Below are 115,343 nucleotides of genomic sequence, written 5' to 3'. Positions count from 1 at the left end.
TCAGTTGCACTCCAGGATCCCTAAGTGGGCTTCTCTCATTTTCATTTGTAGGATCTCCGACATATATTTTGGTAATCCTAAAACAACCGTTATCATACTCAAATTCAGCTCCTAATCCTCCTACTTGTAATGGCTCTTGAGTATCATAGTCATAAGGAAATTCGTAGGAATGAGACGTTTTAGTCTCTCCCTGCATCTCTTGTATTAAATCTGACAATTCATACCTCGTACTTATCCTATCTAATAATCTCTCGTATTTAGGCAATACACTGTTCCATCCTTCTAGTTTATTCTCATTCCAATAGTTCTGTTTCATTAGCTTCCATGTCTCTCTTAACATTTGTCTCCATTCCTTATCGAATTCTACTAACACCTTAACCCTCGTTAAATCAATTACCCCTCCTTTCCTCCCTTGAGAGTTCAAATCTGGTTTAGAATTAACGTCAAACATTCTTAACGTGTCCTTAAACATTAGTATGATCTTTGACTTATCATTTGATAGTACGAAATCATTTAAGTTATCCGCGTAGGTTTCTTTACTCTTCGAATCTAAATCATAAACCTCTAGTTTTCCGTTTCCCTCATCACTAAACGATCTGACATTCCTTATAGGGTAAGATAGTAAGAAGACTTTATTGTTTTTAGCTCCCGCTATCTTAACGTAATTATCCTCATTCACTGGGAATGGTAATACCCTATCTTGAATTCCTTCAACTTCTATACCCTTCTTATCACTTACTTGTTCTAATGGTTGATTAAAAGGAGAATAAGAATTGCTTAACACTACGAGATATGGTTTAACGACTTTTTGGAAGGATAGGTTAAAAATAGCCTTATCATCTGTTGCTTCTAGATGTCTGGCTGAAAGGAAATATAAGTATCTACCATCTGGATCGAAAGAAGGCGAGAAATCATAACCATATGGAGTAGTGATTCTTATCGTCTTACCAGAAATATGACCTAACTTTATAGAACGTACCTGATGACCCTCTGGGAAGGAGTAAGCGAACCACTCACTATCTGGATGCCAGTCCATCTCAAAAATAATGTTGTATTCACTCTTGTCTATTAACTTGGCTGAATTATTTTCAATCTCATAAAGCCATAATTCCTGCCTATTGTTAGATATTAATACCTTCTTACCGTCTGGAGAAACATTGATTCTCTCTATCCTTCCGAAATCTATGTCTATCTTTTTACTATCCTTTCCAAGGATTACTAATTTATCATCATTAGAGTTTACAACTAACACTTCGTTAGAGGGTAAAATTTGAATTTGTCTATATTTGACACCTTGTTTCTCTCCTAACTGTACTGATGGTCCATCCCAAGGTTTCATTAAGAAAACCTTTCCTCTCGAAATTATACCTACGTAATTATTATTTGTCGAGACTTCAGTTAAGTATTCAGTTACGCTTACGAATTTAGGTTGTCTCTTCTTCCTATCTGTTGGTAAATCTATTTCGACTTTTTCAAGACTCTCTTTCTCAGGGTAATATATATAAATGTCTCCAGCGTTCTGGAAAACTATTTTCTCTCCATCAGAACTAGCATTTCTGCAATAGTATTCGGTAAAGTTTGTATGTTTCTTTAAGTCTTTTCCATCTAGATCTACGGAATAAAGATTAGCCACCCCTTCGTGATCAGATAAAAAGTACACTCTACCCTTCACGATCATAGGCCAACTTACTATTCCATTTAAGCTAACGAATTTATTGAAGGACTTACCTCCATCATAAGATATCCAAAGCTCACCTTTAGTTCCTCCCTTATAACCCTTCCAGAAAGGTAAATCTTGATACCCTCTGGCTAAGATTATAATATCATTACTCATAACGATGTTAGAAACTATACCATAGGGAAGCTTCTCAAAACTTCCATCATTTACGTTAACTTTGTAGGCTTCAGTCCATTGAGTAAAGGGAGTGTGAAAGTCAGTTATTACCAATATCTCGTTTTCAGACAACCAACCGGCAACTCTACTATTTCTACCAAAATAGGTCACCCTTTTGGCTTCCCCATCCCCTAAGACGAAAACATCTGAACTTGACTTGCCACTCTTTAACCAAAGCGCAGTAAAAGCTATCTTTTTTCCGTCAGGGCTAATTTTTGGTCTTATTGACACTCCTAACCCGCTAGTTAACCTTATAGGTCTGTTATCTTTCCTTTCAAGGTTTAACAGCCAGATATCATCGTCAGAGGTGAAGGCTAACAAGTTACCTCTGACATCCGGGAACATATAGTAACCAAGCATAGATATGATAGAGTAATGGAAAAATATAATTATTGCGCCGACTTCCTCTCCACCATATATGGCGAGACTTTCCATAACTTTGTAATAGAGAATTTTTAATAATATTAAAAATATTCAGTATTTATTTATATAAATTAGAAAATTGAGAATTTATTAATTTTTGAAACGGAGGACTTCGATCATGAAGAACCATAATAAGTTCCAGTCCTTAATTTAAAACGGAAAAGATATAGAAAGTTTCAGATGAAAATAGTATAAGTACACGAATTATTTAGAGTTGTCTCAACTTTGCTTTTTATATATTAAATGCACTTCATTACCACACTCACATAGCTTAAAATCAACCAAGCGTAATTTTGGTGAGTCATTCCCTATATATCCTTCACCTTGTGCGAAACTTACCCCATTTCCAAATATTCTTGGAGATACTGTCAACCTAATTTCGTCATATAAATCATTTTTAATAATGCTCCAAATCAAATTTCCTCCACCTTCTACCATTAATTTCTTGACATTGAAATTGGTGTATAAATCTTCAAATATCTCCTTAAACTCGCTAAACGTCCTTATAATAACCCCTTTTTTCTTCAAATTTTCACCTATGTGGGAATTGAGGTTCATGGTATATACTATTGTAGGAGGTGGGACTGAAAAAATCTTGTACGAAGGATCTAAGTTTAAGCTCTTACTAACTATAACCCTTAGAGGATCTTTATCCTTCCTCTTAGCATATTTTATAGTTAAAGATGGGTTGTCTACTCTCACCGTATTAGCCCCGACCATTATGCCGTCTACCTCAGTCCTTAATTCATGTTGTCTTTGCTTATCATAAGGACAGCTTAACTCACTATAACCGGTCTTGGTAGCAAGCCTACCGTCAATCGAAACTGTTGAAAATATTATTATGTAAGGTCTCATACGGATGAGATTGTACATTACAACAATTTATGTTTTCTTAGTAGTAAGCGCTAATATACCAGCTATCAGAAGAAGAACGAAGGAAACACCAAAGAATCCAAAGAATACTGGTAGCGATAGGACTGACGCAATTATTAATAATATCCCCCCAACCTGCTTATCTGAAATTAGCGAACCAATTAAACCTAGTACTAACGATGGTATCGCGACAAAGAATGGCATGAAGAAGAAACCTCTCATCATAGCAAATCTACCTCCCATCATTCCATAATATGGGAAGGACATAGTCATCATGATGAATAACGATACCAATATTAATATTGAGGCAACTATACCCAATATTTGATAAGTTTCCATTAATCTCACCCGTAAACTATTATCTCACCATACATTCCCATTTCTGCATGTCCGGGATACTCACATATGTAGTAATAATTTCCAGGGTTGTAAAATACGACGTTAGAAGAGAATGAATATGCATAACCGGAATTATAGTTTGCCGGAGGTAACATAGGGGTCATGGTTAGAATGTTCATTCTCACATACATCATAACGTAATAAGGATAAGGGGGACTAAGCGTAGTTATAGCAATATTGTGATAATCACCTTCATCTAGATTAATTAATGTTATATGGACTGTTGCACCTTGTGGGATCACAAGTGTTGGATTTATTAGACCATCAATTACGAAAACGTTATCTTCTGCGTGCATATTGGAAGGAGGTATATAATGGGTTAGATTGTAAGCTCTGGTATGACCCATAGATAATATAACTAAATTAATATCTTTTGTATAAAATATTATGGAATCGTTTGAGGGAAATATTTTTACATAAGAGGAGTTTTCAGCATGCGTATAACTTTCACCTATGGGAATTTGTTGGAGATTGGCATACCCACCCATCATACTACCACTCATCATCATTCCTCCATAACCCATCATTCCTAACTGATGGTTATAATAATATAACGACTGTTGATAATAGTAGTTAGGCAAATAGTAGTACGTGTAATATGCATAACCAACTATCGACGCTACTGTAGCTCCAAGTATTATACTTATTAGAAGAATCTTATTCATAAAATATTATTAGATATTGTGAATAATAAATTTTTCCTTATCGTAGATTTTCTGTAACTTTTTCATTATCTTAAATTATTTTACTATGTGTCCTAAAGAAATATTAAGCTTTATTATAATTTTTATCTTAATGTGATAAACCTATTACTCCGGCTAAAGTTTTTATCCTCTTAAAGGAGTTGAAATTTATGAATGTAATCTTTGACGTGCTAAATGAGATTCACGGATTTTTTGGAGCATTGTGGGCTGGAGCAGCATTTCTCAACTTCTTAGTAAAGCCTCAGGATAAGAAGCAGTACGAAAAAATGGGAAAGTTCTTCATGATCTCTTCTGTAATTACTATCATAACGGGTATCATTATATTCGCGTATATTTATTTAATACCATACAAAGGAAACCTATTTATAGTGGACGCGGTATTACATGAAAACCTTAGTGTTAGGATTAGAGCTTTCTTAAACCTAATAGGAGGGGCTTTCGGATTGCTAGCTTTTGGCTCGGGCATAGTGATGAGTAATAGGATTAGATTAGTCATGAACGTAAAAGAGGGTGATATAGCTGGGCTAGAGCTGAGGAGTTCAATAGCCAAACTATCAAAGCTCAACATAACCTTTTTGCTAATATCGATCGCAATGATGATATTAGCTGGATCTATAGCTCAAACTATAATTTGAAAAATACTAAATTCTCGCTCTTTCAAAATGTCCAACATGATTTGTTAATTTTTCAATACTCGCAAAAGGGATATGGTGGGAAGGAAGTTCAGTTTATACCACGATATTTTTAGCTAATCTTTACAACTGTTATTTATGACTTCATTTGGTCCAAAAGTTGAAGATAATGGCGTAACCTTTACCTTGTGGGCTCCATATCAGAAAGACGTAAAAGTTAAGGTATTAGGTAAGGGAGTTTATGAAATGGAAAGAGACGATTTAGGTTATTTCAGAGTTCACGTTAACAATGTAAGTGTCGGAGATAGATATAAATTTATTCTAGATAATAAAATGGAAATACCGGATCCTGCATCAAGGTATCAGCCTGAAGGAGTTCACGGCTATTCAGAGATAATTTCAGCCAATTATGATTTTTTACCCTCTTCAAGGGTTAAAATGAATGACCTCATAATATACGAATTGCACGTTGGTACGTTTACTAAAGAAGGGACATTTGAGAGCGCTATAGGTAAGCTTGATTATTTGAAAGAATTAGGAGTAACCGCAATTGAAGTCATGCCAGTGGCTCAGTTCCCTGGAAAAAGGGATTGGGGGTATGATGGAGTTTATTTATATGCAGTGCAAAACTCCTACGGCGGTCCGTTATCCTTCAAAAAGTTTATTAACGAGGCTCATAGGAGAGGGTTAGCAGTAATATTAGACGTGGTTTACAATCACGTTGGACCTGAGGGAAATTACATGACATTATTGGGACCCTACTTCTCAAGTAAGTATTCGACACCTTGGGGATTAACCTTTAACTTCGATGATAGTGGAAGCGACGAGGTTAGGAAATTCGTACTTGAGAATGTTGAGTTTTGGATTAAAGATTATAATGTTGATGGTTTTAGGCTGGATGCGGTTCATGCTATAATTGATAATTCCCCAAAACATATCCTAGAGGATATAGCTGATGTTGTGCATAAATACGAGAGAATAGTAATAGCTGAAAGTGACTTAAACGATCCAAGGATCATAAACCCTAAGGAAAAGTGTGGCTATAATAATGACGCCCAATGGGTTGATGATTTTCATCACTCAGTTCATGCCTTTTTGACAGGAGAGAGAAGTGGGTATTATGCAGACTTCGGGAGCATCGATGATATAGTTAAGTCTTATAGGGACGTGTTCGTATATGATGGTAAATACTCTAAGTTCAGAAAGAAAACTCATGGAAAACCTGTAAAGGATTTGGATGGATGTAAATTCGTAGTTTATGTCCAAGATCATGACCAAGTAGGAAATAGGGGAGATGGAAAGAGATTAATTGAGCTAATAGATAAAGAGTCTTATAAGATAGCTTCTGCCCTATATTTACTATCCCCATATATTCCCATGATATTCATGGGCGAAGAATATGCAGAGAAAAATCCCTTTTATTATTTCTCAGACTTCTCTGATCCTAAGCTAATTCAAGGAGTGAGGGAGGGTAGGAGAAGGGATAATGGACAAACGACTGATCCTCAATCTGAAGAGACGTTTAATGCTTCAAAACTAAGTTGGAATATCAATGAAGAGATTCTCTCCTTGTACAAAAACTTGATAAAAGTGAGAAGAGAGTATTTAACCCCATGTAGCAGAAATTTATCCATAGATTACGGAAATAGTTGGATCATAGTAAAATACGAAAGAATATTTATAATTTATGTATTTTCAGAATCAACTCTAAAAGTAAATTATACGGGAAATTTAGTCTTATCATCTTCACATCAATTTCCAAGGGAAATAAAAGAAGGAGTATACACTCTTAGTAAAGGATTCGCTGTGTATAAGCATTAGTAGATGAATTTAAAAATTTGGAAGATAGATTATACTTTTGATGAAAGGTAAAAACACAGAAGATAAGGAAAAGGACGAGGACAGAAAAACTAAACTCCTCATATTCTTCTTCAGTTTCCTAAATCCACCGTGAAGTTTTTTTATAGAATAAAATTTCTAATGTTAAAATTAGGGGTTTTTATCCAGAGAAGGAATTTACCAGATTTTTACGTTTAAATAAAGTGATATTCCTACATTACTCCTCGACATGAATAGAGAGGTTTTTCTCATTATTTAAGTTTAAAATCTCTCTAAGTTCCCCTTAGTTTCCTTAGATAAAACGCTTAAGAGTAAAGCAAACACACTTAAAATAGCCAAGGCAAAAGTTTCGACCACACTGAACTTGCTTATGCCTGTCATGATATCAACGATTGATAAAACTATTACAGACATCAGTGTACCTATTGTAAATCCTATACTCCAACTTATGGAAACCCCCGAACTCCTAATGTTAGTTGGAAACAACTCATTAACGTAGACCATTATTCCTCCCGACCCAAATAAGGCTAAGAAGCTCAGAATTGAAACTAAGTATAATGCTGAATTAAAGGAATTAATGAATAGAAATATTGGGGAAGACAATAGGTTAAGAATGGAACCTATTATTGACACCTTTCTCCTACCTATTCTCTCGCTCAATAAGCCACCTAAGAAAGGTGAAATTATTGTAATTACTCCAGACAAGGTAATTATCTGAGAAACTTCAACTTTTGTCAAACCTTTATCATATAGGAAGTTAGGTAGAAGTAATATCACTACAGCATTAATGGAAGCCCATAGACCGGTCATTAGAGATGCGAAGATAAACTCTCTTCTATAATTTTTGATTAATAGACCTAAGGGGTTTTTAACCCTTTTACTCTTCATGATCTTTATTGACTCTGGTAGAGAAAAAGAAAGAGGTATCATAACTATGGAAGTGAAGAACATAATTTTCCATCCTATGCTATCATAACCATTGTTACCTAGAATTGAATATAGTGTGAAGAACACTAAGGATGCTATTAGATATGCTGAACCACCTACTGAAAAGGCTGAACCACTGAACCAACCCCTATGTTCTTCCGGTAAATTCTCCAAACCTATTACGTTTATCCCAGCGGTTAATCCTCCAGTGAAGAATCCTTGAATAGCATACAATAAGATTATGAGAATGGGATTATGAGATATAAATGGAACTATGACCAACGGTATTACCGAACCAATCCCACTAATTCTCGTAATCAGCCTCCTACCATATTTATCACTCAACGGACCTAATATGTATGACCCCGGTATTCTCATGATCACACTAATTAGTACTGCCGAGTAAGCACCGATTACAGAATATTTTGAGAATATTTGAGAGGAAATGTAGGGTGAATTGAAGACTAATATAGTAGAGTAGTTGTAAACTAGAAAGGTATAGCTCAGAAAGTTGAGCATTATCATCTTAATATGCCATTTCTCTAACTTCATTAAGTGATTAGATCTTTGAATAATTAAAAGGTTAACTATTTTATGTGGGGAAAAGATTAATAATACGGGGAATATTATTTTAAGTATGGGATATGTAGTAAAGATTGATGATAGAGGAAGAATAAAATTACCTAAGAATTATTCCTCAATGAGTTCAATCATTATACTGGATTTGGGAAATTTCTTTATCGGAATACCAATCCCTAAGGATCCAATACTCTTTTCGTCTAACGTTATAAAATCCGAGAGGGATACCATTAAATTAAGGAATGATGCAGAGATCAATATGAAGAGGGAAATTGAAGAAAATGCTGATCGACACTGATGTTATACTGGCTCATCTAAAGGAGAGGGATGAGCTAAAAGAAGTAGCTGATAAAGTATTTTCTAAAATCTCAAGGGGAGAAATGGAGGTAATAGCGAATAGGGAATCACTTCATGAGATCTACTACATTCTGAGAGATGAGGAGAGGTTACCCATATCAGATATACTAAGTAAAATAGGTGCTTTAATAAGCATTCCTAACCTCACCTGGGTACCTACTACAATTGACGTAGATTTATTAGCCTTAGCCTTAATGCAACAATATGGTATCACTTACACCTTTGAGGCTTACCAAATCGCGACCTGCTTACTACATGATAAGGATAAGACTATAATATCTACAAACCACGATTATGATAGAGTTAGCCTAATAAAGAGAATAGATCCTACTAGTCTAGTTTGACTGACCTCCTCCCTGCGAGGTTTGTCGCTCTTTCTATCTGTTTATACAGTTGAATTACCGTGTATAGCCCTCATACCTCTCCTAAGGGGATAAGCATGTTTAGGAAAAAAACATACGATATCGTTACCCATCTTAAGGGCTTCTGATCCTCTGGAAAAAAGCTATATTAAAATGACAATCAAAATTGTTGCAATAGGTAACATGAGTAGACTTATGAATAGAATGAGAGCCTTCTTATTGCCAAAATTAAACGTGTAGCCCGAACCGAACCTTTTGGGTATAATTACTCTGTCGTCGTTAGGGTTGTAATAGAACATCCCCAACTTCCAGTACTTATCGTCGTCCTCTATAGCGTTACTCAACTTAAGTTTCCCTTGTTTTTCCAACTCCCTTAAGTACCTACCACCTTCGATACTCATCTTCGCTAAGCTAATCACAATACCGAGTATAGCACACGATAAGAAGGCAACCATAGAGAGTGGTAATACTACGCTTATAGAGTTTAAAGGAAAGATCCCCCAAGACCATAAAGTTAATAAACTCTCGAGAAGGGTGAGACCAGTTGCAATTATCCCTATAGTTGCTACTGCGTATTCCTTGCTACGTTCGTAAGATTTATAGTACTCTTCGGGGTAGGCTGGGTTTATACGCGGTTTTGAAACATATACTGCTATACCCACTATAGTGAAGATAAAGAGCAAAAAAGCGTTAATAATCTGATTAAGTAAGACGTTAACTGGATCCTTAGGTGCATAGGCTATTACTCCGTTTGAGTTAATGTGGAAAGGCAACTCAGAGGGTATGCTATGGTAGTCGACTACACCTAGGATTAACATGCCTAGGAGGATTAACCAAGGTAATGCTAAGAACCATACTCCGAACCCCTTTTTCTTACTAGTATCTATAACAGCATACCTAACATTTGGCTCCTTTATCTCGCCCCTCTCTAGGATTACCCTCTTCCTTGATGTAACGTAATTTACACTTCCCAGTATTAACAAGATTATAATTGGGAATGGTACGAGTGGTGAGACTTCAAATAGTAGAACCCCACCTAATACGAGGGAAATCACGACTATCATTACACCACGTATTCTGTATTGCTTAATTATCTGTTTACATTTGTTACTCTTTCTGAACTCTTCAGTGACTTTCGCACCTAACACTCTGTCTGGTGGTTCTAAAGAGGGTGCTACTACATAGAAGATCCCTAGTATTACTGATATTATCGTAAGGAATGTTGGAAGGATAAGTTCTATACTACTGACCGTGATCATCACCTTAAAGACGAGACTATGTCCTCGATTTCCTTTAATATTTCCTCCTTACTGACCTTCGAGGCTATTGCCCTATAAATTACAACCTTCAACATATTCTTCCAGTACTCGTCTTTGATGTCAGTCCTAACGATGAACCTCTTCTTGTATACTGTTAAAAACCCCTCATCAACTAGGTATTTGTAAGCCTTATCTACGGTAAGCATGTTAATACCTAACATTGTAGCTAATTCTCTGATAGAAGGTAATTTATCTCCGGGTTTCAACTCACCTTTAGCTATTAGTTCAATTATAGAGTTAGCTATTTGCTTATAAATGGGCACATTAGAGGAAAAGTCAACCTTAATTGTTATATATTTCATATAACATCATAAACATATTTCACGCCCCAACTTAAATATTTTTTTATTAATCTTATCTGATTGATGTCTTTTAGGGCTTGTAATTTCCCCTCTATAATAATGGCTTTTACTAATTTTCCTCGCAAAATTTTTTCTGGAAGAATTCTGAGGATTCCGAGAAAGAATTTATATTAGCTTCTGATCTCCTCCCCACCATAAATGACATGGTTTACCGCTCTTTCTATCATAAATTCTAAGCTTAACCATTTTATTAACTCGATAACTAATCTTTAATATTGATTGTTATATTTTTTAACCTTTAAAGCTAAGTTTCTTATTATGTATTTAGTTGGCACTAAAAATGGATTATATGAAGTAAAGGGAAAAGTTGAGAGAGTTTGTTGTGATGGTGAGGAAGTCTACGATTTTTTGCTAAGAGGAAAAGATCTATATGTGTGTTCTGCTGATAGCGGAGTTACTCTAAACGGTAAAAAATTGTTGGATGATAGTTGCTGGAGATTATACGAATATAATGGTAAACTCTTTGCCTTAGTTGAGGGACCCAAAATTTACACTTTAGATGATTTGAAGAAGAAAATACTCGATTTATCTGAAGAGGGAAAAAAGCTTGGTTGGAGTTTTCCACACTCAGAATACGCTCACATTACGGATATAGCCATCTATAAGGGAAAGTTCGTTGCTACGGTAGAGGAGGGAAACTTATTGGTTGGAGACGAACTTTCCTCGCTTAAACCAATTAACTTCTTCGCTGACTCACATAATTTGTTGCCTAAATGGAATAAACTGTTCTTAGCTACTGCCAATGGTTTTTATGTAACTGAGGATATGAGTGACTTTAGACTATTAACTAGAGGGTATTTCCATGGGATCGAGGATCTAGGAAATACATTATTAGCTCAAAAGATGAGTGATCATCCATTACTTCTATTTAATGATAGTCTAGAGTCAAGGACTTTGGAAATTGTATTACCTAGGCCTACTTTCGGAACTACAGCAATATCTAGAGTAAACGATAATAAGATCGTATATTCGACTACTTCTCTTTATGAGATAAATATAGGAAATACCCTAACATACGAGAAGATCGCAGAAGACATTCCAATGACGAGAAGAATAAAAGTGATTTATGAATGAGTTCTTCCTACAAAATTTTTAGGTAAAGATAAGTTTTTGATATTTAATTGACTTATCTACGAAAGGTTATTAAGTAGGAAAAATATAATAATGTTCATGATCATAAAACCTGAACCAACGATAAAAGATTTAAATTTTATAATAGATAGCTCAGGTTTAAAGCCAAATGATTTACTAAACATGTACAAGAAAATGGTCACAATAAGGTATTTTGAAGAGGGGATTAGGAAAGTATACCATGAGGGGAAAAACCCATTTAACATGGCATCAGGAATTATAAGAGGTGAGATGCACCTATCAATCGGACAAGAGGCAGTAGCTGTAGGCTCTTTATATAACGTTAGATTAGACGATGTAGTGGTAAGTACGCATAGACCTCATCATCACGCTATAGCTAAAGGTGTAGATCTAAAGAAATTAGCCTCAGAAATCTTTGGAAAGTCAAATGGATTATGTAAGGGAAAAGGAGGACATATGCATCTATTTGACAAAGAGAAAAACTTCGCTTGTAGTGGGATTGTAGGTGCTTCATTTCCTCAAGCTGCTGGAGCTGCTTTTGCCTTCAAATATTTAGGTAAGGATAATGTAGCTTTTGCATTTGCCGGAGAAGGAGCTTCCAACCATGGAACCTTTTCAGAAACCTTAAATATAGCCAGTGCTTGGGAATTGCCTTTAATAATTGTTATAGAGGATAATAAATACGCTGATTCAACCCCTAAATCATTTGTAATGTCAACCACTTTCCACTATCAAAAGGGATTAGCATATAACGTTCCATCTTACCTCGTTGATGGTATGGATGTGATAGACGTTTACATTACAACAAAGAAAGCTGTTGAGAGGGGAAGGAAAGGATTTGGACCAACACTGATTGAAGCTATAACGTATAGATACGTCGGACACTTTGAGGGAGATGGAGAGGAATACAGAACTAAGGATGAAGTTGAGTTTTGGTCCCAAGTAGATCCTATAAGGAGGTTAGAGAACAGATTATTAAGGCTTAACTTCGCTGATTCAGAAATTTTAGCTAAATTAAGGGAAGAGGCTAGAAGGGAGGTACAAGAAGCTATAGATTTCGCGATGAAAAGTCCGTATCCTAGCCCAGAAGAAGCTTTAAGAGGTGTTTTCGCATGAGGATAAGAGGAATTGCTCAAGCTATAAGCGAGGGAATAAGACAAGAGATGGAGAGGAATGATAAAATAGTAGTTCTAGGCGAGGACGTAACGTACTGGGGGGCAGTGTTCGGTTTTACGATGGGATTATTTGATAAATTTGGTAGGAAAAGAATTATTGACACGCCTATTACTGAACAAACATTCATGGGTATGGGTGTAGGTGCAGCCTCAGTAGGCTTACACCCCGTAATATCCCTAATGTTTGTTGATTTCTTAGGTGCTGGTTTTGATCAGATGTTCAATCACATGGCTAAGAATTACTACATGAGTGGTGGACAATTTCCTATGCCAATTACCGTAATAACTGCAATTGGAGGAGGCTACGGAGATTCCTCACAGCACTCACAAGTACTTTATAGCATATTTGCACACTTGCCAGGTTTTAAAGTAGTAATTCCATCAACACCTTATGATGCTAAAGGATTGACGATCAAGGCTTTAAGAGATCAAAATCCAGTATTTATATTCGGTCATAAATTGCTAACTGGCTTGCCTTTCTTACCTTTTGAAGGCATTGAAGAGGAAGTTCCAGATGAGCCTTATGAAATAGATTTCGGTAAGGCTAAAGTCAGAAAGGAGGGAAGTGACATAACGATAATAGGAACAGCACTAATGGTTCATAGGAGCTTGAAGGCTGCTGAAATGTTGGAGAAAGATGGAATTTCGGCTGAGGTGATAGACTTAAGGACTCTAGTTCCATTAGATGAAGAAACTATTATCAAATCAGCTAAGAAGACTGGGAGAGTCTTGATAGTTGATGAGGATTATATGAGTTACGGTATGACCGGAGAGATAGCTTTCAGAATTCAAAGTAAGACGCTAAGGGAGTTGAAAGTACCGATTTCGAGGTTAGCAGTGCCAGATGTTCCAATACCTTTCTCAGAACCGTTAGAAAATGCGGTAATACCAAGTGTTAAAAGCATATACGATGAGGCTAAAAAATTATTAATGCATTGAAATAAATATTCTACCATCCCTCTTTTCATCAAACAATCCCTTTAAGGCTTCAACACCGTTCTCTAAGTTATAAATTTTCCAAGTCTTTACTTTACAATCCCTGCATAAATCTAATAACTCTACGAAGTCCTTTCTATTACCCCTATTAACTCCTAGTATACTTATGTGTTTAGAGTATAGTTGGCTTAAGTTTACCTTAACTTCAGCACCCAGTAAGGTACCAAAAGTAACTATCCTTCCCTTTAAGCCAACAACTGAGAAACTCTTATCCCAAAATTGAGAGCCTAATGAATTAATCACCACATCACCCATCTTGCCCTTTGTGAAATCCTTAACCTTCTCTTCCACCTCGTCATAACTAACTACTAGATCTGCCCCAAAATCCTTAAGCCATGATTTTCTGCTCACGGCTATTACCTTAGCCCCAAATTTCTTCGCTAATTGCACTATGAACATTCCAGTGTTCCCAGAAGCTCCAAATACAATTACTGTTTCGGACGGTCTTAGGTTAGCCTCTTTTAAAGCGTGATATGCTGTCAAAGAAGCTACTGTCAAACTAGATCCCATTTCCCACGAATACTCATCTGGTAACTTAAACACATACTTTTCCTCTACTGCTACATATTCTGCGAAACCGCCGTTAGCGTCAACTCCTATCCTTCCACCATTCCTGCACACAGTCTCATATCCAGCCATGCACATATCACAAGTTCCATCAAATATTCTTCCATAGATTGTTACCTTATCCCCTACTTTCACACTCTTTACGTGATCTCCTACTTTTGCAACTTCCCCACTGAACTCTACTCCGGGAATATGAGGTAAGGGATTTACCTTAAGGCTATTCACAGTGTAATAATCAACTGGATTAACTCCAGCCATTTCGACTTTTATTAAAACATCATGGCTTTTCACTTCTGGATCTTTATATTCAGTATACCTTAAGTTCTCAATACCGTTCTTATCAAATACTAAAGCCTTCATCAATTAAAGATAATGAAAACGTGGTATTAAAATCGATTGTTCACTAACTAACCTTCTAAAAATTCCATTAAAATAGTTTTATTAAGCAAAATACTTTCTATTGTCCTCACGACCTTATTAAAATAATCAGTCCAACGTTTTATGCTTAATACACCCTTAGACGAAAAAAGTTAATGTGAAAAGGAATGAGTGTTAAAATTAAATCGAAGATAACGATAGGAGTATTACTGATGATTTTCCTCCTTTCAGTAATCTTCACAATAGAAAACGTTTCATTAGCTCAGACTTCTCCTCAAATACCAGTATATAAGGTAGTAGGTTCCGCTGATCTCTCTAACCCGGGCAGTGCTAGCTATTGGGCACAAATACCTTGGATCAATATATCTTTAACAGCTAATATACCAATGGCTCCTACTTCAGGATTAACACACTATCTTTTAGTTAAGGCTGCTTGGAATGGGTCATGGATATTTATACTCGAACAATGGCAAGCACCAGAGCCAGCATTTAACGTTTGGTCAACGGCTGCTGCTGGTATATATCCTAATGCTTCTGGTCCAGGGTTATTTAGAATAATTGAGCTCACCCCCGGAACTACGTACACTTTAGAGAAGAACTATACCAATTACGTTTCAATAATAAATGGGAAAGAAGAAATGGGCAGGATAGTTTTCAATTACTCTGGAATAGTTTTACCAGCTCCAAACAATACTCAAATAACCGTACTATCTAATGGAACGATATTACTATGGCACTCATTGAGACCGATGGAGGACTTATTATATAGTGATGGCATGTTTTATGGTTACTACACCAACTCAACGTGGTATTATCCAGATAGGGCTGCAATAATGTGGTATTTAGGAAGTGGTACACCAACTAAAGATGGCATGAACATAGGTGGAAAATACCCCGGGCAAAATTTTGATGGAGTAACGTTTAAGGATGCTGGAGGATCTTTAGCCCAAGCTGGGGGATCAGCGAATATATGGATGTGGGTATCCGGTGCTACTTGGAATAATTCTACTTATGACCCCGCATTTAAAGCAAACATTTGGCAAAACGAGTCATTAACTGGTTTACCCTATGTTGATCCTAATGATCACGGTTTCGCTGTTCCATTATATTCAAATAATACTAACATGTATGAGGTGGACACAGCCGGAATATGGTATACTCCAATAAAATCTGAGGGATTGAATGGGTCATTATTCTTTATATGGACTGGGGCAAAGTATGAAAACGGGTCATGGATAGTTGAGTTCGCCAGACCTCTTACAGTTCCTTCTGATTATGAACCATTTATGCCAAATATATCTATAGGAAATACATACTACGTTGCATTTGCTGTATGGCAAGGCAAGTTAGGTGAGACATTATTCGATAAATCAATCACCTCTAGTTTCTTGACGTTAGAATTAGTTACGACTCCGCCTACTACCACGACGACAACAACTACTTCAGTTTCAGTAACTTCTGCCGTACCACCAGCTACACTTTACGTCACAATAGTAGGAGTAGTTATTGCCCTAGTGGCTCTGGTAATACTATATGTGGTGTTTAGGAGATGAACTTTTTTGAACAGTTGAAAGGAAATTTAAACCTTTTTTTAATCATTTTAGGTATATCCTCTTTCCTTCAGTTCGCATTTAAGGAAGCCTTTATGTACCCCTCTATTCTTCCCCTTAACGTCCCAAATGAGGGAATTCTTGAAGCTCTAGGTGGGATATTCTTTTATGTGTACTTTTTCACCCTAATCGTGATATCGGTATTACTAATTCAGAAATATAAATTAATGACGCTAATTAGTGCCTCACTCATAATCTCCCTATTCGTTCCATTAATTCCAAACTATAATACTTCTTTCCTCTGGTACTCGTTTGAAATATTTATAGTAGTAATAGGCATTTCATTAATGATCGAAAGTATCCTTAAATCTTCGCCTTACTCCCTTCTCTTATTACCTACAATGTTTATGGTAGATATAGGTCTATTAGGCTCCATACTACTAAACGTTTTTCATCATGCGCTTTTTACAAGTTATATTACAATTTATTTAATCTCACTACTAGGTTTCTTAATCTACGTTATATTATGGGGAGAAAAGAGAAGTGCCAGAAATTACGTTAGCTTATTTACTGGTGTATTAGCTTTTATCCCATTCATCTTTTTATTACACTCAATAGTTAACAATAGATACTTGGAAATTTTAATGGACATGATATTACCTTCAACACTTGGAATTGACCTCTATAATCCTTACCATATTACGCTCCTAGTATTAGCTTTAGGTCTCTCGGCTATGGGAATTATAATATCGATAATCAAAGGTAATTATTCAGCTGGCATAGGATATTTCATTATAATCTCAACAGTATTTTTAGGCATAGATGGATACTTAATCTTAGTTTATATGATATCCCCTATTATAGGATTCTCTCTAATGACTTATCATGAGAAAAAACGTATAATTGATATTATTAGTCCAACGAGGAAAAGATAAATTTTTTCCAACCATCTTATTTTTTAGTGATTAATTTTGATAAAGTTTAGATTAGGTAAAGGTGAAGAAAGGGAAATCTTAGATTACTCTAACTTAACCTTCTTCAGGAAGTTAGCGAGTAAGATGAGAGATCCTAAGACTAGATTTGACGTGAAAGAATTCGTGAGCAAAGGGGAGGACTATTTATTTAATTACACTAACAAAAACGTAGGTAGTGTAGATGAAAAGAGGAGAAAGTTCCTAAAGTCTTTGATATTTGGAATAGCTGCAGCTGCAGTTGTAGGAATCATTCCGGGGGTTAGAGTTCTCGTTCCACCTACGGTTACTGTGACCACCGGTTTCCCGAAATCGCTCTTAGTAGATTCCTCTGGAAATCCAATAAAAGCTTCTTCTTTACCAGTAAATAGTCCATACATAATAATTTTTGAATACCCAATGACTGGTGAACCAAACTTCTTGATAAACTTAGGGGACTCTAGCGGAAAACCAGTTGAGATTCAACCTACTAAAGTCGTAGTACCTCAAACTGGAAAAACTTACGATTTCCCGGGAGGGGTAGGTCCTAATAAATCAATAGTGGCTTATTCAGCAATTTGTCAACATTTAGGTTGTACTCCACCTTATATCCACTTTTACCCTCCTAGCTACGTTAATCCAAGACAGCTAACAGCTTCAGAACCAGATCAATTAACTGCTGCAGCATTATTAGCGGCAAAAGAAGCTAATGTACCAGCTTTGATACATTGTGACTGTCATGGATCAACTTATGATCCATATCACGGAGGAGCTGTATTAACTGGTCCAACAGTCAGACCTTTGCCTAGTGTCATACTAGAATGGGACTCTTCAACAGATTACTTATACGCAATAGGATCTGTTGGTGTGGCGACATATCCTAACGGTAGTAATGGTATACCATCACAAGATCCTACTGATGACCTAAGCTCGAGTTTTGGAAGTCCAGTAGGAGATAAAACAACAGTCACTGAAACGGAAAATCCTTTCTCGTCATGAGTCCAACGCTTTATTTTTTTATTTTTGATTGATTAATCAATTTTTATGGGAGTATCAGATTGGTTTAGAGAAAGATTGGGATTGGATGACTTACCATTCTTTAGAACACCAGATTATATGTATAACGTCAATTATTGGTTAGGCTCACTAGTAGCTGCTGCGTTCATCTATACAGTAATTTCAGGTTTGATTTTATTATTATACTATAATCCAGAGGCAGGATATTCCTCTACCGAATTCATAATACAGAAAGTGCCCTACGGTTCCGTAATACTATATAGTCATCTTTATGGTGCATATGCTATGATAATCTTAGCATATGTACACATGTTCAGAAATTATTTTGCTGGAGCATACAAAAAACCTAGAGAGTTGTTATGGATAATTGGAGTTATAATGCTTGTACTCACTTTGGGAACAGCCTTTTTAGGATACAGTCTTATTGGCGATGCATTAGCTACGAGTGCTGTAGACGTTGGCGAAGGTATAATAAGCAGTATACCGGGATTATCAATTTTCATTCCTATCCTGTTTGGAAACTATGATGCAGGAGATTATGGAAGAGTCTTAGCTTGGCACATAATCTTCGTAGCCCTAATAGGCTTACTATTCGCCTTCCACTTCTTCTTAGCTGAACATTATGGCATGATGCCTTCAAAGAAAGTTAAGGATAAAGCTCCTGCAGTATATACAAAAGAAGAGTGGCAAAAGTTCAATCCTTGGTGGCCTAGAAACTTTGTATATATGATGTCACTAATCTTCTTAACCTGGGGATTCATACTACTAATACCTAACGCCTTAGCATACTTAAACGGTTTACCCCAGCAGCTAAATCCCTTCTTAAATCCTAAACCTGCCCCTCCACCTAATAGCCCAGCAGCAGCACATATTACAACTTATCCTCCATGGTTCTTCCTATTCCTATATAAGATAGCAGACTTCACAAGCGACGTTGTGATATTCTTATTTATCGGAGTTATCATCCCATTACTATATCTAATTCTGGTCCCTTTCATAGATAGATCGCCTTATCTAAGCCTAACAAAGAGAAGGTTATTCACGGCCTTTGGTATATTAATGATTACCTACCTAATACAAACAACGATCTGGGGGGATTTAACACCTGGAGTAGAAATACCAATAGCCCAGCAAGTGATGGTCTACTTACCACCGGCTATCATTACTTTAGTGGGAGTTTTCGTTATGCCTGCTAAAACAAATAATAAAGCAATCGCTAACCCGTTAAGCATCTTAATTCTTTTGGTAACTTCTATATTATTTGGTGGGGCTCTAGTAACTTTAATCGCTTCCCCGTCACTATTAACCATAATTGCATTCACCTTATTTACGTTAGTATTTATCCTATCTATAAAGAATATATCGCCAATAGCGCTGAAGATTGAGAAACAAGAGCAAACCATAATAACTCCTGAAAAGCCGAGAAACAGAGAACTAAAGAAGAAAATAGCTGAAGTATTAATAAGCATCCTCTTCATCTTTGCAGTCATATTAGCTTCTCAACTGTGGGTAATACCTGCAACTGGCTACCTTTCTAACTTGTTTGGGATCGATCTAGGGTTAATATTCATAATGCTGGGTGAGGCGATATCTTTATACCATTACGTAGTTTATAGGAGGGATTAACAAGCATGGTTAGAAAGGTGATGAGGTATGATAAATGTAGGACTTTATTATAAGGTAAAGAAGGGATATGAAAAGGACTTTGAGGAGAAATTCCTCGAGGTATTAGGAATATTAAAGAAAACGAACTCAGGTTTAATTGAAGCTAAGCTTTACAAGTCTGTAGAAGATCCCACAGACTACTTAATATACACTGAGTGGAAGGATATAGAATCTTTTAAAAAATTCACCCTAAGTGAAGAATATAAAAACACTATCAATTACGGAAAGAATATACTAGAAGGAAAACCTAAGCATAGAATACTTAAAGAATTAAACACGTAAGCTATTTTTCAACCAATTTCATAAATTTTTTACATAATTTTCATCTTTAATTATACCTTAACACTTCACAAAGTGAGGATATCATATGCCCTTCAGTTTTGGCTCCAAATATCTAACTAACAAGTAGTTTACTCCTTCAATCACGATTACCCCAGTGAGGACTGGGTGTAATATATAAAATAATTTTACCTTTTCTAACACACCCAGAAAAGTAACTAACAATGAGGGTGGGTGTTCTATATTTAAAACTACTTCCACGAGGAAGGATAAGAATGATGCTAACGTAGCGTACACGATAGAGCTAAGATTAAAAAGGGAGAATAGGACGGCTATCACACTACAAAGTAGATAGGAAGATAAGACGGTTAAGTTTCTATTCATTTTCCAATCCGGATCAGCGTATTTAGTAGAAGCTGTCGCAATAAAGGGTGGTAAAATGAATTCAGTCCTAGTTATTATCGTAATCAAGACGAGTAAGGAGATAGAAATAATTAAGTTAAGAACAGAAACAATTTTTTTAGCATTGCCTGCCTCCATATGTTTTGAAAAATTGAAACAGTTGAATAAAAAACTAACTACTTAATTATTCTCTCCTCCTCTAATAGCGTTTCTCCCGAAGCTTCCTCTAACGGCTTACTCTTAGTCTCTGGTATGAATAACAGAGTTATTATGGCAGAGACTAAAGCCACACTGCCTAAGAACCCAACTGCGAAGGACTCTCCGTATGCGTTAAATAGAGCTGGAAACACGAAAGATGTTAGTGCTGCACCTATTCTACCGGAAGCAACGGTTAAGGATTGTATGAATCCTCTTACTTTCGTTGGACTTAGCTCAACTCCTAACATCCCGGAAGCGCTCACTGAGCCCGGTCCTACTTGTGATGAGAAATTGTTCATCCCGTATATTGCAAATGCAATTAAAGGTGAGAAATATAGTCCTGCGAAATCCTTATATAACGAAAAGCTAAATAGTGATAATGCCATTCCTATAAATCCGATAATTTGCAATGGTTTCCTACCAACTCTATCTATGAGCGATAACGCTATCAATCCTCCGGGAATAGTGAAGATTGCTTCTATATATAACTGAAACACGCCCGAGTTTATTCCTAAACTCTTAGCTATTAATGAGGGACCGAACAAGATTCCAGAATATGCCACGATGTCAAATAGGAACCATAATATGCACGCTGCTAGAAACTTACGCCAATATTTAGAGAAGTAATAGCTAAACGAATTATAATCCTTCAAGTCTTTACTTATCATAACTTCTTGTCCCGTTACCTCCTTTACAACGTTTTTCAAGGTAGGTATATCTCCCTTAACTCTTCCTAAGAATCTAGCAGTTTCTGGAATCTTTCTTCTAAGATAAATGACTGAAGCAGCTGGTATTGCTCCAGAAGCTAACACTATCCTCCAAATCAAATCTGGACTTAAGTTAATTGCTGACAAAGCTAAGTATAATAAAGCAGCTGTAGTAGCACCAAAGCCCCAAAAGAGTCCAAAGCCTAAGGCAATAATTTTCCCCCTATCCTTAGCGTTAGAGTGTTCCGCCATTATCATTGGTGATAGGACGTAATCTGCCCCTACCCCTATGCCCAATAATAGTCTAATTAGAACCAACTCTAATGGATTGCTCACGAAAGCTTGAAGAATAGCACCTATCGTTAGAAGAGTCACATCGATCCCATAAAACTTCTTTCTGCCCATGTTCGAGAGCAAACCGAAAACTATTGCTCCTATTGCTGCTCCTATTAGGGCAGAGCCAGATATAAGGGATGTGTAGAGAACATAGTCTGAACTTTTCTGAGTTATCCCGAAGCTTGAGAGTACAGTTAATAACACTATGCCTACTGATGATAGATCGTACCCGTCAGTGAAAACTCCCATTCCAGTGGTTATCAAAGACTTCCAGTGAAACCAACTCAACTTTTTATCGTCTAATGGCTTAAATGGATTCATACTTCATCTACAATTACCTAGGATATGTTATTTATAAATATTATTAATTTTACCCTTTATATTTCTATATAGTTAGAATATTGAAAAATATGTTACATAGAATTATATAGCCTATTTATTCTATATAGGGAAAATTTTTAACGTTTCCTATATTGATCAACACATGGACGCTATCTTAATTGGGATTATTTTAGGGATCGTTCAAGGTATAAGTGAGTGGATACCAATTAGTAGTAAAACCCAAATCTTATTGGTCTCAACCCTTATCTTGGGTTTGTCCTTCTCACAAGGTTATGCCTTTGGACTGTTCATGGAGATAGGAACCATATTCGCTGCTATAATATACTTTAGGAGAGAAGTGTACAACGTTATTTTGGCAATAGTGAAGTTGGGTAAAGGTGGTGATTTAAAACTATTGGTTTATTTAATAGTGGTTACGATAATCACTGGAATAGTAGGAGTTCCTATCTATCTATTTATAGTGAATCTGATAACTGGACCGGTAGTTGGAATACCAATGAGTATTCTGGGCTTAGTGTTAATAATTGATGGGCTAGTGATCTACCTATCTAGAAAGAAATTCGTCCCAAATAGAAGCTTAAAGGACATGAGGCTTAAGGATTTCATAATAATTGGAATAGCTCAAGGCTTAGCAGCATTACCCGGAGTTAGTAGGTCAGGGATGACCACGTCAGCGTTATTATTACTTGGCGTAAAACCTGAAGAAGCCTTTAGGCTATCATTCTTAGCCTTAATCCCAGCTGCATTAGGGGCTATAGGGGTCTCGGTTATTATCTCAAAGCATACAGTAACTAATGTAATACATATTATAAGTCTCAATGCATTGGTAATTTCAATAATTGTAGCTACGCTAGTCAGCCTAATTCTAATAGAGTCGTTGCTGAGGTTCGCTAAGAGTAATAGAATACTTCTCCTTGTATTCACATTAGGAGCTATAGCATTAATTAGCGGAATTATAAGCGGTCTGACCTCCTACTTGCCCTAAAGGTGAGGGTTCTACTGAGGTCTAAGGGGTTACTCTGGTGGAAGAGATTAGGAATGATAATGGAGGAGAATGCTGACCAACCCTCGTTATTCTTCTGTAATATAGCTGTGCATTAACTCCCGATACACCTTTATACTTCTCATAATACTTGTCTCAAGTACCTTTTAGGTCTACTTTTTCTTTCTTGAAGAACTGTTGTCTTCCCTCATGATTGACTTCGTTCCACATCTTTGATGTTATGTCAGCTAACTTAATTAGTCTCCTTTGTTGAAAACCGTTTGGGAAATAGTCTAACAACTACCTCTGGTATTGCTGGAGTGATAATCAGCTACACATCTTCATTAAGTTGAAAAAGGGAGGACAAACCTCGCCCTTTAGGGCGGGATAGAGGTCAGCAGAGGGTAGTAACACGAGAGATATTTTTGTCTTAATAACTTTTACTCTACCTTAAAATTTGAGGTTTGTCTCTCTATTATCAATTTAATCATGAACAAAAAATATATATACCACTTTAAATTCAGAGAAAAATATGAATAGAAGAAATGTCATTTTAATGTTTGTAATTCTTTTGTTATCGCTTATTGCATTCGCGGGAATACAACTTAAAACGGTTAATGTAATAACATTGAATGGCATAGGCTATTATGAGTTTCCTTACGGAAACGGTGTCCTTGTAACGACAGAACTCGTATCAACCTCATTTCAATCTCGTGGCGTAAACATAACATCATTAATATATTTCGTAAATAGAAGCGAAGGATTTCTAGTTGACTCTTTTAGTCCATATGCCACAAATGTTAGTGAAGTTTCAGAGATCCTTATATACAATGAATCATATGCAGTAATTAATACGATTTATGTAAACATTTCACAACTCATACCTATAAATACCACAAATTTAATTGAACACGCTAAGGCAAATGTTACAATACTACATGGCTTTGACATAACTGGCTGGAAGTTTTTCAATAACTTCACTATGGGCTTTCCGACATCAAATGGGATAGTATACGTATCATTAGGTGTAAATAAGAGTACTCTAATAACACCGACTAAGGTTTACACATTTAATGGAACGTACGTAACTAATGTTTATCAGACTAAATACGGATTATTAGTAATTACTGGAATACCCTCAATAGCATCTTCTATTTCCCTTACACCTTTATCATCAACTGGAAGCTTTAATTCTGCAATATACCTTCTAGGAAAGTGGAATATAAGTGTAGTTGGATTTGAAGGGGCTTCTTTAGAACAAAACTACTTAATAGTATCAAATGCCTCGTCTACCCTCATTCTCAATGTCTCTAATGGCAAAGTGTTATACAAAATACCCGTAGCTGGTACTATTATACCAAGTTCTTCTAAAATCGTAAATGATACTTTATACGTTATTGTAGGAAGCAACCTATTGAGGGTTAATCTAACAAGTAATCAATATAAGGTTATTAACATAAAGGACATTAAAACTCCTCTTACTGTTAGTTTCGCTAATCATTATATAATTGTATCAGGGGTTAATTATATTTCTACTGACCCATTATTATCAGAGATCAACACAATTATAATGTATTATAATGGCACAATAGCTTATGAACATTCATCTCAATCATCTGGACAATCTGGACATCTAGAAATTGCCGTATATAATCAAGGCTATATATATGAGCTTGAGTCTTCAGCATCAGAAACTCAAGTAATCGTGTTAGTCATAAGCGTAGTAGCGACTTCCAGTACTACTACGACTAGTATAACTACTACGACTTCCAGTACTTCAACTACAACGACTACTACGACTTCTAGTACTACTACGACTAGTACTACGACAACTACTACAACGAGCACAACTACAACATCTACAACAAGTACTTCATCTACATCTACTTCAACATTAACTACTACAACGACATCTATAATTCCTTCGTCAAATTTGAGTACAAGCAAGATTGCTACGACCACTACACCATCAATTACTTATCATACTACATCTTTTCCCATTGCTTATGTAATTATAGGAATAATAATTATCATAGTAATTATAGCACTATTGTTACTAATACGTAAGACGTGATAAAAAGAACGGCAAACCTCGCCATTTAAGGCGTGTGTGGACAACAATTTGGTTTGATATATATTGAATTTTCTTTATTGTGGAAAAGTATTTTTTTGGGTGAGGGCGAGTTATTTATTAGAGCGAGAAGATGAATAGGTTTGATTTCCTAACACTCACCTTACTTAACAAGAAACACAATGACGAGATGGTTAAAAATATTCTTCAACAAAATTTACTCGAAATCTATTGGCATAAGTTGGAATAAAATTTTATGGAGATGGATGAAATTGTTGTCAACACACTATACGTCCCCGATAAGTACTGATTATCCGGTCCCTTATAATTGAGTATCTAATGTAGTCAGAGTAGCTTTTGTAAACATGAATCAAGGTTCACTGACTACACACTGATACGTTTGAAGGCTAACGAGTTAGCTGATAAGTTTCAAGAATATGAGAAAAAACATTTTTACAAAAATTTTGTAAAATGGCGTTGATACAAAAATGGAGAAGAATAACCTAAGCGCATCTCTCTCAATTTTAAGGAAACGTTAGGAGCCTTTGTATAACGCAATTATGTACGCTAGCAACGAGAAGAGGATCAACACTACGTACGAGTAGAATAACAAGGTCGAACTAATCTGGTATAAGTAACCTGAAAATCCCAAGGTAATGGCTGTAGATGAACTTGATATGCCAGACAAAATCCCAAACTTTACTCCCCTTCCTCCAATTTTAGCCACTTCCCCAAAAAACGATACCTCCCATGCTATTGCTGAAAACACCAAGAGGGTCATAATCATAAAGCCAACAATTGTTGACCCCGTGACTGTGAGTAAGTAAAAAGAAATCCCCTCAAGAATATACGCTAATATCAAGGTTTTCCGTGAAGCGATTCTCCCTATCAATGCAGGTACGACTGTATATAATAAGGTTTGGACTGAATAGAATATGCCTAAGGTCGTTTTATCAAAGCCTAAGTGGTCAACGCTGTAGATTATCAGTATGTAACTGTCAGGTGAGGCTATAAGGGAAAACAGACCCAAGGAAATGGATAAAATCATTAATCTTTTTTGTTTAAGCTGCATGAGTGCCGAGATTATTCCGGAAATTATTCCGCGTTGGTCAATATTATTTCCTTTCACTTCAAAGACCTTTAATCTCAATACCGCACTAACGACATTAATAAAAGAGGAGATAAGAAGGGACAAGCCATTACTAATCAGAAAAGAGCCTAGGAATGGTCCTATAATGCTTGGTGTTGAGGCTATAGATAAGAATAACCCATATGCCTGGGCTGGTCTCTTAGACTCAGCCAATATTACTTTAGATGCTACCGAAATGAAAGGAGGAATTAAACTCAAATATAGGATTACACAAGCTAGTAAAAAATCCCTTAAATTGTAAGTTATTCCGAAGTACAAAATAAGGTTTAACAAGGAAGCTAAGGTGGTGAAGGAAAAGAGAACTAGCCTGGCAGAGTACCTGTCCACCAATATTCCTGAGACTGGAGACAAGATAATCCCCAGTATCGTTGCGATTGAGTATATGATTCCTTGCAGTGTCACGTCTAAACCAATTTTCAGGAGGATTAATGGTAGATAGAAAATCCATAGAGAGTTACCAAAGGTTGATAATGAAGTGGATAATGATAAGTAGAAGAAATTATCTTTTTTGATCAACCTTGTTCAACCTAGGGTTGTTTTATCGTCGGAGATCTTGTAGTCAGCAGAGTGTGAGAGTAAGTTTGAAGTAACGGTACCTATAATTTTACCTAATGGTGATATACTAACTAGTTCAGATACCGAATACTCCTTAATGTCGAATTTTTCACATAGCTCCTGCAATACTTTGTCCAAGTCTTCTCCTTCAAGCCTCAGCGAGTAAGTCTTTCCTTGTATCTTGTACTTTACTACAAGTTTAACCATATAGATAAATTAGACTAATCCCTCATATTTATTTTTGGTTCTACGGAATTATTTGTTAAATTAAAAAGCGCCGTGGTAAGCGTTTTCAGTCAGAGAATTAAGTTTATACAACTCGTGTGTGAACAACAATTTGGTTGATATAAATTGAATTTTGTCTATTGTGGAAAAGTATTTTTAGGGTTATTTATTGTGGCGAGAAGATGAATAGGTTTGATTTCCTAACACTCACTAACTCAACGAGAAACACAATGACGAGATGGCTAAAAATATTCTTCAATACAATTTACTCGAAATCTATTGACATAAGTTGGAATAATGGGGTAAATGAAATTGTTATCCACACACCGTCTAGTTCCCAAAACCATTTTATCCTCTTTCAACAACCTTATACATATGAATATTGTGAAGAAAGAGGATGTAACACTTGTAGTCTTTGAGAGCAAGGAAGAGCATGATAAGTTCTGGGACGAGCTTATCAAAGTGGCTGAAGAAAGGGAAAAGGCTAAGAGTAAACCTTCTTATGGAACCCAATCCTCCAAACGTAAATAACACAGTTTTTGCATCAACACTATAGAGTATCCTTATATTGCCCGTAACTTCTATCGAAAACATCGGATTGTTATACTTATCTCTACCTAATTTCTCTCTAGCGTACTTAAAAGGGTTAGAAGTTATCAAATCGATCTTTCCTTTAATCAAATTAAGCACCTTAGGGCTAGGAAAATTTTCTAATAAGAACTCCCTCAGCTCTTTATCATTCTCTACACCTCTTATAGCGTAACTGATTTTCCAATTCTTGCACATTATAATTAGATTTTGATATTAGAATTTAAAAATCCATCGTTTAGTATTAATTTTGTAATATTAATGAGTCTACTATTATTTGACCTAAGATAGGGGAGTTTTCAGAAAACTGGAAAACTTTTTCACTCTAAAAGAAGAAATTAGTATTAGGGCGGGGTCAGCGGTCAAGGGTCTCATCAGAAGTCAGTGGTTCGTTTCTCAATCATTTTTCCCCGCCTATATCCCCCATTTTGGAATATTCTAAAGGGATTGAAAGGTCAAGAGTATAAAGGAATGAATTCATATGATCTACCCAAAAAGGATTGGAAAAAGAGCTTATGCTTTTAAGAAGCTTAAGTTAATCCAAAACAAGAAGAACCTTTTTACCTTAAAGAAGGAGTGGAACATTAGAACAGGTCTCGGCTCTAGCACTCACGCCCACCGTTCGCCTGTTGGGAATCTCATCACTTGCCCCGTCCCTACTTCTGCGAAAACTGGTTCAAAGACTTTTCGTTTCTCGCTTTATTATCTTTAATATTATAACTATAATAAATTACTGATACGATAAGCATAAGAACTCCTAAGAACATTACAAAACCATTTACGAAAGGATTATCATAATTTATAATGGGATAAGGCAAACCTCTTCCACTTCCCATTCTTTTTCACATATATCCCCCTTTCCGTAAACAAGTCCAAGAGCATGTGAGAAGGACCTACTATTATTCCATTTATTATTAAGTATAATTTTAGAGAAAGACGATCAGAGAGGAATAGAAGAACAATTATCGGAATAATGGATAAAACACCCAAAGAACACTCCTAGGCAAAGTGTGAGTTAAAGGAGTCCTAACTGGTATCTGATCTTACTTAGTGAAAACCTCTTTATGCCCTAGTCTATCAATAATCACATTACCTAAGAAATCATAGCAGACAAAAGCAAATAAACTAAAAATTCCCCGACAATAAAGTAACTACCGCCTTCATCGTTTCATAGCTAATGGGCTTTAAAGCCCCAACCTTACTTGATTCGTCCAGACCCTTGTTTCCTTCACTTTACCCTTCCTGCGTTTCAAGAATATATATAGAGGAGAGGGACAAATATTATACTCAACTTTTTTGGCTCTTATTTAACTTCTAAAAAAAGGCTTTCAAAAACTAGGTTTGAATACCATATCGTAAATGAGAAATATTGCGAGAACAGTATAAAATAACGATAAGTACTTCATCTTTGACATAAATGTGTTAATGTCATTCACGTAAGTTAATCTCCAATGCAAGTATTCACCATAAGCTAAAATAGGAGAGATGACAAGTGCTGGATAAACCCATGAAGGATAGTTTAACCTAGACCACATGTAAAGTCCAGATAAAGCCATTGCTATAAGTGAGATAATTTCTAAGTAGACTAACCTCCTATAAGCTGTTAAAATCTTAACATCAGTAAGCTTATAAAAAGTAAACAAGTAATAAGCACCGGTAGTTAATCCACCCCAGCCTATTAAGCCTAACATGTGAATCATGAAGGCTATTTCGTAAAACATATTTTGTTAGAGGATCATGACTTTTTAAAAATAAGTTAAAAAGTATGAAATTTATATCGCATAATTTAAATCCTTCTACCCTTAAGGTTAAGATTTTACTCCGATAGGAAAGAAACGTAATTTTTCTAGGGAAAAATCAATAGAAAAATATTTCAGTAAACCATTTCATTCAAGATAAATAGATATTACCAAAAAGTACAAAATTTATTGCTCTTGCTTACGAAGGGAAACTTCCAAGGGGATAAGTTTGTTAATCCCTTCTGATAGCCTCGATAACTGTTAGTCTTGACGCTTTTAACGCTGGATAAATCCCTGCTATAACACTGGCTAAAATCGCTATACCTAAAGATATCAAAACGTCTTGAGCTGAGAGTGATAAGAATACAGTAAGACCTGAACTAGATGCTGGTCCTAAATTTATTGAAATCCCGTTTAAGTTCACCCCAGTTACTACTAAAAACGTTACGATTACCCCTGCCACTCCCCCTATGAGCCCAACAATAATAGCTTCAAATAGTATTATAAGCAATATATCCCTAGTAGTTAAACCTAAAGTCTTCATTATACCTATTTCCCTTATCCTCTGGTACACTCTTGCTAAAGTAATCCCTAAGATTCCAACAGAACCAACTAGAAGTGAAACAGATGTTATTATTATTAGGAAGAACGAAAAACCTACTAAAGCAACTCTTATCTCAGATATTATTTGTTCAACTGTTTGTATAGTATATCCATTACCATAGATGTCCTTTAAGTAGTTCACTATACTATTAATACCGTTTAAGCCATCAGACTGTATGACCACTAAAGAATAACCCGGCGTATTAAACAAGGCTTTAGCCTCGCTCAACGGTATAAATATCGCGTTTGCCGTACTACCTATTACAGTTTCAGCAGGCTTCATTATACCATAAACCGTTAAAGGAACACTGTTCCCATTAGGTAATTTCACTACTAACGTTTGACCAGGTTGAAGATAGATATTGCTTACAGGATTAGCTATTCCATTCCCAATTACGGCATAAGGTCCAACAGCATAGGCAGGGTAAAAAGTACCGTTTTCTAATCCTACATTCCCTATTAATGCTGAGATATTATTCACTCCAATAATTGTCACATCTGTTACCTTCCCTGCAATATCAACAATTCCCGGAAAAATTATCACTGGATAAACGCCTCTTACACCGGGTAAAGTCTGCATTAAGGCTACATCTGTAGGCGAAACGTAGGGTAAAGTATTTGGAGTTACAAAAATGTTCTCAGGATTTAGTGAGAAAAATATGGATAGTATCGAGTTCTCAAAGCCAGTAGAGAAGGCTTGTATGTAAGAAACTGAGGTGATGCCTATAAATATTGCAAGAATTGAAATGAAAGCTAAAGCCTTTCTGGACATCAAACCCTTATACGCTAACCATAAAGTATCAATCAAGTTCAATTAAATCAACCTAGTTGATAATTATACTTGAACTATTAAAAACTTTCCATACCACTTACCTCCTCTCCACCTAAGAAGGCTACCGTTCTTTTATTCAAATTATTTAAAAAGTTAATCTCCGAAGTAAAGGAACTCATCCCTATAAGTTTTATCAATTTGTAAACTTTTCACATAAAATCGCCATATATATTGTGAATTTTCACACACTTTATATATAATTTAAGGTCAAAAAGTTAAAGAAAATACTTCCTCATTATCCTCATTATATACTCTTACTTCATTCACTTCAGACTCTAATAATCCATAGCACTTATAAATTTGAGAACTATCAACTCTGAGATATTTAGTTCCGGAAGGAAATTTATAAGAGGAGTAACAGCCGGCAGTCATGTGTCCATTGAAGAACAATCTAGGCTTTAAATCCTCAACTGCTTCAAACACTAACTCATTGTAATTATCAGGTCTCATCTTAGGGTATATCTCTGGAATATAAGGAGGCTGATGTGTCACAAGAATATCCAGTTTAGGCACATATTTCTTTATCCTATAAATAGCGTTCATAAATTGAGTTGGTGTAGTTATAGGTATTCCTTTAATATTATTATCCCCTACAAGTCCGTTAATTCCTGCTATTTTTAAACCCCCAAATTCGAATACTTTACCATTCGGTATAGCGTATCTCTGTATTATTGGAAAGTTTTCATGATTACCATAGACTGTTAGGAGCTTTACTTTTGATAATATTCTCCCGAAATCCTCGGAAGTCATCCCTTCGTCCCAATCTCCTGCAGAAATGAGGACTTGAGGCTTTGTTTCATCTATTATTTCTAATAACCATTCGACTGCTACAGACTCATCGTATCCTCTGTAGAACTCGTAGGACTTATGTATATCACTAACTAATAAAAATCTCATAGATTTATATAGATAGAGATGCTTTATTAAGTTAACTTCTAATTTTTACAAATTTTTAATTTTAACATACCAATATAATAATTCCATATCTTTAGATTTATTACAAAATGATGAAAGCCTTACAAGGCTGGGGTGGAAAAGTCGATATTGTTAAGAGGGGTTCTCTGCGCCTCTTGACTGCCTCTAAAATGAGGGGGAAAACAATGAACCGCTAAGGGAACTTTAAAGCAGAGAGGAAGTCAGAATTTATGACTCCTCCTTACCAGATACTTTTCTTGAGTTATAAATCTCATACTTGTTAGCATAATTGTATTTTTTAATATAAAAAGTTATAAATATAAAAATAGGTTATACATGAATGCTGATAAATCAAGGATATACTTTTCTGGATCTGACCTCCTCCTTAAAGGATAAGATTTTCCTTATAACCATGTTAATACTTTAGGGATTTTTCTATTAATATGTTACTTCTCCCCCATGTTTGAAGATATACCCACTCTCATCTTCCCTATTCTAATATCCCTAGTCATACTACCTATGATAGCCATCATTAATCCTGCTAGTGCTGAAATCGTGAAAGTTAATTGAAAAGCGTAATCAGAGGGTAATTGAATTGGTAAGTAAAAACTATTCCCACCAAAGGACATTGGATAAACTAAATAGGTATAGTAAGTAGATATTAAGGAACCGGCTATAGAGGGACCAAAGGCTCCTCCTATTAGTCTAAAAACAGTGTTCATACCAGTAGCTATACCTAAAACTCTTCTCTCGACGGAAAAGGTAAGTATGTTTATTAATACAACATTTAACATTGACGCACCTAACGTAGCCAGAGCTGAGAATAATACTACGTTAATTAAACCAGCTGAAGAACCAGAAATTGCAATAAGCGAGAGTATAAAGTAAAAGAATGATAGAATTACTGAGGAGATCACTATGACGAATTTAGTACCTGACCTCAATATAAGCCTTGAAGCAAACAGAGCCCCAACCATTTGACTTAATGAAACTGGCAACATAGTAATTCCTGTACTCAAAATATCTAAATTAAAGCCAACAGGATTTGGCAATTCAAGCAAATAAGTTATAGCTTGATATGCCATGAATATTCCGAAACCTGCTACAAAAGCAGCAATATTAGACGCTAACACGTTTTTCTCTTTCAGAAGCTTTATTGATATTAAAGGATATGGTATTCTTAATTCATAAAATATGAAGGTAGTGAATAGCACAACACCTAATAACATAGTTATTAGAAAAGACGTTGACAGCCATCCCCAAGTTGGGGCCTCTGAAAAGGCTGTAGTCATTAAGGCTAAAGACGATCCCAATATACCAGCCCCTATGTAATCAATCTTAGTATTAGGATTAACGTACCTACTCTCCTTAATGTACTTAGAGGTTAAGTAAGTCAACAATATAACAAAGGGTATAACGAAGTGATAATTATACTGCCAACCTATATCTTGTGCAACTGTCGCAGCTATAGGCAAACTAATCGCTGACCCTATCCCAAACATAGCACTAACTAATCCTTGAGCTCTAGGTACTAAGTGAGGTGGAAATTCCTCCCTTATTAGGCTAAAGGCTAATGGAAACATCCCCAAACCTATGCCTTGAATAGTTCTAAAAATTATGAACAGAGTGAAGTTAGGGGCAAAGCCATTAAGTGTTACGGCAATAGTGTATATCATCATAACGTAAACTAGAATCCTCTTTTTACCATAAATGTCACCCAATTTACCCACAATCGGGTTTGCGACTACACCACTTATTAAGTAAGCTGTTAAAACCCAACTTACGGTAGCGGAGTTTACGTTAAAATCATTTGCAATCGTTGGCAAAGAGGGTATTAACATAGCCTCCGTGTACATTACTGCAATAGCTATTGGAGCTAAGATGAGCAACGCTCTGTAAGCGTAATTTAGGTCGTACTCTTCATCAGGCATTAAGATATATCTATTTTAACTTTATTTAAAGTTAACTAACAAACTTCTCTCCTTTTCAAGTATTGTTTTAGGACTTCTGAACTCCTCCTCATTTAAGGTAAGTTTTCCATTTGTGAAAAACTGATAGTGTAACCAGAACACAAACCCCTCAATCGAAAGTATTCCAAGTGACGCCCTTACCCCATTCATTTCCTCTTCGTTATTTTTCTCGCTAAGGTTAAAATACTCTCTAACTGAGTTGGATGCGGTTGTGAAAGCCTAGCTAGGTCATAAGTAGTTAATCTTTCACCCGTGACTAAGGCCAGCTCTCCTATAAGCAAATCAGCGTCTTCACCTACAATTTGTGCACCTAAAATCCTCTGACTTCCCTGCTCTACAACGATATCCATCCAACCTTCTGCAAAGCCATCTATCTGTGCCCTAGAGTCCTTTGACAAGTCGAAACGTCTTACCTCGACTTGAAATCCAGCCCTTATTGCGTCTTCCTTCCACATACCAGCCCACGCCACTTGTGGGTCACTATATACTGCATAAGGTACTGCGTTATAGTCAATTTTAACGACTGGTCTTCCGCCCTCTATAATGTTTTGCGCTGCTATCCATCCCTCTAGTACTGCAACGTGAAATAGCATATGCCTACCATTCACATCACCCGGGGCGTAAATATTATCTATCTTAGAAGCCATACTGTAATCGACATCTATCTCTCCTTTCTTACCTAAAGGTACTATTCCCTCCACTGGGCTTGTCTCCGGAACTCTACCAGTTGCCACTAAAACTTCGTCAAAGTATTTCTCACCTTTCTCGCTTAAAACCTTCTTCTTCCCAGAGTCAGCTTTAACCCCCTTACACCTCTCCTTGACTATCTCAACACCAAGTTCTCTAAGCCTATTTTCTAACACTTGTTGAACTTCTTGAGAGACTACTTTTAGTATTCTCTGGGCGTACAAGGTAACTTTCACACCAAACTTAGCAAGGATCCCAGCCATCTCAACACCTATATAACCCCCGCCTATAATAGCTAGAGTCTCTGGTAACTTTCTGAACTTAGTCCCTGGCATTAATAATTCATGTGTTGTAATACCATCCTCAAAACCCGGGGGAACATTAGGTTTTGCACCAGTTGCAACTACTATGTATTTACTAGTGTAGACCTTATCCCCAACTTTAACCTTGTTAGTGTCTATTAACCTACCCTCAGCTTTCATAAAGGTCACATTTTCATGCTCCTTTAACTCATCATCGTGTTGTCCAAACCTTAACTCTTGAACCGTGTCTTTCCATTCCATAACCTTCTCAAAATCTACTTCTACTTTAAGAAATGGTAGCCTCTTTTTCACGTCTATGAAATGTGAGGCATACCACAGTGTTTTAGATGGGATACATCCTTCATAGAGGCAATTCCCACCTAGAACTCCTTTAGGCTCAAGTAATAATACTTTCATGTTAGCCTTAGACAGCTCAAAGGCTGCAGTGTACCCGGCACCTCCTCCACCTAGAATAATTACGTCAAATTCTGCCATAGTATTAAAAAAACTTTCAAAAATAAAAACGTTACCAACACTCTTTAAATATTCCATGTCTGTTAGAATAGCTTATTAGAAGTATATTATTCAAAGTTTATTACATAGGCCAGCAATCACGGAACTCAAAAATTTGACTTTCCTAGTTTACCCGAAATAAACGTTAGCTAGAACGAAATTGTTGTTCACACTTGTGCTTCTCTCATAAAGATATATTAGCTTCCTTGAAGTTTTTCTCGTCTTCGATAAGAATACTAATTCCTTTCCAGTCTATCATTTCAATTTCTTGGCGTTTTGAAATTAAACCCTTTTACCCCATAATTTTTAGCTTCATAACGCCACTGTATACATACTCAGTATTTTTGATAAACTTTTAGTAACCAGTCGAGTTTGGAGTTAAGAACAAAAGATTGCCATAATATGTCTGAATTACTACTGGAGAAGGAGAGGCTTCGTAAAAGGTTAAGGTGCTTGCGTAACCTATGGGGAGCTGTAATGGATAATTTACAAGCTTTCCATTTATATATGAGATCAATTGCCATTGGCTACCAGTGTAATTGTAAATTCCAGCTATTTCCAGATAATTGAGCTGACCTAATACAATTTGAGAATCCATAGTGAACGTTATTTCTGCCAGATATGTATTACCTTCTTGAGGGAATACATAATAAGATACCTGAATTTTCCCCGTCTCAAGATCCGTCGTCTCAATATTTTTATAATACAACCCGTTTTCTCCCATTAACTGATATTCATTACCTAACTGTTGAACGTCAAAATAAGTATATAAAAAAGGTATGAAAACTGTTAGGAATACTAAAATAATAATTATTGTAGCTACTACATTTGATAAACCCTTATTAAGCATTTTTACCCCACCAGAGCATAACCATACTGAGGTAAATAGGCAAAGTAAAACTGTCCATTGTAGTAGATTTCTACCACTAGCTCTTTCGGAGACTCTTGATGATTACTAATTTCGTATATTATCTCACCGTTCTGTGAGCTATAAGGGGTTATCTTTACTTGCGAATAATAACCTGAGGTATAGTTGTACACATTAAGTAATTCAACCTCTCCACCTAAACTTGAAGGATATTTTAAGCAAATTAAAGGAGGAGAATAAGTAACATTTATAACTGGACCTATAACCTTTTCTTGTTGTTGAACAGTAGGACTAACCGACGTAGCATTATTTAAAATATACAAAGTTAAAGGGAGGATAAAGGATAGTATTACTATTAGCGTAATTAAAAAGGCTATGATGTCACTTAACGCCCTCGAGCTTTTAGAAGATCGCTCCATACCCTTCTTATCACATAAACTCATAATCCTTATAGATATTATTACCTCCTTCTATATAAAGTTTGTAGTATCTAGTAATTTGAGAGCCGAATTCCCCCTATTAGAGGGTTACCCTCGTATATTTACAATTACATCTCTTGTATGTCGAGAAGCTCCGAGAACCATAAAGATTCATAAAACATCTTTATCATTCTCATAACCACAATTAACACAACGAAAACATTTATAAGTAACCTCTCCAATCCTATCCCCGCACTTAGGGCAACTAGTTAAGGAGAACCTAGGGTGAATATCAATCAGACTATGCTTCTTTACCTCCCGCTCAATTCAGTACTGAACCCGATGATAAAGCATCAAATATAACTTATCCCTAAACTCTACTAGTAACCTCCTAATCATTTTATTCAAATCCTCCAAGAACACCGCTGAGACATCTAATAACGTAGCTTTATCAACAATCCAACCTTCCTAGGGTCCTCATATAATGTTTTTAGCCTTCTTGTGATTTGATATTTTCATGCCCTCTTTCCATTTCCTGTCATATTTCCTTTGCATACTCTCGGCTGAACTCTCATAATTATGATCATCATCTAAGCGTGTTGGAATTCTAACGTACCTATCATCGGCCTTGAAAACAACGACATTACTCATGTTAATATCAACCTCTCCCTTAGCTTCAAACTCTTGAGAAGAGATACCTTCAGAAAAGCTTTCCTACCCCTCAAAACTAGTCTCCCTAATCTCCCAATCTTTATAAAATGGTAAATTTTTTGGATAACCTAGCATTGGTAGCTCACCAACTTGACAATCCACACGATCAACCTGTTAAGGTCTAATTTATATGAGATATTAGGAGTTAACCAACGTAAACTTTACGATAGGATACCTACTACGTTTAGGGTTATTAAGCCTACCCTTAAATACTTCTATAGCATATCTATAATAATCTTATGCTAGTTTAGGGCGTAGGTTAAACTCCTCCTTCAAGACTTGATGAGTCCACTTATGAACTTCAATTTAGATTCTCCTTAAGCTTACTTTCCCGCAAACATTCAATATCTCAAATCCATATCTTTGAACAAGGTTAAGCAGGTGAGTGACAGAAGAATCATTAGGCTAATAGTAGCTCTGATTCCTAACCCAATATTCTTACTATCTTCCCTGCTCGTAAAAAAGAAGAGAAAGGAGTTTTATATACTTCTCATCCCCGCTATAGGCTTTCATCGCCTTGTAAAAGAACTGACTTTAAATTAACGATATCTTCTTAGAGGTGAACAAAAACTTTCCATTAAGCTCCACTCCATGTATAGCCTTCGACGTACAACGTAACCGGAAACTCTTCTATATTTGTATACGTTGGAGTCAATTCTGATATGAGATTGCTAGGAGTAATTAAATAGAAATACGCTACCCCAACGGTGTTTGGGTTTAAACCTTGGGATTGAATGTAATTAGCGTAGTTGACGATAGGTGAAGAGGAGATTACGTTAAGTAAGTTTGCGGGTATTTCCGTACCGTTAGTTAACATCAGCTGATAGAAGCTCTCGTTACCTAGCTCAGCCGTAAGGTACAACCCTGCAGGTTTAACTGTAAATTCTGGGGAGGACCCAGAATATTGCCATGAACTGTTCATTATAACGTATGAAGGACAGACAGATAACACGTTATTGGTGTCAACTATCTTTAACTCCAAGCTGAGGAAATAGTAACTATTCAAGTAAAGTTCATAGGGGATGGTCTGTGTCTGTCCGCTCCCAGAAGTTATCCCTAGTTCATAAGACGTAGGGGAGACCGGGCTTAAGGAAAACACTATTGGGCTAGGGCTATTGTCTGCCTCTAACGTAACGTTCGCTACAACCTCGTTCTGGTTATTGGGTATAATGCTAAACCACGTTGAGAAGGTCACGTAATAAGTTTCTCCGGGCTGTGGGTTGATCAGTGGTGGCGACACAGGGTAATTGTTGGGGTTACCCTGATTAACTATCAGTTGTGTATAAGGGTTAACTGTACCAGATTTACCGAAGTTAAATATCAGATAACCTACTGACGAGATTACGGAATTAGGCGATATCGACAAGGCATAATTAGACGATATGTAGGCTACGCTGTTCACGTTTATCACGGCATTAGAAGATATAGTCAGTCCACCGTTTTTCCCGTTTAAAAGAAAGGGACCGTTTACGTTCAAATTACCGTTGGGAGAGAATGTAAGCTCAGTGGTACAAGCTATAAGGGGACCTTGATCTTGGATGTTGACACCTGGGCCGATAATCACTGTAAGAGCATTAAAGTAGACTATAGAGTTCGTTTGTATATTTATATATGAGGATATCCTAATCGCACCAGAGGGGTCGTCAAAAAGTACAGGCCCTTGGACATTTAAGTAGTCGTGATTATTTATTATCACACAACTTCCTGTACCGTTGGATAATAGACCGTCTGCGAAGTAAAATGAAGAACTTGGAGGAAGAGTGGTGGTTCCCTCAAATACCACAGGCCCGTTGAAGGTGATTTTGTCGCCCGACCCCTGGAAATTCACGGTGCCCTTAAATATCACCGGTCCGTTGAAGGTAACTTGAACATTACTCCCAAAAGTAACGGGGCCAGTGAACTCAATTGGGCCGTTGTACGTCTGCGTCCCAGAGATCGTGACGGGGGTGCTTATGGTAGTGAATGAAAGACCGGAGAACATCTGGTTGACGGTTTGCTCATAGCTCTGCACTATACCGTTGGGGTTTATCTGGTCTATAAAGTAGCTTATAGGAACATAGTTTATCTGTTGTTCATATATTGGTATGTTTGGAGTAGTTGTAAAAAATACATTATCGTAATATATCGCACTCCCTTCAAGGTTCACATTTGGCGCTATCTCCACATTGCTCTCTAAGGCGGGAGTAGGTGGTACATATAAGCTTACGAACCCTATAGGACCTTGCCCATTATAAACGTCATATGTCACGCCGGGTTGTATACTTAAGCTTCCCGGCGTATTTTGCCCCCCTACAAAGTTAGCCAAAGGTACGTTCTGAAATATCTGTTGGAACTCTTGTACTAGAGTAGTATAAGTTTGGATTACCCCGTTACTGGGCGTGTTCAGATAGGTCGTTGGGGCAAAATAAGTAAAGGCAATCCTAAATAGCTCTCCCGAGATATTTGTTAATACCCAAAGTGCTGGGATGTAACTGGAATTAGTTACGTAAGTTATATTGACAGTCTCTCCGTTCTGAATTAGATAGGCTTGACTATTAATCTCAACCCCTCCACTTTGACTTAACAGGTTTATTAGCTGTCCTTGAATAGAAATGGGCTTAACGTTTCCCTCAACATTAATGTAACCTACTTGGTTAGGGGAAGTTGAGGTAATGCCATTACTGTTTATATAAGGCTGATAAGAACTCGTGACAAGGATAGGTAGTATAATCAGATCACCCGTATAGTTTGGTACGTTTATGTTTACTAACACGCTCTCAGAGATATTTAACTTAGGCAGTTCTCCATAGGATGGTACAATATAGTTAACCGCCGGGGGTGAGCTACTGATTTGTATCACGCTAGCTAACTTCAATGCTGTCTCTAACGGGTTTACTTGATTGTATGTGATACTTGTAAGGGAACCAGAATAGCCGACTAATACTGCACCAATGACTAATACTACAATTATAAGCAAGAATAATGCTACTGTATTTTCCATAATTATCATATAACTATTATATTAACTTCTATATAATTTTTTCCGTCAAATATATATAGTGCCGTTATGAAGCTACAAATTGGGTTGTAGTCTTATTCCAGTTGAGTGTTTTGTTGCTCTTTTTATCTATTTCCATTTAGGAGATTATGCCCTCATTTACTGACTATACGGTCTCTTAACGTGAGGTTTACGTCATAATTATGGCTTATCTATGTATTTTAGCTTCTTTGAATGCTTTCCACTTTTATCCATTCCAGTTTATTGTAAAGCTCCGCTTTGAAGCATACTCAAGTGTACAAGATTTGAACTAGAGGTCTAAGGGCAAGGTCCCATAGGGTTCGCAATATTATATATAAGTCCAACAAATTCTTGGCATAGGCAGAAAAACCTACCTCCTCTAAAGGGTGAGAGTTCCCTTAGGGCAGTTCACAGGTACCGCCTTCATCACTTAATAGATAGTGGGCATTTTTGACATCCACTCGTCCAGCAATGGCTCAGTCTACAACTAGATTACCCCTATCCCTTTTCCCCACCCTCCTCGAGATTCGTATTGAGGAGGAAGGGCACATCCTCACTACACCTCTATTGGCTTCTCTCAGTAACTATCCTTCACTAAAAACATTATCCTCTGCCTTGAAAGGTGAGTATTTGCTTTGTTATGGTTTAAAAATCCTGGAATAGCCAATTCAAGGGTAACTCCTTAACTCACTTATGCATTTACATCCTCAAGTTCCTCCTAATGTATTCCTATTTGCCTCTAACAATGTGATGGCAATAAATGAGGTATATCCCTAATAAATCTTCTTCCTCTTTTAATTCTAGCTTAGTAACGGTGTTGTATCCTCACACATTATTTTTCGGAAAAGTTTTTATAGAAGATTAACTCTAATATATAATGACATGTCAAGTACTACTGTTTCTGAGTTTATTATAATTATCGCGGTCTTACTTATTGGACTAGTGGCGTTCACGTTCACGCAAGCACTTGTAGTACCTCAATATGCCTTTAATTCTGCTCTTCAGCTAGCCAAGTCTTTAGCGTCTACCATCTATATTGATCTAAGCCCTCCTGAGTCCTCATCTAATGGATATGTGTTCTTATCTTATATATACTCCCCATCTTACTCTGGCAACTTTTCAGTTATTGTGTTCACTGTGCCAGTGAGTGAATTGCCTAGTGTTAGTGGCTTGACTCCTACTCAACTATCACAATATTCTATTACCTTACCTAACGATAATGGCAAACCAGCTAAGCTAGTTACACTGCCCGCAGTATATGACCTTAATGGAAGGCAATTAACTGGAAGTATTCAAGCTTATAGTATACCTTCAAATACTACTTTCCAAATAACTATAAACGTTCAGCAAAATTATGCCGTCGTTTTATGGGTAATTTATAATAGTGGGGGGTATTATTTTAGAATAGGTTACACTTACGAGGGTTGAGAGAATGAAAGCACAAGCACCACTAATTTTAGGTCTTATTGCATTAATACTAATCTTCTCAGTTCTGATACCTTTCTTTTTATTAAATAGTTTAAACACAAGTTATGCACATCAATCAAAGCTATCAATATCACAAGTAGATAATGAAAAAAGTCTTCAGTTGGTAGAAGTTGAAAGCGGTGATCCTAGTATATACGCAACTGTTAGTAGTAATGGTTTAGTTCTACTTAATTTTGAATACATTTCTGGTTTCACTCCTCTCTCCATAAAGTACATATATTATTATCAAGATGGCTCGTGGGAAATGGCTTATCCATCAAGCATCACGGTAGAGCATAGTACATCAATAGCTCTATTTACCCCTCCTTATTATACTGGACCAATAATAATACTGACGAGCCTTGGAAATATGATAACAGTACCTGTTGAATCTACTGTTGGTCTTATTACGTGTGCAAATATATACACTATCACTTCTGGACAAGCTACTTTGGAGACATCAAGCGGAGAATATACACTTCCACAAGGTACGCTAATTATAACCCCCTCTCCTAATTCTTTACCAAAAGTAGCCAGTGGTGAGAAACTAACATTGCCTGCCGGTACTGTAATAATATATCCAAATGGACAAGAGACAACTCTCCCTGGAGAAGCCACGTTAATACTAGGCACTAACTCCTATTTAATACAAAAGTGCATCGAGTCAAGCTACTTCCCAATCTCGTCTTTCTTAACCGGTTACCAGAGCGATAACGATAACATAGGGACAATACCCTTAGAGCAGAGGAACCCGGAGCTGCAGACTCAGTCAATAGTCCAATGGTTTATAGCAAGCGGTAATATAGAACCTATAACCATACAGACGACAAGCAAAGGAGCTATTACTCCACAAGCTGATGTGGCATATGTCAGCAATACCCCACCAGAAGGTGGATATATAGTGTGGACCGGAGACGCCGGTTTGATTGTAGGCTCTGGCATAGATATAGGTAGCGCAAATAATCCTCCAGCTAATAATCCACCTCAATCTTCACACTATTACCTTGCCTTTACTGTCCAGCTCGCTAATGGTACATGGGTTACAATCCTAGACCCAAACGGTCTCCCACAAGTAAGTGAGGAGAACGGTCAGCCATCTTCAGCGTTAACTTTAGCAGTAGGAGTGTATAACGCCCAAACTGGTCAAATGGCTATGTATATAAATGGAACGTTGGTCAGCGAGGCTCAGATAAGTGGAATAACCTATCTCAATGCAAGTGCTACAGCCTTCTTTGACGTAGGTTCGGCCTACAATGCGACGGGTCCAGCCCCTGCCCCACCTCCTGGTCCAGCTCAAAGTACCCTAACTTGGTTGCCGGGGTTTTCTGGAGATATAGCCGACGCCGGTTCTAAAGCTTATTCTTTCAATGGCGCACTAGGTCCCACCATTGTCTATGACATACCGTTGACTTCAACCCAAGTGGAGCAGATATATTCTTATGGAGAGATACCTTCACCTAACAATGTTGTAGTATTATGGTCTCAGAACTTCGCTCAAGAGGTTTATTTAGATACTCAGACAGGAACAACCCAGCCTGCCTACTTTACTAACCCGCACAATCCTCCCAATAATCAACTCTCTTCAGAAGCGGTAGAAGTTTATAACCTAGCTGACCTATCTAACTTAAACGGCTTCTGGGGGTGGGCAGGCGCTATTCCAACTGCCTTTGCACCGTTTGGAGATATTGTAATTTGGGGAGGCCCATCCCCAGTGCTTTTTAACCCCTCATTGCTCGTTGGTAAAAACATTAATATAACCTTTGAATCTCAAGGAATCCTGGTCCCGGAGAAACCTGGTATGTATACGTTCTCAGCTAATTTCACAGACTTCGTACCAATTGCTGAAAATAACCTACCACCAAGCGGTTATGCAGATGAATGGGCATTGGTGTATATAAATGGAAAGCTAGTATTTGAAGGTAAGCTAGTCAACAATCAAGTATATGTCGAGTACAGCGACAACCCAGAATTTGTTAGCAATAATTTACCGGAGTTCTCGTACTTCTTGAATAAGCCAGTTAATTTAACTGTCGTTTTCACGTTCAACTTGGATGTAGGTAACAACGCTGCGCCTGCGATATTCTTCGGTATAATGTGGCTACCGCCAGGCGCTCAGTGGTTTGAACCAATTCCAATAACTAACTTAGAACCACTACTACTCTCGTGAGTATCATGAAGTCATCGATTTTTCCGCTACTTTTGTCAATTTTTATTTTAATGAGCTTACTCTCACTATCGCCTTTTTCACAAACATCTAAACTATATCCTTATTCCCTCACTGTATATCACGGTAAGATATTGGTCTCGTATCCCGCTGAAAACACCATTTATTACTATATAAACGATAATTTAGTGCCCTTTTTGCACATTTATGATCCCCTGCAAATATTATCAAATAACTTTTCGATTTACATAGTGTCAAACGGATCTTTATACTACTATAATGGTTCGCTATACAGACTGAACATAACAGAGCCCTTTATGTTATTTTATGACAATTACACTAACATCACTTACGTAACTACTTATAACGACTATGTTTACGAACTTAATGGGTCTACGATAGTAGGTAAGTGGTATATTATAGGAAGCTTCGGTTATATGACGTTCACAAATAATTCAGCTATAGTGGACTCTGAGCTCGGCTACGTTTTTTTGTACTATAATGGCTCCACTCACACAACTATAAATTGCCAGGACGCGCTTTCAGCAATGGCGTTTGCGGGAAAGTACTTTATTTCTGGGACCTTTGACCCAATTGGGATCTTTGTTTTCCATAACTTGAGCGTGCTCAAATTAGATAAAATTGACGACGTGTATTTTAATGAAATATACGACTATAACATAACATTCATTCCTACTAATGTAGTACCAGAGTACATAGCTTATTTAAACGGTGTCCTTTACGTAGCTTCCTATCAAGGGTTAGATGCCATAGATCTGATAAATTCTCAAGTATTTTACCACACTAATACCCCCGTCTATTCTATGATAGTTTACAATGGTTCTATTTACGCTGCTACACCTAATGGTATTTTGAGATATCAATTAACCTTGCCGAGATTATATGAGCTGAGAGTTCAGGCAGAAGATTTAATTTACGAGGGGCAACAGTGGGGAGTTATAATAAACGGCACGAAGTTGGAGTCAACTAATTCCACCATGAACTTGTTGCTAGCAGAAGGGGTTTATAATATAACTATACTTAGTTCGTGGATTGAAAAGCCGAATGTGACAAATATCATACTTAACTTAGATTCAAATTACACTTTGTACGTGGACTACGTAAGACCGTATTATTACGTTCACGTATACGTTAATGACACAAAAGGGCCAGTTGTTCTACGCGTAAATAACGAAACTATGACGTACAATTACACGAACATAACGTTAGTTCTCCCAGCAGGTGTATATAACGTTTCTTTGAGCTCACCAGGCTATTCAGTATTTCCAAAGTCTATTATAGTCGAGCTATTTAGCAATGTTTCATTAAGCTTTAATTTACATCAAATGATAACTGGTTCAGAAATAACAACTTTATCAACAAAGAGTGAAAATAATAATGTAATTATGTCATCTGCAAATATATTTAATATCAGCATACTAGTACTTATATTACTATTAGCATTATTTTTTACAGTATTATATAAACTAAGTAAGACTAGACGATAAAAAATCTCATCCTTCGAGGAGTGAAAGAGATAAGATAGGGGTCTTATAATTTAGGTAAGAGGATAGGTGGGTTTTGCCAGGAAATTCTTTCTATCTGACTTCTTTCTTGCAATAAATGCCGAGAGGCCTTAATCCATTTTGTGATTACTTCTGTTTTCAGAAGATATAAAATATGAATTTAGTCTCACATGATTACACTTGACAAAGTGAGGGAGGAGTAAGTCTTTTAGAGCGGAAAACTCTCTCTACTAAAATCATGCCAATGAATTGCTGAACTAGATAAGCTAAAGAATTAAGATGAGAAGATACAAGAGCTTGACGCTAAAGATAATGTATTAAAGGAAAAAGGTATTCAGTAATTGACCTCCTCCCCGCCGTAAAGTTTGCCGTTCTTATTATTAAAGGCTTATTTACTATTATACGACTTTAGCTTCTCATCTATCCAAAACGTTATAGAGACTAAGCGTTTCTATTTAGGCTAATTTATCTCTTAAGATAAGGGTAATAAGATATTTCAAACGTCTGGTCTTAATTAATTGGTACAATCACGAATAAGCTATATGGTATAAAGGTGTTTCTCGTTGTCGAGTATAACTTCTAAGCTCTGTTCATTTCACGACGTTGAAGTTGTCAGAAAACCTAGGGGAGTCATTAATTGCCCTTTAGGTCATAAGCTTCACGGCGACGTAAATAGTGATTTAAACACAATGAAGAAAGCAATAAAGAAAACTGTAAACGTATTGAAGAAGCCTTTCTCTTTTCTTGCAACGTAAAACTGTTTAACAAAGGGGAGTAATGCTTTAAAACTCGGCGTAGCCCTCACTCTTTAGGAGAAGGTCAAGCTTTTTTTAACCTTTAATATTTATAGAGATTTATGGATAAGAAGAAATTCAAGTATTTTACGATTTCTTCCTTAGCCTTTGGCACTTGGAGGATAGGAGGAGGTTATTGGTATGCTGATCATAGTAGAGATAAGGAATGGATAGACGCTATAAGAAAGGCAGTAGAGCTAGGGATTACTACTATAGATACTGCTGAAATGTATGGGAATGGTCATGCTGAAGAGTTGGTAGGGGAGGCTATTAAGGGTTTGGCAAGGGATGACATATTCATAGTATCAAAGGTTTGGCCTAGTCATGCTGATTACGATAACGTAATTAAGTCAGCCAACAAGAGTGCGAAGAGGTTAGGTACTTACATTGACTTATATCTACTTCACTCACCTTCTCGAGTTCCAATATGCAAAACGATTAAGGCGTTTGAGAAGTTAGTAGATGACGGGATAATAAGGTTCTTTGGGTTAAGTAATTTTGACGTAGAAGGGATAGAGAAAGCTAAGGAGTGTGTTAGTAAGTATGAAATAGTTGCAATACAGAACCACTACAGCCTATTAAGTAGAGGTGATGAGAGGAAGGCTTTAGCATATGCGGAAAAGAACGGAATGTTATACATGGCTTATACACCTTTAGAAAATGGAATATTGTCAAGAAATGAGTTTTTATCTACTATAGGAAGGAAATATAATAAGTCCGCAACTCAAGTCGCGTTAAATTGGTATATCTGTAGGAATAACTTATTACCTATAGTGAAGGCTTCGAGGGTTGAACACGTTGAGGAGAACGCTGGGGCAATGGGATGGAGGCTTTCAGAAGAGGATTGGAGGGCTATTGATGAACACTTTAGGGAGAGGAGTTACTTCTTAGATAAGATGGTAAGTACTCTTAAGTCATTAAGACCATGGAGTTAATTTGCGATACATTTATATCCTCTTTAGCCATTATAACTTAAGGTGCCGCGGTAGCTCAGCCTGGCCAGAGCGTTGCCCTGGTAAGGCAAAGGTCCCGGGTTCAAATCCCGGCCGCGGCTTAGTGGGGCGTCCCCCACACCCCCACTTCTATTTTTCAATTTCAGATATGTTTCAACGACATCAACTAAAGGACCTACGTAAGTTTCCTTAATCTCACCGTTTACCGTTTCCAATTTATAGACGTAATACCTACCTTTAATCGGGTGTAAAATATAGTCACCATATTTATAACGCATCTTCTCTTTCGCCGTTTTCACGTCTTGTATTATGGTTACCAAAACGCGTTTATAAGCATTGGTAACACATAAAAAGTTACGGGAATTTACGTCAGATTGAAAGTAGGCGGTAAAAATTCCTAGGTAGTAATAGTTACAGTTAGACTGACATGTGTGCAGGGATTATCGACATTCTACCCCCGGTACACACAACCGACAGACTGTGTTGTTGTGATAAAAACTCGGTCTACCTCTGGTAAACATTGATGCTAGGGCAGAGGTAGGTATAATTGGGGGTAACTGATATGACCACGAGTAATAGTAAGCCCTTCTTCAGCATATTTGGGAAAAAGAGATGATTAAAAAAGAGCTTATAACCTGAACCTCTTGAACCCTAGAAAGCCTAGGATAGCTATCCCTGCTATCAGTGGCACAAACCATAGCTGGGCATAGAGGGGTGGGCTGAGCGTCAAAGGCGGAGGATGCACGGGAACAGCAGAACCAGATGAAATAACCTTAGGTTTTACATTTGAACAAACTCCATTTACACAATATTTTAACCCTGCGGATAATTTTATTGGTATTGTTATCGGTTTATCCATGGAGTGCAGCACTACGCCACTGGCTATCAGTACTGTTGCTACTGAGAGAAGGAGTATGGTTTTCCATTTCATTCTAGAAAAAGGAAAAAAGAATTTACTTAAAAACCTTATCCAAAGGATGCCTCGTACTCTATGTTCGCAATAAATGTTAGCTCGTCTGCGAAACTTCTAAAAACTTCACGAACCTATCTATATTCTCAGCCTGCGTACTTGCCAGTGGTCACATATTACGTTTAAACCGCTATACTGCTCTTTCGCACCGGTGATGCAACTGTAGAAGTATGCGAAACGGTCAGGTTTTTTCGCCCTTTATCCTCAGCCGACACGTCGGTACGCCCTCAACGCCTCTATTAGCCTTTCCGTCGCCCTCTCGCACTCCTTCGCTTGACACGGCATTTGTCTTATCGCCTCTTCCGTTAGCCCCTCAAAAATTCCTTATTCACGATAGCTTCAACGTTTTGCGTCTTCACTTTGATTAAATCGCCTCGACCTTAACTTCGCCTCACCGAAGTTGAGGACCCTCTGCCCTAACTCAGTCAGACCCCATATGAACTTTTTGCTGTTGGGTCTATCGCTATAGACCAACCCCTTGCGCTCTAATTCCTTCAGCACGTTAATTATGTATTGCTTAGTGGTTTTAGCTAAGGCGAAGATGTAGTCAGTCTTAAGTAACTCGCCGGCGTTTCTCACATATCGCAGGGACTTTATATCCCTCTCTGTGAGCCCTAACGCGTCAAACAGTATCTCGTTGTAGAACTCATTCATTACGGCGTTGAAGTAATTAATATAGGCAACGGTTTTGAAGTTGATTACCGCGTGGACTTTCACGAAATTCCTCAACATTTCAACGGCTCCGAAGACAACGCCATAGTTACTCGTATACGTTAGAACCTTTGACGCAAACCCATGAAGTGCGTTGACTAATTCATCACTTATTTCCTCACTCTTAGGCATCTCACTTAGGAAACACATAACTACCGACTTGACCTCAAACGGGTACTCTAGTTCTTCCCTTCTTACTATCTTTTGTATAACGTTGTACAAGTTTAGTCCCCGCGGGTATACATATATCTTGAAGAACTTGTTGTACAACTGTTCTCTCACTATCTCTATGTCGTCTGCGAATGACGTTGAGATGACAACTGGACTGGCATTAATTGATACGATACGTGCATTAAGCTCACCGTTTTCGCGTTTCTCTACTGTGCCTGTGGATATCTTCACTCATAAGCTCACGTATGTAGTTTATATTCTGCCTATCGATCTGGTAAGGCAAAGGTCCCGGTTCAAATCCCACCCACGGTTTGCAAAGGTGATGAAACTCTCGCCCTTTAGGGCGGGGATTACAAAGTAATATAAACTCTTTCCTATTTATTACGAGTAGAGGGGATAAGAAGAGTGGGAAAGAAATCTGAGCTACAGTTTGAAGATTACCTTTAACGCCCCTCTGCTCAGCCTTGTCTCTAACTGTGAAAAAAGGCTTACGTTTCGTTTTAGAACGGTTAAGGGAGAATAAGCTAAGGAACTTGTTAAAAGACACGCATAAGGGTACTTACAAAACACTAAGGCAAAAGTTTAATCTATCGTCAAAGGTCGCCATAGACTGTTATAGAAATACTATAGTAAAGTACAAGTTGTGGTTGAAGAACCCTAAACGCAGTAAGTACCCAATATTACGTAACGTTGGTTAACCCCAACCCTATCATTTTCAATCGATTTCAATAAAATGAGTGTAAGGATAGTGGGAGTTGGCGAGTTGCAAATCCTAGGCTATCCGAGGAACTTGTCAGAATACAAGGACTGGGAAATAAGAGAGGCTAGGCTATTGCTGAGGGATGGAAAATCTAAAGGCCACTCTTCTAAAGGAATGGAAGGAACCAGAGGCTAAAGACGGTGTTGCAATTGATGTTAACATGGCTGAGGTAGTTGTTGGTAAAGATGATAAATATTACGCTAGGATTTCTACCCGTTTGGAGGATGCTCATCATTATAAGGCTTTAGCCGAGGGCTTACAGAAGAAGTATGAAAAGAGGTGGAAGGATAGTGAGAGGATCCTGAACAGGATAAGGTCATCCTACAGGAAGGCTAAAAATGTCTTGGAGGATTCTGCAAGGGAAGTAGGTAAGTGGGTTGTTGATATAGCTAAGTCGTTTAATGTTCCTGCTATATTCCTTGAAGACCTCAATAACCTTATTAAAATTGTAAAGAAGTTACCAACTGAGTTTGGGGTAGGTTTTATTTGATGCACTAGCGTAGGATTCAATACTGGATTGATTATAGGCTTTCATCAGTTTGTAAAACTTATAAATGAGAAATAATATTAACTGGTGGGTCACCAGTAACTGGTGGGGGTACATTTGCTATTCGATTTACATCCTAAAACAGAGTTAAAAGAGTTATTCGGAAGAGAAAAGGAGGTTCAATACATAAGGGAACAAATAATTTCCAAAAATTGGATAATAATCGGTGGGCAAAGAGGGATAGGAAAGACCAGTGTCATGAAAGTTGCAATTAATGAGTTGAAAAAGAACGATAGGATTGATGGAATTTATTTGAACTTAAGGGGAGTTACAACGTTGAGAGAATTGCTATCTTTACTGATCTCAGAGATAAATAGAAATAAATTATTCAAATTATTGAACGTTAGTGTTAACTTTAACCTAGGTCCTTTGGGTGTAGAGTTAAAGGGCGGTAAATTAAACGTTCAAAGGAGCTTATTAGAACTACTTCTGTCCATAAACCATGACCTAGTTATAGGATTAGATGAGGTACAAGAGCTCTCCTCAGTTACTAAGCCACTATTAGACGTCCTAGGAAACGTCTTCATGAGTAACCCAAAGGTTAGGTTCTTATTCTCTGGATCTTATGTTGGCTTAGTAAAAGCTTTGCTAAATCCAAAGGAGGGTTCACCCTTATTGGGAAGACCACCTATTGAAATCAAGCTAAGACCTTTTAACAAACAAGTTTCAATAGGCTTCTTAAAGGCGGGTATGGAGGAGCTAAACGTGGACCTTGAAGACAGTAAAGCTGAGGAAGTAGTTAACAGATTAGATGGAGTGGTAGGTTGGTTAACGCTGTTTGGCAATAATTACGCTATAAGAAAGCTTAGCTTCAATGATTCGTTGAAGATAACTATAAATGAAGGTAGGAAATTAATGCTAGAGGAATTGAACCATTTCCTCGAAGGTAGGAATAGGGAATTATACTTAGCAACGTTATCCTCCATCAAAATCGCCAAGAGATGGAAAGATATAAAATTCGCTGTAACCGTGAGATTAAAGAGAGAGATAGACGATAAGGAGTTGAGCTCAGTACTTGAAGCTTTGGTAAATTACAATTTCATTGAGAAGGTTGAGGAGGGAGAGTACACGTTAGTAGACCCTATTTTAAGAGAAATGGAATTTCATTTCTAGTCAATTAGAAAGCATTTTAAGAGATATATTGAGAATTGAAAAAATAAGCTATAAGCTGAATTCTTCGCATGTTGGCAACAATTTCATAAAATTTTATTCTCACTTATTGATTTCGAGTACATTGGGTAAGAATGTTTTCAGCCATCCTGTTATTGTATTTCTTGTTGAGTTAAATGAGGGAAATCAAACCCATTCACATTCTCGCCTAATAAATAACTCGCTCCAAAAATACTTTTCCGTTTTTTAAAGAAAATTTTTCAATCAAATTGTTGTCCACACTCAATCATTCCTATGTATTTTTAAATACTGACCTCATCCATACCTTAAAGAGCGAGGCTTGTCTTTCCTTTGTGAACGTGGGAGTAGGATACGTTTGATCTAATAGGATGTGACGCTAATAAAACTAGCAGACTAACCTCTCTTCCCTCAGGTAATGAAAGTTGGGCTCTTTAATCTAAATTCTAGAACGGAGTCTGACTTCCTCTCCTTAGGGAGGCGTTTTCAAAGACGATGATTTAAGCAATACTATTTGTATGTTTTTCAATTAATCTCTTTCCAAATTCAAATATTTGTTTTGCTATCCTTATACACATCTCTGCATCTTCTCTTTCATAAATTAACTCCATGTCATATCTAGCTATAGTGTACTCACTAGCTAACCTTCTCAATTTCTCTCTATTTTCCTTAACAAAGTTATCAATCATCTCTGCCAGTTTACTATCGATATTCCTTATATATGATAATATTTGCTTCCCATCATGAAAATATGTGAAGTCTCCAGAGATCGCTAGGCTTACCCCTTTCATGTATAATTCAGAGGCTACACTGGACAAGAAACAAGTTTGGGAATACATTTTTTTGGATAAAGCGTACTGTGCTAACTCTAAGTACTCCTCAGCCCTAGCTATGAGAATATTAGTCATATATAGACATTTTAGAGATTCATAATTTTATTTAGATGTTGGCGTTGTGGCAGTTAGGTGTATCAACTGTTTACTTGGGCTATCCTTACTTCATCTCTCAAGATAAGGGTAATAAGTTCACTTCAAATATCTGGTCTTATCGCAAGTTGATTGAGGCTATAGTGTATAAGCTCTATGAGTATGGTATAAACGTGTTCCTCGTTGTAGAGTATAACACTTCACGTTTCTGTGCTTTCCATGACGTTCTCGTTGAGAGGAAGCCTAGGGGAGTTATTAATTGCCCTTTAGGTCATAAGCTTCACAGTGATGTTAATGGTGCTTTAAACATTGGGAATAAAGAGGATTGTAAGCGTATTAAAGAAGCCCCTTTCCTTTCTCGTAACGTCAAACGGAGTAACTCCCTTAAAGGGGAGTAACTCTTTAGACCTCGGCAAAACCCTTTAGGGCGGGGAAGAGGTCAGAGATTAGCATTAAGAGAGTTTTCCGCTCTAAAGGACTTAGTCCTCCCTCACTTTGTCAAGTGTAATCATGTGAGACTAAATTCATATTTTAGAATATGATATTTTAGAATATGATATTTGTGAATAGGGAAAAGGAATTGGAGGCTATTAAAAAGAGGCTCGAATCAAAGTCTTTAGAGCTTATAATAGTCTATGGTAGGAGAAGGATTGGGAAGACTTCGTTGATCTTAAAGGCGATAGAGGGCTATCCCTCCGTTTATTATCTAGCAGTCGAGGGAAAGAATAATCTATTAAAGTTTAAGCAAACCGCTGAAAGGCTATTTCCTGAGATTAAACACGTAAAGGAGGATTGGGAGTCACTCTTCTATGCTCTCAAGGACAAGGTTATTGTGATAGACGAGTTCCCTTACTTAATCGAGGAGGATAATTCGATACCTTCTATTTTTCAGAGGATAGTGGATGAGGTCTTGAAGGGTACTAATACAAAGATAATACTGGTGGGCTCGTCAATTTCAATGATGAGTGACCTGCTTTCGTATAAGAGCCCACTATACGGTAGGAGGACTTCAGCTATAAATTTAAAGGAGTTGAAGTTTAAGGACTTGAGGAAGTTTAATTTCGACGTAGTTGAGGGTATAAGGGTTTATGGTTTTGCCGGAGGTGTGCCTTATTATTTAATCAAGGTTAAAACTCCCTTTTTGGAGTGGATAAATGAAGAGTTGAAGAGGATTGACTCCTTTTTAAAAGATGAAATGGACTTCTCGTTAAGATACGAATTTAGTGAGATATCCACATATAAGGAGATTCTGTTGTCCATAGCTATGGGTAAAAACACATTAGGCGAAATAAGGGACTTCGTTAAGGTTGGTGGAGAGATATCTTCATATATAAAGAAGTTAGAGAGGATTGGACTAGTGAAGAGGGAGGTTCCGATTTTAGAGAGGAGAACTTCGAAGAGGGGTAGGTATATAATAGTAGATAACTTCACCAACTTCTGGTTTAAGTTCATTTACCCTAACCTCAGCGAAATAGAAGAAGGAAGATACGAGATAAGGGAGGAGGAGTACAACGAATATTTAGGAAGGGTATTTGAAGACATTGCAAGGGAGTACGTGAAGGATAAATATGGGCTTAGGGATGTCGGAAGGCATTGGTACAAGGACGTTGAAATTGACATCATGGACAAGGGATTAAACATTGCTGGGGAATGCAAGTGGAGTGACGAGGTTGACGGTATCAGAATCTTACATGAGCTCGAGAGTAAATTGGAGAGGCTTAACTTAAACGTGAAAAAAATTGTTATATTTGCAAAGAGCTTTCGCAGAATGGAAAACTCCGAAAAGGTAGAATACGTTGACTTAAAGAAGTTGAGGGAGTGGTATGAACAAGAAGAATAGTCATTGACGTAAACCAGACTGGAGAAGGGTTAATCGGAATCCGCTATTAGAGGAACTCACACTATTTACGAGAAGAGGTCTGACAAAGGAAGGACAAGCCTCCCCCTTCAAGATGGGGAGGAGGTCAGTTTTCTCCCGATTTAAATGTATAAGTTTTTCAAAATAAAACGTATTTATATTTTTATCTAAACGTATTAAAATTATCCCATTTAACTAAAAGTTTATTATCCCCCTTTGAAGATAATTATTCAGAAAGAGACAAGGGATAATGAGTAGTCTGGATGAGGTAATAGACAAATCCCTTTCTAAATTTGACGCATACTACGCAAAAAAGAACCTCAAATGGTCGAAGATAATAACTATAAAGGATCAAGAAGATAAGGTAGCAGGATTTGTAGAACTAAAGGTAAAGGACAATATAGGAATAATCTTCTATATGGGAATACTGCCACAGTATAGAGGGAAGGGTTATGGTAAGAGATTATTAAAAGAGGCAGAGAGGTATTTTTTAAGCAAGGGATTAAGCTATATAATAGCCTCCACGAGAAGTTACAATAAACCAGCACTATCGTTATTCAAAAAGTACAAAAGGTTTGATATCCATACGGTATCAGATGATATAGTGTATATTCTTGATGCATATGACGATGATGTGATTTTGTGTAAAGAAATCAGTGACGTAAAGATACCTTGTGAAACATTAGTTAAGGACTTCTGAGTACGAAAGTGAGTTAAATTTTTATTCTTTTTTTATTAACTTCCTTATACAGAATTAAATTATAAATAGTGTCCTCTAAAAATTCTCTTCATCTTTGACTTAAAACGAAAAACCTATTACAAGTTACGATAAGTGTTTAGTATGAACGTGTTAGAAATCACTCTTCTATATCTTGGAATAATGCTAATACTAGCGAAGGTAGCCGAGGAAGCGTTTTCGAGACTGGGATTGATTCCGTTTGTTGGATCGATCATAGTTGGAATTATATTAGGTAGGGGTGTAATTGGTTTGATACCGGTTAATTCCATAATATCTTTCATTTCCTCATTAGGGATTATCCTTCTATTGTTCCTTGCGGGGGCTGAGGAAATAAGTAGTGAGTTTAGATTTAATTACTTCACATTTTATAGTGTAATTATACAGTTATTATTACCGTTTATCATAATATTCTTAACATTAGAAGAGATAATTCAAACGACCAATTCCCTAGTCCTATTAGTACCACTGATGATGACGAGCGTTGGTCCTTTAACTAGACTATTAATAGATTTAGGAATAAGTAGACAGCAGTTAGGTGCTAGTTTATTCTATCAAGGAACTCTCGTTGAAATAATTTCTGTAATCATCTTTTCAATTTTCCTCGAGGCGAGAAGTACAATAAGTATCAGTGTTTTATATGTTACTTTGGAAATAATAGGAATTTTCGCGCTGATAATAGCCTTAGGCCCCATAATAGCTAAATTACTTGAGAAGATAGAGGGTTACATAAAAGTAAGGGAAATCGAGTTCGCCAGTGTGATAGCGTTAATACTCATCATAGGTTTTTTGGCAGAGTATCTGAAGTTCAATTCAGCTATTTCGGCACTTTTCTTGGGGTATTTGTTGAGGGATTACTTTAAGGATAGACCAGAGCTATTGGAGAAACTGCATGGTTTCACTTATGGTTTCTTTGAACCTCTATTCTTCGTAAGTATAGGACTTTATTTCGTCAAAATATCTCCTCAGATAATACTATATAGTATTATATTATTTATTAGCATAGTAGGCTCAAAGTTCTTAGCTGGATATTTGTCAGCAAGACTCGTAAACGTAGATCCAACAATTAACGGGCTAGGAACGTCTACAAAAGGTGGGGTAGACGTTTCATTACTGGTAAGTGCCCTTAGCCTTAATGCTATTACGGCACTAGAATACTCTTACTCCACCTTAGCAATATCCCTTTCTGCGTTAGTAATTCCGTTACTATTCAAGCTTAAGACTGGATTTAAGGTTAGTAAGGAGGAGACCAAAATTAAACTTAACACGAGAATATCGTCTATTTTAAGCTTAGATCAACCTAAATTTGTTACTTGCGACAATAATTTAAGGGAGGTAATAAATAAACTGAACGAAAGGGGTCTTAGGGCTGCAATTGTAGTGAACCGTGAGATGAGACCGATTGGAATTATAACTGTTAAGACACTCTTAGAAATAAACCCAGAGGATTACGACAGATTAAGAGTATGTGATGTATATCTTGATGAGGCAGTATTAATGGGAGAAGATTCTAAAGTTTTAGACGTACTGAGGAAGTTTAGGGAAACAGAGACTCCAGTAATTGGAATTATTGATAAAGATAATAAGCTTAAAGGTACGATATATGAGAGGGAATTATTGAGATTTATTGTAACTAAATAGGTTTAGTGCTAATATTTACTTCCTCGTCATGATAAAGACTTTAGAAAACTTAGATTAATGTTTCTCTTGAAAGGCTATCCTCCTTTTGATTACGCTACATCATTAAACCTCCTTATTTTAGCCTCTATATATTCCTTTGGTACAGCACCCACGATATAATCTACAACTCTTCCATTATAAAATAGTAGTAATGTGGGTAAGTTAACTACTCCATAATAACTGGCTATATCGGGGTATCTCTCCACATCTACTTTACCAAATCCTATTTCTCTATACTCTGTTGCCAATTCTTCAATAATCGGAGATAAGATGTGACATGGAGGACACCACTCAGCCCAGAAATCTACTAAGCTTATTTTAAAATTATTAATAAACTCGTCTAGGGTAATTGGATCAAGATGGTATACCTTTCCACCTTGATACTTAGGACTCTCTTTCTGAGATTTCATCAGTTTTTTCAACTTATTATTCAAAATAGCTTCTAACTCAGCGTCTTCTTCAAAGGTGGTCATTAATTAATATTTATTATATTTAGTTTATAAGATTTTTGAAAACAATACCGAAGTAATAATCCTTTCTTATCCTAGATATTCATCTGGCTTATTACTAACTTCCTTCCCGCCATACATGGTGAGGCTATCCTCATTTTGTAATATTTATTAATATATAGCACTATATAGTCTTAATTTTCTTTATAGGTAAAATTTTTTAAATTGTCTCACAAGTTAAAAATATGGTTCTGAATGGCATAAAGGCTGAAATCAACATACCCGGAGAGATACCTTGGGAGATAGTCTTAGCTTATTTCGTTTTAGCTACTGTCTTTGTTATTTATATAGCCAAAGTAAAGGGAGGATTGAAGCAGTTCAGCACTTTAGACATAGTATATCTCGCTATTGGAGCATCCTTGGGGACAGCGTGGGAGTTTTATATTGGTCCTTTTATAGATAGAGGAATACCATCGACTCCATTCATAAGTATTGGATTTTGGGGAAGGATTCTAATTATTATAATCTTCGTAAGCTTAGTTAGAAAAGTGGGTAGCGGAATGTTATCTTTAACAATCTATACTTTATTGGCTGACCTTTTCCATTACGGATTTGGAGGGCAACCTCTATATTTCATTTATGAGGCTTTAACTTACGGATTATACATAGATTTAATTATTGCAATTTCTGGAGGTAAGATATTTGGTATTGGTTTAACACCATCTAATAATGAGTCAGAAGATATTGCATTGAGAAAATTGAGAAGAAAGCAAACAATACTAGTAGTAATAGAGGGTGTTATATTAGGAGTACTGCTTTCTATTCCAGATCCTATATTTTACTTAGGATTTTTAAGGCCGTTCATTTATGGAGCTAGCGTTAATTGGGCTTACATAATCTTTACTTTACTTGCGTTTATACCAGGGAATGTGATCGTAAGTATAATGGCAGGATTATTATCGCTTAGAGTAGTAAGGGCTTTAGGACAATGAGAAGGGACTCATATAATATTATTTGCGAATTATATGAGCTTATAACATTCCTCACTCCCTCTCGGCTAATAATTTTTTGTGAAACCTCTTTCCGTAAGAACCTTTACGTGTTACTGGACTTCTCCCCATCATAAAAGATAAGGTATGTCGTTCTTCTATCAACTACTGCTGTTATTCTTATCTTTCTCGTTCTTAATAACATATCTGACATTACCTTTATCATTAATTACTTTCTCCACTTTTCCCTGTTTTAGCAATCTCTTCAATGACTTATATGCAGTTGATTTAGGTAGGCCAGTATACTTCATTATTTCGTTCAATGTTTTAGCACCACTCTTTATGGCATTAAAGACCTTATCATCATTATCTGAGCTACTTGTAGTCAACACTTCTTTATCCTTATTCGATCTCAGCATTACCTCTCTGGAGACGAAGAATACTATTATCCCAACTAGGATATCGATTATAATTAAGGTGAGCGAAATCACGTTTTGTTTATAGAAAAAGGAGAAAAAAAGTTTTACCTTTATGAAGAATAGAATACATACATTACTGGACCGCTGTAATTGTATATGGTAGGATTATTACTAACTTGGTAACTGAGCGTGATATAAACTGTGTAATCACCTTGGTTTAAATAAATTGCTTGATAGTATGGATAACCGTTAGAAAATGTCAGTGTTGTAGCTGAAGTTGAATTGGTTAGTGATAATGTAATAGTGTATTGAGAAAAGGCCTCACCTAATACAGGATTTATACTAAGATTATAGACTCCCGGCTTATATACATTTATTGTACCAGATATAGATGCATTGCCATACTCACCTGGTGTTAGATTTCCTAAATTCAAATAGGCTCCATAAACTACAGCGGGCTGCTGAACTATTGCAAACCTTATCGATAATATAGGCCCTAAATATATTTCAGATGTTACTAATATTGAAGTCACTAAGATTGCAAGTAGTATCGGTACTATTACATTTTTATTCATGACTCATCTAATAATAAATAATAGTTTTAGGTTTATTATAAAAATATCCCTCACTTATTCAGGTTTATAGCCCGTAAACTTTGAATATATTTAGGAGGTTTACTGAGGTTTATCATAAAAAATATCTCCTAAGATAGAAAAATAGTGAATAAAGTAATGTTTAGCTAACTACTTTCATTATTATTGGAAGTCAAATTTATCGTTAATAATTTAAATATAAAGATATGTTATTTGCTTTCCTCAAGTATTATAGTTAGTATAATAAAAAATTATAGCTATAAAATGATAAATTTATTTTAATATTTTAAATAATAAAATTCAATTAAGAATAATCAAATTATATGAAATCCTATGAGACACAAACCCTAAAAGGTTAATGTTAAACACTACGAGATCCTATGAGACCCAAACCCCTTACATTCCTTGACCAGTTTCTTATAAGCCTCTTTATTACTAGGACCACCTACCATTCCGTTTTCTTTAAAATCCTTCTCTCCTATTATTAGACCATCAGCCTCCATGCAATATTCCTTAAAGTTAGATAAAGAAATACCGCTACCTATTAGAACTGGAAGTGAGATAGCATTCTTTACCTTTCTCACAACTTCTACATCAGGGGGAATATTGCTCCTTTGTCCAGAAACTATTACAGCATCAGCTCCTCCTCTCTCTGCTAAATCTTGTGCCGCTAACTCTATTGGCAGGTTATATAGTGGATATGCATGTTTTACGTGAATATCTCCGGCTATCATAACTTTTGAATTCAAATACTTCTTAAGTCTCAATAAGTCAGCAGCCTTTCCTTCTATTATACCTTGGTCTGTAGCGTATGCTCCAATCAACACATTGCACCTAATGAACTGTGACCCAGTTACGTGAGCAATAGAAAGGGCTTGAATACATCCATTTCTCAAAACGTTAACTCCAACTGCATAGAAGTTGAAGCCCTTTCTGACTTCTCTTACAATAATGCTCATTGAGGCTACAGTTATAGGTGGAATGTCGTCTTTGTAGAATGGGTAATCTCCTAGATTCTCTATGATAATACCGTCGACCCCAGCTTCTTCTAGCTTTTTAGCCTCAGAATAAGCGTAATCTATGATCTCATCTAGGCTTAACTTATTATTAGGTGAGCCTTGTAATGAGGGGAGGTGAATCATGCCAATTATATATGGCTTGCTTTTAAATAGCTCATCAAACATAATTATATCTCATAGTGAGGGATATTAAAGAATTATATTTACAAAGTGAGGGAAGCCTCTCTGGCGGGGAGGAAGTGAGCACATATCACGACTGATATCTGCAATTATAAATCTCTACTTTATTTCTTTTATGGGGAATTCATGAAAAAATTTACTTCTTAGTTTGAATGGGATTTTCTATTCATTAATCACTTGTTGATTTAAAAGCGTATTAAGAGTTACAGTGTAGTATTCGTTAGTCCCTTCAATATGGAATTGAACTATTAGCTGACCTGCAATCGAAGGTGTTATTTTATAATATGATGAATAGTAATACAATAAGCTAACTACATTAGTTGCAGGTATAAGTAAATTTAAAGTTATGTTCTGATAAGAATTTGGTTGTATTGTGATAGATGGATTTAACGGATTGTTTACTGTCAAAGTTATCAATGAACCCGTAGATGGGAGTGTGCTGGCGAAAGTTTGTATGTAGAATTGATAGTATAGAACTAGAGTTGATAAGGTATAATTAAAGGTAATTGGCAAACTCCCACCATTAGATATTGTTATGGTAGCTGTAACGTTAAATGGGGGTATTATCAAGCCTAGGGCGTATATAGACGCGTCATAGAATATTAAGTAGTTAGAGGAATCATTAAAGAAAATCGCCGGTAAATAATTGAGATTACGTAAGGTAATAAGACTATTGATATAATACGGAAATCCATCATTTATCTTACCTTCATCTACAGTTCCACTTATGTAGAATAACTGATAATCTGCTGGAAAGAAGCTATTATACTTCGGATATACAAATGGGCTATAATATGCACCATATAACATAATATTCTGAGGTCCATTACCAGTAACTATTGATACCATATCATTACCTATAGTTAAGTATACCTCTGAGTTGACTCGAGGTTTAAATGAAATGATAGTGTAATTTGAATATTCCTTAAAATTGTAACCAGGCATTATTGTTTCATTAATAGTAAAGTTTAGATTATTGTAGCTATTAGTTGTTACATACCCTTGTAAGTAAAGTGGTGTAATATTGACAGGAACTTTTATCCATTTGTTGTCAGTTAGATTTCTAATTGAAATTATATTACTAATATTATATAATAGGGATAATCTATCCATATTTACTGCTATTTTCCACTCTTTTCCTGCATAAGGTCCGTTAATAAACTTTAGAGTACCGTTCATATAAGGCGGAAATCCTTCGCTTAAACTAATCACAGCTAAAGATGGCTTATTGTTAAGATATACACTACCTAAGATTGTACCGTTATACAGATTCCCGTTAAATATCACATTTATCGTAAAAAGTTGATAATTAACTAAAACCCCAGAACCACTATAGAAAACTATTGGGAAACTTATGTTTCCATTAAAACCATATAAAGAGAGATTACTTACAAGCCTAGGCTGGAAAGAGCTAGAAGGATATGCACTTAGGTAAAAATTACCATAAATCTCACCACTGAACGTCCCATTATATATACCTTGATCTTTGTAAAATGCACTTACTAGAGTTCCTAGATATCCTGAAGTAGGGAAATAGGAAATAGTAGTATATTGAGGATATTCTTGATTCGGTCCTATATTTACTTTCTGAAGACCGCCAGGTAATAAATTAAAGTTGAAAGGTGATATATAATTTATCGATGCTAATAAATTATTAAACACTTGTGAAGCTGATAGATTTCCAATTTGTATATTTGCTTGCTTCTCTGTACTATATGATGTCAAAACATTGGCTAATCTAGCTGAGTTTAATAACGTAGAGCTGATTGGCTGAACTACAAAAACATTACCTAGAGAAGTTTGTATAACTAATTCGCTATTGTAGAACTCACTATTAGTAACTTTTATAGCAATTGCGGGATAGCCGAAGTAAAATGGTGCATCATACGTGGTAACTTCTTTTAGGGATATCGTGAAGGGTAAACTCACATTTAGATAATCATTTATTTCAGTTTGATTTGCAAAAACTCTTATTATTGTAATGTTCACTAACCTTTCCTTATTTAATATGATGAAATATATAATACCGTCATAATATTCTATAGTTAAGAAATCATTTTGAGAATTCGCTGTAGCACCTATTCCCACTTCTTGCTTCTCTAGAGAAGCTAAATATTCTTTAGATGATAACAATTGGGATTGTACGTGCTGTTCTACGTTAGAAGACAAGTATAAGTAAGCTAATGGAACAGCTACAACTAAAATTATCATTAATAGTATTAGAAAACCAATTATACTAGATAATCCCTTTTTATTCATGCTATCACCTCTGTACTAACAACATAATACGCTCCGTTTACTTCTACTATAACCCAGACAATGTCGATATAACCCTTTGGAGGAGTGCTAGTATATACAGGGGCGAAGTTATCCTTAATTACACTTAGAGGTGAAGGCAATTGTTGATTGCTAAGTGAGTATATCCTCCCATCTAGCTGAATAAAGGATATTTGATTTCCAGATGTTGAGTTATAGATTGTTACATAACTTATGCCAGGCATTGTTGGATTCAATAAGTTGCTTGAGTTAATCAGATATGCAGGTGCTTGAAATACTGTTAAATATAAACTTCCATTGTAAGATGAATAAGAGTAGGGTACAATTAATGTGTACCCATCCTCTAACGTTACTATATCTATCTTAAGATTATAAGCTATTTGTTGAGCCTCTGATAATACAGCATAATTACTTACTTGATAAGTTGAGTAACTCGAGACCAAGCTAAACAAGACTAATCCTATTAATATCGTTACAACTACTAGAACGAATTCAGTCACAGCATTATCCATTTACTCCTCTAAAATACATACTATTTACAGGGTTCTATATATATTTTCTTTTAATAGTAATGAAATTCACTTCTATTATCTAGTAGACTTTATTATACACAATATCAGTCAAGTTTAAAGAATATCTGTAAAATTGTTAAGTTTTGAAGTAAAATTTTTAGATTATACAGAATTTTTATAGATTTTTACATAAAAATAAATATATATTTAGTTTTTAGGTATATGTATAAGTCTCTATTCGCTCCCATGAGTTTCTTAAAGATTGATTTACAAAATAGTTTATAGGAACCAACCTCCGTCTTAAAGGACAAGGATTTCTCATTTCGTAATAATGATAGTTAAATTTTTTCATTTATCTAAGGAGTTAATTCAAAAGAGCCTTCTAAAGCTGAATGGAAGGGTCAGAAGTTTCCTATTTTTCCTCATCTTGGTCAGTCTTTAGCAAAGCTCCAGCCTTTTCCTCAATATCAGCTAAGACTTCATCAAACTCATCATTGTATGCTATTTCATATTAGGCATCACTATCATGTTTTAGGTTATCGAGCATCTCTTTTTGGTGATCCCTAAGTTCCTCTAAGTATTTTTCGTGTACATCTTTCCTACCTTCGGAATACGCAGCAATCCCGCTTGCGGCATACGCCAAATATGCTGTATATAGGAGGGTGCTGAGAAGCCCATAGATGCCTAAATCCATTATGCTTAGAACTTGATACAATAGGTAAGGTCTATCTAACAGAATTGTCAAAACTTTCTTATCCCTTTCGCTCAGTGCTTGACAGTATTCAGCGGGCTCTTTAGGGTAGGATAGTAAGCATTCTTCCAATAGGACAATTACCTCATTGTTTAGCTCTCTGAGCCCAAATGAAACTATAATTTCCATTCTTAGGTCGGAGTTCTTTATAATTTCTATCTTTGGGAGGTTTCTCTATGAATCTATATCGTCGAACAGTTTCTTTAACTCGGTCTGCCCCAGTTCCTTTAATGACTCGCTAGAGGCTCTAAGTAGTTCCACTATTTTAGATCCTCTTATAGGATCATGACTTAGCTTTTTCTTTATGACCTTGGCTAATTTCCTGCCTAATTAACTCTCTGAAAGTGTTGTCTATTCTGAAGAATTCTAGGAAACCTCAGATTAGCATTTTCGTTGACAATAAAGCGACAAGCCTCACCCTTTATGGCAGGGAGGAGGCCAGCTCGTTCTTATTTATCCCGTTCAGCTAGCTAACATTATCCTATGAGAAAATAAGGAGAACCTCACTAACGGGAAGGAAGTCAATTAAAATAATTCTAAATCCTCGTTTATATATTTTAAGGTTTCCAGACCATTCGAATTCGTTATTATTATATCCTAGGATTTTAATAAAAGGCAGAGGAGTAGCTTAGCAAATAAGTATATTATTGTTTATAAAACAAACTATAGATTATGAAGAGAGTTCTCAGGATACCCAGGTTTACAAAGGATGGCAAAACTAAGACATTAGAATTACTTGTAGATTCCCCAACGATTAACGATAAAGGTTTTCCGCAAGAAGCTAGATTTTTACTGGTAATAGATGATGGAAATAACAGAGTAGGATTTCAACTAAGCCAATCAGAGGCTGCATTACTATTACACAGGCTTAATTACGTACTGAATGAAGCCTCAAAAGAGTATATAAGTTTAGAGGAGAAGGTTAGAAAGGAATATGAAAAGAAGGTAAAAGAAGAAAAGTCACATCAAACAGATGAGTTAGAGAGTCTAGAAGATGAGGACTTTGAGTAATTTGTTTGTCTGAATTCCTCCACGCGCTAAAGGGCGAGTCTTTACTGATTTGGTAATCCCTTTTTAGTATTCGACATCTCCGATCATAGTGATTAGCGTAAAAATAATAAGGATTATATAAAGGAGTTAGTAATTTAATTTATGAATCTTAATACACATATAGCTTTAGCCTTAGCCGTTGGCTTGCTATTATTTCACAATGATGTCACGATAGCAGTATTGGTAGGAATTGGGGCTGCAATACCAGATTTAGACAGAGAATATGTATTCACGAAGAGAAAGATATTTGCCAAGTATCAGTTACATAGAGCGCTATTTCACAATGTGTTCTTTGCTTTAGCCATTACTTTATTTAATCAATACTTAGGTTTAGGGGTTTTCTTACACATAGCCCTAGATATGTTAACATCTCCGACAGATAGGGGAGTTGAATTGTTCTTTCCCTTAGGTAGATTAGTAGGAAAGTTCATGCTGGATTACGACGGTAACGTGAACAGAAAGAGTAAAGGAATGTTATGGTATCTTGAAGATCCAGTCAGAATAATAAATAAAACTGCTGACCCGGGATTAAAAGAAGTTAATAAGATGCCGTGGATAAGGATTTATGGCCCTTTCAAGAACAGTAGATTAGTTGATTGGATGATATTTTACTCTAGCTTCGTTTTTATTCAGCTATATGAGTTAAACAATTTAATATCATGGTGGGAGAGCTTTCTATATACTGTTTTTGTAAAATACATATTTATTGACATTGGAATAATAATATTTTACTTTACAGGCGAGTTTTGGAGGAGAAGGTTACAGTTTAGGGGAGTTACCACAAAGATCAGAAATTCGATAATAATTATCATGGTATTTGCTCTTTCCCTAATCTTATACCAAGGATATCATCTTTACAATCCTATAAATACATCCATAGGAATTAGAGAGGTAAGTCTCATAATAGTTTCATTAATAATAGGTCTTATAATAGCTTACGTACATGTTAGACTGAGGTTTAAACAAGTAGTACTTTAATAATTTACAAAATGAGGAGGACCTAATTAGTAAGGATGAAGTCTAAAAAAATTAATCTTGTTCCAGTTGCTCTTTTATTATACTCTTGATCTCTTCTGTTCTGAACCCGCTCTTCACTGCAAAGTAATGAAATACTAAACCTATAGCTATTGCTATGATAGTATCATACGGGAAAGGAATTAAAGGATTACTAAGGGGTCCAAAGTTTCCGAAGAAACTTAGCAGATAAATTGATAGTATTAACCCGAGTAGCCATAACCCACTTAACACATACCTTTTACCCTCATTATTTACCATAAAGTACCCAACAACGCTAGGTATGATAACCATTCCTAAAAACCCTAAAAAGTATAGTATAAAACTTGGAATAATGGATGATGTATCGTTTAATATGTTTAAATAAGCGAAATAGGCTAATCCAACATTAGCTATTAGTTGAAATAATCCCACGCCTATTCCTACTACTAAGTTCATATTCAGCTTCTTAATAGCATAATACATCCAGAATATAGGTACTAAAATGAAAAGAGAAGTTAGGACAAAGAATATGGTAGTGAACCCAGACCAGTAGACTACTAGTATTGCTGATATCGTAGCTATAGGTGCTATTATACTTCCTCCAAATATTCTCACAGGTCTCCTAAGATCTGGAGCGGTTTTTCTTAGAGTTTGTAAACCTATCCCTCCCATGACGTATGTGAAGACTGTAGCTAATGAGCTAAATCCCACGAATTCATACCAGCTGGGGAAAGGTAATAAAAATACAATACTGGCTACTAGTGTGGCTGCTAACGACCATATAGGAATTCTATATTTATTTAATCTTAAGAATATCTGTGGGAAATACTCATCTGTTGCGATGCCATAAAAAGTTCTAGTAGTAGTACCTATGTAAACTAATCCCGTCCCGCTAGGGGATATAACTGCATCTATTAATAATACATAACTCCAGTAAGTAAGTAATGATAAACCTAGAGCTCTTCCTGCATCATTCAACTCATAATAAAAGGGACCATTTGCTAAAGGACTGCTTAGTAAAGCTGTCCAATTACCTGGTGTAACGTTAATTCCGCTCCAATCTATAGCCCCAATAAATGATATTTGGAGAAAAGTGTAAATCGCTATAGCTATTAATAATGAAAGGACTATTGCTCTTGCTACATCTCTTTGCGGATTCTTAGCTTCACCAGCGTACTCAACTGGTTGTCTGAATCCTAAATAGGCATAAACTATTCCGGTAGAAGGGATAGCGTAGAGCATTGCAATAGTTCCCGTATAGTTTCCACTATTTGAGAAAAAGCTGTAGGATGTGAAATTCTTTGTATTAAACGCTAGAAATAACAGTATAAAGGTTATTGTCGGGACTATTAGTTTCCATATTGTTATTCCAGTATTTGTCTTACCTAATACTTTGATTCCAAAATAATTTATAAAGAAGAAAATTATTAATAATATTATTGCAAGACCTATACCCGGTAAGGTTAATATGGTAACTCCATTAACTGTTGTAGTCAGTAAATTGGATAATGATGGATTTATACCAGTTATGTACTCTACCACAGCTTCAGCTTCTATTGATGGTGTGGTAACAGCTGAAATCAGGTAAAGCACTGCCATTATATATCCAATATAACTACCGTGACTATAGTGGGGATATCTTACTATTCCTCCACTCTTTGGTATTGCCGTTCCTAACTCGGCGTAAGCTAATCCTATGAACATCATTAATATGCCTCCAATAATCCATGAGAAGACTGATGAAGGTCCTGCTACAGATGCAGCACTTAATGCAGAGAATAGCCAAGCTGAACCTATAATACCTCCTAAGGCTAAAAAAGTCAGGTCTAGAAGAGACAACTCTTTCCTTAACATCTTGTCCGAATTTAAGGTTTCATGACTCACGTAATTAGGTAACGTGTAAACACTTTTTAAAAGTTATTCAAATCAATGGTTCGAACCAATATTTTCAAAAAAATAAAATAGTTTTATATTCAACCTTAATGGTCATTAGATGAAATATTTAAAAGGTTTTATAGCATACTATTCTAGATTAATTTACCTAAATTTTTAATAAATAAGTAACTGTCGATTTTAAGCAAGTATTATTTAAATTAACTTAGAAAACTAATGGAAAAAATTTTTAAACTTCTAAAGGTTAGCTATTTGACTATGGAGAAAAAAGTACTAGGTTGGACTGAAGAAAAGATTTCTCCATTAATATTAGGATCATGGCAGTTTGGTACGCCATCCATTATTGGTAAAAGTGATGCAATCAATGTGATTAGAAAAGCAGTTGAGTTAGGCATAAATGCAATTGATACTGCAGAAAGCTATGGTAACGGAACATCAGAGAGTGTTATTGGCGAGGCAATTAAGGCATTTAAAAGGGAGGATGTATTCATAATTACCAAAGTATCGATTGATCACTTGAGATATGAAGATGTATTAAGAGCAGCAGAGGCTAGCTTAAAGAGGTTGGATACAACCTATATAGATTTATACTTAGTTCACTGGCCTAACCACTACGTGCCAATCAGAGAAACGGCTAAAGCAATGGAGAGACTAATTAATGAAGGTAAAATAAGGTATGTAGGTTTAAGTAATTTCTCATTACCCCTGCTAAGGGAGTTTAGGGAACACTTATCAAAGACGGATGTAGCAGCTAACGAGTTACATTATAATCTTCTCTTTAGAGATATAGAGAAGGAGGTTTTGCCTTATATGATAAGGGAGAATATACCAACTTTAGCTTACGATTCCTTAGGCTTAGGCTATTTGATAGGGAGAAAAGAAATTAAGGATGAATACAGATGGTATGTCTTGGCTAGAGAAGCATATGTTAAGTCGATAGAACCTTTGGTTGAGGAAATAAATTCGATTGCAAAACAACTAAATAAGTCTCCTGCCCAAGTAGTATTGAACTGGCTAATTATGAAAGATAACGTCTTCGCTATTTTCAACAGTACTAAACAAGAGCATATCAAGGATAACTTAGGTAGTATAGGATGGAAATTGGGAGAAGAAGCATTAAGGAAATTAGACGAGGCTGTAAAGAAAGTCACTATAGATTACTTTATAAAGTAATTTTATTAGTGAATAACAATTTAACTATTTTAATTTTATTATATACAAATTATTTAAAAATTATTTAAGATATTGAGTCCAATGAATTAGTATTATCCAAGATAAAATCACTCAATAGATAAGATCAGGCTTTCCGCGATAAGCTAAAATTGTTCGTATATGAAATTTTTCAAATAAAAGATTTATTAGATATGTTATAAATGTTTTATCATGGGTAGTCTTTTCGATAAAAATCCCGAGTTAAAGAAGATATTCGATAAAGGCTTGGAAGTTAGGAAGCAAGTAATGGGTGAGGAATACGTAATTAGGGCTTTAAATAATACGACAGATTTTAACAGAGAATTACAAGAAATGGTAACCATTTTCGCATGGGGATTAGTTTGGACTAGAGATGAAGTAATTCCAAGAAAGATAAGAAGTTTAATAAATATTGGAATATTAGCTGCGTTAAATAGATCAAACGAATTAAAACTGCATGTTAAGGGTGCAATAAGAAATGGGTGTACTGAGGACGAAATTAAGGAAGTTCTCATACAAGTTGGGGCTTACTGTGGCTTACCTGCTGCTATGGAAGCCTTTAGAATAGCTCAAGAGGCTATAGATGAATTGAAAAAAGAAGAGAAGAAATAAGGATTTTGTTAAACCCTTTTGCAGTGTAGGTGTTATAGATGGTCTGGTATGAGATGTTTGAAAACTCGAAAATTAGACTTCGATTTTTCTCGTTTATCTGACCTCCTCCCCTTAGAGCAGTTCACAAGCTCACCACCTTCATTTTCATCACCTCATAGCTAGTGGGCTTTAACGCTTAGTCGTCCAGTGATGGTTCAGCCGTGGTAAGCAGTTTCAGTGAGAGAATTAAGTTTATGTAACTCCATCTAATTTTTTTACATAATGCCAGATGTGGGTATGTATCCCGAAAGGCTGGCATAGCCCAAGATGTTCCCCCACTGTGGGTTGGGGTTATCCCGCTAAGGGGGCGGGTGAAGGCGGGAGACCCGCTTGACTCCCGTGATGCCCAAGGGTTGAGGGTCGATATCAAATTATATGAGATCCGATGAAACCCAAACCCCAAATTATCTTATCCCTTTTCCCTACCTTTTTTAGTGCTTGAGATATGTATTAAGGAGGAAGGACACGTTCTCACTACCCCTCTTTGGCTTCCCTCAATAACATTCCTTCACTAAAAATATTACTCCGCCCTAAAGGGCGAGCTTACCGTTTCTTAGTCAGTATTAAAGTTTAAGATAGTTTTTTACTTATACAATATTTGTAATTTTTAAAGATCTTATAACCACATTTTAATCGACCTGTCCTAATATTGATTCAGAAATTTAAATTAGTATAAACAATATGATATAATGGTATGAGAATAGAGAAGTATATTAAAGTAAACCACGAAGTGGATATCGTATTAAGGATCATGTCTGACCCACTCTTTACTATTCCTAAGCTTTTCCCTTATGTGAGTAAAGTAGAAACTAAAGGTAATGAATTTGAGGCTAATGGTAAAGTTGTTACAATGAAATATAATTTAAAAGGAAGGATCTATACCGGTGACAGTAAAGTGAGAATAGTTTACGATAGTAATAAGGGTGGAGGAATAATAGATATCGAAAAAATTAATAACAATACAATAAAGATAGTCTTACAGCATGATGATAGCTTCAACGCCTTTTTGGGATACTTCGCAGTTTCTAATAACTTAGAAAAATTGGAAAAGAGAATAGATGAGGATATAAGGCTTGAGAGAATCAAGAGAAAGATCTAGTAGTCTTACTTCTTACCCTTAGACGTTTCCCCTCATTTATTCTCGTACATTGGGAGGCTGAAAAGCCGACTTCCCGCCATAGGGGTTTCCTCACATTTTAAAAATAATTTATCTTAACAATCTATTACCATTTTTAACTAAATAATACAATCCTACCATCTTTACGATATCTCCAATTATTGCGATTATACCTAAATTTATTAAATATAATGGTAAACCTAAAGTGAAGACTAACGCACCATAGAAGAATAGCGCTGAGTATAATTTGTTAAAGGTATTTAATGTAATAAAAATCGATATTCCAGCAATTGGTTCGAATAGGTAACCAATTAGTATCAGTCCAACTCCAAGAAAGTCATTTATTTGAACAAATAGCATTCCTATAAGAGCTATGATTATGGCTATTATCCCGGCTAGTTTTAGTATCATACCTTTTTTAAGCTCAGCCTTATAATATGTTATATAAGAAGGAAAAGCCATTATCAATATTATCCACAATAAAACCTTTGACACGTTTGTAAAAATGTAAGATAGTCCGTAAACAAGAAGCAGAATTAACTCCGCTAAGATAAAAGCTGAGGCTATTAAACTAATTAAATTACCCTTAAAGAGGTATTGGTTCATTTCAAGTATATATATTTTTAAACTTAAAAGAATATTTGTTAAAATTGGTTTAAACTTTCAGGCTAAAATACTTCATCATAAAAACAACGAGTTTTAGATCTCTTTGTACCGGATAATGTATTTTTAAATGTTTCTAAGACGACATTTTTAAAAAATTGACCTAATTCCTTTTGGCAAATAATTTACTATAACCTTAAAATAGTTGATTTCTGAAAATCACTGTTAAAAAATTATCCGGACATAACAAGACTTTTGGCGATGCTCCCCCTTAATGAAAAGCTAAGGTCGTTTATAACCCTAAAGTTATTTACTACAGTTTAATGAAAGGAGGGCAAGCCTTTTGAGGTTAAGGTTATTAGAAGTCTTTAGGATTAACTCCAATAAACGCTTCATGGCTTGGCAAAACATTAACTCTTTAAGGCTGGTAAATAGTTGAGAAGACTTAATTATAATAAATATGTTTTATAGGGTATGAGGTGGACAGTCTCTAGAATCCTAACGTTCATTGTATCAGCAGCTACGATAGGTATAGCATTTGAAAGGTTCTCGTTTTTCGTTTCATTTTACTTAATAGTGTTATCCTTCTTTTATTTCCTAAAGGAGTGGAGACCTATTCCTATACTGTCCATCTTAGGTATTATGTTGGCTCATAACTATATCCTAACCTCCTCCCCATTTAGAGGTGAGGTTCTCCCTCTTTTTATCATAGTCTTATCCTTACCCTTCTTAATTTTAGGAATAAGATATGATAAGAAAGGAATTTTTCCTACTGTACTGTTTTGTATCGCTCTAGGCTTGGTTATTTTACCTCTAACCACTTTAGAAGAGTTTATCGTGATATTCTTCTTCTCGTTGATGATTTCGAGACTACTAGACTACAGAGGAGTTATAATAGCTGGTATAACTTTCTTGCTAATTTCTATTTTCAGAATGGAATACTCTGACATATCTTATTTCTATCTGTTAGGAGGAGTAATAAGTGCTATATTGGTAAGGAGTGAGAGAAAAGTAGAGATATATGAGGCTCTTTCATTGTTTTCAGTTTTAATCGCATTAACGTATACGATTTTTAAAATACCTATAATCTTCTTATCAATTGGTTTAGGACTATTTTTCCCACCATCATTGATATTTTCTTCCATAATACTATATCTAGAAGGCTTTAGATATGCGTTGTATTTAACACCAATTTTTATAATCCCTTATCTCTGGAAGTCAAAGCTATTAGACTTCACCTTAATTAGCATAGGATTAAGTATGCTTTTCCCATTCTCCATACCCTTTATGTTAGTCTTATCAAAGTTTAATAGAACGTCATTGCTTATTTCCTCCATTGTATTATCCTTAGCTACTATTTACTTGTTTTCAGAGGGGTATTACGATATAAATATCGCTATTTCATCAATTATATGTTCAGCAATTTTCTTAGCAAGTTTTAAATATGATCTGATTGTTCGTTATTTCTTAATGAAGAGATTCTTGCAAACTTTGCCAATAATTTTGGTTGGTATCTCATCTATTTTAGTGCTCTTCTTTTATTACTACATATTTTCGTATGTTGCCTTAGCAGTCTCACTAATTTACTTCCTTATAATTTATGAGAAGAAAATTCTTGAAAATTTTGATGTTCTTAAGTATAGTTTACTCGTAGTATTTTCCATATTATTAAATAAATATTATTTCTTCTTACCTTTGAGCGGATATTATCTTAAAAATAAGTTGAATTTCGTAATGAGTGTTATACCAATAATTGTCTCTATCACTTTACTAAATGACGTTAACATAACACTAGTTGCATTGTTTTCATCCTTATCCTATTTCCTTCAAAGCTTAAGAAATACATTTAACGTTAAACCCTTATCTTATATTTTACCATCAAGCATATTAATAATACCTTTTACGAGTTATTTGAAAACATACAGCGTTTTATCTTATATACTAACGGGAAATCTTTTCCCCTTATTTATAAGTTCGATTGTCATTGTGACTCTTTGTTTAATAACTTATATCTCCTCTTACCTATTGGGGAGAAGCAGTCAGTACTTAGGTATAATTTATGGAATTTCTTTAGGAGTAGTATTAAGTGTATTTGCGTCTAAATTACTTATAATAGTCTAAATTTCTGATCTATATCATGGATGGTTAGGTCATCAATTAGGAGTAAAAAACCCTCTATTAATTAGAGCTCTTTCGTCAAACTTCTTAAAACGTTTTATTACTTTTAAAAAATCATTATATATGTGAGACTAGAATTAGAGAACCCTGTTAGCTTTAGAGGCTTAACTTTAGGTAAGAAACCGTTAACTTGTGTAGTTGTTACAACAATAGAGGATTTAATAAAAGCTGAGAAGTTAAACGTAGATTTAGCTGAGGTAAGATTTGACCATATGTTACTTAAAGAAAGATATAGTATAGATCATTTGTTGGAGAAAATTTCAAATGCCAAAATTCCCTTAATATTCACTGTTAGACACCATGAAGAGAGCGACCTGGGAGAAAAAGCTGTAAAACTGAGTGATGAGGAGAGGGTAAAAGTCTATGAGAGAGCAATTACCATTCATAACGTTAAGTTAATAGACGTTGAACTTAGAAGTGTGAAGCAGTCGGATATTTTCCAAGAAGTTGTAAAAAATGCTAAAAATAATGGTGTTGGGGTTATATTATCTTATCATAATTTCAAACTTACTCCGTCAATGGACGAGCTGAGAAGAATAGTGGAAGAGGAAAACTATTACGACGCCAATGTCTTGAAGATTACAACAATGATAAGTGATGTGAAAGATTTACTTACCTTAATTAATTTAACGTATGAGACCAGAAATAAACTTAAAAAACCCTTAATATTCATAGGTATGGGAAACCTAGGAAAGATTTCCAGAATACTAAACGTAGCATTTGGTAATGATATAGTATACTCTCACATAGGGAATTCAACTGCCCCAGGTCAGCTATTGTTAGATGATACAAAACGCCTATTATCATTATTCTTTACGGATTAGTTTTTATCCCGCTTCCACGTTATGAGCTTAATTCACAAAGAATTTGCCATATTTCTTGTTAAAAATAAGCGTAAAAGAACAGTGGATGTTAATAAGCTAGAGACTCTACATATTTTTATGCTAATAATAAATGAGAGATTACCGGAAAAAGCGGTATTGGTTGAGGAACCAGAAGTAGCAGAATTGTTAAGCAACTATTTGAAAGTTCATAGATCCATTAAGCGTAGAGGCTACATAATTTTTATGGGAGAATATAATGGGAACAATTTAGTTATTTCAACCCATGGAGTAGGAGGACCATCAACTGCATTAATCTTAGAGGAACTTATAGCTAATGGAGTAAGGATAATCTTGAGATATGGAACCGCTGGTGGGCTTCAAGAAGAAGAGAAGTTGGGAAAGTACATCATACCCTTAGGAGTTTCACATCACTACAAAAGTTCTCTTTATCAAAGCTTTAGAAACGATGTCGTGCTATCACTCTTCCCTGACTTAGAACTAGCCTATTCCTTATACAAATTCCTAAAGGAAAAAGGGAGAGAAGTGTTTTATGGATCAGTTTTTCAAAGTGACGATTTCTATAACGAATCACACCTAAATTATGACGATGCTGTAGATATGGAAACTGGAACTCTATTCCTAATAAGTAGATTGAAAGGAGTTAGGTCTGTTTCTCTTCTCATAATTGCAAATTACAAGGGAAAGTGGATTAATTATGAGGAAATTTACAGAAGAGATGCAAATTTAATATTAAGCTTCATAGCAAATAATTGAAACCATGACTGACTTCCTCCCCACCATAAATGGTGAGGCACTCATCACTTTGTAATGTGTTATTTAGAAAGTGTTATAAATTTTGAAAAACTACTATTAAATAAGTGATAAGACCAGAACTTTGTATTAGATGTAGAGCTTCTAAGTACTTATGTGGCTTAACCTATTGCCCAATTCTAGTTAAAGTTAGGACTAAAAAAATTGAGAGTAAGGAAGTCCTAGGTTCTTCACCACCTACAGTATTTGTAGGTAGAGTAAATTATCCTAAGATCATCGTATATCCATCATCTCCTCCTATATTAGGGAATACTGAATATTTTGAAAACTCAAAGTATTGGATAAATTCTAGCCTCGATGAGTTCTTAACTGCCAGACTATCCTTAGTAAGAGGAGGAGTAAGATATCACGTAGGTTCAGCAATAAATCCTGATAAACTCCTCCTTGATATACAAGCGATTACAATAGCCTCAAGACCGGTTGACGTTGAGTTAGATCTCAAATCTAAACCAGTAGGAGGAGTACTAGATGATAATTCTCCTCCGTTAGGACCATCAGCACCTTTAGATAGATTAAGAATATCTACCTTACCACCTCCATTAAAGATTGTCGAAAAGGTGTATAATGATTTTGATATGAAAGCTAGAGAAGGAATTGTTAAATTATACTCTTTTGGCTTAGAAGTAGAAAAAATATCTAAAATATTAAGCATAGGCGGAATGGGGAGAAGAAGAAAACTCGTGCCTACTAGGTGGAGTATTACAGCTACTGACAAGATAATTTCTGATAAGTTAATAGGGGAAATAAAGACTTTTGATACGATAGATAAAATAGAGGTGTATGTTAGAAAATTTAATAGGAACTTATTCGTAGCTATCCTCTTACCTAGAAAGTGGAGTTTTGAGTGGGGTGAAGCATGGTTTCCAGGGAGTACGTGGAATAAGTGGGGAAATTACGTTGATGTTGAGGTAGACAATGAAGGATATTATGGAAGAAAGGATTACCCGGAAATAGGGGGTTGTTATTATGCGTCTAGGTTAGGGGTAACTGAGCACTTATATGAAAGGAGGAAACAGGCTACAGCAATCTTATGGAGGGAAATATATGAGGGTTTTAATCTACCTATTGGTGTCTGGTTTGTTAGGGAAAACGTTAGAGAAATGTTTAAAAATAAGCCTCTAATATTTGATTCTATAGAACCAGTATTCACTTACTTAAAAGAAATATTGAGGGTGGATTTAAAGAAGTGGTTAAGTAAATCAATGCTAAACTATAACACTATTGATAAATGGTTAGAGAAGTGAGTTTGATGATAGTAAAGAGAATTAAAGTTAAATCAGCATTAAGTAAATCGGGTTTGAGAGAGCTTGATTACAGTCTTAATCCCTATTTAGGCTGTATTCATGCTTGTAGTTATTGTTACGCACCTAACTTCACTCCAGATAGCGACGCTTCAACTAATTGGGGAAAAGTAGTTGTAGTCAAGGAGAATCTAGTTGAGGTTCTAAAGAGGGAAGTACATATGCTTAAGAGAGGCGTTGTTGGCGTTTCTACAATAACCGATCCATATCAACCTATTGAAGCCCTAGAAAGGCTAACTAGGAGAAGCGTAGAGTTGCTTTTACAAAATGGGTTTAGAGTTTCTATTCAAACTAAATCCCCCTTAGTATTGAGGGACATTGACGTTCTACAGAAGTATAAGAATAAAGTCGATGTGGGAATCACAGTTACTACTCTCTACAAGGATATTGAACCGAACGCTCCACCTCCTAAAGCTAGGATTAATGCGTTGAAAAAATTAAGCGAGAATGGAATTGAAACTTGGCTATTTTTGGGACCCATTATTCGTGGCGTAAATGATAGTGAAGTGAAGGATATTATTGAAGAGATTAGTGGCATAAGTACTAGAGTAGTATATGATCACTTCAATTATTATAAGGGGTTGAAGTTCAGAGAGGGAAGTAAGGAATGGTGGGAAGGTATCAAACAGATGATAAATAAGCTGTGCAGAGAAAACGGTTTGGAATGTCATGAGGAGAGTGAGGACTGGATATTCGAGAAAAGAAAGCAATATAAACCATTATTTTAAACGGTTCATGAATTAGTTTTATTATTCAAAATTTTAAGGAGTTAGACAACTAGCCTATTCTTCTGACCTCCTCCCCTTAGAGCGGTTCATAGGTTTACCGCCTTCACCACTTCATAGCTAGTGGGCATTAATACCCACTCGTCCAGCGATAGCTGGGTCTTCAGCCAAATTACCCCTATCCCTTGGGTAGAGGAGCCCCCACTCCACCCTCCTCGAGACTCGGGGATATGTACTGAGGAGGATGGACACGTTCTCATTACGCTTTATGGCTTCCCTCAATAATCTTCCTTCACTTAAAAACTTTACCCCGGGGGAGAGGCTTGTCCTTCCTTTGTCAAAATTTTCAATCTAATTGTTATCACAATAAAAACTGATATAAAACGAAAAACTGTTATACAACCCATTTATAAGATGGTTTTGAGTAATTTATTAAGATGTATTGCGTGGATGAGAGGAAAAGGATTCCAGTGGATGTAGTTTGTTCTTCTTACAACTTTAAGATAAGAGTCTTGATAAACGGAAAACCTCACATTGCAACCTATGAGGAACTTTGGAAGATGAGTTTAGATAACGTTAATACGATTCACCTATACGAGAAAACTGAATCAGCAATAGCTAATGATCCTTTCATGTCTATAGCTAGCTCATTCACGGTTTTCATTTCCGAAAAGGAGGACATTGAGGGATTTGCTGAATTCGTCTTAGGGAAAGTCCTCTTTGAAGTACGTTCTATAGTGCTAGCAGAGGAACCTAACATAAAACTTGAAGAAGATAAAGTAGCCTTATCCTCTATGCATTACTACTATGAGATATCGTTTAGGAATAATAGGTTAACGATAAGAGCTAAGGATAAGGAAGGTTACTATGAAGCTATGATAAGAACTCATAGCTTCAATTTTACTAAAGACTATAGGGAGTTGTTTAGAAACGTTGAGAGATTTGGCAGTACAACGAGAATAGTCTTCTAAAGGTTTTTTAACTATCATGATAATATAATACATATGAAAGTAATAGATTTAGCTAGCAGTATTATAATAACAATATCAACTGAGTCCTCAATGAGGGAAGTTCTTGATGTCCTATCTAAAGATCCATCTGGTAGAGTCGTAGTACTAAAGGAGGAGAAGCCTATAGGAATAGTATCGACTAGGGACGTAGTAGCCTCCTTCAGTGAGTATGGATTAGATATCATCAATTTGAAGGCTAAAGACATAATGAGTCAGGATTTAGTTTCAGTTTCCCCAAATGAGGAGGTAAATGAAGTAGTAAGGCTGATGTTATCTAAGGGTATAGGAGGGGTTCCAATTGTAGATAATAACGTTTTAGTAGGGATATTTACGGAGAGAGAAGTATTAAAGTTATTAACTTCCAACAACTTTTCTGGTATAATAGATTCAGTGATGAGCAAAGACGTCATTTGTATAGGTGAAGAGAGTGACATCCTAAATGCTGCCAAAACTATGACTAGATATAATATTAGAAGGCTACCAGTAATGAAAGATGATAAATTGGTAGGTATAATAACTGCTGCGGATATAGTTAAATTTATTGCAAAAAATGATAAAATAGGAAAAGTATTAGATGCAGGTAGTAAAAATTTAATAACTGTATCTAGATATGAGCGAATATGGAGAGCAGCTAAGATAATGATAGACAAGAGGATAGGCACGTTACCAGTAGTGGAAAATGAAAAACTAATTGGAATCGTAACGGAAAGAGATTTGATGTATGCTTTCTTAAACGTTTAAGCTACTATACTTATTTTTTATCATTACTTGTCACACTTTTTGCAGTTCTCTCAGTATCTGTCTCTCTCCAAGGCTCCACTTTCTCCTTAAACTCTACATCTTTCTTAATGTTAGCTAAATACATAGCTATCTTGCTAGCGTAATCATAATCGTAAACTCTATTTATCACTATCCTTTGTGCCTCTGGACTACCAGCCCCATGAACTGACTCTATGAGAAAAGCAACTCCTAAACTCACGTTTTCCAATAGTCTAATCATTCTCAATCTATCTTCTACTTTATAATCAGAAATTCCCTGCAGGTACTTCTCGATATAAGGCTTTAACTTAGGGTTCTTTAAGTCCCACTCACTAGGCCCAGTTCCTAAAATTCCACCTGCTATATCAGTTGAAAACTTAGTAATCTCGTATGGGAATCTAGTGACTAGCTGTTTAGTAACGTTTGCGAACATCGGATTAACCCACCAGCAATCGTTTTCGCATAACTTAATAGCATCTAAACTAGCTGCGATACCAGTTGAATACATATTTTCAGTTAGTAAAACCATTTCGGTGAGTTTGTTTTGTATATGAGGAGCTTTATCCACACCTACCTGCTTTGCCAGATTATAAGAAGCACCTATTATGACATCCGCTAAACCAGATTTACATCCACCATATCCTTGTCTATGATAAGCACTAAATATTTCAACTAATATTCCACTCATCTGCCAATCCTTATACATGAATACCCTTTCCCAAGGTACAAAAACGTTATCAAATATTACTAAACCTTCATGATTATACCTATAAGGTAAACCATCAATTTCTCCCTCTTCAAACCTCCTCGCATCATTCAATTGCCTTCCTACTATTACCTTTATTCCTTCAGTATCTAAAGGTATTGAAAAAGCTATTGCAAAATCTTGATCCTTCTCACTCATCCCCCTGGTAGGCATTACTACTATCTCCTCAGCTGTAGCTATCCCAGTAATATTTGCCTTAGCCCCTGCTACATAAATTCCTTCTTTAGTGACCTCTGTTACTCTTAAATATGCATTAGGCTGCTCACTGGGTTTTAAAGTCCTCACTCCCTTAACATCAGTCATAGCCCCAGCTAATGCTAAGTCGTTCTTCTGAACGTATTTTAAGTACTCCACAAATCTTTCGTAATACTCTTTCTTACCTTTCTCAGCCATTAACTTAGTTGTGATATAAAGTGTGTTCAGCGCATCCCAACCTACACACCTCTGGAAACAAGCCCCGGTCTTATGGCTTATCTTTCTCAGCAATTTTACCTTAGCAGCCAAGTCCTCCGGAGATCTATGTACATGAGTGAATCTGTTCACCTCTTCGTTTATGAACTGACTCCAAGCTCTACCCAGATGTTTAGTATCCTCCTCATGAGCTGCATCATAAGTAGCTTTAAATGATAGAACTGCTGGCTTTAAGAAGGGATCTTGAGTAACATCTTTAACTTCTTTACCCATCACGTAAATTTCAACTTTACTTCTATTCCTAATAGCCTCAACGTATTGCTCACCTGTTCTTAAAACCATATTATACTTTACACGTGGGAGTTTATAAAGTTTGATATCTACATTTAATAGTAATTATAAAAACTTCATTACTATGTTTTTAAAAATCCTAACTTATGACTTTAGTTTATAAAAGAGTATGTATACGTATTTATATGGAACAAGAGGAATTAAATACGTTAATTCAATTTCTTAAAATGCCTTCAGTTTCTGCTACCGGGGAAGGCATAGAAGAGACTGCAAACTATTTGAAGGAAACGGTAGAGAGGGTGTTAGGAGTAAAGGCTTACGTGGAGAAGACTAAAGGACACCCTGTGGTTTATTCTGAGATTAACGTTAAAGCAAAGAAGACTCTATTAGTTTACAATCATTATGACGTTCAGCCAGTAGATCCATTAAATGAATGGAAGTACGGACCATTTTCTGCTACTGTTGAAGACGGTAAAATTTACGCTAGGGGAGCATCTGATAACAAAGGTACATTAATGGCTAGACTTTTTGCAATTAAGCACTTATTAGATAAAAACGAGTTAGGCGTTAATGTAAAACTCTTGTATGAGGGAGAAGAAGAAATTGGAAGTATTAATTTAGAAGATTACATAGAGAGAAATGCTAACAAGTTAAAGGCTGATAGCGTAATAATGGAAGGTGCTGGATTAGACGCTAAAGGAAGACCTCAAATAGTTCTAGGAGTTAAAGGTTTACTTTACGTTGAATTAGTGCTAGATTACGGTATGAGGGATTTACACTCATCTAATGCCCCTATAGTTAGGAATCCTTGCATTGATTTAATGAAAATAATAGATAGTTTAGTTGACTCCAACGGAAGGGTACTTATTGACGGTTTTTATGATGACATAAGGGAATTAAGTATTGAGGAAAAAGAACTTATTAGAAAATATGACATAAATGTAGAAGAGTTAAAGGCTAATTTAGGTTTTAAGGAGATTAAATATGAGGAAAAAGAGAAGATCGCTGAAGCACTATTAACTTATCCTACTTGTAATGTAGATGGGTTTGAGTGTGGATACACTGGAAAGGGTAGTAAGACTATTGTTCCTCATAAGGCTTTCGCAAAACTTGATTTTAGACTAGTCCCTAACCAAGATCCCTATAAAATCTTTGAGCTTCTGAAAAAGCATTTACAGAAAGTTGGATTTAAGGGTGAAATCATAACTCATGGTTTCGAATATCCTGTTAGAACATCACCTAATTCTGCAGTAGTTAAGGCTATGATTGAGTCAGCGAAGAAGGTTTATAAAGTGGAGCCCCAAGTGATCCCTAATTCCGCTGGTACCCAACCAATGGGATTATTCGTAAATAAGCTAGGAATTAAGGACGCTGTAAGTGCCATAGGAGTTGGGGGTTATCATTCTAATGCTCACGCACCTAATGAAAACATCAAAATTGAGGATTACTTTAAGGCTATTTCACATACTGAGGAGTTCTTGAGAATCTACTCTAATATTTCATAATTTTTATTTTAGAACATAACATTTATAATAGTAGTAGAAAAGCCCTTTTTTATCAGAGATTATAACTTACATTATTAAGGTGTACATCAAGTTTGAGATGATAAAGAAAAGACAAACCTCACATTTTTATGGCAGAGAGAAGGTCAGTAGGAAATTATACTAACAGTAGCCTCCAATTTTCCAAATAATAAAAAGAATGACAAACCTCGCCTTTTAAGTAGTGTAGGCAACAATTCGGTTGTTTTGAAATAAATTGAGTTTTCTTTATTATGGAAATGTATTTTGGGTGAGGCAACTCATTTATTGGGACCAGTAGATGAATGGGTTTGATTTCTTAACACTCACCTAACTCAACAAGAAACACAATGACGAGATGGCTGAAAAATACTCCTTTACAATATACTCTAAATCCATTGTATAAATAAAATTTTACAGAGTTGGACGAAATTGTTGTCCACACACGTATAATACTTTCTAAATTCTTATATCTTGTCTAATAGAGAATACTTTTAGAGAAAAATCTTTAATAGTCCTAATAGGGAATTTTTATCATGGAGTTACCCGGCTACTATGACATAGTAGTTTACAGAGATATACATTTTGGAAGACCAGTGATTGCAGGAACTTTAATTAAGCCAGAAGACGTAATTCGTGAACTAGCAAAGGATATGACGTTTAAAGAAGTGATAGAAGCGTTTCATGGTCAGATAAACTCTCGCCAAATTCAAGAGTGTGCTAAATACGCTATAGACAGTATAAAAATTTTAAAGATGGGAATAGTAAAACCGAGAATTAACAAGAAATTAAAACAACATTTAGAACCATCCAACTATAAATACCTTGATTTGAATAGCGATAAATATAATCCAAACGTTCAAGGAACAGATGTGAAAGTTACTAAGGTGCTTAAGATGATCTCTGAGGGCAAGGAAATAAGAGAAATATCTGAGGAGTTAAAAATACCTAAGGAAGCTGTGATTGAAGCTCTAATTTTCAGTGCGTCAAGAATTGATGATTTTCACTTAGCCCTATCTAAATACCCTGATCCTACAAGTGTAATAATTAAGAGCTTAAATAAGATTAAGATGGTTTAATAACGTTTACTGATGGATATATTGATTTTATCTTCTCAGCCACTTTGTCGTCTTTTACTATCACATTATTTATCTTCATAACGTAGATGGCTATGTCAAGACTATCCCATATATCATTGGTTTCAGCTGAGACTACGTAAGTGCTAGAGCTTAAGTCTAATGGTGTTGTTGGAGTTGTAACGTAAATCGAATAAGGCTGATTTGAAGCTGGAATTTTAATCTTATTAATGTCTATTATCTCGGATTTTATAGGTTTATTTACAAAAATTTTCTTAGCATTTTCTGTTTGAACTTCTAGATTTAATCTCTCTAATTCTGATAAGGTATTAAATGCCTTATCTCTAAATTGATTTACTAACTTGTCCTCTACTATAGATGTAATCTTCTTTCCCTCTTTTATAGATGAAAAGACTACTTTCATCGCCCCACAGTCAGTGTGAGGTAAGACTATTACCTCATCTATCATGTTCTTATACTTTTCTAAAGTTTTAGATAATGATAACATGTTTGCTCCAGCATTTCTCACTACTATAGAGTCAGAATAATTCTCCCTTAAAAAATGATTTAACCTCCTATCCATGCAAGATATAACTAGCCTCATTAGGTGAAACATGATATTGCAATAGTATAAAAACTTTGATTAGAAAATAGTTAATTATTAATCTAAGTCTGACCTACTCCTCTCCGCGAGGTATTCTTTTTCGTGTATAAAAGGAATACTAAAAATTTTACCTTATAGAGGTGGAAGTGGTATAGGATTATTCATGTAGGGGGCAACGGTACAGCTGACGACGATGCTACGTTAGCTCCTAAGTAGACAGTAATAGTTGCTATTGCACTTGAACTAGCTGGAGGTAATGGTGTGTTAGGCTGTATCAGTAGGGATATATAGTAACTACCGGAAGGTAATGAAATTGGAGTAGAAGTCGTGACAGCATTACCCTTATTGATAATTTGAATAGTACTTACGTATGATCCTGAAGTTGAGTATATTACTATGTACGCATTATTAATTGGGTTGCTAGAGGAATAATAAGTATACGTCGTATTAGTTATGTATAAGTTTACAGTAGATGACACTGTTAGGGAAACTATCTGGTAATAGTAATCGTACGATGAATTAGTTATATTAACATATGCAGTGAAGGAATTAGTACCTTTAGTTGAGACCACGTTAACATAGTAACCGTTTCCACTTGGTAACTTAACCATTCCATTAGGCCCTACAGCTATCGTAATGGGCGAAGAAGTTGCATAAACATTGATTTGCCCTTGATAGTAGTATATTACATCTGCTGTGACTACTGGCAATATTGCTAAGATTACAATAAGGGGTATTAAATACTTCTTAAATCTAGGGCTTAGCATTGTTATACTCCAAAATTCTCTTCTATATTTAAGATTTTTGAAAAAACAGCTATGAAAAAACGTGATTCTTAACCTAGATCGTTTTATATAATTCCGATGAATCTTGATTTATCATTATAACTATCATTAAAGGAAGATTAACATAATACAATATCTAACTATTTCATAGGATTTAATATTCAGTCTTCACGATTATTAAAGGAAAATAAAGTAAAACTATAAGCTATAACCTCATATTATTCTTAAATGAAATGACATATATTTGCTCAATCTTTACATATATACTTCTATGAGAATGAAAGCTACACAAACAATGTTGATTTATGTGAAACTAAGTTGTCTGTACATAGAGATAAAGAATTAAGCTTAAATAAGAATCTAATTTAGTTTTGAATAATGGATAATACCAAGGTCTTCGTAATCCTAATTGTAATCATGTTAATATTAGCCTTATTTTCAACGTTTTATGCGAAGAGATTTACAGTTAAATATGGAACTTTTTATCCGCCTTATGCTAATATCTTAGGAGCTTACACTAGCGATGGTAAATTATACGTAACAATTAAAATTCAAAACGAGACCTATCCGATAAATATAACTGGTGGGTATGTAAAAATTGTTAACACTGGCCAATACACTAACGTTACACCTACATATAACGATACTTTTAACGTATCTTTTCCAATAACTTATTCTTTATCTTCATTCTCGCTTGTTTCAATCGAGGGTGTTTTAAAAGGTATAATGAAGGGAAACACTATTTACATAACCTTTTCCTCAACGGTACCTATTCAAATTTATTTCGACATAAAAGTAGTTAAATTCGTATACAACAACTCTACTGCTAATATCACACTTTATATCTTCAACCCAGTTAACATAACACTATTATGCATACGTAGCCTAAGTATCACAAACGCTAATCTATCTGAGACAGTAGCTGGTATAAATTTAGTTGATCTTAACTTGAGTCTACCCGTAGGAACGCATTGCATTAACTTAACCGTAAACCTCATGAAAGAAGGCGGTGTAGTATATGAAAAACAAATACAGCCAGGTTACGCATATTATATTAGTGGAGTATTAAACATTCAAGAGTACTTCTCGCAGCCTCAAAACGCTAGTTTCCAGCTTTATAAGATAGAGTTATTCTCTTGAGTTGAAGATTTCAATAATTTAATAATTAGTATAATTTTATAAGAGGATGACATTAGCGAAAGTTTAGTTATACACGTCATGAGTGATACAAAGTGCATTGACGAGTCTAAATAACACTATTAGAAGAAAAATTTTAAAAAAATAGGCAAATTAAATATAGGCAAATGAAGGCAAGGGCTGAAGTGATTATCTATTCTATTATCATTGTTATAGGGTTATTGAGTTGGGTATTCTTTCCCATTTGGTATTTAAAAAGTATAAATTACTCACAGTATCTTACGCCTCTGGGTTTTGAAATATTTTTCTTTAATAGGTCGTTTACATTAATATCTCCATTAACCTTATCAGCCTTAGTATTTCTTATTACATCTTTCATAATTCCTCTAGTATGGAGATCTAGTAAGTACTCTCTTTATTCCTCAACTCTTGCCTCACTTTTAGGCTTAGCGATGATTATAAACTCTTTGATATTTCAACAGAGATATTTATCATTTCACGGTTATTCTGTCCTACCAACTCCAAACGGTGCTTTTTACATATTCTTCCCTTCTGAAGAATCTTTCACCTTTCCCTTTTACTTAATGATAGTATCGATAATAATTTCTATATTAAACTCAATAACCAGAGCATCATGGTTACCAGTTGGTAGGCTGACCTTATTAGAGAGAATAGTGAACGACGTTTATGAAAAAGGTGTAATTAATGCCTTGACGAATTATTTTGATAGGTTTGGTGTTAAATATGCTTTAACTAATGATAGAGTCCTACAAGTGGGTAAAGTGATGATTGGCAATGATGAAAGACTTAACGTCTTCTTTCCTTCAACGGAGACAGTCGTGTTTGGGAAGAAATACGTCGCTTATATCAACAAGGATGGAGAGATAAAGTATTTAAACATAGATGATGGAATAAAGTTAACTTTAGCTAAAAGCATAGAGGAAGCAGAAATTGTTAAGAATGAGGAAAGGATGATGTATGGGGAATAAAGATGACAACAATTTCTGTTACCGGTATTAAAGGTGGAGTAGGCAAGTCTACTATCTCGACATATTTATCAATTTTCTTTAGCAATAAATATAAGGTAATGTTAGTTGACTCAGACTTCCTAAAATATTCTAGTTACTTAGTAAAGTTATATGAAAAGTTTCTTAAGAATAAGCAGAACTTAAAAGTAACATCTATCGATTTATATAACTCCTCTTATATTGATGCTTTCGAGGGAAACAACGATTATAGTTACATAGTAGTTGATTGCCCAATTTATCCAGAGAAGGGTTGTAACGAGATTTTAAAGACTGACATAACTATATACGTTAGCGATGTAAGTTCATTAGATAGTTTATTAATGGTAGCTGGAAGAGGGGAATCTAAGAAGAGAATATTAGTAGTAAACATGGTTCCTCCTTATCCAGAGGACATAGAAAGTATAACTTCAAAAATTAGTAAGCTAAACTTTGACCTAAAAGTCGTAATTCCCTTCATTCCAAAGATCTTCATGAGTAAATTTAGAGAAATTAACGATTATAAGGTGGATATGCTAGAAAAGATAGCTGAGGCGATAGAGAAGGATAAACTTAATGGGGGAGTACTTACTCCGTTACCCAGCTTGCAAAGTATTTAGAATGTTAATTATTTCGTTCAAATCCAGTTGATATTCTGTCACGCTTTCATAATGTGGATGAGCCATTGTGATTGAATTGATTGTAATATTCCAGAAATAAACGTAATTTACTCCTTTTATATTTATAACAGCCATTAGAAGGATACTGGCATAATAGTCCTTATTAGAGGTTAAATAGCTTACATTCAAATTATAGTAGTTTCTAGTAATTGCTAACTGGAAAGTTTCATTCTGGGGGTTTCCATTATTGACCAGATTAAATTGAATGTTATTAAAAATTAATGAGATTTGCTTTATTGTATTTGATATGGTATATTTAATTGGAATAAGGTAAAGCTTAGAACTATATGGGACGTTAAAGCTTATATTATCAGTATTTACGTCACAACCATTCAGATTGAAAGTAGTCAAATGTATAGACAAATTGTATGAGGGAGAGATATAGGACTCAACATTTATAAAGCGTATTGAAATTCTTTGAGTTATATAGATAATAAAAATTGTATAGTTAGACGAATAGATATTTATAACATCTACATCAGATACATGCATTTCAGTAGGATAAAAGTATATAACGTCAGAACTTGATACGATTGTAAATATTATTAACGTTAATAGAGCAAATGGGAGTAATCGCACACATTGATTTTGACTATAAAATATTTATTTTTAATGTGGCGAGGAAGAGAAATTGCGTAGTACAATGAATATTTTGTAACAAATATATTTTATTACTGCATATTCGTTATTGGTAATTCATAAAAAGCATAAACTTTTTGAACCCCCTAAACAAAAATATCTTAATGTCGTTAGAAGAGTATAGAGCGATTCACTCCCAATTGAGAGATCAAGGTTTCATTAGAACTGATTATCCCCCAAATCCCTCAGAGATCTTGTGGAACAAGAGAGTTATGACTATGAAAAGAGAAGAGCTAGATAAACTGAAGACCTTCAGACTAAAATTGATAGTTAAATGGGCTTGGGATAATATAGAATTCTATAGAAGATACTGGAAATCAAAAGGATTTGAGCCAGAGGTCATTAAAGACTGGAGGGATGTTGTAAAAATACCTATACTTAGAAAAGAGGAGATCAGAAAAGACCTTCAGCAAAATCCTCCTTTTGGAACTATTTTCCATCCAATATTATCGAAGTATATAGGTTTTGTCGGAGCTACTTCAGGTTCAACCGGTATACCAACGTTTCAAGGCTGGGGTAGATTGGAGTTAGACTATTTTCAAGAGGGTCAGGCTAGATACTTATGGACTTTCGCTGAAGTTAAACCAACTAGGGTTTACGCAAATTATTTGAATATGAGCGGATTCTATAGCTGGGGTCCTCCAGTAGTTGAAACTGCTACAAATAGATGTGGAGCTACAGCAATAGCTGGGGGTGGAGAAACTTACTTCAGTTGGAAGAATAGACATAATCTCGTACTAAAACTATGGAAAGTTGACGTATTTGCCACTACACCATGGTTACATAGGTTAATAGGAGAAGAAGCTAAACTAGAAGGATGGGAAACTCCATTTAAGGTATTACTCCTACATGGAGGAGCTGCTGCTGAAAACACTAAGAAGAAATTGTTTAAAGTGCATCCCAATGCTCAATTGGCTATAAGCGTTTGGGGAACTACTGATGGGCATATGGCTATTGAAGTTCCAGGGTTAGAGGGACAATTAGTTATATGGGAGGATATGGAAATATTTGATATAGTAGATCCTAAAACTGGTGAACCAGCTTCTGAAGGTGAGAGGGGTGAGTTAATAGCTACCTTACTCAACCACTTCACAATGCCATTAATACGTTATAGTTTAGGTGATTACGTAAAGAACGAGTTCATAACTGATCCAGACCCCAAGTATGGAATTACTCACATGAGATTTGCTGAACCAATACCGGGTAGGGTTGAGTGGATGTTTACTGTAAAAGGTAAGTTATTATTACCAATTTATGTTGAAGATGCTGTAAACGAAATTCCAGATACTACTGGAATGTTTAACATAATTGTATATGATAATCAAATGGATAAATTGAAAATTAGGATAGAGACCAGAAGGAATGAAGTAGATGGTAAATACGATATGGAGGCTAGGGAAATACTGGGGAGTAGAATTGGCGTAAGCCCAGATGACGTTGAAATAGAATGGGTAAAGCCCGGGCAGACATTATGGACTGGTTATAAGCTTCAAGTGTTTGTAGACCAGAGGAAGAAGTAATCTAAATACTTTTTAAACTCATACCTCCTATTTTAATTAGCTCTCCTTCTTCACATGGCTTTTGCTTATTAAACTTACAATAATAGGCTAGGGTAGATGAATAAACAGAAATACCGTCATCGTCTTCATTAACATACAGTTTATAATATTCTTTATTAATACCCCTTTTTTCAACGTAACCTTTATCATAATAATTTAGATAGTAAAGTATGGCTTGCCTTTCTTTTCTTCTAATCTCCAATAATAGTAAATTGAGAGATGATTTGGTAAACTTCTTCAAATCATTTATACTATCAACGCCTTTCATTTCTATATACTTTAGTATTAACTCACTATCCACCATGTTCTCAGCAGAAATTCCCAATTCATTTGCTATCCCTTCCTTATTAACAGAGCCATTATGGGCTAAGAAGAAAATAGATGAGGAATTAGACTCTAAGTAAGGATGTGAGTAATAAGAACTGACTAAGGATTTATCAGAAGCTTGCCTAGCATGAGCAATGATCATCATTTCTTCATCGCTAATTTTTATTGGAAAGTCACTTTCAACATCGCTAATCTCTTCAAATATAGGATTTAAACTCCTATAATGAAATATTTTATCCTTCGTCAAGAGTACAAATCCCCAGCCGTCACCATGACTAGTATTATTATACAGCTTATCTTCTTTTGCTGACTTAACTAAGCAGTCTAATAATTCCCTTACTTTTCTAGATGATCGTCCGTAATATGAGAACATCCTGCACATACGTATACATTAGGGATTCTAAAAATTAAAATATTATTGAATTCACGTAATAACCAGATTATAATATAAAATTCCACGTCACGTTCAAAGTTGTTCCCTTACCAACTAACATTCTTAGCCTTATTTTTCTGATCTCCTCCCTACCTTAAAAAGCAAGGTCTATCCTTCCTTCATTACTAGGTTATATCTTAAGACTTCTACAATTTAAGCGATGAGTTTCTCAATACTAGGAGTGGAGGTATTAAGGTATATACGTGTAAAAGTCATAAACACTTAATTCACCTCCTCCTTAATTTTTACAAAGTAGGGAAAGCCTTGCCTTTTAGGTCGGAAGGAAGTCGGCCTAAAAAACCTCGAATTCTTCACTTAGAGGAAGGTTAGTGATTTTGAGATTTTAGACAAAGTCTTTTATCGCCTATAAACTTTTATTTTGAAACATAGTTTATTATATGAATAAAATATGTTGTTTCTACTTTGGTTTAAGGTTAAACAGCCCGAAAGTTTAAGTCAGAAGCAGTTAATGGAAATTTGGAGAAAAGAAGCTGAAGCAGCACTCTCAGCTGTTAAATCTGGAACTATTAAAGGGCTTTATAAGGTAAGCGGAAAGAGAGAAGTAGTTGCTATCTTAGATGTCAGATCTCATGAAGAGTTAGATGAAATACTAGAGAACTTACCAATAACTAAGGAGTTGGGACATTCTGTAACCGTAGACGTGTACCCGATACATCCTTATGAAAACTTCTATGAACTTATGAAGAAACTTACTTCATAAATTCCTTCTATGAGGTACTATTATCGCCCTTGGTATAAGTGATAATAGTTTCAAGATGTTTTATAATAAATAGTTTTAACCCTATTATCGATAGATAAATCTTTTGCCTAAATACCTGTGTTAAGAACATGGAAATACTTATTTTTGTTTGGAAATTTTACCCTTAGGAAATTTTTTAACACGCTATTTTCATAATTAATTAAGTCAAGATCTCATTAGGAGTACATAAAGACATTTCTCTAGAAAATTAGTTTAACATCCTCCTAAGTTATTAGATGTTTGGTTCATAATGTTTTTGTCTTTCCTTTATCGCCTTTTGAACATCATAAATTCACTAATACTTTATTAATAACTTTTCATTACCATATAATTAGATGATTTGAGTGGCCAGGACTGAGCAGTAATGATGATATGTTTTTATTATGATCTAATCGTTAGAAATATAAGAAAAACACAAAAATTTAAAAAAAAATCACTTTAAATTAACTATATACTCCTCTTAGCTTCACTTCTTTTGTTTCTCTAACATCTGCAATAACTCCTTTGGAGCGTCCTTCTCGCTAACAGCTCCTCTACCAGTCTTTCCTCCACCCTCATCGTAGGTGAAGCTTATCATCTTGCCAACTCTCCAAACCTTCTTTATCTTACTAATATCTACAGACTTCTCTTCTCCCTTATACTTGAACTTTACTGTTGCCATATTTCTTCAAGATTACCTTATGTTACTCTCTTAAAAATACTTTACGGTTTTAACTCAAGTATAACTTAAGGTATTTCTATAAGGTCTAAAAACGTTTAAATGCTTAAGACTACATTTTATAATGTTCAAAATAATATATACTATAGAATAAACAGTGTAAAAGCGGAGTTAAGAGAAAATGATCAGAATATGAAAAATATTTAATCGCTTTAGGAATACCAAACAAAGTTATAATATTTCTTTTCTTTATTTAACGCTCTCCATTCCTCTGGGAATTCATTTCTCAAATACTCTTCTGGAAGCCTAGAAATATCGTAAAGAGGAGCGTTTGATGAGATTTTACTTCCATTACTAGCTTCTTCTTTTTTCTTACTAATCTTTAATCCTATCATACATATCACCTAATGTATAAATATATTTTCTAATTTATAAGCTTATCTAAGAATGCTTAAAAGGGTTTCTAGATAATAAACATTAGTATTACTTTCCGATTTTGGCTTAAAAATACCAAGGAACTTGTATATTCATGAAAGGGCTTCCTCCGAATCGTTAGAAGTTTGCTTTACAAAGTTGAGGAAAGCCTCAGGGACGTGGAGGAAGTCAGACTTGAACTCCCCCTAAAGATTTTCACAATATAGTTAAACTTAATTACATGAAGATTTTTCACTTAATGGAACCATCTTTATATAGTATTCTCCTTTTAAGTTTTCAAAAATACTTAATAAAATTAGTATAAAATAAAATTTTTACAAATAGAAAAAGGTTTATGCTGTGGAAAAGGTTGTATATGTTCTTCCTAGCCAATATCCTTTCTGTATAGACTTACCTATTGTTGGCTGATCATCTAGGAACTTTGTAATCTCTAAATCAAATCTCATATTATCCTTACTTTTTACAAACTTTACTCCAGCTTTAATCAACATATTCTCTAGCAAGTATTGCCTAGTTCTGTCCAATCCTTGCAATGATCTCTCTGTAATATATACTTCATTATATTTAGCTAATTCAAAAGCGTAATCATGATATGCGTAAATATTTGAGTCAATTAACACTTTCTCCCCCTTTACTTCTGGCAATTGAGGTATTTCATAATCTGGGATAGCAGTAATACAATTATCGTCACTACACTCCCATTTCTTATTAAGTCTTATCTCTACTCCCAGCCTTTTCAATTCCTTTTCATAATAGTTTATAAGTTCACTGAATTCTCTTACCTTCCACGGATCTTTAAAGAGTAAGAATTGTCCACCTAACTTATCGTTCTTCTCATACAAAGTTACTGTAAATCCTCTTAGGGCTAACACTCTAGAGGCTTCTAACCCCATCACTCCTCCTCCAACTACAAACACTTCTCCTTTACCTTTCTCTAGAGGAGGTAATGATTCCCAGCCTAATTCTGGATTAACATCACATCTAACTTCTCTATATACTACACCCCTACACAGTTGGTTGCACCTAATGCAAGGTCTTATAGGTAGACCCTTAATGTTCTTCTTAAGCCAATAAGGATCAGCCAATAGTTGCCTACCTAACACTACAACGTCAGCTACTTCTCTAGCTTTTATAGCGTCTTCTAAAGTTAATATTGAGCCAACTAAGAATAATGGAATGTTAATTTCATCCTTAACTATTTTAGCCTCCCTTAAGAAGGATACTCTATCATAGTAGAACGGCATACTAGAAGACAATGGACCATCTCTACCTGCTGACAAATGTATGTAATCGATTCCTGCTTTCTCAAGTTTTTTGCTTATATCAGCAATAATCTCCGGATTCAATCCCTGTTCGTCAAATTCAGTAACGCTCAACCTTATTCCTACTGTGATTTTTACTTTCTCTTTTATCCCTCTTAAAATCTCCTCAACAAACCTAACACCTTCCTTATATTCATCACTCCTACGATTAGTAGCTGGAGACAGGAATTGTGCTATCAGGTAACCGTGTGCTCCATGTAACTCTATTCCATCAAATCCAGCCCTCTTAGCTCTAATAGCTGAATTAATGAAGTCGTTCTTGACTCTTTCTATATCCTCTTTACTCATTTCCCTTACTTCATCCATTATTGGTATTGGGCTTGGTGCTATTGGCTTATTTCCCCAAATAATATCCCTTCTGGTTTTTCTACCAACGTGAACTAATTGAACAAAAATCTTACTTCCCAATGCATGTATTACCTCAGTTAATCTCATGAACTTTGGGATTAATTCATCTGAGTAAAGTCCTAATTCATTCACTGAGCCCCTAGCATCGATGTTATTGACGTAAGTGTATTCCGTGATTATCAGTCCAACTCCTCCCTTAGCCCTCTCCGCTAAATATGCTATGTGAGCCTCACTAGGATATCCTTGAGGCGTGCCTAGGTTACTTATCATCGGTGACATTGCTAACCTATTCTTAACTTGAACGTCTCCTATCTTTATTGGTTCAAGTAGTGTTGACAATGACATAAGTGGAAATCTTAATAGTTAGTTAAAAATCTAACTTCATTTAGCTATAAGGTACTAAAATTAGATTGCTTTCTTTTCTATTATTCTAAGGGCTTCTTTTAAATTCCTAACCTTATCCTTAATTTCTGGATATAAGTTTTCCCTATCTAACAGTATAGATTCGATGTAGCATCTTCTAGCTCCAACATAATCTAATTCGTAGATGTCACCGATGTGAACTGCGGGATAACCTCCCTTTAAAATTGCATAACTAAATATCTTGGGGTTAGGCTTTACTGCTCGCACCTCATATGATAGTATCAATCCGTCGAAGTATTTTCTTAACTCAAACTGATCTAACAAATCCTGAACTCTGGGAGATGCATTACTGACTAAAACAATCTTTAAGTTTAAGCTCTTCAACCCCTCCAAGAACTCTACTGTGTCGTCGTAAATGAAAGCTTCACCATCTCTCAAATCAGCCCTACTTAATGCATTAAGTAATGATTCCCTTGGATATATTTTTAGATAGTAAAGAAATTCCCTCATGTCCACTGGATTATGTCCGTCTTTATTAGGATATTGGTTTTTAGCCATAGCACTTACGAAAGCTCTAAATACTTTCCTTAACTCAATATCATACCCATTATCCTTCATTACTTGATGAACCTTCTCATAGAACACTGGTTTAAAACCAACTAATGTATTACCGAAATCTACGAAAACTGCCTTTAACAAGGCTCTCATCTCATATAAGCATTATATGGTTTTATACTTTCTAATTACTTATTAGGAAAATCTTTCTCAGTTTTTATAAATTATCGGAAATTAATCTTATGAGAGATTCTTCGCAATAAAAGATCTATTTGATGAATTGTTACTCAATTGTGTGATGGTATAGGAGAAAAGTAGTGATTTCTCAATTAATCTTTAAGAATACAAATAAAATAGCTCACAAGAGAAACTATACTATTTTGACCTCCTCCCCTCCCTAAAGGGCGAGGTTTACTGTTCTTTTTATCATTGAGATATCGATGAAGGACATTATTATTTAGGAAACCTTAAACTTTACGTCTCTATCGTTTAACGTTAATTATCTGACCTTTTCTCCGTCTCGAAAGCTGATTTCCTCCCCGCCCTTAAGGGCGAGACTCTACTTATTTTGTAAGGTTTTCTTTTTCCAGTTTATAAAAGAAAACCGCGGTAATTAGCAAATAAACTAATCTAGATTTATTACTCTAATCAGCTGTATACGATAACTCCCAGAGTTTTTTATCATATATCCTGCACTAGAAGAGAGCTCTAACATAATTTGTGATAGTATCTAATACCATTTGAAATGTGTTTCAAACTACTTGTTTATCTTACTGTTTTTTCTTCAATTCCCAATATGCCTTATCAAAGGCTTGATTTATTAAATTCAATATCTCGTTAAGTTGATCGATTCTTTCAAAATGAACAATAACTGTAAATGAATTTGTACCACCGTTTTTCCCCGTAAAGAACACTTGCGGAATTTTATATCTAGCTTTAGCAAAGGAATCTTGAATATTACTGTTAGCTAGCTGAAGTAAATCGTTAGCCGGTACGTCAGCATTAACTAATAATTGATACGGGTAAATAAGTGAATTCTCTGACTCCAATTTTTGGAATACCGTGTTCCCTAGAAAAGCTGAGTTAGGTATTCTTACAAGATTACCATTTGTCGTCTTAACGTCAGTGAATAATAAAGAAACTTTTACTACTTCACCAACTATAGGAGATCCCCAAATCCATGAGGACAACGATAAGGCATCGTTTTGTTTAACCGTCCTACTAGCCGTAACCAATATTCCAGATAAAATGTTTTGAGCAATTGTCTGGACGGCTAAACCTATTACGATACCTCCTACTGCACCTCCTACTAATACTCCCGTTAAGTTTACTTTTAACGCTGCTAATATTACCATGACAAGTATTGTATAAAGGACTACATCAATTATTACCTTAATAGTTGACGCTACATTTCTCTCAACTCTATTCAGTAAGTATTGGTAAAACACGCTCTGAACGGCTCTAATAATATAATATCCTCCTACAGCTATAACTATTACTGTTATTGCAGTAAATACATCTGAAGAATAGGGTGCTATTTTAGGAAAAATAAACGTTAATGCCTTTAAAATAACTCCTGCCAGATAATCAACTAATGCTAGAACAACTAATATTATAAGGATCTTTACGTAAAAACGGTAGTTCATATAACATTAGATTATTTAACGGTTAATAAGCATACCGAATATTATATAGTAAAAATAATTTTTTACCTTATAACTTAATAAATGTAATAGTACTAAAATATTTATAAAAGCTTATATATTGGATTAAGTTAAGATAAATTATGAGTCTTACAAAGAGAAAGTTCTACACAGTTAGAAAAACCTTGTTGTGTGATAGCGGATATGGAATCTTTGAATGTGAAGATGAAAATAGATGCACATTAATTGCTTGTACCTACGTTAGCCCACTGTCAACAAAATTAAATGATCCTAATGTATTTCTACCTCAATAAATTACGGCGATATCAAACCGTTTTAATACCATACCGCACTTTATACGAAACGTACAAAATATTTTGAAAATTTTCTTTAACATATATAATCCAACAAAAATAATGCTTTAGATGAATTCAAGCATAATTATTTGGAAAGCGATAATTTGTGGAATAGTTGCTACAAGAAAATTCTTCATATCTAACCGTTAGTTTGCCACTTATTTCAATACATGACATACAACTCTGTCAATAATACGTGTAAATAACAATTTTGTTGCTTTGCTATAAATGAATTTTATTTACTGTTGAAAAGTATTTTGGGATGAGATACTTGTGTTGGGTGAAAAGATGAACAGAATACTTTCTCGCTCTCACCAAATTAGGGTGATTCTTGTCCTAGACCTTTGCAACATTTAGTTTCTCGTATATTTTATATACAATTAACTTTATTTGCCTAGCCTTTCATTCTGGTTGGTCACAAAGTTAATATGTTAACATATAAATTATTTACTGATTTAATGTTAATAGATTAATCTTTTATATTTCCCCTTACTTTACTACTACTTATGGCATCTCCTTTACCTCCAATAGCGGTAGGTTTCTTCGGTCTAGGAGTAGGATATTATGTCTATGGAGGAGTAGAATTCTTCAGATATCCTAATGAAAAGTCTCAAGCGCTAAATCACTCCTTAGGACAGTGGGGAATATGGATGCCTGGGTTTCTGCAATTCATTACTGGTATTATTCTATGGTTAGGATTAACTATTTTCAACGCGTTCCAATCTAGCCCAGTAACATATATGGCAGCGCTAGCGTTTACCGCTTATGGAGTTCACTGGTTTGCCTTAGGGATAAACAAGTACGTAGGTGGTGATGCTAGGGTTGATGGATACATGGCTATAGCTTTCCTCTGGATCTCAATAATAGGTGCTACTGTCTTCTTCATAGCCAGAGATTTTCCGGTTATGATATTGTTCATACTACTAGCCTTAGTATACATTTCAGATATACCTGCAAGTCTGTTACAGTCAGATACTTGGACCAGAGTAAAGGGATTATGGCACTTAGTCACTGCAACTTGGTTAATGTATTTAACCTTTGCTGCAGCCCTAAACTTCGCCTTAGGCTTCCATCTTCCACTTTAGAAATTATTAAATTTTTTTAATATCTTATTTTAACTTTTCTCTAAAAATAAGTAATTTTGTACATTCTTACCAAATAATATTTAACAGATTAGATATTTATTAAAATTTTAACCTATTTATGGGTTAACCTTTTAATCGTTTAAGTAAATAATTACTTGTGTCGATCAGAGTACGTATTAATAATAAAGAGTATGTGGCAAATCAAGGAGAAACCATATTATCATTGCTTCAAAAAAATGGAATTTATGTACCACATATATGTTATAATGAAGGGCTAGTACCAATAAACAGCTGTGACTCATGTCTCGTAGAGGTGGACGGCAAACTAGTCAGAGCCTGTTCCACTGAATTGAGGGAAGGAATGAACATATCAGTAGACAGTCCTAGGGCTAAAAAGGCTAGAGAGGAGGCTGTTTCCAGAATCTTAAAGTATCATAAATTATATTGTAGTATATGTGAAAATAATAACGGGGATTGTGTTCTACATGAAGCTGTGATAAAATTAGGGATAAATTCCCAAAAATACATTGATAAGGGTTATCCGCTTGACGATACTGGACCATTTTACGTATACGATCCTTCACAATGCATCTTATGCGGAAGATGTGTAGAAGCATGTCAAGATTTTGCTGTTAATGAGGTAATATGGATCAACTGGGATCTGAATCCACCAAGAGTAGTATGGGATAATGGGAATCCAATAGGTAATTCCTCGTGTGTGAATTGTGGAACTTGCGTAACTGTATGCCCAGTAAACGCATTAATGGAGAAATCAATGTTAGGCGAGGCGGGATATTTTACGTGGATGAATAGAGACTTGAAGAAAAAGGCTATAGAGGCAATCGGAAGAGCTGAGGAAAACTTCAGCCTATTAATGACCTTTAGTGAGATAGAAGCTAAAGCTAGGGAGAATCAAATTAGGAAGACTAAGACAGTATGCATATACTGTGGAGTAGGATGTTCATTTGAAGTATGGACGAAAGGAAGGAAAATACTTAAAATAGAGCCTAAACCAGAGTCTCCAGCTAATGGGATTCTAACTTGCGTTAAAGGTAAATTCGGCTGGGACTTCGTAAACAGCCCAGATAGAATTACGAAACCCTTAATAAGAGAAGGGGATAAGTTTAGAGAAGCTACTTGGGAAGAAGCTATTTCATATATTGCCAAAAGACTTAGTGAGATAAAAGAAAGATATGGCCCAGATTCCATTGGTTTCATTGCATCTGATAAGATGAGCAATGAGGAAGCTTATCTCCTTCAGAAATTAGCTAGGGGTGTGATAGGTACTAATAATGTAGATAACTCAGCTAGATATTGTCAAGCTCCAGCTACTGTCGGTTTATGGAGAACTGTCGGATTTGGTGCTGATTCAGGAACATTCAAGGATATTGAAAATGCTGATTTAATAATAATCGTAGGTCATAATACTACTGAGAGTCATCCAGTAGCAGGTAGTAGAATAAAGAGAGCCCAAAAGATTAGGGGGGCTAAGATAGTGGTAATTGATGTTAGGAAACATGAGATGGCTGAGAGGGCTGACTTGTTTATCAAACCTAAGCCGGGTACTGATGCTGCTGTATTAGCAGGTGTTGCTAAGTATATATTAGATCAAGGTTGGGAGAACAAGGAGTTCATTGAAAAGAGAGTAAATGGGTTTGAAGAGTTTAAAGAGTATATCAAAGCTTTTACACTAGATTACGTAGAGAGTGTTACTGGCGTTCCTAAGGAACAAATAATAAAGTTAGCTGAAATGATACATGAAGCGAAAAGCGTATCAATATTGTGGGGTATGGGCGTAACTCAACATCTGGGTGGGGCAGATACTTCAACAATTATCTCAGATCTTCTATTGATCACTGGAAATTATGGAAGACCTGGAACTGGAGCGTATCCAATGAGAGGACATAATAATGTGCAAGGAGTAAGTGATTTTGGATGTTTACCTAACTATATGCCAGGCTATCAGAAGATAGATGATGAAAATGTGATGAGAAAATTTGAAGATGCGTGGGGAGTTAAGCTAAATAGAAAAGTAGGTTTACAAATCCCTCAAATGATTGAGGGGGTATTGGAAGGAAAAATACACGCTTTATATATAGTTGGTGAGGATACAGTAATGGTTGATTGTGGAACTCCTCTAACAAGACAGGCATTAGAGAAGGTTGACTTCCTTGTAGTTCAAGATATGTTCATGACTGAGACTGCTAAATTAGCTGATGTTATATTACCTGCAACCGCAAGTCTAGAAAAAGATGGTACTTTCGTTAATACGGAAAGAAGGATACAAAGGTTTTATAAGGCCTTAGAACCTTTAGGTGAGTCTAAACCAGATTGGGAGATTATACAAATGATCGCTAACGCTTTAGGAGCTAATTGGAAGTATAAGCATCCTTCAGAAATTATGGATGAGATAGCTAGGTTATGTCCAATATTTGCCGGTGTTAATTATTCAAGACTAGAAGGATTTAAGAGTCTTCTATGGCCAGTAAATGAAGATGGGACTGATACTCCATTATTGTACGTAAATGCGTTTGCAATGCCAGATGGTAAAGCTAAACTATACACCTTGGAGTGGAAACCACCAGAGTTAAAGGATGAAGTACATAGAATTACCGTAAATACGGGTAGGATATTGGAACACTTCCATGTTGGAAATATGACTAGGAGAGTACAAGGTATAATGAAGAAAGTTCCAGAGACATTTGTGGAAATATCTAAGGAATTGGCTACAAAGTATTCAATAAAGGATGGCGACTTAGTTCTAGTGAAATCAAAGTTTGGCGGAGAAATAAAGGCAAGAGCCATAGTAAGTGAGAGGGTTCAAGGAGAAGAAATATTCATACCACTGTTCGCTTCTGATCCTTCAAATGGAGTGAATAACTTAACCGGACAAGTTTTTGATAAAGGTAGTGGTACTCCAGGGTATAAAGATACACCAGTAGTTATTGAAAAGATTGAAGAAGGTAAAGGAAAAACACCATTACCTTTAGATAATTGGAGATTTCATGTAAAAGAGAGAAAGAGACAAATTGGAATAGAGGTGGAGAAAAAGTGGAAGAGGGAAGAGTTCAAACCATTGACGGAGTAATCGAGAGACTAATGGAAAGTGGAGAAGCATTAGAGGAGTTATTAAAGCTCATAGACATGCTTCATAAATCTGGGATACTGCCATTATTAGTGGGGATAGTGAGCAAGCTAGATGAAAACTTAGCGTTTCTATCTGAACAGAACGCAATGTTAATAAGGAACACTAACGTGATATATTCGGTATTAAGCGGGAAGGAAAAGGTGGAGGATAATATTAGTTTAGGCGATTTGCTCAGACAGTTAAATGACCCAGATGTGAAAAGGGGATTATTTCTAGTCCTAAAAATACTAAAGGCGATAGGCAGTGCAAGTAAAGAAGGTTAATGTTAAGAGAGTAAAGGATAGCGTAGATACGTTAGATGAAGATTACATTGCAGAGGAGGAACCGTTAGAGATAAAGTTATGCGATAAAGATTGTGAAACCTTTGCGATAATAATGAGAACGCCAGGTAATGATATAGAGTTAGCTTTAGGTTTCTTATACTCTGAAGGGGTAATTAACAATTTGGATGATGTAATAGATATTGCCCAAAAAGAACAAAATATAATATACATCTGGCTTAACAAGAAGAACAACGTCAAAGTAAGGGACTTGATAGTGAATTCAAGTTGTGGTGTATGCGGCAGAGCTTTTCTATACACTATAAACATCATAAAGAGTGACGCTAAAGTGAGAAGAGATGTAATTTTTTCCCTACCAGAAAAATTGAGAGAAAGACAAAATATTTTTAATGTGACCGGAGGATTACATGCAACTGGATTATTTACCTTGTCTGGGGAATTAGTATATTTGTACGAGGATGTAGGAAGACATAATGCAGTAGACAAGGTAGTAGGGAAATTACTGTTGGAGAGAAAAATACCCTCAACCTCTTATATAATGCAAGTGAGCGGAAGGATAGGATATGAGATAGTTAGTAAGGGGATAAAAGCGGGTATTCCGATAATTTGTGGTATTTCTGCACCATCCAGCTTAGCTGTCGAGATTGCTAATACTGCAGGAGTTTCGTTAATTGGATTTTTAAGAGGAAGAAGTTTCAACATTTATACCCATGAAGAGAGAATTATCTAACCTTAGAGAGATGCCTTTACTGTGGTTTGAAGCGCTCTTCTCTACGGGAGTCTATTAAAGAACTGACTTCCTCTTTCGCCCTAGAGGCTTGTCTTTGTCAAAGTTTAAAACTGATATGAACTAGTTGAGGGAATCTTTTTAAGCCACGCCTATGAGATGAAAATATGAAGTATACCTATCCTCTAAATGAAATAAATCTTTCAATGATCTCAGTAGTTGGAAGGAAAAGTGCTTATTTGGGGGAGCTATATAAAATGGGCTTTGATATACCTTACGGTTTCGTGATATCATCAAGAGCGGTAGAGGAGTCAATAAAGGACATCAAAGATGAGATAAGTTCAATATTATCTTCAGTTAACCTTAATGATACTTCAGATTTAGAGAGAAAAAGTGAGTATATTCAAAAGATGATAATTAATACCAAATTACCAGAGGACATGGAAAAGGAGATATATGAAATGTATGATCGACTAAACTCGAAGTACGTTGCTGTGAGAGCAACTGTGACATCTCCTTTAAGTGGTTCCAGTTTCGCTGGTGAATATGAAACTGATTTGTTTGTAGATAGAGAAGAACTCATAAAAAGCGTTAAAAGAGTAATTGCGTCTTATTTCAATCCTAGAGCTGTGGCTTATAGAATTTTAACCCAAAATTCTACAAAGATTGCTATATTAGTCCAGACGATGATTAACCCAATCGTAGCTGGAACGTCTTTCTCAATTCACCCCATAACTGAGGAAAGTGATTACGTTTTTATTGAATCGGCCTTTGGGCTTGGAGAAAGCGTAACTAAGGGAATGGTAACACCTGACCAATATATTGTAAGCAAATCAACTAGATCTTTAGTTAGCAAAAGGATATCAGAGAAGAGTCATAAGCTAGTCTACGATTTTGAAGGTAAGAGAATTAGGAGAGTAGATCTAAATAGAGAAGAGGGAATAAGGGAAAGTTTGAAAGACCAAGACGCGATTAGAATAGCTAACATGACGATAGCTATCGAAAATATATTCAAAAGGAATATAAATATAGAATGGGCCATGGATGATAGAAAAATATACTTACTCGAAGTGAGGGGTGTAAGAAGATTATATCCAGAGTTTTAACCATATCTAAGAGCTATTCCTAAACCGTATCTAGGATATTTCCACAATATATTGGTATAAGGACAAGCTATTCTGCAAGCCCCACACTCTACACAGTTCTCATAAGCTACTACTATTTTATCATTTATCCAAGAGTACACGTTAGCTGGACAGACCGCTATACAAGGCTGTGGTACCCCATTTACTTCTGCACATTTAAGGCATTCACTAGGATTAATTATAGCTAAATGAGGTTTCTCATCTTTCTTATATCTTAATGTATACAACTTCTCTTCAATTCTCATGACTTTAACACCCCCATACCTAGTAATAAATGCTTAAATATTCTTGGCATATCTAACCTCACCTTTGAAACATCTCCATAAACCCAAGAGTGTAATAGTTCATTAATAGTTCTTACGTAATACTTAAAGTTTTCTTCTTCGATTAACTCCTTTACTAATGGCCTACCGTTAACTACGTTTCTTATTTCCTTACTTCTCATTAATTCAGACTCATATCTCCTACACTCGTAACTCTCCAATGCAGCCTTTCCCGCTATAACGCCAGATGATATGGCAGGACCTATCCCATTGAAGGTTAGTGGATCTACAAGACCTAATGCGTCACCGGCAACATATACTTTATCTACACAAGCTCTAAACGAGGGAAATCCATGCTCTGGAATTACCTTAGCTGAATACTCCCTCAGTGAACTTCCCTTAACTAGCTCATTAAACCCTATTCTCTCTTTTACCTCATCTAAAACAGTATAGGGACTCATCTTCCTCCTTATTAAAATAGTAAGTGGAATTCCCACACCTATTGCTATAGCATCCTTATATGTGTAAAGGAAGCCTGCGTATGGAACTGGATCTACTCCTAATATTCTCCAACTTTCTCCTTCATCATCAGCCTTAAATCCAAATCTCTTATTTATTTCGTCCTTATTCAAGCTATAAACCTCTTTTACGGCTTGAACAGCTTGATCTGGCTTTAAATCTGGGCGTATTCCAGAACTTATAGAAATCAGTGCATTTACTCCCTCAGCTAAAACTATTCTATCAGCTTTTACACTACCTCTATCAGTAATTACCTTATACTTCCCATCGCTATCTCTTTCTAGTCCAAGTGCGGCAGTTTTAGTAATGAGAAGTGCTCCAGCCTTTTCAGCCTGTTGAGCCATCCACTTATCTAATTTCAGTCTAGTTACATTAGCTAATCCAGATTGTACATTAACACTTATATTTGTCTTATTCGAGTCACTAAGGAATAATAATTTAACGTTTTTTACCTTACGTTCTATTGGGATCGATGATATATCAAAAGCTGATTGAACGTCTTCTAGCCTTATCATGGCTCCAGAAACGTTCTTGGATCCAGGCTCAGGACCTCTTTCTAATAGTAATACTTTAGCTCCTCCCTTAGCAGCAGTAATGGCAGCTGAGGATCCAGCAGGACCTGCTCCTACCACAATTATGTCAAACTCCATTTCCCTTCCCCCTCTCATTTCTCAGCAATTCAGCCATTTTTGGAACAATCTCAAATATATCTCCAATAACTCCAAAATCACAGTTTTCAAATATAGGCGCAGATGGATCGAGGTTTATAGCTCCTATCTTTCTTGAAGATAATATACCCACTAAATGTTGCACAGCCCCAGATATACCTAAAGCAATATATACTTTAGGTCTTATAGTAGTACCGGTTTGCCCAATTTGCCTATCCTTAGGATACCATCCCATATCCGCCAGAGGCTTTGAAACTCCCAAAACACCGCCTAATAATGAAGCGAACTCCTCAAACATCTTTATGTTCTCTGGGCTCTTTATTCCTCTTCCAACACCGACAACTATGTCAGCTTCCGCTAATACATTTCTCTTCTCTATCCTCTTGTAATCTAATATTTTCAACCTAGTGAAAAGGTCATCTATTTCTTCCCTTACTAATTCACCTTTCTTTCCGGGAACTCTTGGCAATGGCATGAATACTCCAGCCCTAACTGTAACCATGACTGGTCTATGCCTAGGGCATATAATGGTAGACATCTCCTTTCCACCAAAGTCTGGTCTAGTTGATAATAATACTCCCTTATCATCTACGTCAAAGTTAGTACAGTCAGCTATTAATCCAGTATTAACTTCAATTGCCGTAGTTGATGCTAATTCCCTAGCATTCCTCGTACCAGGGAAAAAGACTGCCTCTGGTTTATACTTTAATATCATTTTTGAAAGAGCTCTAGTATATATCTCGTTGTCGTACAAATCGTAACCCTTAGTTTCAGCTAAGTAGACCTTATCAGCTCCATACTCAAAGACCTCTTGTATAATACCTTTAGTAGCTTCTCCACCAACTATCACAGCTGACATCGAAGTATCCATTAGATCAGCTATTCTTCTAGCCTCACTCATTATTTCGAACGATGCCCTATTCGGCTTTTCCCCTATGTGATCTATGTAAACCCATATTTCCGAATTTACCTTCACCTTTGCCTTGGGTTTAGTGTATTCTTTTAGGCTACTCTCCTCTTCTTTAAGGGATTCAAAAATTTTATCTAAGAACCATTTTGCTGCCTTTTCTACATCTTTCTTACCATCAATTATTTCAGCTTTCCTAGTCTTCGGTGGAGGACTAACTTTAATTACCTTAGTTGGGGAACCGGCTAAACCAATTTTTGTAGGGTCAGCCTGAATATCGTCTTTATTCCATACCGTAATTTTAGTCGTTTTAGCCTTAATTAGGCTCATGATGTCAGGCTGTCTAGGCTTGTTATTTGGAGTTTCCAATACTGTTATTAAAGCTGGAATTGGAGCCTCTACTACTTCTTCGTCAAATTCTGTAGTTCTTACTGCAACTATCTTTTCCTTATCTATACTTTTTATTTGACTAACATATCCTATAACTGGTATTCCAAGCCATTTAGCTGTTTGAGGACCAACCTGTTCAGTTTCTCCATCTACAGCTCTCCTTCCAAATACCACTAGATCAGCCCCACCAAGTTTCTGAATAGCTCTAGAAAGTGTATATGAAGTAGCCCAAGTGTCAGCTCCTGCCATAGCTCTATCACTAATCAGATATGCCTCATCTATACCCATAGCTAATGCTTCTCTTAATGCAGTTTCTGCTTGGGATGGTCCCATAGTGATAACTATTGTTTTTCCTCCATATCTTTCCTTCAGCCTTACAGCTTCCTCTATAGCATGAAGATCTGGAGGATTAATTACCGCTGGAACTCCTTCCCTGACCAAATTATTAGTTACGGGATCTATTCTCAAGTCGTCAGCGTCTGGAACTTGCTTAATAGAAACGACAATCTTTAGCTCAGCCAACTCTGATCTCAGTTAAATATTTTCTTGATAGTTTTTAAAATTTCGTAAGATGGTATAACGATAAAAAGCAAAAATATAACTAGTATAAATTTTGAGTATAAAACTATGAGTTGCCATTTAAATAATTCGCTTGAATAATAATTTAGGACTATGATACTGATCTTAATCAATAATAAATCGTTTATGAATATTTGTATTTACTACTAGAAATTAATTAATTCAATTAATACGAACTAAATAGTAGTACTAATTGATTAGTTCAAATTAAGATTGTAAAACATGAATTTCATTTATTTATAATAAGATAAAGGAAAAACTTAATTTAGTTATTAGAAACGTATTCTAAATACTAAAATCCTTATCCCCATAAAAAAACGTAGAATAACCAACTAAAAATTTAATTATGGGAAAAAATTACCCTACCTTTCTCTCATTTAGTATGTCGTCTATTTGTGTAGTTGGCTTCCCTTCGTACTCAATTGCATCAGTTGCAGGAGGATTATCCAAATATGATGGAGATCTTTCAACTATTCTTTGCTCGTACGTTGATACTAGTTCATTCTGGAAGAACACTCCTATTGGAATTCTCTCTCCCCATTCCATGCTTCTTGTAATAGCCCTTTTCATTTTTTCTTCGATTTCCTCAGGCTTTTTAACCACGGGATCCCAGCTTGGATCATCGTCTAGCTTGTATACCCTCTTATCATAATACTCTTTCGTATGTATGTCATTATATGTCGGACATGGTTGTAACACATCGATCATAGCTAATCCCTTATGCTTTATGGCCTTCTTAATTAGTTCTTTAAGATGTTTTACATCATAAGCATATCCTCTAGCTACGAAAGTATAACCTGCACTAATGGCTAAAGCTAAGGGATTTATGTCACTATTAATGTTAGGTTTTGGTAAACTCTTAGTCTTAACGCCCAACTTCAGAGTTGGTGCAGCTTGTCCTTTAGTAAGTCCATATACTCCATTATCGTGAACTATTACAGTTATATCCACATTTCTTCTTCCAGCACTTACGAAATGCCCTACACCAATTCCTAATTGATCTCCGTCTCCACCATTTACAATAACCTCTAATGATGGGTTAGCTAATTTTACACCTATTGCAAAAGTTAATGCTCTACCGTGGAGAGTATGAACTCCGCTTACTGGTAACCTTATGAAATGAGGTATTTTTCCAGAACATCCAATACCGCTAACTATAACAACTTTCTTTGGATCTAACCCTAGTTCTTGTAAAGCTTGTTGTTCAGCACTTAAGATACCGAAGTTACCGCACCCAGGGCACCAGTCATTCCACTCTACTTTAGGCCCCGCCATGGAGGAACACCTTCTTTTCACCTTTTTGAATAACTGCTTTTATACCTTCCTTTACTTCATCCCTCATTATGGGTCTTCCATTTACCTTTAATATATAATTGGTTGGCTCAATCCCTGTGAAGAGCTTTAAGAGCATACCAGCTTGTCCGAAATAATTACTTTCTACATCTATAATGATATCCTTACCACTCAACAACTTCTTCATGAGATTCTTGGGGAATGGATTAAACATCCTTAGTTGAATCATTTGCAATTTTATTCCCTCAGCTTCCAACTCCTCCATCGCATCTAATATAGCACCTTTTGGAGAACCCCAGGTTATAATAGCGGCCTTTGCGCTACTATCTCCATAAATTTTAATTCTATCCTCCTCAGGTATTTCCTTGTCAGCAGTGTCTATTTTCTTAATTCTCTTTATGTACATTTTTTCTCTGTTTTCTCCTGCTTCAGCAATAAATCCGTACTCGTCGTGTTCATCTCCAGTATAATGAACTCTTCCAAAGCCCAATGGAGTAAATGGAGATATTCCGTCTTCAGTTATTTCAAATCTTTTCACATCTTCCGTCCCTTTAGCGATGTAAATCTTTCCTTTCTCTATCTTTATATTCTCCATTCCTAGGAATTCCTTAGGAATAATTGAGTATGAGTTGGCTAATGCCTTGTCTACTAAGTGAATTACCGGCATCTGATATTTCTGAGCTAAGTTTAATGCCCATATCGCATCTTGAAAAGCTTCCATATGATCACCAGAAGCTATTACTATTTTTCCAAACTCTCCATGACCTGCATACATAGCAAACATTAAGTCTGCTTGAGAAGTCCTAGTTGGTTGACCAGTAGATGGGCCTCCTCTTATATAATAAGTTACTACTACTGGAACTTCGTTCATTCCAGCCCATCCAACTCCTTCAACCATCAAAGAGAAACCTGGACCAGACGTTGCTGTGGCTGCCCTAACTCCAGTCAAGGCTGCACCAGATGCCATATTTATAGCTGCTAATTCATCTTCAGTTTGCACTACAACTATTGTGGATTTTCTCTTCTCTCCAGTCTTGGGATCAACTGTAAAGACATTTTGATGAGCTTCGATGTATACACTTTCATCACTAGCTGGTGTTATAGGATAATAGGTTTGGAACCTTAGTCCTCCATATATCTTACCTATTGCTACTGCAGTGTTCCCATCAATATTTATTTTCTCCTTATTATTGGGGATCTCTTGTAAGTTATATACGGGCTGTATATCAGACATTGTGATTTGAGAAGCAAGGGAGTTTATCTTAGAAAACAATTCTTGTTTAAACGTTCTCCTTATTGAATTGTATAAGTGCTCTTCTTTTAATCCTAGTAGTTTATAAGAAGCTGCAATGGCAATAGTATTTTTAGCCCTATCAGCTACACTCAATTGAACCTTTGCTTGATCAGCCACTTTCTTTAAAATCTCTTGATAATTAATCGGTATTACCTTAATCTTCTTCTCCTTTTGCAAGTAGCTTACAACGTCCTTAACGGTCGTGCCATAGCCTTTTTCCTTTAAGAATGATATTACTTTCTCAGCAATTTCCCCTTCCATGCTCTGTACTTGTTCTACTTTAGTATTCTCGACTTCTGTATTATAAATTAAAACATCCTTTACTTCAGTAAAGTGCTGAAAGACAGTCTCTGCATCAAAACTGGCGAGTATTTCGACTTGTTGAGCAATACTTCTAGGCGGTTTATCACTAATCGTTAAATTAAAGTAAGAGTGTCTTCCTTTAATATTAGAATAGTATTCTCTGTTTCCATAAATGTAATAACCATTAGCAGCAACAGCATTGCCGAAAATATTGGCAGAAGTATCGACACCTGCTCCTTGCGCACCTCCTATCATCCAACTAATTCGCATCATCTATCAATATATAATTATAAATTTTAGGGTAAATAAGAGTATGCCTACTAAAGATATAAATAAAGATTCTAATGTTTATAAACTTTATAAAAAAGCCCAACTATAACATTAAAATGATTTAACCCTAAGAACACTACTTATATTACTTTTTGTAACTAATGATAATATTAAGCATATCTGACTTCTAAGATCTATAGTTTTCAAGGACAACACTAAGAGATCCAATAGAGTATGGATAAGTATTACATGACAAAACGAATGACAAGCCTCGCTTGGGGTTAAAGCTTTTAGTGAAGGAAAATTGTTGGGGAGGAAGACAAATAAGGGGTAGTAAGAATGTGTCCTTCCTCCTCAGTACATATCCCCCAAAGTCTCGAGAAGGGTAGAGTGAGGAAAAAGGGATAGGGGGTAATCCGGTTTAAAACCCAGCCATTGCTGGACGAGTGAAGTAAGTGTTGAAGCTCACTAGCCACGAACTGATGAAGGCAGTAAACCGTAAACCAGTGAACCGCCCTAGGTGAACCTTTAGGATGGGGAGGAGGTCAGTATTAAGCCTTCTTCATAGCTCCTCTTATATTTATAGATTAGTATAATCTGGCCTCTCCTCTCCACCCTAAAGGGCGAGGGTTTCCCCGAGGTATAATTCATTAATCTTCTTTAAGGGAGTTACTCTGTGTTGACGCTCCCCTCCAGTATTGCGGGAGAAATCAGCTCCTGCTCCTCATCTTCTTGAAGTTGACCAGGTTAACTCCCTTAAAGAAGGGTAAACTTAAGGATTTAAAACCTTTCCCCGCCTTAAAAGGTGAGGTTTGCCGTTCTTTTATCAAAGGATTTGTCTAAAGTTAAACCTTAAATATTTAATACTTTTTTTATTCCATTAGTACTTCTACTTCCTTTTCACTTAGTCTCATTTCGCCATAAACTTCGTCCTCTAGAAAAGACATCTTAAACCCTAATTTTCTGCCTATTTTTATCATTGGGGTGTTCTCAGGGAGTGTGTAAAATTTTATTATCCTTAGGTTAAGTTTTTTTGCTTCTTCGATCAATTTTTCTACTAATATAGTTCCTATTCCTAGTCCCCTATAATTGGGATTTACTACTAAGGAGAATTCTCCATCCTTATGCAGAGTAGCTTCCCCAACTATTTTTCCTTCAACTTCAGCTAAATATGTAACGTGATCATTTCCAGAAGCTATTTTCTTCGCATCATCTTCAGTAATCCTATAAAGGTGAAAGAATCTTAAGTATAAATCTTCATCAGTTAGAGAGTTATATAGCTCATATATTTTTTGCCAATCTGATTCATTAGCTTTCTTAAGCTTAACTTGTTCTGGCATCTTACTTATACTTAACAATACAAGTTTAAATATATTACTGTAATGTTTAATCCTACTCACTAAAGTTATTATAAGTAAACACTTTTCAATATAAAGGTAATTTATCCGATTACTTTTTAATCTACATCAAGAAAATTTACAAGTTTTACAGTAAGGAAACAATACATTTAATAATTTAATCAAGCATTCCTCTCCATTTCTTTCTTTACATTCAAATAATCTATATCCTTCACGCATAGCTATTTTTACCTTCTCTTCGGACAGATTTCTTACTATTAAGATGTCAAAATTTTCTTTATTCGGGATCCTTGATATTATTCCAGAATCGCTTATCAAATACCACTTATCGTCATCTTCCTCAAATCTAACTATGAAACTAACCATAAATACGAGTATAATTTCTGGAATTTAAACTCCTTCTATTATACTCATTTATAAAGATTACACGTAAAAACTTCCCAGTAGATGAGGTTCTCCAAATCGAATAAACTATACTTAACTTCCTTCCCATCACAAATGGTTTTACCTCACATATTTCGAGCTTTAAAACAGCATTAGAATGATGAAATGAGGACAAACTTCTCCTCTAGGGCGGAGGACATATCAGAATGCTTAGAATCTGTAATTAGTTTAAGCGGGACACCACTATCTACATTAGAAAGAGTAGTCCTTAAAATTGCTTAGGAAAATATTTATTGGCAAAGGTGAATGTAAGAAGGCAAAATGCAAAGGGTCATAGTATCTTTCTTAAGATGGATACTTCCTTTATCAGTAGTTTGGGGCTTATCATTCCCCTTAACTAAAATAATAACTTTTTCAATTTCACCTATGATAGTTAGCGTGGCTAGGGTTGCAGTAGGCTCGATTTTTTTCTATCTTTTAGGTAGGGGAATCTCCATTGGGATTAAACAATTCATAAACGCACTTCTAAACTTTATCATATTTTTATCATTCCTTAACTTGGGGATAAACTTCTCCCCTAATCCGGGATTAGTAGCGATAATGGTCTATACTCAACCCGTATTCGTATTGTTAATAGAATATTTTTTAGGAAATAGGATAAGTACCAAGGGTATTATAGGAGTAATTTTAGGAGTTATAGGAGTAATTTCTTCAGCTACATTATCATTTAATTTAGGTTTATTATTTGGAATAATAGCCTCATTGTCATGGGCGGGAGGTACAATTTATTATTCGAGAAAGTTAACTAATGAAAATCTAATCAAACTTAATGCTTTTATGACATTAATCTCCATACCGTTTTTATCGGCGTTAACTCCAATAGACTACTACTTCAATTATAATTTGTTTTCATTAATCCTTCTAGTAATTTTAGCACTATTAGCCCAGGTTATGGGCTTCTACTTCTGGTTTAATGGTGTTAAAGAGTTAGGGAGTATTTATGCCAGTTCTGGAGCTCTATTAGTACCAGTTATGGCTTATGTACTTAGTTTCTTAATATTGAAAGTAATTCCAACACCTGTACAAATAATAGGTTCAATTATAACACTCATAGGAGTCTATTTAACGATAAGTAGTAGAATAGTGAGAAACAAATAATAAATTTACATAAAAGTGTTGGGCTTTCCTCCTATTTTTTGAGACTCCTTCAAATAAATATCTCTGGGGTCAGCTAAGTTCAAGGCTATTCTATAGGCTGTACTGTTTTCTCCAAATTTATCTTGAATTACCTCTAAGTCTATCCTCCTAACTTCTCTTTCATCAGCTATACCTATTAAGTGAAGGTACTCGTGAAGCAAAATAACGTACAGATATTCATATTCATATCCATTTCTCTTAGCGTTCATATATTGTTGGTAATTAACATATATAGTATAATCATTGTGTTTGACATAAGCCAAAACTTGTGGAGGCAAATACGTAACAAATGTCACAACTACGTTTTCAACTTCTTTACCTAATCTCCTTTTGATCTCCTCCTTTATCTCACTTAATACTATATCTATGCCAATTCCGAACGATGGCATGATCTCATACTAGTTCTAAACTTATTTAAACTCTCTCATCTAACGTACTACAATCTTCTGACTTTCTCCTCATGAAGAGGATTTTCTCATTGACTCTAATTTGAGGGGCGATCAAGAGACTCGGAAAACAGTATAAGTTTATTACAGCCATAACATCATGGATACTCTCGTAATTGAAATTTATAAGATGAAAATACTTATAATACCGTAGGATTGGATAGAATAATAAATTAGAAAGCATAGAACTAAAATCGTCTACATAGATCTTTCTGGTCTCCTTTACGCCTTAAAAGGCGAGGTTTGCCGTTCTTTTATCATGCTATTTAAGTCCTCTAATAAGAAGATAGCTGATGTGCTACGTTATATTGGCATAAAAAATAAATCTCAAATAACTTATTCAGATATTGGATTTTACTAAGCTTTAATCTTCATGACTACATTATATACCATATTTTATAATTTATTTCTATATCTAAAAAATAATATTTATTGAATATAATGGGAAAAAGAATATTAATTAAAAAAATTAACCTCTTAACTCCTCAGTAGCTATATTGCCTTTAGTCTTATAACCAATCGCCCTAGCTATCAATGTACCTATAACCGATACTACTAGGTTAAATGCGAGTGATATTACTGCGATATATAATAGCCCAAATGGAGTAGGATAAACCGAAGTTGCCCTAGGTAATCCGAAGGTTGCAAACATATAACTTCCACTCACAATTCCTACAGCCCATCCTGCGGTTAAAGCCCAAGAATTAAACCAATCAGTATACAATCCTAAGAATACTGCCGGCAGGGTCTGAGCAATAATTATACCTCCCAATAATTGTAAATTTATGGCATATGTCTCTGGTACCAAGAATACGAAAGCTAATGCAATAAACTTCAATACTGCGCTTAACCATTTAGCTAAGTTAGTCTCTCCTTTAGGCGTAAGGTTCGTCTTTACTTCTTTTACTATATTCCTTACTAATAGATTAGCTGAAGCAATAGCCATAATCGCGGCTGGGACCAAACCACCTACGAAAATTCCCGCTAGCATTATACCCGCAGCCCAATCTGGCATAGTTGATACTATTAAAGCGGGAACAGTTAAGGCTCCATTCTTAGTAGTAAGTATTATATTTAAAGCGTTGGGAACAGCATAAACTAATACGCCAAATAGTGCAATAATGGCTAAACCTATTCCGTATATTGGCAATAGTGCAGTACTATACATAAGCTTATTCTTGTCGTCGGAACTCAATGAACCGTTTATGGCATGAGGGTATAAATATAATGCTAGTGCACTCCCTAAGAACAAACTCCAGTAAGCGGGAATCAAAGGAGCTGATAATTTACTGTATAATGCAAGTTGTTTTGCATTCATAACGCTAAATGCATGGGTAAATCCTCCGTACTGTAATGGAACAATCACAATTATAGAGATGACCGTAATCCAGATTAGTATGTCTTTAAAAACTCCAGTAAGTGCAGCACCTCTCAGCCCGCTGGTGAAAGTGAATGCAGCGAGAATTATGAATGCTACAATAAGCGATATTTCAGAAACTAATGCTAGGTTACCAATACCTAATAGCATCATCTCTAAGACAGCCTTCATACCAACTATTTGTAATGCTATGTATGGTAATTCAGCTACTACCCCAGTAATGGCAATTAAAGCAGCTAACAATCTACTATTGAACCTATCTTTAACGAAATCAGCGGCAGTAACATAACCTCTATTTCTTGATACCACCCATAATCTAGGCATTGTTAGTAAAGCTATGGCGAACGTAAGTGATACGTATGGAACGGCGAAAAAGTACAGTGCTCCTTTAGCATACAGCCCAGATGGAACAGCAATGAACGTATATGCAGTATAGAGGTCAGCTCCCATTAGGAACCAAACTAGGATAGTTCCTAGCTTTCTACCCGCCAATCCCCACTCGTGAAGTAAATCTAAATTGCCTTTTCTCCAAGCTGCCCCATAAAATCCTAAAAAGGCGAATACAACAAAAAGCACGACAAATGTTATGATACCGGCCAGACCTAGCACCTTATCTCACCTTTTGGCTAATATTAGAGCAGCTATCGAGAAAAGTAAAGTCGATATAGCGAGCCATAATGTTTGGTACCAATAGAAGAACGGTAGGCCCCCAAGCTCAGGTTGTGCTTTATTATACGTGGGTATTGCAAAATATGCTATAAATGGAATTACTAACAATATACCCACTCCTATATATTTTGGATTGACCATCCCTCTTCATATAATTAGTCATCTATAACTTATATATATTACTTTCTTTTGTTGCTCAATATAGA

112 protein-coding genes, 1 tRNA gene and 2 pseudogenes (1 of these 115 running past the window's edge) are annotated in these 115,343 nt (G+C 35.6%); 55 read left to right on the top strand and 60 right to left on the bottom strand.

Annotated features, from left to right (window positions below):
- The 4 genes from BFU36_RS11635 to BFU36_RS11620 form a co-directional block, all read right to left on the bottom strand.
- Window positions 1-2,254, bottom strand: the 5' portion of a protein-coding gene (locus tag BFU36_RS11635; RefSeq protein WP_069284761.1) for a S41 family peptidase. 782 nt of this gene lie to the left of the window's left edge; only the first 2,254 of its 3,036 coding nucleotides appear in the window; its start codon is at window positions 2,252-2,254; its stop codon lies off the left edge, out of view.
- A 282-nt stretch (window positions 2,255-2,536) separates the two neighbouring features.
- Window positions 2,537-3,178 carry a 2,5-diamino-6-(ribosylamino)-4(3H)-pyrimidinone 5'-phosphate reductase gene (locus tag BFU36_RS11630; RefSeq protein ID WP_185957790.1) on the bottom strand — a complete coding sequence of 214 codons (642 nt, stop codon included), beginning with the start codon at window positions 3,176-3,178 and terminating at the stop codon, window positions 2,537-2,539.
- A 21-nt stretch (window positions 3,179-3,199) separates the two neighbouring features.
- Entirely contained in the window at window positions 3,200-3,529 is a 330-nt protein-coding gene (locus tag BFU36_RS11625) for a hypothetical protein (protein WP_069284760.1), read from the bottom strand.
- A 5-nt stretch (window positions 3,530-3,534) separates the two neighbouring features.
- A complete protein-coding gene (locus BFU36_RS11620) occupies window positions 3,535-4,254 on the bottom strand; it encodes a sulfocyanin-like copper-binding protein (protein ID WP_069284179.1) in 720 nt (239 codons plus the stop codon).
- 188 nt (window positions 4,255-4,442) lie between these two features.
- On the opposite strand from BFU36_RS11620, the gene BFU36_RS11615 reads away from it, so the two are divergent.
- Both BFU36_RS11615 and treZ read left to right on the top strand, forming a co-directional pair.
- Complete coding sequence (locus tag BFU36_RS11615; RefSeq protein ID WP_069284178.1) at window positions 4,443-4,928, top strand: hypothetical protein; 486 nt, start codon at window positions 4,443-4,445, stop codon at window positions 4,926-4,928.
- A gap of 135 nt (window positions 4,929-5,063) precedes the next feature.
- Window positions 5,064-6,746: a malto-oligosyltrehalose trehalohydrolase gene (treZ, locus tag BFU36_RS11610; RefSeq protein WP_069284177.1), complete on the top strand. Its 1,683-nt coding sequence runs from the start codon at window positions 5,064-5,066 to the stop codon at window positions 6,744-6,746.
- A 279-nt stretch (window positions 6,747-7,025) separates the two neighbouring features.
- Here treZ and BFU36_RS11605 read toward each other — a convergent pair whose 3' ends face one another.
- A complete protein-coding gene (locus BFU36_RS11605) occupies window positions 7,026-8,243 on the bottom strand; it encodes an MFS transporter (RefSeq protein WP_069284176.1) in 1,218 nt (405 codons plus the stop codon).
- Window positions 8,244-8,328: 85 nt separating this feature from the next.
- Between BFU36_RS11605 and BFU36_RS11600 the strand changes: the two genes are divergently transcribed.
- Window positions 8,329-8,568, top strand: a complete 240-nt coding sequence (locus BFU36_RS11600) for a VapB-type antitoxin (RefSeq protein WP_069284175.1) — start codon at window positions 8,329-8,331, stop codon at window positions 8,566-8,568.
- The gene (locus BFU36_RS11595; RefSeq protein ID WP_069284759.1) at window positions 8,552-8,971 is read left to right on the top strand and encodes a type II toxin-antitoxin system VapC family toxin; all 420 of its coding nucleotides are present in this window, start codon (window positions 8,552-8,554) and stop codon (window positions 8,969-8,971) included. Before BFU36_RS11600 ends, BFU36_RS11595 begins: the two co-directional genes overlap by 17 nt.
- 161 nt (window positions 8,972-9,132) lie before the next feature.
- Here BFU36_RS11595 and BFU36_RS11590 read toward each other — a convergent pair whose 3' ends face one another.
- Window positions 9,133-10,248 (bottom strand): DUF5808 domain-containing protein, encoded by a 1,116-nt coding sequence (locus tag BFU36_RS11590; protein WP_069284174.1) that lies wholly within the window; start codon window positions 10,246-10,248, stop codon window positions 9,133-9,135.
- Window positions 10,248-10,610 carry a GntR family transcriptional regulator gene (locus tag BFU36_RS11585; RefSeq protein ID WP_069284173.1) on the bottom strand — a complete coding sequence of 121 codons (363 nt, stop codon included), beginning with the start codon at window positions 10,608-10,610 and terminating at the stop codon, window positions 10,248-10,250. The genes BFU36_RS11590 and BFU36_RS11585 overlap by 1 nt, the downstream gene beginning before the upstream one ends.
- A gap of 318 nt (window positions 10,611-10,928) precedes the next feature.
- On the opposite strand from BFU36_RS11585, the gene BFU36_RS11580 reads away from it, so the two are divergent.
- The 3 genes from BFU36_RS11580 (at window position 10,929) to BFU36_RS11570 (ending at window position 13,876) form a co-directional block, all read left to right on the top strand.
- Window positions 10,929-11,744 carry a hypothetical protein gene (locus BFU36_RS11580; RefSeq protein ID WP_069284172.1) on the top strand — a complete coding sequence of 272 codons (816 nt, stop codon included), beginning with the start codon at window positions 10,929-10,931 and terminating at the stop codon, window positions 11,742-11,744.
- Window positions 11,745-11,840: 96 nt separating this feature from the next.
- Window positions 11,841-12,878: a thiamine pyrophosphate-dependent dehydrogenase E1 component subunit alpha gene (locus BFU36_RS11575; protein ID WP_069284171.1), complete on the top strand. Its 1,038-nt coding sequence runs from the start codon at window positions 11,841-11,843 to the stop codon at window positions 12,876-12,878.
- A complete protein-coding gene (locus BFU36_RS11570) occupies window positions 12,875-13,876 on the top strand; it encodes an alpha-ketoacid dehydrogenase subunit beta (RefSeq protein ID WP_069284170.1) in 1,002 nt (333 codons plus the stop codon). Before BFU36_RS11575 ends, BFU36_RS11570 begins: the two co-directional genes overlap by 4 nt.
- On the opposite strand, the gene BFU36_RS11565 is transcribed toward BFU36_RS11570, so the two are convergent.
- A complete protein-coding gene (locus BFU36_RS11565) occupies window positions 13,865-14,860 on the bottom strand; it encodes an alcohol dehydrogenase catalytic domain-containing protein (protein ID WP_069284169.1) in 996 nt (331 codons plus the stop codon). The genes BFU36_RS11570 and BFU36_RS11565 overlap by 12 nt on opposite strands.
- 185 nt (window positions 14,861-15,045) lie before the next feature.
- Here BFU36_RS11565 and cbsA point away from each other — a divergent pair, with 185 nt between their 5' ends.
- The 5 genes from cbsA to BFU36_RS11540 are packed head-to-tail and all read left to right on the top strand — an operon-like array spanning window position 15,046 to window position 20,342.
- Window positions 15,046-16,431: a cytochrome b558/566 subunit A gene (cbsA, locus tag BFU36_RS11560; RefSeq protein WP_069284168.1), complete on the top strand. Its 1,386-nt coding sequence runs from the start codon at window positions 15,046-15,048 to the stop codon at window positions 16,429-16,431.
- Entirely contained in the window at window positions 16,428-17,363 is a 936-nt protein-coding gene (gene cbsB, locus BFU36_RS11555) for a cytochrome b558/566 subunit B (protein ID WP_069284167.1), read from the top strand. Before cbsA ends, cbsB begins: the two co-directional genes overlap by 4 nt.
- A gap of 36 nt (window positions 17,364-17,399) precedes the next feature.
- On the top strand, window positions 17,400-18,377 hold the full coding sequence (gene soxL2 / locus BFU36_RS11550) for a Rieske iron-sulfur protein SoxL2 (protein ID WP_069284166.1): 978 nt from the start codon (window positions 17,400-17,402) through the stop codon (window positions 18,375-18,377).
- A gap of 45 nt (window positions 18,378-18,422) precedes the next feature.
- Window positions 18,423-20,021: a proton pump complex cytochrome B SoxC gene (soxC, locus tag BFU36_RS11545; protein WP_069284165.1), complete on the top strand. Its 1,599-nt coding sequence runs from the start codon at window positions 18,423-18,425 to the stop codon at window positions 20,019-20,021.
- Window positions 20,022-20,048: 27 nt separating this feature from the next.
- Window positions 20,049-20,342 carry an antibiotic biosynthesis monooxygenase gene (locus BFU36_RS11540; protein WP_069284164.1) on the top strand — a complete coding sequence of 98 codons (294 nt, stop codon included), beginning with the start codon at window positions 20,049-20,051 and terminating at the stop codon, window positions 20,340-20,342.
- An 81-nt stretch (window positions 20,343-20,423) separates the two neighbouring features.
- Here the strand turns inward: BFU36_RS11540 and BFU36_RS11535 are convergent, their stop codons facing one another.
- Together BFU36_RS11535 and BFU36_RS11530 are read right to left on the bottom strand one after the other, a co-directional pair.
- The gene (locus BFU36_RS11535; RefSeq protein WP_069284163.1) at window positions 20,424-20,879 is read right to left on the bottom strand and encodes an HPP family protein; all 456 of its coding nucleotides are present in this window, start codon (window positions 20,877-20,879) and stop codon (window positions 20,424-20,426) included.
- A 38-nt stretch (window positions 20,880-20,917) separates the two neighbouring features.
- Window positions 20,918-22,303, bottom strand: coding sequence for an MFS transporter (locus tag BFU36_RS11530; protein ID WP_069284162.1), 1,386 nt, complete (start codon window positions 22,301-22,303; stop codon window positions 20,918-20,920).
- 163 nt (window positions 22,304-22,466) lie between these two features.
- On the opposite strand from BFU36_RS11530, the gene BFU36_RS11525 reads away from it, so the two are divergent.
- On the top strand, window positions 22,467-23,309 hold the full coding sequence (locus BFU36_RS11525) for an undecaprenyl-diphosphate phosphatase (RefSeq protein ID WP_069284161.1): 843 nt from the start codon (window positions 22,467-22,469) through the stop codon (window positions 23,307-23,309).
- A 153-nt stretch (window positions 23,310-23,462) separates the two neighbouring features.
- Here the strand turns inward: BFU36_RS11525 and BFU36_RS13920 are convergent, their stop codons facing one another.
- On the bottom strand, window positions 23,463-23,606 hold the full coding sequence (locus tag BFU36_RS13920) for a hypothetical protein (protein ID WP_156770083.1): 144 nt from the start codon (window positions 23,604-23,606) through the stop codon (window positions 23,463-23,465).
- 232 nt (window positions 23,607-23,838) lie between these two features.
- On the opposite strand from BFU36_RS13920, the gene BFU36_RS13915 reads away from it, so the two are divergent.
- On the top strand, window positions 23,839-25,380 hold the full coding sequence (locus tag BFU36_RS13915; RefSeq protein WP_069284160.1) for a hypothetical protein: 1,542 nt from the start codon (window positions 23,839-23,841) through the stop codon (window positions 25,378-25,380).
- A gap of 532 nt (window positions 25,381-25,912) precedes the next feature.
- Here BFU36_RS13915 and BFU36_RS13660 read toward each other — a convergent pair.
- The 15 genes and pseudogenes from BFU36_RS13660 to BFU36_RS13900 form a co-directional block, all read right to left on the bottom strand.
- Window positions 25,913-27,043, bottom strand: a complete 1,131-nt coding sequence (locus BFU36_RS13660) for an MFS transporter (protein ID WP_083216398.1) — start codon at window positions 27,041-27,043, stop codon at window positions 25,913-25,915.
- Between the two features lie 6 nt (window positions 27,044-27,049).
- On the bottom strand, window positions 27,050-27,289 hold the full coding sequence (locus tag BFU36_RS11500; RefSeq protein WP_069284159.1) for a hypothetical protein: 240 nt from the start codon (window positions 27,287-27,289) through the stop codon (window positions 27,050-27,052).
- A gap of 502 nt (window positions 27,290-27,791) precedes the next feature.
- A pseudogene (locus tag BFU36_RS11495) lies at window positions 27,792-28,096 on the bottom strand (type II toxin-antitoxin system RelE family toxin).
- Between the two features lie 455 nt (window positions 28,097-28,551).
- Window positions 28,552-28,731, bottom strand: a complete 180-nt coding sequence (locus tag BFU36_RS14325; RefSeq protein WP_069284158.1) for a hypothetical protein — start codon at window positions 28,729-28,731, stop codon at window positions 28,552-28,554.
- Window positions 28,688-28,885: a DUF1286 domain-containing protein gene (locus BFU36_RS14320; protein ID WP_231961145.1), complete on the bottom strand. Its 198-nt coding sequence runs from the start codon at window positions 28,883-28,885 to the stop codon at window positions 28,688-28,690. The genes BFU36_RS14325 and BFU36_RS14320 overlap by 44 nt, the downstream gene beginning before the upstream one ends.
- A gap of 338 nt (window positions 28,886-29,223) precedes the next feature.
- The gene (locus BFU36_RS11485; RefSeq protein WP_069284157.1) at window positions 29,224-29,616 is read right to left on the bottom strand and encodes a hypothetical protein; all 393 of its coding nucleotides are present in this window, start codon (window positions 29,614-29,616) and stop codon (window positions 29,224-29,226) included.
- A 250-nt stretch (window positions 29,617-29,866) separates the two neighbouring features.
- Entirely contained in the window at window positions 29,867-31,045 is a 1,179-nt protein-coding gene (locus BFU36_RS11480) for an ABC transporter permease (protein WP_231961144.1), read from the bottom strand.
- A 231-nt stretch (window positions 31,046-31,276) separates the two neighbouring features.
- A complete protein-coding gene (locus BFU36_RS11475) occupies window positions 31,277-31,966 on the bottom strand; it encodes a metallophosphoesterase (RefSeq protein ID WP_069284155.1) in 690 nt (229 codons plus the stop codon).
- A 464-nt stretch (window positions 31,967-32,430) separates the two neighbouring features.
- Window positions 32,431-33,915, bottom strand: coding sequence for an MFS transporter (locus tag BFU36_RS11470; protein WP_069284154.1), 1,485 nt, complete (start codon window positions 33,913-33,915; stop codon window positions 32,431-32,433).
- Between the two features lie 21 nt (window positions 33,916-33,936).
- Window positions 33,937-34,104, bottom strand: a complete 168-nt coding sequence (locus tag BFU36_RS13905) for a hypothetical protein (RefSeq protein ID WP_156770081.1) — start codon at window positions 34,102-34,104, stop codon at window positions 33,937-33,939.
- Complete coding sequence (locus BFU36_RS11465) at window positions 34,101-35,438, bottom strand: dihydrolipoyl dehydrogenase (protein ID WP_185957844.1); 1,338 nt, start codon at window positions 35,436-35,438, stop codon at window positions 34,101-34,103. Before BFU36_RS11465 ends, BFU36_RS13905 begins: the two co-directional genes overlap by 4 nt.
- Window positions 35,439-35,811: 373 nt before the next feature.
- On the bottom strand, window positions 35,812-36,306 hold the full coding sequence (locus tag BFU36_RS11460) for a hypothetical protein (RefSeq protein WP_069284152.1): 495 nt from the start codon (window positions 36,304-36,306) through the stop codon (window positions 35,812-35,814).
- A gap of 2 nt (window positions 36,307-36,308) precedes the next feature.
- On the bottom strand, window positions 36,309-36,767 hold the full coding sequence (locus BFU36_RS11455; RefSeq protein WP_069284151.1) for a hypothetical protein: 459 nt from the start codon (window positions 36,765-36,767) through the stop codon (window positions 36,309-36,311).
- Between the two features lie 147 nt (window positions 36,768-36,914).
- Window positions 36,915-37,034, bottom strand: coding sequence for a zinc ribbon domain-containing protein (locus tag BFU36_RS14545; RefSeq protein WP_409349242.1), 120 nt, complete (start codon window positions 37,032-37,034; stop codon window positions 36,915-36,917).
- 186 nt (window positions 37,035-37,220) lie between these two features.
- Window positions 37,221-37,394: a hypothetical protein gene (locus BFU36_RS13900; protein ID WP_156770080.1), complete on the bottom strand. Its 174-nt coding sequence runs from the start codon at window positions 37,392-37,394 to the stop codon at window positions 37,221-37,223.
- Window positions 37,395-37,835: 441 nt separating this feature from the next.
- On the opposite strand from BFU36_RS13900, the gene BFU36_RS13895 reads away from it, so the two are divergent.
- Window positions 37,836-37,997 carry a hypothetical protein gene (locus tag BFU36_RS13895; protein WP_156770079.1) on the top strand — a complete coding sequence of 54 codons (162 nt, stop codon included), beginning with the start codon at window positions 37,836-37,838 and terminating at the stop codon, window positions 37,995-37,997.
- A 34-nt stretch (window positions 37,998-38,031) separates the two neighbouring features.
- Here BFU36_RS13895 and BFU36_RS11445 read toward each other — a convergent pair whose 3' ends face one another.
- Window positions 38,032-40,443: a hypothetical protein gene (locus tag BFU36_RS11445; protein WP_069284150.1), complete on the bottom strand. Its 2,412-nt coding sequence runs from the start codon at window positions 40,441-40,443 to the stop codon at window positions 38,032-38,034.
- Between the two features lie 891 nt (window positions 40,444-41,334).
- On the opposite strand from BFU36_RS11445, the gene BFU36_RS11440 reads away from it, so the two are divergent.
- The 6 genes from BFU36_RS11440 to BFU36_RS11420 all read left to right on the top strand — a co-directional run bounded on the left by BFU36_RS11440 (window position 41,335) and on the right by BFU36_RS11420 (window position 47,457).
- Entirely contained in the window at window positions 41,335-41,880 is a 546-nt protein-coding gene (locus tag BFU36_RS11440; protein ID WP_069284149.1) for a hypothetical protein, read from the top strand.
- A 4-nt stretch (window positions 41,881-41,884) separates the two neighbouring features.
- Complete coding sequence (locus BFU36_RS11435) at window positions 41,885-44,086, top strand: hypothetical protein (RefSeq protein ID WP_069284148.1); 2,202 nt, start codon at window positions 41,885-41,887, stop codon at window positions 44,084-44,086.
- Window positions 44,087-44,091: 5 nt separating this feature from the next.
- Window positions 44,092-45,591, top strand: coding sequence for a hypothetical protein (locus BFU36_RS11430; protein ID WP_156770078.1), 1,500 nt, complete (start codon window positions 44,092-44,094; stop codon window positions 45,589-45,591).
- 581 nt (window positions 45,592-46,172) lie between these two features.
- Complete coding sequence (locus BFU36_RS13890; RefSeq protein WP_156770077.1) at window positions 46,173-46,364, top strand: hypothetical protein; 192 nt, start codon at window positions 46,173-46,175, stop codon at window positions 46,362-46,364.
- Between the two features lie 101 nt (window positions 46,365-46,465).
- Window positions 46,466-47,338 carry an aldo/keto reductase gene (locus BFU36_RS11425; RefSeq protein ID WP_069284146.1) on the top strand — a complete coding sequence of 291 codons (873 nt, stop codon included), beginning with the start codon at window positions 46,466-46,468 and terminating at the stop codon, window positions 47,336-47,338.
- A gap of 44 nt (window positions 47,339-47,382) precedes the next feature.
- Window positions 47,383-47,457: transfer RNA gene (locus tag BFU36_RS11420), tRNA-Thr, on the top strand.
- Window positions 47,458-47,490: 33 nt separating this feature from the next.
- On the opposite strand, the pseudogene BFU36_RS14315 reads toward BFU36_RS11420, so the two are convergent.
- From BFU36_RS14315 to BFU36_RS11410, 3 genes and pseudogenes are all read right to left on the bottom strand, one after another.
- Window positions 47,491-47,634, bottom strand: a pseudogene (locus BFU36_RS14315) (putative integrase); the annotation flags it as partial.
- A 350-nt stretch (window positions 47,635-47,984) separates the two neighbouring features.
- On the bottom strand, window positions 47,985-48,215 hold the full coding sequence (locus BFU36_RS11415) for a hypothetical protein (RefSeq protein WP_143577088.1): 231 nt from the start codon (window positions 48,213-48,215) through the stop codon (window positions 47,985-47,987).
- A gap of 450 nt (window positions 48,216-48,665) precedes the next feature.
- Window positions 48,666-49,439 (bottom strand): hypothetical protein, encoded by a 774-nt coding sequence (locus BFU36_RS11410; protein WP_069284144.1) that lies wholly within the window; start codon window positions 49,437-49,439, stop codon window positions 48,666-48,668.
- Window positions 49,440-49,941: 502 nt separating this feature from the next.
- Here BFU36_RS11410 and BFU36_RS14310 point away from each other — a divergent pair.
- From BFU36_RS14310 to BFU36_RS11400, 3 genes are all read left to right on the top strand, one after another.
- A complete protein-coding gene (locus BFU36_RS14310) occupies window positions 49,942-50,103 on the top strand; it encodes a hypothetical protein (RefSeq protein WP_231961143.1) in 162 nt (53 codons plus the stop codon).
- A complete protein-coding gene (locus BFU36_RS11405; RefSeq protein WP_069284143.1) occupies window positions 50,051-50,458 on the top strand; it encodes a hypothetical protein in 408 nt (135 codons plus the stop codon). The genes BFU36_RS14310 and BFU36_RS11405 overlap by 53 nt, the downstream gene beginning before the upstream one ends.
- 114 nt (window positions 50,459-50,572) lie before the next feature.
- The gene (locus tag BFU36_RS11400) at window positions 50,573-51,628 is read left to right on the top strand and encodes an ATP-binding protein (protein ID WP_069284753.1); all 1,056 of its coding nucleotides are present in this window, start codon (window positions 50,573-50,575) and stop codon (window positions 51,626-51,628) included.
- Window positions 51,629-52,143: 515 nt separating this feature from the next.
- Here BFU36_RS11400 and BFU36_RS11395 read toward each other — a convergent pair.
- Window positions 52,144-52,551, bottom strand: coding sequence for a HEPN domain-containing protein (locus BFU36_RS11395; protein WP_069284142.1), 408 nt, complete (start codon window positions 52,549-52,551; stop codon window positions 52,144-52,146).
- Window positions 52,552-52,589: 38 nt separating this feature from the next.
- Here BFU36_RS11395 and BFU36_RS14305 point away from each other — a divergent pair, with 38 nt between their 5' ends.
- From BFU36_RS14305 to BFU36_RS11375, 4 genes are all read left to right on the top strand, one after another.
- Window positions 52,590-52,967, top strand: coding sequence for a transposase (locus BFU36_RS14305; protein WP_231961142.1), 378 nt, complete (start codon window positions 52,590-52,592; stop codon window positions 52,965-52,967).
- A 155-nt stretch (window positions 52,968-53,122) separates the two neighbouring features.
- Window positions 53,123-54,409, top strand: coding sequence for an ATP-binding protein (locus BFU36_RS11385; protein ID WP_069284140.1), 1,287 nt, complete (start codon window positions 53,123-53,125; stop codon window positions 54,407-54,409).
- Between the two features lie 268 nt (window positions 54,410-54,677).
- Window positions 54,678-55,127 (top strand): GNAT family N-acetyltransferase, encoded by a 450-nt coding sequence (locus BFU36_RS11380; protein WP_069284139.1) that lies wholly within the window; start codon window positions 54,678-54,680, stop codon window positions 55,125-55,127.
- Between the two features lie 141 nt (window positions 55,128-55,268).
- Entirely contained in the window at window positions 55,269-56,804 is a 1,536-nt protein-coding gene (locus tag BFU36_RS11375) for a cation:proton antiporter (RefSeq protein ID WP_185957814.1), read from the top strand.
- Between the two features lie 89 nt (window positions 56,805-56,893).
- Here BFU36_RS11375 and BFU36_RS11370 read toward each other — a convergent pair whose 3' ends face one another.
- Window positions 56,894-57,316 carry a co-chaperone YbbN gene (locus BFU36_RS11370; protein WP_069284138.1) on the bottom strand — a complete coding sequence of 141 codons (423 nt, stop codon included), beginning with the start codon at window positions 57,314-57,316 and terminating at the stop codon, window positions 56,894-56,896.
- A 221-nt stretch (window positions 57,317-57,537) separates the two neighbouring features.
- Between BFU36_RS11370 and BFU36_RS11365 the strand changes: the two genes are divergently transcribed.
- A complete protein-coding gene (locus BFU36_RS11365) occupies window positions 57,538-58,284 on the top strand; it encodes a hypothetical protein (protein ID WP_069284137.1) in 747 nt (248 codons plus the stop codon).
- A gap of 158 nt (window positions 58,285-58,442) precedes the next feature.
- Here the strand turns inward: BFU36_RS11365 and BFU36_RS11360 are convergent, their stop codons facing one another.
- The 6 genes from BFU36_RS11360 to BFU36_RS14300 form a co-directional block, all read right to left on the bottom strand.
- Window positions 58,443-58,772 (bottom strand): helix-turn-helix domain-containing protein, encoded by a 330-nt coding sequence (locus tag BFU36_RS11360; RefSeq protein ID WP_069284136.1) that lies wholly within the window; start codon window positions 58,770-58,772, stop codon window positions 58,443-58,445.
- A gap of 38 nt (window positions 58,773-58,810) precedes the next feature.
- A complete protein-coding gene (locus tag BFU36_RS11355) occupies window positions 58,811-59,275 on the bottom strand; it encodes a hypothetical protein (protein WP_069284135.1) in 465 nt (154 codons plus the stop codon).
- 386 nt (window positions 59,276-59,661) lie between these two features.
- Entirely contained in the window at window positions 59,662-60,477 is an 816-nt protein-coding gene (locus BFU36_RS11350) for a BtpA/SgcQ family protein (RefSeq protein ID WP_069284134.1), read from the bottom strand.
- 177 nt (window positions 60,478-60,654) lie between these two features.
- Window positions 60,655-62,751 (bottom strand): archaellin/type IV pilin N-terminal domain-containing protein, encoded by a 2,097-nt coding sequence (locus tag BFU36_RS11345; RefSeq protein WP_069284133.1) that lies wholly within the window; start codon window positions 62,749-62,751, stop codon window positions 60,655-60,657.
- A complete protein-coding gene (locus BFU36_RS11340; protein ID WP_069284132.1) occupies window positions 62,748-63,281 on the bottom strand; it encodes a hypothetical protein in 534 nt (177 codons plus the stop codon). The genes BFU36_RS11345 and BFU36_RS11340 overlap by 4 nt, the downstream gene beginning before the upstream one ends.
- A 511-nt stretch (window positions 63,282-63,792) precedes the next feature.
- Complete coding sequence (locus BFU36_RS14300) at window positions 63,793-64,161, bottom strand: hypothetical protein (protein WP_231961141.1); 369 nt, start codon at window positions 64,159-64,161, stop codon at window positions 63,793-63,795.
- A 543-nt stretch (window positions 64,162-64,704) separates the two neighbouring features.
- On the opposite strand from BFU36_RS14300, the gene BFU36_RS11330 reads away from it, so the two are divergent.
- Window positions 64,705-65,043, top strand: a complete 339-nt coding sequence (locus BFU36_RS11330; RefSeq protein WP_069284131.1) for a hypothetical protein — start codon at window positions 64,705-64,707, stop codon at window positions 65,041-65,043.
- Between the two features lie 141 nt (window positions 65,044-65,184).
- Window positions 65,185-66,060 (top strand): metal-dependent hydrolase, encoded by an 876-nt coding sequence (locus tag BFU36_RS11325; RefSeq protein WP_069284130.1) that lies wholly within the window; start codon window positions 65,185-65,187, stop codon window positions 66,058-66,060.
- A 51-nt stretch (window positions 66,061-66,111) separates the two neighbouring features.
- On the opposite strand, the gene BFU36_RS11320 is transcribed toward BFU36_RS11325, so the two are convergent.
- Window positions 66,112-67,932 carry an APC family permease gene (locus BFU36_RS11320; RefSeq protein WP_069284129.1) on the bottom strand — a complete coding sequence of 607 codons (1,821 nt, stop codon included), beginning with the start codon at window positions 67,930-67,932 and terminating at the stop codon, window positions 66,112-66,114.
- Window positions 67,933-68,229: 297 nt separating this feature from the next.
- Here BFU36_RS11320 and BFU36_RS11315 point away from each other — a divergent pair, with 297 nt between their 5' ends.
- The 3 genes from BFU36_RS11315 (at window position 68,230) to BFU36_RS11305 (ending at window position 70,912) form a co-directional block, all read left to right on the top strand.
- Window positions 68,230-69,144, top strand: coding sequence for an aldo/keto reductase (locus BFU36_RS11315; RefSeq protein ID WP_069284750.1), 915 nt, complete (start codon window positions 68,230-68,232; stop codon window positions 69,142-69,144).
- A gap of 210 nt (window positions 69,145-69,354) precedes the next feature.
- The gene (locus BFU36_RS11310; RefSeq protein WP_069284128.1) at window positions 69,355-69,774 is read left to right on the top strand and encodes a carboxymuconolactone decarboxylase family protein; all 420 of its coding nucleotides are present in this window, start codon (window positions 69,355-69,357) and stop codon (window positions 69,772-69,774) included.
- Window positions 69,775-70,507: 733 nt separating this feature from the next.
- Window positions 70,508-70,912, top strand: a complete 405-nt coding sequence (locus BFU36_RS11305) for an STK_08120 family protein (RefSeq protein ID WP_069284127.1) — start codon at window positions 70,508-70,510, stop codon at window positions 70,910-70,912.
- Window positions 70,913-71,020: 108 nt separating this feature from the next.
- Here BFU36_RS11305 and BFU36_RS11300 read toward each other — a convergent pair whose 3' ends face one another.
- A complete protein-coding gene (locus BFU36_RS11300; RefSeq protein ID WP_069284126.1) occupies window positions 71,021-71,536 on the bottom strand; it encodes a hypothetical protein in 516 nt (171 codons plus the stop codon).
- 471 nt (window positions 71,537-72,007) lie between these two features.
- Here BFU36_RS11300 and BFU36_RS11295 point away from each other — a divergent pair, with 471 nt between their 5' ends.
- From BFU36_RS11295 to BFU36_RS11265, 7 genes are all read left to right on the top strand, one after another.
- Window positions 72,008-73,654: a hypothetical protein gene (locus BFU36_RS11295; protein WP_069284125.1), complete on the top strand. Its 1,647-nt coding sequence runs from the start codon at window positions 72,008-72,010 to the stop codon at window positions 73,652-73,654.
- A gap of 122 nt (window positions 73,655-73,776) precedes the next feature.
- Entirely contained in the window at window positions 73,777-74,535 is a 759-nt protein-coding gene (gene aroD, locus BFU36_RS11290; protein ID WP_069284124.1) for a type I 3-dehydroquinate dehydratase, read from the top strand.
- Between the two features lie 117 nt (window positions 74,536-74,652).
- A complete protein-coding gene (locus BFU36_RS11285; RefSeq protein WP_069284123.1) occupies window positions 74,653-75,309 on the top strand; it encodes a hypothetical protein in 657 nt (218 codons plus the stop codon).
- A gap of 104 nt (window positions 75,310-75,413) precedes the next feature.
- Window positions 75,414-76,610 (top strand): Nre family DNA repair protein, encoded by a 1,197-nt coding sequence (locus BFU36_RS11280; protein WP_069284122.1) that lies wholly within the window; start codon window positions 75,414-75,416, stop codon window positions 76,608-76,610.
- A gap of 5 nt (window positions 76,611-76,615) precedes the next feature.
- Window positions 76,616-77,395: a radical SAM protein gene (locus BFU36_RS11275; RefSeq protein ID WP_069284749.1), complete on the top strand. Its 780-nt coding sequence runs from the start codon at window positions 76,616-76,618 to the stop codon at window positions 77,393-77,395.
- Window positions 77,396-77,829: 434 nt separating this feature from the next.
- Window positions 77,830-78,363 (top strand): hypothetical protein, encoded by a 534-nt coding sequence (locus BFU36_RS11270; protein WP_069284121.1) that lies wholly within the window; start codon window positions 77,830-77,832, stop codon window positions 78,361-78,363.
- Window positions 78,364-78,396: 33 nt separating this feature from the next.
- Window positions 78,397-79,143: a CBS domain-containing protein gene (locus BFU36_RS11265; protein ID WP_069284120.1), complete on the top strand. Its 747-nt coding sequence runs from the start codon at window positions 78,397-78,399 to the stop codon at window positions 79,141-79,143.
- A gap of 10 nt (window positions 79,144-79,153) precedes the next feature.
- On the opposite strand, the gene BFU36_RS11260 is transcribed toward BFU36_RS11265, so the two are convergent.
- Window positions 79,154-80,680 carry a 4-hydroxyphenylacetate 3-hydroxylase family protein gene (locus BFU36_RS11260; RefSeq protein ID WP_069284119.1) on the bottom strand — a complete coding sequence of 509 codons (1,527 nt, stop codon included), beginning with the start codon at window positions 80,678-80,680 and terminating at the stop codon, window positions 79,154-79,156.
- A gap of 134 nt (window positions 80,681-80,814) precedes the next feature.
- Here BFU36_RS11260 and BFU36_RS11255 point away from each other — a divergent pair, with 134 nt between their 5' ends.
- Window positions 80,815-82,134 (top strand): M20/M25/M40 family metallo-hydrolase, encoded by a 1,320-nt coding sequence (locus BFU36_RS11255; protein WP_069284118.1) that lies wholly within the window; start codon window positions 80,815-80,817, stop codon window positions 82,132-82,134.
- Window positions 82,135-82,685: 551 nt separating this feature from the next.
- Window positions 82,686-83,228: a DUF433 domain-containing protein gene (locus tag BFU36_RS11250; protein ID WP_069284117.1), complete on the top strand. Its 543-nt coding sequence runs from the start codon at window positions 82,686-82,688 to the stop codon at window positions 83,226-83,228.
- On the opposite strand, the gene BFU36_RS11245 is transcribed toward BFU36_RS11250, so the two are convergent.
- Together BFU36_RS11245 and BFU36_RS11240 are read right to left on the bottom strand one after the other, a co-directional pair.
- Window positions 83,215-83,829 (bottom strand): carbonic anhydrase, encoded by a 615-nt coding sequence (locus tag BFU36_RS11245; RefSeq protein WP_231961140.1) that lies wholly within the window; start codon window positions 83,827-83,829, stop codon window positions 83,215-83,217. The genes BFU36_RS11250 and BFU36_RS11245 overlap by 14 nt on opposite strands.
- Before the next feature lie 161 nt (window positions 83,830-83,990).
- Window positions 83,991-84,596, bottom strand: coding sequence for a hypothetical protein (locus BFU36_RS11240; protein ID WP_069284115.1), 606 nt, complete (start codon window positions 84,594-84,596; stop codon window positions 83,991-83,993).
- 396 nt (window positions 84,597-84,992) lie between these two features.
- Between BFU36_RS11240 and BFU36_RS11235 the strand changes: the two genes are divergently transcribed.
- The 3 genes from BFU36_RS11235 to BFU36_RS11225 all read left to right on the top strand — a co-directional run bounded on the left by BFU36_RS11235 (window position 84,993) and on the right by BFU36_RS11225 (window position 87,375).
- Entirely contained in the window at window positions 84,993-85,754 is a 762-nt protein-coding gene (locus BFU36_RS11235; RefSeq protein ID WP_069284114.1) for a hypothetical protein, read from the top strand.
- A 164-nt stretch (window positions 85,755-85,918) separates the two neighbouring features.
- Window positions 85,919-86,740, top strand: coding sequence for a hypothetical protein (locus BFU36_RS11230; protein WP_069284113.1), 822 nt, complete (start codon window positions 85,919-85,921; stop codon window positions 86,738-86,740).
- A 2-nt stretch (window positions 86,741-86,742) separates the two neighbouring features.
- The gene (locus BFU36_RS11225) at window positions 86,743-87,375 is read left to right on the top strand and encodes an AAA family ATPase (protein ID WP_069284112.1); all 633 of its coding nucleotides are present in this window, start codon (window positions 86,743-86,745) and stop codon (window positions 87,373-87,375) included.
- Here the strand turns inward: BFU36_RS11225 and BFU36_RS11220 are convergent.
- On the bottom strand, window positions 87,352-88,014 hold the full coding sequence (locus BFU36_RS11220) for a hypothetical protein (protein ID WP_069284111.1): 663 nt from the start codon (window positions 88,012-88,014) through the stop codon (window positions 87,352-87,354). The two genes, BFU36_RS11225 and BFU36_RS11220, sit on opposite strands and share 24 nt — an antisense overlap.
- A 164-nt stretch (window positions 88,015-88,178) precedes the next feature.
- Here BFU36_RS11220 and BFU36_RS11215 point away from each other — a divergent pair, with 164 nt between their 5' ends.
- A complete protein-coding gene (locus tag BFU36_RS11215) occupies window positions 88,179-89,594 on the top strand; it encodes a phenylacetate--CoA ligase family protein (protein WP_069284110.1) in 1,416 nt (471 codons plus the stop codon).
- 1 nt (window position 89,595) lies between these two features.
- On the opposite strand, the gene BFU36_RS11210 is transcribed toward BFU36_RS11215, so the two are convergent.
- Window positions 89,596-90,342 (bottom strand): class II glutamine amidotransferase, encoded by a 747-nt coding sequence (locus tag BFU36_RS11210; protein ID WP_143576837.1) that lies wholly within the window; start codon window positions 90,340-90,342, stop codon window positions 89,596-89,598.
- Between the two features lie 460 nt (window positions 90,343-90,802).
- Between BFU36_RS11210 and BFU36_RS11205 the strand changes: the two genes are divergently transcribed.
- Entirely contained in the window at window positions 90,803-91,114 is a 312-nt protein-coding gene (locus BFU36_RS11205; protein WP_069284108.1) for a muconolactone Delta-isomerase, read from the top strand.
- Between the two features lie 505 nt (window positions 91,115-91,619).
- Here BFU36_RS11205 and sso7d read toward each other — a convergent pair.
- The 5 genes from sso7d to BFU36_RS11180 form a co-directional block, all read right to left on the bottom strand.
- Window positions 91,620-91,814 carry a chromatin protein Sso7d gene (gene sso7d / locus BFU36_RS11200; protein WP_069284107.1) on the bottom strand — a complete coding sequence of 65 codons (195 nt, stop codon included), beginning with the start codon at window positions 91,812-91,814 and terminating at the stop codon, window positions 91,620-91,622.
- 209 nt (window positions 91,815-92,023) lie between these two features.
- On the bottom strand, window positions 92,024-92,206 hold the full coding sequence (locus tag BFU36_RS11195; RefSeq protein ID WP_069284106.1) for a hypothetical protein: 183 nt from the start codon (window positions 92,204-92,206) through the stop codon (window positions 92,024-92,026).
- Window positions 92,207-92,578: 372 nt separating this feature from the next.
- On the bottom strand, window positions 92,579-94,261 hold the full coding sequence (locus BFU36_RS11190) for an NAD(P)-binding protein (RefSeq protein ID WP_069284105.1): 1,683 nt from the start codon (window positions 94,259-94,261) through the stop codon (window positions 92,579-92,581).
- Between the two features lie 60 nt (window positions 94,262-94,321).
- Window positions 94,322-94,978 (bottom strand): HAD family hydrolase, encoded by a 657-nt coding sequence (locus BFU36_RS11185; RefSeq protein ID WP_069284747.1) that lies wholly within the window; start codon window positions 94,976-94,978, stop codon window positions 94,322-94,324.
- Between the two features lie 626 nt (window positions 94,979-95,604).
- Window positions 95,605-96,480, bottom strand: a complete 876-nt coding sequence (locus BFU36_RS11180) for a mechanosensitive ion channel family protein (RefSeq protein ID WP_069284104.1) — start codon at window positions 96,478-96,480, stop codon at window positions 95,605-95,607.
- A 140-nt stretch (window positions 96,481-96,620) separates the two neighbouring features.
- On the opposite strand from BFU36_RS11180, the gene BFU36_RS13880 reads away from it, so the two are divergent.
- The 6 genes from BFU36_RS13880 to BFU36_RS11155 all read left to right on the top strand — a co-directional run bounded on the left by BFU36_RS13880 (window position 96,621) and on the right by BFU36_RS11155 (window position 103,180).
- Window positions 96,621-96,791, top strand: coding sequence for a hypothetical protein (locus BFU36_RS13880; protein ID WP_156770076.1), 171 nt, complete (start codon window positions 96,621-96,623; stop codon window positions 96,789-96,791).
- Between the two features lie 548 nt (window positions 96,792-97,339).
- Window positions 97,340-97,918, top strand: a complete 579-nt coding sequence (locus tag BFU36_RS11175) for a hypothetical protein (protein WP_069284103.1) — start codon at window positions 97,340-97,342, stop codon at window positions 97,916-97,918.
- Window positions 97,919-98,075: 157 nt separating this feature from the next.
- Window positions 98,076-101,006, top strand: coding sequence for a formate dehydrogenase subunit alpha (fdhF, locus tag BFU36_RS11170; protein WP_069284102.1), 2,931 nt, complete (start codon window positions 98,076-98,078; stop codon window positions 101,004-101,006).
- Entirely contained in the window at window positions 100,970-101,329 is a 360-nt protein-coding gene (locus tag BFU36_RS11165; protein ID WP_069284101.1) for a DUF1641 domain-containing protein, read from the top strand. The genes fdhF and BFU36_RS11165 overlap by 37 nt, the downstream gene beginning before the upstream one ends.
- The gene (fdhD, locus tag BFU36_RS11160) at window positions 101,310-102,077 is read left to right on the top strand and encodes a formate dehydrogenase accessory sulfurtransferase FdhD (protein ID WP_069284100.1); all 768 of its coding nucleotides are present in this window, start codon (window positions 101,310-101,312) and stop codon (window positions 102,075-102,077) included. The genes BFU36_RS11165 and fdhD overlap by 20 nt, the downstream gene beginning before the upstream one ends.
- A 164-nt stretch (window positions 102,078-102,241) precedes the next feature.
- Window positions 102,242-103,180 carry a PEP/pyruvate-binding domain-containing protein gene (locus tag BFU36_RS11155; protein ID WP_069284099.1) on the top strand — a complete coding sequence of 313 codons (939 nt, stop codon included), beginning with the start codon at window positions 102,242-102,244 and terminating at the stop codon, window positions 103,178-103,180.
- On the opposite strand, the gene BFU36_RS11150 is transcribed toward BFU36_RS11155, so the two are convergent.
- The 7 genes from BFU36_RS11150 to BFU36_RS11120 all read right to left on the bottom strand — a co-directional run bounded on the left by BFU36_RS11150 (window position 103,177) and on the right by BFU36_RS11120 (window position 111,429).
- On the bottom strand, window positions 103,177-103,464 hold the full coding sequence (locus BFU36_RS11150; RefSeq protein ID WP_069284098.1) for a ferredoxin family protein: 288 nt from the start codon (window positions 103,462-103,464) through the stop codon (window positions 103,177-103,179). The two genes, BFU36_RS11155 and BFU36_RS11150, sit on opposite strands and share 4 nt — an antisense overlap.
- A complete protein-coding gene (locus tag BFU36_RS11145) occupies window positions 103,461-104,651 on the bottom strand; it encodes an NAD(P)/FAD-dependent oxidoreductase (protein WP_069284746.1) in 1,191 nt (396 codons plus the stop codon). Before BFU36_RS11145 ends, BFU36_RS11150 begins: the two co-directional genes overlap by 4 nt.
- On the bottom strand, window positions 104,641-106,488 hold the full coding sequence (locus BFU36_RS11140; protein ID WP_069284097.1) for an FAD-binding protein: 1,848 nt from the start codon (window positions 106,486-106,488) through the stop codon (window positions 104,641-104,643). Before BFU36_RS11140 ends, BFU36_RS11145 begins: the two co-directional genes overlap by 11 nt.
- Before the next feature lie 414 nt (window positions 106,489-106,902).
- The gene (locus BFU36_RS11135) at window positions 106,903-107,820 is read right to left on the bottom strand and encodes a 2-oxoacid:ferredoxin oxidoreductase subunit beta (RefSeq protein ID WP_069284096.1); all 918 of its coding nucleotides are present in this window, start codon (window positions 107,818-107,820) and stop codon (window positions 106,903-106,905) included.
- Entirely contained in the window at window positions 107,807-109,705 is a 1,899-nt protein-coding gene (locus BFU36_RS11130; RefSeq protein WP_069284738.1) for a 2-oxoacid:ferredoxin oxidoreductase subunit alpha, read from the bottom strand. The genes BFU36_RS11135 and BFU36_RS11130 overlap by 14 nt, the downstream gene beginning before the upstream one ends.
- Window positions 109,706-110,577: 872 nt before the next feature.
- Window positions 110,578-111,045 carry a GNAT family N-acetyltransferase gene (locus BFU36_RS11125; protein ID WP_069284095.1) on the bottom strand — a complete coding sequence of 156 codons (468 nt, stop codon included), beginning with the start codon at window positions 111,043-111,045 and terminating at the stop codon, window positions 110,578-110,580.
- Between the two features lie 126 nt (window positions 111,046-111,171).
- Window positions 111,172-111,429, bottom strand: a complete 258-nt coding sequence (locus tag BFU36_RS11120; RefSeq protein WP_069284094.1) for a hypothetical protein — start codon at window positions 111,427-111,429, stop codon at window positions 111,172-111,174.
- 339 nt (window positions 111,430-111,768) lie between these two features.
- On the opposite strand from BFU36_RS11120, the gene BFU36_RS11115 reads away from it, so the two are divergent.
- On the top strand, window positions 111,769-112,605 hold the full coding sequence (locus tag BFU36_RS11115; RefSeq protein WP_069284093.1) for a DMT family transporter: 837 nt from the start codon (window positions 111,769-111,771) through the stop codon (window positions 112,603-112,605).
- A gap of 5 nt (window positions 112,606-112,610) precedes the next feature.
- Here BFU36_RS11115 and BFU36_RS11110 read toward each other — a convergent pair whose 3' ends face one another.
- From BFU36_RS11110 to BFU36_RS11100, 3 genes are all read right to left on the bottom strand, one after another.
- Window positions 112,611-113,033 (bottom strand): hypothetical protein, encoded by a 423-nt coding sequence (locus BFU36_RS11110; RefSeq protein WP_069284092.1) that lies wholly within the window; start codon window positions 113,031-113,033, stop codon window positions 112,611-112,613.
- A 526-nt stretch (window positions 113,034-113,559) separates the two neighbouring features.
- A complete protein-coding gene (locus tag BFU36_RS11105; RefSeq protein WP_069284091.1) occupies window positions 113,560-115,077 on the bottom strand; it encodes a sodium:solute symporter in 1,518 nt (505 codons plus the stop codon).
- Window positions 115,078-115,083: 6 nt separating this feature from the next.
- Window positions 115,084-115,278, bottom strand: coding sequence for a DUF3311 domain-containing protein (locus BFU36_RS11100; RefSeq protein ID WP_069284090.1), 195 nt, complete (start codon window positions 115,276-115,278; stop codon window positions 115,084-115,086).
- Window positions 115,279-115,343: the final 65 nt, after the last annotated feature.

The organism is Sulfolobus sp. A20 (assembly GCF_001719125.1).
GTDB lineage: Archaea > Thermoproteota > Thermoprotei_A > Sulfolobales > Sulfolobaceae > Saccharolobus.
Note: the sequence above shows the minus strand (reverse complement) of the source record. Positions and strands in the feature narration are given on the sequence as shown.

Bases quoted from the DNA above. Each gene is read 5' to 3' on its own strand.
- BFU36_RS11465 (WP_185957844.1), bottom strand. From the start codon at position 35,438: ATGGCAGAATTTGACGTAATTATTCTAGGTGGAGGAGGTGCCGGGTAC.
- soxC (WP_069284165.1), top strand. From the start codon at position 18,423: ATGGGAGTATCAGATTGGTTTAGAGAAAGATTGGGATTGGATGACTTA.
- BFU36_RS11350 (WP_069284134.1), bottom strand. From the start codon at position 60,477: ATGTTTGATGAGCTATTTAAAAGCAAGCCATATATAATTGGCATGATT.
- BFU36_RS11315 (WP_069284750.1), top strand. From the start codon at position 68,230: ATGGAGAAAAAAGTACTAGGTTGGACTGAAGAAAAGATTTCTCCATTA.
- BFU36_RS11415 (WP_143577088.1), bottom strand. From the start codon at position 48,215: ATGGATAAACCGATAACAATACCAATAAAATTATCCGCAGGGTTAAAA.
- BFU36_RS11405 (WP_069284143.1), top strand. From the start codon at position 50,051: ATGGAAAATCTAAAGGCCACTCTTCTAAAGGAATGGAAGGAACCAGAG.
- BFU36_RS11595 (WP_069284759.1), top strand. From the start codon at position 8,552: ATGCTGATCGACACTGATGTTATACTGGCTCATCTAAAGGAGAGGGAT.
- BFU36_RS11115 (WP_069284093.1), top strand. From the start codon at position 111,769: ATGCAAAGGGTCATAGTATCTTTCTTAAGATGGATACTTCCTTTATCA.
- BFU36_RS11265 (WP_069284120.1), top strand. From the start codon at position 78,397: ATGAAAGTAATAGATTTAGCTAGCAGTATTATAATAACAATATCAACT.
- BFU36_RS11145 (WP_069284746.1), bottom strand. From the start codon at position 104,651: ATGGAGTTTGACATAATTGTGGTAGGAGCAGGTCCTGCTGGATCCTCA.
- BFU36_RS11535 (WP_069284163.1), bottom strand. From the start codon at position 20,879: ATGGAGGCAGGCAATGCTAAAAAAATTGTTTCTGTTCTTAACTTAATT.
- BFU36_RS11500 (WP_069284159.1), bottom strand. From the start codon at position 27,289: ATGGTTAAACTTGTAGTAAAGTACAAGATACAAGGAAAGACTTACTCG.
- BFU36_RS11600 (WP_069284175.1), top strand. From the start codon at position 8,329: ATGGGATATGTAGTAAAGATTGATGATAGAGGAAGAATAAAATTACCT.
- BFU36_RS11235 (WP_069284114.1), top strand. From the start codon at position 84,993: ATGGATAATACCAAGGTCTTCGTAATCCTAATTGTAATCATGTTAATA.
- BFU36_RS11340 (WP_069284132.1), bottom strand. From the start codon at position 63,281: ATGGATAATGCTGTGACTGAATTCGTTCTAGTAGTTGTAACGATATTA.
- BFU36_RS11585 (WP_069284173.1), bottom strand. From the start codon at position 10,610: ATGAAATATATAACAATTAAGGTTGACTTTTCCTCTAATGTGCCCATT.
- cbsA (WP_069284168.1), top strand. From the start codon at position 15,046: ATGAGTGTTAAAATTAAATCGAAGATAACGATAGGAGTATTACTGATG.
- BFU36_RS11190 (WP_069284105.1), bottom strand. From the start codon at position 94,261: ATGTCATTGTCAACACTACTTGAACCAATAAAGATAGGAGACGTTCAA.
- BFU36_RS11260 (WP_069284119.1), bottom strand. From the start codon at position 80,680: ATGGTTTTAAGAACAGGTGAGCAATACGTTGAGGCTATTAGGAATAGA.
- BFU36_RS11155 (WP_069284099.1), top strand. From the start codon at position 102,242: ATGAAGTATACCTATCCTCTAAATGAAATAAATCTTTCAATGATCTCA.
- BFU36_RS11455 (WP_069284151.1), bottom strand. From the start codon at position 36,767: ATGAGTTTATGTGATAAGAAGGGTATGGAGCGATCTTCTAAAAGCTCG.
- BFU36_RS11370 (WP_069284138.1), bottom strand. From the start codon at position 57,316: ATGACCACCTTTGAAGAAGACGCTGAGTTAGAAGCTATTTTGAATAAT.
- BFU36_RS13900 (WP_156770080.1), bottom strand. From the start codon at position 37,394: ATGAGTAATGTCGTTGTTTTCAAGGCCGATGATAGGTACGTTAGAATT.
- BFU36_RS11270 (WP_069284121.1), top strand. From the start codon at position 77,830: ATGTATTGCGTGGATGAGAGGAAAAGGATTCCAGTGGATGTAGTTTGT.
- BFU36_RS11615 (WP_069284178.1), top strand. From the start codon at position 4,443: ATGAATGTAATCTTTGACGTGCTAAATGAGATTCACGGATTTTTTGGA.
- BFU36_RS11175 (WP_069284103.1), top strand. From the start codon at position 97,340: ATGGCATCTCCTTTACCTCCAATAGCGGTAGGTTTCTTCGGTCTAGGA.
- BFU36_RS11275 (WP_069284749.1), top strand. From the start codon at position 76,616: ATGATAGTAAAGAGAATTAAAGTTAAATCAGCATTAAGTAAATCGGGT.
- BFU36_RS11395 (WP_069284142.1), bottom strand. From the start codon at position 52,551: ATGACTAATATTCTCATAGCTAGGGCTGAGGAGTACTTAGAGTTAGCA.
- BFU36_RS11345 (WP_069284133.1), bottom strand. From the start codon at position 62,751: ATGAATAAAAAGGGATTATCTAGTATAATTGGTTTTCTAATACTATTA.
- BFU36_RS11445 (WP_069284150.1), bottom strand. From the start codon at position 40,443: ATGATAATTATGGAAAATACAGTAGCATTATTCTTGCTTATAATTGTA.
- BFU36_RS11460 (WP_069284152.1), bottom strand. From the start codon at position 36,306: ATGCTTAATAAGGGTTTATCAAATGTAGTAGCTACAATAATTATTATT.
- BFU36_RS11565 (WP_069284169.1), bottom strand. From the start codon at position 14,860: ATGAAGGCTTTAGTATTTGATAAGAACGGTATTGAGAACTTAAGGTAT.
- sso7d (WP_069284107.1), bottom strand. From the start codon at position 91,814: ATGGCAACAGTAAAGTTCAAGTATAAGGGAGAAGAGAAGTCTGTAGAT.
- cbsB (WP_069284167.1), top strand. From the start codon at position 16,428: ATGAACTTTTTTGAACAGTTGAAAGGAAATTTAAACCTTTTTTTAATC.
- BFU36_RS11225 (WP_069284112.1), top strand. From the start codon at position 86,743: ATGACAACAATTTCTGTTACCGGTATTAAAGGTGGAGTAGGCAAGTCT.
- BFU36_RS11330 (WP_069284131.1), top strand. From the start codon at position 64,705: ATGAAGAGAGTTCTCAGGATACCCAGGTTTACAAAGGATGGCAAAACT.
- BFU36_RS11300 (WP_069284126.1), bottom strand. From the start codon at position 71,536: ATGAACCAATACCTCTTTAAGGGTAATTTAATTAGTTTAATAGCCTCA.
- BFU36_RS11205 (WP_069284108.1), top strand. From the start codon at position 90,803: ATGTTGTTTCTACTTTGGTTTAAGGTTAAACAGCCCGAAAGTTTAAGT.
- BFU36_RS11210 (WP_143576837.1), bottom strand. From the start codon at position 90,342: ATGTGCAGGATGTTCTCATATTACGGACGATCATCTAGAAAAGTAAGG.
- BFU36_RS11130 (WP_069284738.1), bottom strand. From the start codon at position 109,705: ATGCGAATTAGTTGGATGATAGGAGGTGCGCAAGGAGCAGGTGTCGAT.
- BFU36_RS11590 (WP_069284174.1), bottom strand. From the start codon at position 10,248: ATGATCACGGTCAGTAGTATAGAACTTATCCTTCCAACATTCCTTACG.
- BFU36_RS13915 (WP_069284160.1), top strand. From the start codon at position 23,839: ATGAATAGAAGAAATGTCATTTTAATGTTTGTAATTCTTTTGTTATCG.
- BFU36_RS11255 (WP_069284118.1), top strand. From the start codon at position 80,815: ATGGAACAAGAGGAATTAAATACGTTAATTCAATTTCTTAAAATGCCT.
- BFU36_RS14310 (WP_231961143.1), top strand. From the start codon at position 49,942: ATGAGTGTAAGGATAGTGGGAGTTGGCGAGTTGCAAATCCTAGGCTAT.
- BFU36_RS11120 (WP_069284094.1), bottom strand. From the start codon at position 111,429: ATGGTTAGTTTCATAGTTAGATTTGAGGAAGATGACGATAAGTGGTAT.
- BFU36_RS11320 (WP_069284129.1), bottom strand. From the start codon at position 67,932: ATGTTAAGGAAAGAGTTGTCTCTTCTAGACCTGACTTTTTTAGCCTTA.
- BFU36_RS11435 (WP_069284148.1), top strand. From the start codon at position 41,885: ATGAAAGCACAAGCACCACTAATTTTAGGTCTTATTGCATTAATACTA.
- BFU36_RS11325 (WP_069284130.1), top strand. From the start codon at position 65,185: ATGAATCTTAATACACATATAGCTTTAGCCTTAGCCGTTGGCTTGCTA.
- BFU36_RS11525 (WP_069284161.1), top strand. From the start codon at position 22,467: ATGGACGCTATCTTAATTGGGATTATTTTAGGGATCGTTCAAGGTATA.
- BFU36_RS11245 (WP_231961140.1), bottom strand. From the start codon at position 83,829: ATGAGGCTAGTTATATCTTGCATGGATAGGAGGTTAAATCATTTTTTA.
- BFU36_RS11110 (WP_069284092.1), bottom strand. From the start codon at position 113,033: ATGCCATCGTTCGGAATTGGCATAGATATAGTATTAAGTGAGATAAAG.
- BFU36_RS11240 (WP_069284115.1), bottom strand. From the start codon at position 84,596: ATGCTAAGCCCTAGATTTAAGAAGTATTTAATACCCCTTATTGTAATC.
- BFU36_RS13880 (WP_156770076.1), top strand. From the start codon at position 96,621: ATGAGTCTTACAAAGAGAAAGTTCTACACAGTTAGAAAAACCTTGTTG.
- treZ (WP_069284177.1), top strand. From the start codon at position 5,064: ATGACTTCATTTGGTCCAAAAGTTGAAGATAATGGCGTAACCTTTACC.
- BFU36_RS13905 (WP_156770081.1), bottom strand. From the start codon at position 34,104: ATGAATGGGGTAAGGGCGTCACTTGGAATACTTTCGATTGAGGGGTTT.
- BFU36_RS11180 (WP_069284104.1), bottom strand. From the start codon at position 96,480: ATGAACTACCGTTTTTACGTAAAGATCCTTATAATATTAGTTGTTCTA.
- BFU36_RS11605 (WP_069284176.1), bottom strand. From the start codon at position 8,243: ATGAAGTTAGAGAAATGGCATATTAAGATGATAATGCTCAACTTTCTG.
- BFU36_RS11430 (WP_156770078.1), top strand. From the start codon at position 44,092: ATGAAGTCATCGATTTTTCCGCTACTTTTGTCAATTTTTATTTTAATG.
- BFU36_RS14325 (WP_069284158.1), bottom strand. From the start codon at position 28,731: ATGGGAAGTGGAAGAGGTTTGCCTTATCCCATTATAAATTATGATAAT.
- BFU36_RS14300 (WP_231961141.1), bottom strand. From the start codon at position 64,161: ATGGAAATTATAGTTTCATTTGGGCTCAGAGAGCTAAACAATGAGGTA.
- BFU36_RS11440 (WP_069284149.1), top strand. From the start codon at position 41,335: ATGTCAAGTACTACTGTTTCTGAGTTTATTATAATTATCGCGGTCTTA.
- BFU36_RS11305 (WP_069284127.1), top strand. From the start codon at position 70,508: ATGAGAATAGAGAAGTATATTAAAGTAAACCACGAAGTGGATATCGTA.
- BFU36_RS11215 (WP_069284110.1), top strand. From the start codon at position 88,179: ATGTCGTTAGAAGAGTATAGAGCGATTCACTCCCAATTGAGAGATCAA.
- BFU36_RS11375 (WP_185957814.1), top strand. From the start codon at position 55,269: ATGAACGTGTTAGAAATCACTCTTCTATATCTTGGAATAATGCTAATA.
- BFU36_RS11125 (WP_069284095.1), bottom strand. From the start codon at position 111,045: ATGCCAGAACAAGTTAAGCTTAAGAAAGCTAATGAATCAGATTGGCAA.
- BFU36_RS11135 (WP_069284096.1), bottom strand. From the start codon at position 107,820: ATGGCGGGGCCTAAAGTAGAGTGGAATGACTGGTGCCCTGGGTGCGGT.
- BFU36_RS11285 (WP_069284123.1), top strand. From the start codon at position 74,653: ATGCTAATAATAAATGAGAGATTACCGGAAAAAGCGGTATTGGTTGAG.
- BFU36_RS11540 (WP_069284164.1), top strand. From the start codon at position 20,049: ATGATAAATGTAGGACTTTATTATAAGGTAAAGAAGGGATATGAAAAG.
- BFU36_RS11580 (WP_069284172.1), top strand. From the start codon at position 10,929: ATGTATTTAGTTGGCACTAAAAATGGATTATATGAAGTAAAGGGAAAA.
- BFU36_RS11230 (WP_069284113.1), top strand. From the start codon at position 85,919: ATGAAGGCAAGGGCTGAAGTGATTATCTATTCTATTATCATTGTTATA.
- BFU36_RS11625 (WP_069284760.1), bottom strand. From the start codon at position 3,529: ATGGAAACTTATCAAATATTGGGTATAGTTGCCTCAATATTAATATTG.
- BFU36_RS11310 (WP_069284128.1), top strand. From the start codon at position 69,355: ATGGGTAGTCTTTTCGATAAAAATCCCGAGTTAAAGAAGATATTCGAT.
- BFU36_RS11485 (WP_069284157.1), bottom strand. From the start codon at position 29,616: ATGTTTTACGAAATAGCCTTCATGATTCACATGTTAGGCTTAATAGGC.
- BFU36_RS11425 (WP_069284146.1), top strand. From the start codon at position 46,466: ATGGATAAGAAGAAATTCAAGTATTTTACGATTTCTTCCTTAGCCTTT.
- BFU36_RS11295 (WP_069284125.1), top strand. From the start codon at position 72,008: ATGAGGTGGACAGTCTCTAGAATCCTAACGTTCATTGTATCAGCAGCT.
- BFU36_RS11570 (WP_069284170.1), top strand. From the start codon at position 12,875: ATGAGGATAAGAGGAATTGCTCAAGCTATAAGCGAGGGAATAAGACAA.
- BFU36_RS11575 (WP_069284171.1), top strand. From the start codon at position 11,841: ATGATCATAAAACCTGAACCAACGATAAAAGATTTAAATTTTATAATA.
- BFU36_RS11195 (WP_069284106.1), bottom strand. From the start codon at position 92,206: ATGATAGGATTAAAGATTAGTAAGAAAAAAGAAGAAGCTAGTAATGGA.
- BFU36_RS11385 (WP_069284140.1), top strand. From the start codon at position 53,123: ATGATATTTGTGAATAGGGAAAAGGAATTGGAGGCTATTAAAAAGAGG.
- BFU36_RS11380 (WP_069284139.1), top strand. From the start codon at position 54,678: ATGAGTAGTCTGGATGAGGTAATAGACAAATCCCTTTCTAAATTTGAC.
- BFU36_RS11530 (WP_069284162.1), bottom strand. From the start codon at position 22,303: ATGAATCCATTTAAGCCATTAGACGATAAAAAGTTGAGTTGGTTTCAC.
- BFU36_RS11365 (WP_069284137.1), top strand. From the start codon at position 57,538: ATGGTTCTGAATGGCATAAAGGCTGAAATCAACATACCCGGAGAGATA.
- BFU36_RS11475 (WP_069284155.1), bottom strand. From the start codon at position 31,966: ATGAGATTTTTATTAGTTAGTGATATACATAAGTCCTACGAGTTCTAC.
- BFU36_RS11355 (WP_069284135.1), bottom strand. From the start codon at position 59,275: ATGAATAAAAATGTAATAGTACCGATACTACTTGCAATCTTAGTGACT.
- BFU36_RS11620 (WP_069284179.1), bottom strand. From the start codon at position 4,254: ATGAATAAGATTCTTCTAATAAGTATAATACTTGGAGCTACAGTAGCG.
- BFU36_RS11470 (WP_069284154.1), bottom strand. From the start codon at position 33,915: ATGCCTGATGAAGAGTACGACCTAAATTACGCTTACAGAGCGTTGCTC.
- BFU36_RS11150 (WP_069284098.1), bottom strand. From the start codon at position 103,464: ATGAGAATTGAAGAGAAGTTGTATACATTAAGATATAAGAAAGATGAG.
- BFU36_RS11100 (WP_069284090.1), bottom strand. From the start codon at position 115,278: ATGGTCAATCCAAAATATATAGGAGTGGGTATATTGTTAGTAATTCCA.
- BFU36_RS11250 (WP_069284117.1), top strand. From the start codon at position 82,686: ATGGAGTTACCCGGCTACTATGACATAGTAGTTTACAGAGATATACAT.